We start from the raw sequence: 115,343 nt of genomic DNA, 5'->3' as shown, positions 1-115,343 counted from the left end.
CCGCATCCCGGACTCGCTCGCGCCCACGTGACCCGTGTCGCATCGGCGACATGTGTTCTCCACCTGAACCTCTCTGCGTATTAGTGCGTAGAAGCTGGTGGAAGGGATCGGAACCATAACGAAGCGTGAGTAGAGACGATGCTGACCTGCTGAAGGCGCTCCACGCGGAGCACGGCGACGCGCTGTTCGCGCACACCCTGCGACTGACCGGCGACCGCCAACGGGCCGAGGACCTCGTGCAGGAAACCCTGCTGCGGGCCTGGCAACACCCGGAGGCGCTCGACCCGGCCCGTGGCTCGGTCCGAGCCTGGCTCTTCACCACCGCCCGCAATCTCGCCATCGACGCGTGGCGAAGACGCTCGGCGCGGGTGGGCGAGGTCTACACCGACCAGATGCCGGAGACTCCGGTCGTGGTCGACGAGACCGAGCGCGCGGTGGAGTCCTGGGTGATCGCGGAGGCGCTGACCCGGCTCTCCCGCCCGCACCGCGAGGTCCTGGTGGAGTGCTTCTACCAGGGGCGCTCCGTGGCCGAGGCGGCGGAGCGGCTCGGCGTGCCAGCGGGCACGGTCAAGTCGCGCACATACTACGCACTGCGATCGCTGAAGGTCGTCCTAGAGGAGTTGGGGGTGACGCAATGAGGTGTGAGCACCTCCATGACTCGGCCGTCTACGTGCTGGGGGCGTTGTCGCCGCCCGAGCGCGAGGCATACGAGCGGCATCTCGCCGACTGTGCGCAGTGCCGTGCGGAGGTGGCGGAGTTCTCCGACCTGCCGGGGCTGCTCGGCCGGCTCGATCCGGAGATCGCCGCGCAGATCGCCCTGGAGCCGGACGAGGACTCCCCGGACCCGGACGGCCCGCCGTTCCCGGCCGACGCACGCTGGGCCGGTCCCACCGCGGTGCCCGCCACCGTCAACGGCAGCGCGGTCGACCCGTTGCTGCCGCGCGTGCTCGACCGGGCCCAGAGCGCCCGCCGCACGGCCCGTCGCCGGCGGCGCTGGCAGACGGTCGGCACCGCGCTCGTGGCCGCGTTCCTCGGGGTGCTCGCGGTCGTCGGCGTGCGCGCCGTGGGCGTCGGGCAGCCGGACTACGAGTCGATGCGCGAGGTGGCCTCGACCGTGCCGATCACGGCGTCGCTCGCCGTCTCGCCGGACTCGGACGGGGCGACCGTGCGGATGCGGTGCGCGTACAAGAGCGGCGAGGGCGACGAGTACGCCAAGTGGACGTACACGCTCGTGGTGGTACCGAAGTCCGGTCAGGCCGAAGTGGTCAGCACGTGGACCGCCCGGCCGGGGGACGAGATGCAGCTGTCGGCGCACAGCGGCATCAAGGAGTCGAACATCGACCACATCGAGATCCGCAAGGGCGACGGGACGGCGCTGCTGCGAACCTGACGCTCGGCCCTCTCCTCACTCACATCGCCGCGGCGGTCGCTTCCTTCTGGGCGGCCGCCGCCGCGTCGCGCCGGGCCCGGTTTCGGCGGGCCACTCGGATCGCGTCCCAGCTGAAGACGGCCAGCGCGAGCCAGACGATCGCGAAGCCCGCAAGCCGCGCGGGCGGGAGGGGTTCGCTGAAGACCGCGACGCCGATGACCAGCTGCAGGGTCGGCGTCAGGTACTGCAGCATCCCGAGCCCGGACAGCGGCACGCGATTGGCGGCCTCCGCGAACAGCAGCAGCGGTACCGCGGTCAGCACGCCACTGCCGGCCAGCATCACCGAGTGCCACGCTGAGACGGTGCCGAACGTCGACTGGTGCTGGGTCGTGAGCCAGGTGAGGTACACGAGCGCGGGCAGGGTCAGCACGCCCGACTCCAGGAACAGCCCCTCGGCCGCGGGGAGCCCGAGCCGCTTCTTGACCAGCCCGTAGCAGCCGAAGGACGCGGCCAGGGTGAGCGCGATCCACGGCAGGTGCCCGTAGTCCACGCTGAGCACGACCACCGCGACCGCGCCGATGCCGAGCGCGGTCCACTGCAGCGGGCGGAGGCGCTCGCGCAGGACGAGCACGCCGAGCAGGATGACGAAGAGGGGGTTGATGAAGTACCCGAGCGAGGCCTCCACCACCCGATCCGTGTTCACCGCGAAGATGTAGACACCCCAGTTGACGGCGATGAGCACCGCCGCGACCGCGAGGCCCGCCATGCGCTTCTTCTGCCGCACCAACTCCCGGACCTGTCGCCAGTGCCGGATGGCCACGAGCACGAGCGTCATCGTCACGACCGACCACACGATGCGGTGCGCGAGCACCTCGACCGCGCCGGCGGGGCGCAGTGCGTGGAAGTACAGCGGAAAGACGCCCCAGAGCACGTTGGCGGAGAACGCGGAGAGATATCCACGGCGCAGCGGGTCCACGCCATACACCGTATGCCCAAACGGTAAGGGGCGGGTCGCGGACCCGCCCCTCACGTGATGGTCTTCGTCACCGTGGGCGACCCATTCCGGCCTCCCGTTCTCGGCTTTCTTGTCGCGCTCCGGCCAGTCGTGTGCTTTTGGCCCTACGGCGCTCGGTCGTGCCCGGGTTCAGCGATAGTCGCGGTATCCCTGGTTGCTTCGGTCGCCGTAGCCCTGCTGGTACCCACCGCCGTACTGCTGCTGCGGGCGAGGGGGCCGCCGGTCGTAGTCGTCCCGATCGTCCCGCCGGCGCTTCTTGTCCTTGCCGTCCGGCACGAAGAAGTTGAGCAGCCAGCTGACGACGCCGATGAACAGCGCCCCGAGCACGGCCGTGGGCCAGAACTTGTCGACCCGGAACGGCAGATCCAGATACTCGGCAATCTTGCTCGTGAGCAGCAGCAACGCCCCGTTGACGACGAGCGAGATGAGCCCGAGCGTGAGGATGTACGCGAAGCACCCGATCGTCTTGATGATCGGCCGCAGCACCGCGTTGACGACCCCGAAGATCACCGCCACCGCGACGAGCGTGACCACCTTGCGCCCGGTGTCGCCCTCAACCGTGATCCCCGAGATCACGAGCGTCGCCAGCCAGACCGTGAACGCGCTCACGGCGAGCCGGATGAGGATTCCCATGCGGGTGATCGTGCCACGTCGCGGCCAGTCCGGAACACCCCGCTATCACCCCAATGCCCACGCAACGAGACCGAAGCTCACCCAGCCGCCTCACCTACCGCCGAGTAGCACCCGCAAGCCGCCCGTTCGCGATCCCCGCCGTCGCCCTTCGCTCACAGCTGCCGTCGCCCGCTGCGCCTGTGGCCGTTGCCGCCCGCTGTGTCCGTGGCCGTGACCATCGTCGCTGCCCGCTGCCCGCTGCCCGCTGCCCGCCGTCTCCCGTTACCCCCGGCCCGTAGCTCCCAGGCCCCCGTCGCCCAGCATCGCTGGCCGTCCTCGTCCGCCCGCTGCGGCCCCTCTCTCCCGTCGCTCGCGGCGGCCGTCGTCGCCGCCCGCCCCGCCACCGCCCGCGGTTCGCCTTCGTCCGCCACCGTGGCCATCGCGGTAGTCCAATGCTGTCCCGCACGCTGTCGTGGCCGTCGTAGCCCGCCCCCTGCCTGCCGTCGCCGGCCGCCCTCGTCCGCCGTCGTTGTCGTCTCCAGTGCCGCACCCTTCATCGCCGCCCGCCGTGGCGCCCGCCGCCCGCCGTGGCGCCCGCCGCCCGCCGTGGCGCCCGCCGCCCGCGTGGCCGCCCAGCGCCCGCCGCCCGCGTGGCCGCCCGGCGCCCGCCGCCCGCAGCCCGCCGTCTGCGGAGTCGCACCGGCCGCCCCCGCTGTGGCCGCTCGCCGTGGCTCGCGCTGCTCGCTGCCGCTGTGGCCGCTCGCCGTGGCTCGCGCTGCTCGCTGCCGCTGTGGCCGCTCGCCGTGGCTCGCGCTGCTCGCTGCCGCTGTCGCCGGCCGCCGCCGCCCGCTGCGGGCTCGCGTCGGCAAGGAGCGTTCCAGGGCGCTCGCCGCTCGCCGCCCGCCGCCCGCCGCCCGGCGCCTGCCGCCTGCCGGCCGCCGTCTGCTGCGGGTTCGCGCCGCCCGCCGCCCGTCGCCCGTCGCCCGTCGCCCGTCGCGGGCTCGCGTCGGCAAGGAGCGTTCCGGGGCGCCCGCCGCCCGCGTGGCCGCCCGGCACCCGCCGCCCGCCGCCCGCAGCCCGCCGTCTGCGGACTCGTGCCGGCCGCCCCGCTGTCGCCGTCCCCCGTTCGCTGCGGGCTCGCGTCGGCAAGGGCCGTTCCGGGGCGCCCCCCGCCGCTGTGGCCGCCCGCCGGCCGGGGTTCGCGCCGCCCGCCGCCTGCCGGCCGCCGCCGCTGCGGGCTCGTGACGGCAAGGGCCGTTCTGTGGCGCCCGCCGGCCGCCGCCGCCCGCTGTGGGCTCGGGCCGTCCGCTGTTCGCTGCCTGCCGTGGGCTCGCGCAGCCCGGCGCCCGGCGTCCGTCGTGGGTGCGCGCTGGCCGTTGTGAGAGGGGGCGGTGGTTGGTCAGCGGGCGGGGCCTCCCGTCAGTTGGAGCTCGATCGGCGTCGGCGACAGGTGGGTCCAGCGCACGGTCTTGCGGCTCACCACCACGGCCAGCATCTCCGGGCCGATTTTGGTCAGCCAGTCGCGGGACACGCCCAGGCCCAGGGCCTCGCCGGCCAGGGCGGCCTCGTGGGGGCTCAAGGGCTGGAGGAGCGCGAGGTCGGAGCGGGTCAGCAGGTCGACGTCCGCCGAGGTCAGCTCGTCGCGCACGAACAGGATCGAGCGCCAGGCGGTCTCCGGTACCGGGGTTGCCCGGCCCGGGACCGGGCCCACGTCCACGACCAGCAGCTGCGGGCACGTGGACGTGGCCGGGGGTGGGTCGGCCACGCGGCCCGGGGGGACCAGGGCCAGGGACTCCGCGTTGCCCAGGCTGCGGCGGAACGGCTCCCACTCGTGCGGGCGCGCGGACTGGACCACGACCCGCGCGCCGGTGGCCAGCGTGCGCAGGATGACCACTTGGGCGCACCGCGCGCCGCCGATCAGCGTCGCCCGCGTCGGCTCCGGCCGGAACAGGCGCACGACCATCGGCTCCCCGCCGCGGTTGACGCCGAGCATGACCCCCTCGCCGCCGATCACCGGCGCGGCCGCCGCCAGCCGCGGCGCGCTCACGCTCACCGGCTCGGCCCCGCCCGGCGCGAGCCCGTCGCGCCCCGCCACGAGCCCGGCGAGCACCGCGTCGTCGCGCGGCGCGCCCCCGCCCAGCGGCAGCGTCGCCGCGAGCCCGTCGAGCTGAGCGCCGTCGAGCCGCGCCACCTGCGCCCCCATGCTCTCGGCCAGCCGGTGCAGCGCCGTGCTCGCCTGCGTCAGCGTGGCCGCGTCCGGCGTCGCCAGCCGCACGACGAGCTCGGCCCGAACCGGCGGCCCGTCAGCTCCGGCGGGCGGGCCGGAGCCGGAGGCGACGGGCTGGGCGGCCAGCGAAAGCGTCGTCACCGAGGCCGGCAGCGTCAGCAGGCGGCTCATCAGCGGCCCCTGCTCGGGCCACCGCCGGACCCGGAACACCGCCTGGTGCAGGCCGCCGAGCCGCAGGCCCGACCACGTCTCGCGCACGGCGTGAGCCGGGTCGTGCTGGGCCGCCTCCGCGATCGCCGCCAGCGCCGAGAGCGCCGAGAGCGGCCGAGCCGGCAGTCTCGCTCGGGCGAGCAGGCGATCGACACGACGCAGCGCAACCAGGAGCGACTGCTCCAGATCGGCCCGCCGGAAGCCGCCCGCTCGGCGCACTCGCACGGCGACGAGCACTCGTTGGCGCGCGAGCACCCGGCCGGTCGTGAGCTGGCGATATGACGTCGCGGCCGGTGTGGCCGACGGTGCGGCGGCCGTGACCGCGCTGATCAGGAGTTGGACGCGCACCTCCGGCACATCCGGCCCCGGCGCCGGCAGCAATGAGCTGAGCGCGGGTAAGGGCGGTAGGGCGGTGCCGACCAGGCCGGACAGGTCGCCGACGCGGATAATCGCCGCCAGGCCGTCGGTGTCCTCGAGCACGCCCACGTCGGCGCCGTCGAGGTCGATGGTCGAGGTCGTCGCGCCCGGCCGGACCAGGCCGAGCAGCGCGGCCGGTCCGGCGCCGACGGGAAGATCGCGCCGGCGGAAGTGGCGCGCCAGCGGCAGGAGCGCGAGCACGAGGAGCAGCAGGGCGACCGGGATCGCCGCGAGCGCCCGGCCGCCGAGCGCCCAGGCCACGGCCGGCAGCGCGACCGCGCCCTGGCCGAGCGCCACTCGCGTCCCCGCCGACATATCGCCCCCCGCCGATGTTGTGAGGGACTTATCGTATGGCGCCGGTACGACAATTTTGGGGGGCCGATGGCGTCGCGGCAGGACCAGCTGCAGTCGTACCAGTTCGTGGTCCAGCGGGTCGTCTCCGCCCTCGTCGTCCGTGACACCGACCCTGCTCAGCCGCCATTTCGCCGGGTCGCGGGGGCCACGCTGGTCGGCGTTCTGCTCGCCGCGCTCGGGGTCGGCGGCGCGGCCGTGGTCGGGGCGCTGCGCCCTGGGAGTTCTGGCAAATGGCGCAACGACAAGGCGGTGATCGTCGAGCAGGAGTCGGGAGCCCTGTTCGTGTACCGCGACGACGTCCTCCATCCCGTCCTCAACCAGGCGTCCGCGCTGCTCATCCTCGGCTCGGCCGGCGCGCCGACGGTCGTCGTGTCCCGCTCGGCGCTGTCCGGGGCGCCGCGCGGCGAGACCCTGGGCATCCCGGGCGCGCCGAGCTCGCTGCCGCCCGCTTCCGCCCTGCTCAAGGGCCCGTGGGCGGTGTGCTCGACGCCTGATGGGTCGGTGCTTTTCGTGGGTGGGGGGCCTTCGGGCGGTACACCCGCAGCCGACAAAGGCCTGCTGATGACCTCCGCGGACCAGCAGACCTATCTGCTGTGGCACGGGTTCAAGCACCTCGTCCGGCAGCCCGGCGCGGCCCTGCCCGCGCTGGTCTGGTCCGCGCGACCACGGGTGGCGGCGGCGCAGGCGCTGCTGCACGCGGTACCGAGCGGAACCGACCTCGTCACCCCGGCCGTCCCGGACCGCGGAAGGTCGGTGCCCGCCGGCCGAATCGGGCAGCTGTACGGCGTGTCGGCCGGGCAACGCACCGACGCGTTCGTCGTCACCGCCGACGGGCTCGCATCGGTCACGCCGCTGCAGGCCCAGCTCCTGCTCGCCGCGCCCGAGACGCAGAGCCTGCAGCCGGGCGGGAAGCTCCTGCCGCTCAGCCCCGCGGAGTTCTCCGCGCTGGTGCAGGGCCGGCAGGTCAAGGCGTTCGCGCCGGACCCGGGCGGCGACGGTGCGCTGCCCGCCGCGCCGCCGGAGCTGGTCGACAGCCCTCCCCACGCCGTGTGTACCGCCGATGCCCTCACCCTCGACCCCCGGCTCCCCGACCTCACGCACGCGCTGCGCACGGCCGCGGCCACGGCGGAGGGCACGGTGCTGGCCGACCGCGTGGTGATCCGGCCCGGAAGCGGCGCGCTGGTGCGGACGGACACGGGTGTGGTCACCCTGGTCACCGATCTCGGGAGGCGCCACACCGTGCCGGTGCCCGACGCGTTGGGCGCTCTCGGGTTCGGCGGCGAGCAGCCCGTCACCGTGCCGAGTCAGCTGGTCGCGCTGCTGCCCGCGGGTCCGGCCCTCGACCCGGGCGCGGCCGCCGCCGTCGTGGGCTGATCAGTAGTTCGTCAGTACCAGGTCGAAGCTCGCTCGGGCGGATGCGCGCAGGTTGATGTCGCGGCGGGTGGCCATGCGAGTCTCGTTGAACCCGGCGTAGATCCGCCGTGTCGCGTCGGTGTCGCTGTTCGTCATCGTCAGGAACACCCCGCGCCTCGACGCGTCGTGCATCTCGGCCGCCAGCCGTTCGTGGTCGGCGTTTCGGAACTGCCCCGGCGTGTACCGCTTGAAATCCGCGAACCCACCCTCGGGCAGATACGGAGGGTCCAGGAACACCCAGTCGCCCGCGGCCGCCTCGCGCAGTGCGTCGGCGAAGTCGCACAGGCGCACGTCGGCTCCCGCGAGCGCCTGGGAGGCCTCCAGGAGCGTTTCGCGGCGATAGTACGGGCGGTCGTAGGCCCCGTAGGGAGCGTTGAACGCGCCGCGGCGGTTGACGCGCCACAGGCCCCGGAAGGAGGTCTTGTTGAGGTAGATGACGCGCGCGGCCCGCTCGACCGGGCCCAGGCTCGCGGGGTCCTGGCGCCGGACGAGCTCGAACTCCTCGGGCGTGTTCGCCATCGCGTCCAGGCGCTCCATCACCGCCTCCGGCTGGGCCGCGACGGCCTGGAAGCAGGCCACGAGCTCGGGGTTGGCGTCGGAGAGCACCGCCTTGGCCGGGCGCAGCTCGAAGAAGACGGCGGCGCTGCCCATGAACGGTTCCCAGTAGCGGCCGGTGAACGGCGGCGCGGCGGCGACGAGCTGGGCCGCGTACCGCGTCTTGCCGCCGGCCCACTTGATGAACGAGCGGCCCTCCGCCATGCCGGACATCTTAGAGCCCGGCAGGGCGGAGGGCCTCCGTAAAGCGAGCGCCGCGGCCAGCTGTGGCCGGCGTGCGCTGGTCGGGGCGGGAGATTCGGGGCTCCGGCAGTCATGAGCGTGGCGAAGCGGGGTGGGCGAAATGCCGGAAGTTATCCACAGCGAAGCATTGGGGCTGGTGGGGGATCGGTCGAGGCCGATACGGTCGGCCTGTTTTCGGGCTGACCAAGGGTTATCGGCCGCTGTCGTTGCGTGCGGGGCTCCGGGCCGGCCCACGTCCACGAGGAGAAACGGGGTGATCGCCGGTGGTGCAGACCACGCAGGCGCAACAGGCCGAGCTCAGCTCGGCCGCGCAGCGGTTCGAGCAGGTCAACGGCGAGCTGCAGGGCATGCTCAACACGTTGATGCGGGAGTTGGAAGTGACCCGCGCGGGGTGGCAGGGGGCCGGCGGGCGCACCTTCGAGCAGGTGAAGCTCGCGTTCAAGCACGACCAGGGCGTGCTCAACCGGAACCTGCTCGAGACGTCCGAGGGCCTGCGCACGGCGGGACGCAACTACGGCGCCACCGATGCCGAGGCGGCCGGGGCGATGCGCCGCGCCGGGAACGCCGACCTGTCCGCGCTCGGCGGCTGAGGCCGGAGGCTCACATGGACGACATGCTGGTAGTCGACTTCGGGGCGCTCGAGCACACGAGCCAGTCCATCCAGACCGCGCTCAACACGCTGCACTCGCGCCTCGACGAGGTGTCGCAGCTCGGCAAGCGCCTCACGGGCGGCTGGGAGGGCGACGCCAAGGACGCCTACGCGCTGCGGCAGGCAAACTGGGAGCGGGCCGGCGCCGACCTCGCGCAGATGCTGCGCGACATCAAGGTGGGTGTCGAAGAGGCGATGCAGCGGTACCAGGAGACCGAGGCCCGCAACACGCACCTCTTCCCGGGCAGTGGCTGACGCACGGCTCCCGGCGTCAGTGGGCGGCGCACCTCTGAAGAAGGCGTCAGTGGGCGGCGTACCTCTGCGGAAGAGGGGCGCTGCCCTCAGCTCTGAGAGCCGAACGCCGGTGCCGTGCGGTCCGCAGGCGGCTCGGGTGCGGGCCGGAGCGCTCGGAGGCCGGGCCGCCAGCCGCGCCGGCGGCCCCGGGGGAGGATCACGGCCACGGCGAGCGCCAGGAGCATCGCGGCCAGGGCCGCGCAGGCCCAGCCCAGCGTCGTTCGGGTGGCCGCGGCTCGCGCGGTGGCGTCGCGCCGGCCGGGTTCGGCCAGGGTGCGGGTGCCCGGGTCCGGCGAGGCGCCGGTGAGCTCGGTGAGGGCGCGGAAGGGGTTCAGGACCCCGGCGCCGTAGCCCGGCCCGGCCGGTCCGCCGTCCGCGGTGGCGATGAGGCGGGCGGCGACTTCCGGGGCGGAGAGCTCGGGACGGTACTGGCGCAGGAGCGCGGCCGCCGCCGACACGAACGGGGCGGCGAAGCTGGTGCCGTCCATCGTCGCCCATCCCTCCGGTGTTGCGGTCGTCACAATCCCCGAGCCGGGGGCGACCAGGTCCACGTACGCGCCGGTCTGCGACGACGGGGCCCGCCGCCCGTCCGGCGTGATCGAGCCGACGCCGAGGACACCGTCGTAGGCCGCCGGGTACGGGGTGCGGTTGCCCCGCTCGGCGCCGTTGCCCACCGCGGCCACGACCACGACGTCGTTGCGCTGGGCGAAGGCGACGGCGTCGCGGACGGAGGCATCGTCGGAGTACGACACCAGCGAGAGGTTGATGACCCGCGCCTTGTGGGCGACGGCGTCGCGGATCGCGTTGGCGAGCCCGGCGGGCGTGCCGCGGCGGCCGGTCAGGGTGCCGTTGTCGCCCTCGATCTGCTCGCTGACGCGCAGGGCGAGGATCGTGGCCGCCGGGGCCAGGCCGCGAAACGCCGTCGCCGGGGACGGGCGGGCCGCGATGATGCCCGCGACGCCGGTGCCGTGGCCGACGCAGTCGAGCGCGGAGTCGCCGCCGTCGAGCTGGTCGGGGCCGGGCTGGACGGCATCGCGCAGCTGGGGATTGCGCGCGTCGACGCCGGAGTCGACGACCGCGACCACGATGCCGTGGCCGTCGGCAAGAGCGTTGAGCCTTGATTGGTCGTACCGCTGCGAAGGCCACGGCACCCCGGTCGGCGCGGGCTCGGGCCGGCGTGGCGGGCTCGGGCAGGCGCCGGGGGCCCAAGCGTGCGCGATCGGGCTCATGCTGAGCATTGCCGCAAAAGTCGACAAAGCCACCAAAGCGGTCGAGATGCGCCGGCGGGGCATGGGCGTCATGCTAGGGGCTGAGGCATCGATGGGCTGCCCCGTTGCTGCGCTCCTGTCGTCCGACTCGACGGGTTCAGACGTCGAATGGCTCGTACGGGTGCCGCGAATGAGACAGCCCTGTGAGCCCCCGGCCTTCGATCGCTATGCTGGCCGAAGCGCTTGCCCGCGTCGTACCCCTCGAATTGCCGTGGCCATATAGGTTAGGTTTCGCGACGCGGCGGTTTCCGAGCCCGAAGAGGGGGTGGCCGTTGAGCGAGTGGGAGCCGGCCACCGAGGCCGAGGTCGCCATGCGTGACGCGCTGCGCGCAAACGACCAGGAGCAGTATTTCCGCATCCTGGCGCGCACCGACGTCCTGCTGCCGATCGCGCCCGACAGCTCGCCCGGCAGCGACGGCGGGTGGGGCACCTGGACCACCGAGGGCCGCACGCACGTGCTCGCCTTCACCTCCCCGTCCGCGCTGCAGGAGTGCCTCGCGGGGCACCCCGGCACCCACCGGCGGGTGCCGTTCCGCGATCTCGCGGGGATCTGGCCCAACGTCGAGTGGTGGCTCGCGGTCAATCCGGGGCTGCCCATCGAGGGCTACCTGCCGTCGTGGTTCGTGACCCAGATCAGCCGCGGCGATGTCCGGCTGCCCGGGCGCACCCTCGGGGCGCGGGCGCGCATGGAGCAGGCGTCGCAGCGGACCCGCGCGACCGCGCAGGTGCCCGTCCGCCCGGTGCCCAACCAGCCCGCGCCGACGCCGATCGAGCGGCAGCGCATGAAGGCGGAGCAGCCCCCGGTGCCCCCGGTCCCGCCCGCGCCGCCTCGGCGTGAGGTACCGATGCCGGATGTGGCGCCTCCGGGGGCCTTCCTGCCCACTCGGGCGGATCGCCCGATCAACTTCGAGCGCTCCGCGGGCCGGTCCTTCACGCCCCCGCCGGCCGCGCCCGCTCGTCCCGCCCCTCCGCCCCCCGCCGACAACGGCCCGACCTCGCCCGCGCCCACCTCGGGTGCCGGATCGGTCCGCGGCCGTGCGTCGTTCCCGGGCGCGGCCCCGCGCGCGCTCTTCGACGACTCCGACCGCAAGCCGCTGGACGTGCCGGCGGAGCGCGAGCTGTTCTCGGGCGTCGAGCGTCCCGCCTCGGGCCCGCCCGCCGAGCGCCCGCCGACCGGCCTGCCCGGGCGTCCGACCGGCCGCCCCTCCCGCGCGCTCAGCGACCCCGGCCCGCCCATACGGCCGGCGGCCGATCCCGGCTTGCCCCAGCGACCCGCCAACGACTCCGGCCTGCCCCAGCGCCCGGCCGGAGACTCCGGGCTGCCCCAGCGGCCCGCGGGAGACTCCGGCCTGCCGCAGCGACCGGCCGGCGACTCCGGGTTGCCCTCCAGGTCCGCCGGGGGCGGCGACGAGGGCGGGGATCCGCGTCGGTACTGGCCGCGCCGCGAGCCCGCGCGCAGCCTCGGCGAGATCTACACCGAGCACGCGGAGCCGGTCATTCCGGCCGCGTGGCAGCCGCCGCCGGACCTTCCGCTGACGTCGGGGCCGCCGTTGCCGACGCGGCAGCCGCAGACCTCCCGGCCCGAGGCCGACTCGCAGCCGACGTTCCGCCCCGGTGGCACGCTGCCGCAGCGACCGGGTTCGGGCACCGGCCCGCGCTCGGGGGAGCCGCTGCCGTCCCGGCCGGTCCAGGGCGAGCCGCTGCCGTCCCGGCCGCTTTCGGGCGAGGTCCTGCCGCCGCGGCCGGGTGCCGCGGACTCCGGTTCGTACCGCTCCGGCGCCTATCGCTCCGGCGACCCACTGCCGTCCCGGCCGGCCCCCGCCGAGCCGGCGCCCTACCCGCCCGCCGAGCCCGTCGCGCCCAGCGAGGCGACGCAGCCGATCCGGTCCGGGTGGACCGGCTCCGCGGATGTTCGCCCCGGCCGGCCCGGACTCGCCGCCCGCAGCGGTGGCGAGGCCTTCCAGCCCGCCGAGCCCCCGAACGGCGGCCAGTCGTGGTCGCAGGCCGCGTCTGCCGCCGCGCCCACCACCCCGACGCCGGTATCGCCGGCGCCGGCGCCCGAGCCGGACCCGTCCGCGCCGCTGCCGTTCGATCGCCCGGTGTTCGACCGCCCCGGCTTCAGCCGCCTCGACGTCGAGAGCCCCGAGGCCGACGAGACCCCGTCCAAGTCCTTCGGCGACACGTCCGCGGGAGCGCACAGCGCCGGCTTCGGCCGCGCGGCCGGCCTCGACGAGCACCCGTTCTTCGCCGACGGGCCCGACGCGGGCGGCCGGGGCCTGTTCGATCCGCCTTCGCGCCCGCAGCAGCCGCCCGCCGAGCCGGCGCGCCCCGAGGGTGGCCAGACCTCCTGGGCGGACAGCTTCGATCCGCCTTCGCGCCCGCAGCAGCCGCCCGCCGAGCCGGCGCGCCCCGAAAGTAGCCAGACCTCCTGGGCGGACAGTGCGTGGGCGAACAGTCAGCCCGCCGAGCAGCCGTTCTCCGCCTGGGGCACCCAATCGTCGGCCGAGCCGGTCGTCGACGAGGCCCCGGGGGCGTTCTTCAGCGGGCGGGCCGAGGTGCAGCCGCCGGCCGCGGAGCCGCCGCGGGGCTTCTTCGGGGACCCGCCGGCCCGCGAGGACGAGCAGCGCCCGTTCTTCGAGGACGAGGCGGAGCCGCGGCCGTTCAACGCATTCGGCGGGTCCCGGACGGACGACCCGCCGATCCGCGACCCGTACGCCGCGCTCGCCGACCTCCGCTCCGAGCCCGAGGACGAGCCGGCTCAGCCGTCGTTCGCCTCGGGCATGCAGTCGCTCGCCGAGCACCCTCCCGCGACCGATCCCGAGCCCGCTCCGGCCTGGAACGAGCGCCCGGAGTCGACGTGGACGGACACGCGCCCGCCGGCGGACGCGCCCACGGGCGAGAGCACCGGCTCGTTCTTCCTGCCCGGCCCTGCCCGCGACGCCGAGTCCGCGCCCGCCGCGGCCGAGCCGTCACCCGCACTCCGCTCGTTCTTCGAGGACGGCGAGGCCGAGCGCCCCGACTTCCAGCAGTCCGTGGTCCAGGACCTCCCGAAGCTCGACGACCAGAGCATTGCGCCGCCGAGCGAGGCCGCGTCCGCCAGCGGGTTCCGGCCCGTGATGGATGACGCGCTGCCGACCACGGGGCAGGGGTACCAGGCCGGCGCCGAGGCGGGTCAGGACGCCGGGTTCTCGTGGGCGTACCAGGACGAAACCCCGCAGCCGCCGGAGTCCGTGGTCGAGCCCGAGATCGTCGACGACGCCCCGGTGCGGCTGCACGACGAGATCGTCGACGCCGAGGTCGTGACCCCGCCGTCGCCGGCCCCCGCGCCTGAACCGGAGCCGGAGCCGGAGCGGCCGAAGGTGCCCGCGGCCGACTTCCACCCGGCGAACACGGTCGAGAAGGACCTGTTCGAGGCCGTCCAGGCCAACAGCACCGACCGGTTCCTGTCCACGCTGCTGCTGGCCAAGGTGCTGATCCCGTTCTGGACCGGCGACGGGCCCGTCGAGCCGGCGAAGTGGCGCACCGAGCACATGAACGGCCTGCCGCACCTCGTCGTGTTCACGTCGCAGGAGCGCATGACCGAGCGGCTCGGCGAGGACGCGCGCGGCAGCTGGATCAAGTTCACGCGCCTGATCCGGCAGTGGCCGCCCGGCGACCAGCTGGCATTCGCGATCAACCCGGAGTCGCCCTCCGGCGCCGTCCTGCCCGGCACCGAGGTCATCCAGCTCGCGAGCTGGGCGACCGAGATGGGACTCGGCGTCGACGACCCGGACGAGCAGCCCGTCGCCGCGGCGCCCAAGCCGGAGCCGCAGCCGGCTCAGCGTCCCGCGTACGAGCCGCCCGGCTCCGGCCTCGAGCAGGTCATGCAGAAGCCGATCTCGCCCGAACAGCTCTCGTACTACCTCGAGCGCAACTACGACCGCGTCTCGGGCTTCGTGCACCGCGCCGGCGAGGTCGCCCACCTCGAGACGCCCGAGCAGCTCTACAACGCGCTGGGCCTCGGTTACGCCGGGTCGTCGTTCAAGCCCGACGCCGACGAGGCCTACGTCCTGCGCTGGATCGCCTACCGCGGCGACCTGTACCGGATCCCTTACGGCGGGTCGTCGCCCGAAGCCATGCGCGCGATGGAGGGCTGGGTCATCGAGCGCCCGCCGTTCCGCGGCAACGGCTTCGCCCCGAGCGAGACGAGCGACGTCATCGCCGAGTTCAAGGTCGACAGCGCGCGCCTGCCGCACGACGCCGAGCTGTGGCGCCTGCGCCGCGACGGCCGTCAGGACCTCATCGCCCGCCTCGACGCCGACGGGCCGGCCTGGCGAAGGGCGACCCCGTGATCCGAGACGGCTACGCGGCGCGGTGGCACGGCGCCGAGTACGAGGCCAGCCCCGACGGCGACGACGTCCGGCTCTACCGCCCCGACTCGAGCGACGGCTTCGAGGAGGTCCGCCCGGGCCGCTACCGCCGCATCGTCGCGCGCGGCGACGTCGACGAACTCGTCTACGTCCGAACGACCTGCTTCTGGCGCGACCAGCCGTTCATCGTCCTGGGCGAGCACGACGGCTGGTTCCGCGTCGAATACACCGGCGGCCGCGCCCCGGTCGCCGCCGAGCTCGGCCTCGAGGAGTTCGACTACGGCGTCTACCAGGGCTGGGCCCCGCGCGCCGAGGTCAGTGACCTGCGCGAATACCGCGTATGACCATGGCTCGGGCCGCGTCACTTGCGGACCGTTGCTCCCGCCAGACAATAGGGCGATCCGCGGGCCTTCGGCCGGAGGGATCGCCCTAGCCAGGTCCGCGGGGCAAGAGCCGGAAAACCCGCGCTCAGCCGGCCTTGGCCCAGCGGATGATCTCGCCCGTCACGAGGTCGGGCTGCTCGAGGTGCGGGAAGTGCGCCGCGTTCGGCAGGAGCCGCCACTCGTATTCGGCCAGCACGTATCGGCCGGATCCCTGGGCCGTGCGGGGCAGCACCGCCGGGTCCAGCGCGCCGTGCAGTTGGAGCGTCGGGGCCGTGACCGGCTGCTGCAGGAGCTTCACGAAGCGGTAGCCCTGCAGCCGCAGCGCCGAGCGGACCGCCCAGCGATAGGTCTCCAGGGCGCAGAAGGCCGCCTGCGGGATCTGCATCGCGGAGCGGCAGCAGGCCTCGTACTCGCGGTACGACTCCCGGGAAGTCCATTCCGGGGAACCCCACCGGCGCAGGTAGTCACCGACCAGCGCGGCGTCGTGGCGCGTCAGGACGTGCTCGAAGCGGGGCACCTGGAAGCGCAGCACCGGCTTGGCCGCGGCCAGCTGGCCCCGCGGGTCGGTCGCGAGCCCGGCGCGCAGCCGCAGCGGGTGGGCGGCGCCCAGGACGACCAGGCGGCGGACCATCTTCGGGTGGAACGCGGCGGTGGCCCAGCCGATCATCCCGCCGTACCCGGAGCCGACCAGGATCGCGCTGCGCTCGCCCAGGGCGCGGATGAGCCCGGCGACGTCGCCGGCCATCGTGTACCCGTCGTAACCGCGCGGCGGCTTGTCGCTCGCCCCGTAGCCGCGCAGGTCGACGGCGACCGCGCGGAAGCCGGCGTCGGCGAGGGCCGGGAGCTGGTTGTGCCAGGCGTACCAGAACTCCGGGAACCCGTGCAGGAACAGCACCAGCGGTCCGGTGCCGGCCTCCACCACGTGGAATCGGTTGCCGTTGGCGCTCACGAAACGGTGCGACCACGGCCCGTCGATCATGACGCACGTGTCGTCTATCGCGGGGTTCATGCCGCTCAGCGTAGGGCCAAGCCGGTCGAAATCACGCCAGTCGACCGGCTAGCGTTCAGCCCATGTACCCGCCGTTGCCGTTGATTTCCGCCACTGGCACTCCCCGTAAGTGCGGCATCACGTACGGTTCGGTCGCAGCACACGCAATTGCCGCGAACACCGCGAACTACCTGACCCGTTTCGCCGCGGTCGGCATCGACGTCGAGCAGGCCCGCGGTTACGGAGCGCTGTTTCGCGAGGCGGCCCACCGTCACGCACCGCGAGTGGCCGAAATGCTCGACGGCGTGGCCGAGGGCGCCCGGGTGGATGTCGATGAGATCTACGCCCTCAACGGCCGCACGGAGCTGCTGTACAGCGCCAACCCCGGTGCCGAGCCGAGCGAGTGCACCGCGATCGCCGTGCTCGGGCAGCGCACCGCCGGCGGGCACACCCTGCTCGCGCAGAACTGGGACTGGCACCCCGACCAGCGCCCCTACGCGCTGCTGCTCGACACGACCGACGAGCTCGGCCGCCGCGTGCTCGCGCTCACCGAGGCCGGCATGCTCGCCAAGGCCGGGCTCAACGACGCCGGGCTCGGCGTCTGCGTCAACATGCTCGGCACCGAGCACGACCGGCGAGATGGCGGCGTGCCCTACCACGTCCTGCTCCGGGCCGCCCTGGACGCCCCGCACCTGGGCGCCGCGCTCAGGGCCGTGTGCGCCGTCCCGCGCGGCGCGAGCATCAACCTGCTCATGGGCCAGGCCTTCGCCGACGGCACGCCGGGCGAGGCGATCGACGTCGAGGTCGCCCCCGGTGACGTGGGATTCCTGCACCCGTCCGACGGCGTGATCACGCACGCGAACCACTTCGAGAGCGCGCTGCGCGCCGTCGACACGCTCAAGTACATCGGCAGCTCCTCGTTCTTCCGCTCGGCCCGGGCGCGCCGCCTGCTCGGGGACGGGCTCATCGACGAGGACCGGATCAAGGCGGTGCTGCGCGACCACGGCGGGTTCCCGCAGTCCATCTGCCGCCACGACGAGCCGGGCGCCGCCGAGGCGGACCGGACCGAATCGCTGTTCGCGCTCGTCCTCGACCTCGACGAACGGCGTATGTCGATCGCCCACGGGCCCACGTGCGCCGGGGTGGAGTACCGACACATTCGCATGGACGAATCGTCCTGAACCGGACATCGAATCAGGGCGGTTGACGAATTGCAACGACACCTTAAATGTACCTGTGTAAACCGTTCCTGAACCGCGCCGTTGTTACAAGTGTTTCAGCAGCTCAGGAGCGCATTCAAGGCTGCTGTCACAGCGCCGGTGACCTTGGGTCACCGCGGTTGTCTTAAGTCCTGGTCAGCGCACTTCAAGCTCGGGTTGTACGGCATCTGAGCAGCCACTACCTTCCGATCGACAAATGCGCGCCCCCATTCGTCTGATCGGGACCGGTAGATGAACGAGCGTTACGACCCGTACGCCGACGACTCGTACTACGAGTCGGGCTACGAGGACCAGACCGGTCGCTACGGCCGGCCGGGCTACGGCGACCCCCGCTCCGCCGGGCCGCGCGGGAACGGTTCGATGCCCGCCGACCGCGGCGGCTCCGGCCCGCACTTCTACGACCCGAACGCGATGCCCCGCGGCCGCGAGGGCCTGCCGGACATCGACGACGAGGCGGACTACGACGACGAGCCGTCGAGCTGGCGCCGGCGCACCGCGATGGTCGCGATCGGTGGCGGCGCGGCCGCGCTGATCGGCGGCGGCGCGTACGCCGTGACGCAGTTCTTCGGCAAGGGCGCGCACCCGGGCACCGACCCGGCCGCGGCCGACGCCCCGGTGGACAACACCATCCCGGCGTACGTCGACCAGAACCAGAGCCTCATGAACGGCGAGGCGGGCCTGGGCATCCGCAAGAACACGCCCACGTCCGGCGCCTCCTTCGGCACCCCGGCCGACGCCTCCAAGGCCGCCGTGGTCAAGGCGAACACCGTGCTGCCGAAGAAGGACCCGGTTCGCCACCTGGCCAGCCGGCTCACGTTCGGGCCGACCACCAAGGTCATCAGCGACATCAACAAGCTGGGCATCAACGGCTGGATCGACAAGCAGCTCAAGCCCGAGACGATCCCGCTGACCCGCGGCGAGCAGAAGGCCGACGCCGAGCTCGTGACCTACGCGATGTCGTACGACCAGCTCAAGGCCCAGCGCGACGACCTGGACAAGAAGGGCATCCACGCGGATGACCAGAACGTCCGGTACGCGATCGCCAAGCAGATCTTCAGCGACCGCCAGCTCTTCGAGATGATGGTCGACTTCTTCCAGGACTTCCTGCACGTCGCGGCCTTCCACGACGGCAACGAGCTGACCCGCGCGTCCTTCGACCGCGACGTGATCCGCAAGTACGCGCTCGGCAACTACGTCGACATGTTCGTCGCCGCGAACAAGCACCCGGCGCTGCTGCGCTACCTCGACCAGCAGGACTCGACGAAGGACCAGATCAACGAGAACCTCGCCCGCGAGAACCTCGAGCTCTACACCGTCGGGGCCTTCAACGGGTACAACGAGACCGACGTGCGCCAGGCCGCCATGCTGCAGACCGGGCGCAGCATCCGGGACAACCAGTACGTGTACCGGCCGGAGCAGCACTACGTCGGCCCCGTGAAGATCATGGGCTTCACGCACCCGAACGGCGACGCCAAGGCGGGCGAGGCGGTGCAGGAGGCGTACTTCCGGTACATCGCGCTGCACCCGAACACGGCGCAGTACATGGCGCAGAACCTCGCGACGCGATTCGTGTCCGACGTCCCGCCGAAGACCCTCGTCGACGCGATGGCCAAGACGTACCTCGACAAGAAGAGCAACATGTCGGCGGTACTGATGACGATGCTGTCGCGCACGGAGTTCTGGGAGTCCGTCGGGCAGAAGGTGCGCCGGCCGGGCGAGTACCTGACCGCCACCTACCGCGCGCTCGACATCGGCGCGGACGCCCCGGCCAACTTCACGTCGAACAACACGAACATGAGCCCGATGGTCCAGGGCCTCGGCGACATCATGCGCAAGCTCGAGGAGTTCGGCCACGCGCCGATGGAGCTGCCCACGCCGAACGGGTACGCCGACGTGTACGTCGCCTGGACCTCGGCCGGCACCATGGTCAACCAGTGGAACGACGCGTACACCGCGATCACCGGCGGCCGGCGCCAGTTCACGTGGACCAAGCCCGAGGCGCTCATCGCCAACCCGCCGGGCACCGCGGGCGCATACCTCGACGCGCTCACCAAGAAGCTCATCAACGTGACGCTCGACAACGACCGCAAGACCGCGATCCTGCACATCGTGAGCCCGACGATGACCGCCTCCACCCCGGTGGACGCCACGTTCAACGGCGGCATCGCGTCGGTCGTGCGCGCGATCTTCGCCACTCCCCACCACCACCTCCGGTAGGCGGCACACCATGGAGAAGCCAGTGCGGAAGAAGTTGCTCCACCCGGAGGTCCCGGACCTGCTGCGGCTCGGTCCCAACCGCTTCGAGGCCGCCCTGCGGGCCGAGGCCGAGGTGGTGAAGGAAGAGCAGAAGAGCGTTCGCGACCGGTACCTCGAGCTGTCCCGGCAGGAGGACGAGCAGGAGGACGGCCGGGGCGTCACCCGCCGCAAGTTCTTCGTCGGCGCCGCGGCCACCACCACGGCCCTGGCGACGAGCCAGTTCATCACCACGCAGGCCTCGTTCGCGGCCACCCCGACGGGCACGCTCATCCACGTGTTCCTCTACGGCGGGGCCGACGCCCTCTCGCTCTTCGCGCCGATGAACGACGCCACCCTGAACCGGGTCCGGCCGAGCTTCACGCTGCCGGAGAACACCTCGATCGCGCTCGACCGCGGGTTCGGGCTCAACGAGTCGTTCGCGCCGCTGAAGAAGTACCTCGACGCCGGCCAGCTCGCGTTCATCCCCGGCGTCAGCGACCGCCGGCTCGACCGCAGCCACTTCGCCGCCACGGACACCTGCCAGCTCGGCGGGCTCCCGGCCGAGACGGGCGGCATGGGCTGGCTGACGAACCTGGCCGACAAGCTCGGCCCCGGCACGGCATTCCGCGCGGTCGGCATCGGCTCGACGCTGCCCCGCTCCCTCGTCGGCGGCGGCGGCGCCCTGGCCCTCAACAGCGTGGCGTCGCTGAACGTCAACGGCGACGGCAAGTTCCGCCAGCCGACCGTCGACGCGATCAAGACGCTCTTCACCGGCGTCGACCACCCGATCGCGACCCCGGTCAAGGCCGGCATCGACGCGCTCACGCTCGCGAGCAAGCTGGCGCAGGAGGGCTACACGCCGGCGAACAACGCGAAGTACACCGGCGTCGGCAACGCCTTCAAGGAGCTCGCCCAGCTGATCAAGGGCGGCGCCAACGTCCGCATCGCCACGATCGGCATGGGCGGCTGGGACACCCACGAGAACCAGGGCACCCGGGGCGGCTACCTGGCCCAGCACTTCGGCGAGCTCGCGTCCGGCATGGCCGCGTTCTTCGACGACCTCGGCGCCGACCTCTCCGCCAACGTCACCGTGATGGTCTCCAGCGAGTTCGGCCGGCGCGTAGCCGAGAACGGCGGCGGCAGCGACCACGGCCACGGCGGCGGCGTGATCGTGCTGTCCGGCAAGAAGCTCGCGGGCAAGCTGCTGGGCACCTGGAACGGCCTCGACACCCTGGTCAACGGCGACGTGCCGGAGATGAACAACATGTTCTCGGTGTTCGGCTCCGTCGCGCAGGGCCGCTTCGGGCTGACGGATGCGGAGGTCGGCCAGATCTTCCCGCGCCAGACCTACACTCCAGTGAAGATCTACGCGTAGCTCCACCTACGCGTTCCAGGGGCGGCCCCGGTCCCGGGGGCCGCCCCTCTTTACGTGCGTCCCGGCTTTCAGCCCGATTCTGCGAGAACCTCGGTGGCCTGCCGGCAGGCCCAGCGTCTGGCGCACCCGGAACCGCCCATTGAGCATCGGCGTGCGCGCGCCGCTCGGCGTCGCTCAGCGGCAGGAAATTGGCTCGTGCTCGGTTCTTCTGGTGGGGCGGCGACGTTCTTTTGGTGGGGTGTCGACGCGTCGGCCGCCGGACTCGGGGCGTTGTGCGTCCCGAATCCGGCGGCCGTGTCAGCGAGTGAGCGTCAGTCCTCGGCCTTGCCGGACTGCATGCCCGACGCGATGAGGTCCATGACGGTCGAGTCCTGCAGCGTGGTCACGTCGCCGAGGCTGCGGTTCTCGGCGACGTCGCGCAGGAGGCGGCGCATGATCTTGCCCGAGCGGGTCTTCGGCAGCTCCGCGACGAGCATGATCTGGCGGGGCTTCGCGATCGGGCCGAGGGTCTTCGCGACGTGGTTGCGCAGCTCCTGGATCAGGGCCTCGCCCGCCTCGCCCTCGGTCTCGACGCCGCCGCGCGGGATGGTGAACGCGACGATCGCCTGGCCCGTGGTCGGGTCGGTCGCGCCCACGACCGCCGCCTCGGCCACCTTCGGGTGGCTGACCAGCGCCGACTCGACCTCGGTGGTGGAGATGTTGTGGCCCGAGACGAGCATGACGTCGTCGACCCGGCCCAGCAGCCACAGGTCGCCGTCGTTGTCCTTCTTGGCGCCGTCGCCGGCGAAGTACATGCCGTCGAAGCGCGACCAGTAGGTCTCCTTGAACCGCTCGTCGTCGCCCCAGATCGTGCGGAGCATCGAGGGCCACGGCTCGCGGAGCACGAGGTAACCGCCGCCGCCGTTGGGCACCGAGTTGGCCTGGTCGTCGACCACGTCGGCGGAGATGCCGGGCAGAGGCCGCATGGCCGAGCCGGGCTTGGCCGCCGTCACGCCGGGCAGCGGGGAGATCATGATGGCGCCGGTCTCGGTCTGCCACCACGTGTCCACGATCGGGCAGCGGTCGCCGCCGATGTTCTCGCGATACCACATCCAGGCCTCGGGGTTGATCGGCTCCCCGACCGAGCCCAGCAGGCGCAGCGACGACAGGTCGAACTGCTTGGGGATGTCGTCGCCCCACTTCATGAAGGTGCGGATCGCGGTCGGCGCGGTGTAGAGGATCGTCACGCCGTATTTCTGCACGATCTCCCAGAACCGGCCGCGGTGCGGGGTGTCGGGCGTTCCCTCGTACATGACCTGGGTGGCGCCGTTGGACAGCGGCCCGTAGACGATGTAGCTGTGCCCGGTGACCCAGCCGATGTCGGCGGTGCACCAGTAGACATCGCTGTCGGGCTTGAGGTCGAACACGGCGTGGTGGGTGAAGCTGGCCTGGGTGAGGTAGCCGCCCGACGTGTGCAGGATGCCCTTGGGCTTGGCCGTGGTGCCCGAGGTGTAGAGGATGAAGAGCGGGTGCTCGGCGTCGAACGGCTGCGCGGCGTGCTCGGGGGCGGCGGTCTCCACCGTCTCGTGCCACCACAGGTCGCGCTCGGCGTTCCACTCGACGTCCTGGCCGGTGCGCCGGACCACGAGGACCTTCTCGATGCTCGGCGTGTTGACGACGGCCTCGTCGACGATGCTCTTGAGACCGCTGGGCTTGCCGCGGCGGAAGCCGCCGTCGGCGGTGATGACCAGCTTGGCGCTGGCGTCGTTGATGCGGCCGCTGAGCGAGTCGGCCGAGAAGCCGCCGAAGACGACCGAGTGCGTGGCGCCGATGCGGGCGCAGGCGAGCATCGCGACCGCGGCCTCGGGGATCATCGGCAGGTAGATCGCGACCCGGTCGCCGGCGACGACGCCGAGGTCGGTGAGCGCGTTGGCGGCCTGGCAGACCGAGCGGTGCAGGTCGGAGTAGGTGATCGTGCGGGTGTCGCCCGGCTCGCCCTCGAAGTGGATGGCGACCTTGTCGCCGCGGCCGGCCTCGATGTGGCGGTCGAGGCAGTTGTAGGCCACGTTGAGCTGCCCGCCCACGAACCACTTCGCGAACGGCGGGTTGGACCAGTCCAGCACCTGGTCCCACTCCTTGGCCCAGCTCAGCCGGTGTGCCTGCTGCTCCCAGAACGCGAGGCGGTCCGCCCGGGCCTCGGCGTAGGCGCCTTCGGTGAGGTTGGCGGCGGCGGCGAACTCGGCAGGCGGCGGGAACTGCCGTGTCTCGTTGAGAAGGTTTTCCAAGGTCTCGCTCATCGCAGATGGCTCCTCGATGTGGTCCAGCTCTCGCACTGAGGCTAGTTGGGGGGTGTGACAGAAAAGAAGGCGCCTCTTCTCTAAACTTTGTTCACAGTAGCGGGACTGTACCGTCAACGGGTGCCGTCCGACCCCCTCGCCCCGCTGCTGGATCTCGCCGACGTCCGCCCCGCGCTCGATCAGGCCCGCGCGGCGGTCGACGCCGCCATGCGCCATCGGGCGCTGCGCCGCTCGGGCGGGCCGGTGGCAGCCGAGATCGCCCTGCGCACCTCGGTCGCCAGCGCCGCGCTCGACACCCACGGCTTCGATCTGGAGGGCGTGCGGGCGGGCGTGGTCACCGACCCCGTCGTGCAGGGTGCGCTGCGGGCCACGGCCGCGCTGGACGGGCTGTCGGGGACGTGGACGAAGGCGCCGCGGCAGGTGCTGGCCAAGCTGCACACGCTGGTCGCGCGGGACGTGGTGGCCGCCGGTGAGCTGGGCCGGCCGGCCGACCCGGGTGTCGTGCCGCGCCTGGACGCGCTGGCCGCGCTGGTCACCGGGGGCACGAGCGCGCCGGTGTTGTTGCAGGCGGCGGTGGTACACGGGGAATTGCTGGCGCTCAAGGCCTTCGCCGGGCCCAACGGGGTCGTCGCCCGAGCCGCGGCCCGGCTGACCCTCGTGGCGGGCGGGCTGGACCCGCGGGGACTGCTCGCGATGGATGTGGGGCACCGCAGCCGCGAACCCGAGTACGTCGGGTCGGCCAACGCGTTTGCCACCGGTACACCTGATGGCATTCGCTCATGGCTGCGTCATTTCTCCACGGCGACCGAGCGCGCCGCTGAGGAGTTGCTCGACGTGTGCGAGAAGGCCGCAGGGTAGGGGGTCCCCGCGGCCTTCCGGCACTTAGTTGCTGCTGCGGGCCCGAGCCGCCTTGACCACGTTGATGATCAGCACGATCGGCACGATGAACACGTACCAGATGATGTAGACCGACTCGGGGTCGCCGATCAGCAGGTACAGCCCGTAGCCGATGAAAGCTACGCCGATCACGACGTTGAGCACGCGCTGGCCGACCGAGTTGAGGCCGAAGCCGATCGCGCCGATGGCGATGCAGATGAGGCCGCTGACGCAGAGCAGGCCGATGTAGGCCAGCTCCTGGCCCGCGCTGATCTCACCTAGAGCAGCGTTCATGGGTGTTGCCTCCGGGGATGGAATGGGGGTATGGCTGCGACAGCCTAGATCGCGTCTGCGATCTTTTGTGCCCCGTTTTCCCCGGACACAGTGGACGGCGCCTCGGTTGGGAGGCGCCGCCACACACGTCCGATCCGGGTTACCATGCGTGCACCTTGAGTCCGTTGTCAGCGGTCCTTGCGGTTCCGCTGCAACGCGCCTACCGCGGCTGATCGCTCGTGGGTGCCCGGCGGCCGTGCACGAGGCCTTGACCTCGCACTTCCTTTTCTACGCCGCGTGAGGTCCGATCGGAACCCCCGCGCGCCAGAATGTGACTGGTGGGGCTCAGGAGGCGGGCGCTGCGGCGAGCTGGGCCTTGCGGTGCTTGCTGTAGCCGCGGCGGGCCTGATCGCCGTCCGCGCGGCTCAGGAGGCGGGCGCCGCGGCCAGCTGGGCGGCCCGGGCCTTGCGGTGCTTGCTGTAGAGCGCGAGCCCGATCGCCACGACCGCGCCCAGCCCGATCGCGGCCGCCGCCACCGGCACGGCAGGGCGTTCGCGCAGGCGCCGGCTCAGCGGGATCGGGTGGCGGAAGTCGAGCATCGGCCAGCCGCGTTCGACCGCGATCCGGCGCAGCCCCCGGTCGGGGTTGACCGCGGTGGGGTGCCCGACCAGGCTCAGCAGCCCGGCGTCGGTGACCGAGTCGGAGTAGGCATAGCAGGACGTCAGGTCGTAGTCGCGCTCGGTGGCGAGCTCCTTGACCGCGACGACCTTGTTCGGGCCCGCCGCGTAGAAGTCGATCTCTCCCGTGTAGCAACCGTCCTCGCCGACGTTCATGCGCGTGGCGATGATGTCGGTGATGCCGAGCTGCTCGCCGATCGGCCGGACCATCTCGTCGCCGGAGGTGGAGACGAGTACCACGTCGCGGCCCGCGGCGCGGTGTTCCTCGATCAACAGTGCGGCCTCGGCATAGATATACGGATTGATCAACTCGTCGAGTGTTTCCCGCACGATCTGCCGCACCTGCTCGGCGCGCCAGCCTTTGACCAGCGCCGCGAGATAGTCCCTGGTGCGAGCCATGGTCTGTTCGTCGGAGCCGCCGCCGACGCGGAAAATCAGTTGTGCGTAGGCGCCTTTGATGACATCGCGGCGGCTGATCAGCCCGTCGCGATAGAACGGTCGACCGAAGGCCAAGGCACTCGACTTGGCGATCACCGTTTTGTCCAGATCGAAAAACGCGGCGCTACGCCCCACGGCGGGCAAGTGTAGCGTCGCGAGGCGGTCCGTGGTGTCCGGACTTGTCCAAAGCCAGTCCAAAGCCCGACTGGATCACGCTCGGTCGCGTGCGATCACGCCTGAGTTACCCCACAGTGAAATATTGATTGGTGTCCTGGGCGTGTTGCGGGCCGGTCCTACTCGACGTATGGCGGTCGACTCAGGCATGCTTATGTTTGCGACGAGGTTTCACGTCATCATGGCGGAGCCCCGTTATTGACCCTCGGCGGTTGCACCCCCCGTAACCGCTGAGCGGGTTCGGCTCGACCCCCCCGGAGCCGAACCCCCGGCGACCCCCGTCACCCCCCGGCGGGGGTCGTCCCCTTCTCAGGCGCTTTCGCGCTTCGTGTGAGTTGCCGGATTTCGGCCACATGGCCTTTTGGGCGGCGGCTGCGGACATTCGCGGTGGTTAGCCCGTATTGACGCCGGGTGCTTTGTTGAGCGTTCACGGTTTCATGTTTTCGATTCGGTACCGGCGCGAGCCCACGCCCGTCCTGTCCGAATTTGTCAGCTTTCTCATAGCAGATCGACAGCGTCCGGAGACGTTGTCCACAAGCGGTTGGTTATCCACAGATCCGGCCCCGGCGTCGAGCGGGCGGCGGCCCGAGCAGTCCAGGGTGAGCGCAGTCAGCCGAACCGCTCACGACCGTGGAGCCCTCCGTGCACCGACCACTGCTCGTCTCCGACGACCCCGCGCTGCTCGACCAGCTCGTCGACCTCGCCAACCGGCACGCGCTCGAGCTCGACGTGGCGCCCGGCCCCGATGCCGCCCGGCGCCGATATCGCTCCGCACCGCTCGTGCTCATCGGCGACGAGGCCGCGCCCGCGCTCGTGCGCGCCGGGCTGCCCGAGCGCGCGGGGGTGATGCTGCTGACCCGAAGCCGTGGGATGGAACGGGTCGCGGGCCTCGCCGAGCACCTCGGCGCCGAGCGGATCGTGCGAATCCCCGACGGGGAGCCGTACCTCGTGCGCGAGCTCCGCCGCGTCGCCACCGCCGTCCGCGGGCGGGTGCTGGCGTGCATCGGCGGCCGGGGCGGTGCCGGCGCGACGGTGCTCGCCGCCGGGCTCGCGCTCACCGCCGGTCGCGCCGGACTGAGCACCCTGCTCGTGGACGCCGACCCGCTCGGCGGCGGCGCCGACCTCGCGCTCGGCTGGGAGAAGCTCAAGGGCCTGCGCTGGCCCGCGCTCGAGGACGCCGCCGACCCCGCCGACCTGCTCGCCGCCCTGCCCAGCCGCGAGGGCGTGGCGCTGCTGTCCTGCGGCCGCGACCCGGACACCGCCGGCGGGCTCCCGCCCGCGGCCATGGCCACCGCGCTCGACGCCGGCGGCCGCGGCCGCGACCTCGTGGTGGCCGACCTGCCCCGGCGCCTCGACGACGCCGCGACCCTGGCGCTGCGGGCCGCCGACCTGGTGCTGCTCGTCGTCCCGGCCGAGATGCGCGCCTGCATGGCGGCCGCGCGCGTCGCCGCGACCCTTGCCCCGCACACCGATGCCGTCCAGATCGTCGTGCGGGACCCGGGCCAGGTGCGGCCCCGCCAGATCGGCGACGTGCTGCGGCTGCCCGTCGCGGGCGCCCTGCACTCCGAGCGCGAGCTGCCCGCCCGCCTCGAGCGCGGCGGCGGCCCGGCGCACGACCGCCGCGGCTCGCTCGTCGCGCTCTGCCGCCACATCCTCGGCGGCGTCGGCCTCGGCCCGGTCAGTCCCGAGGCGGGAGCGGCGGCGTGAAGACCGGCACGACCCCGCGCCTCGCGAAGACAGGCACGACCCCGCGCCTCGCGAAAACCGGCACGACCCCGCGCCTCGCGACACCCCCGGCCCTGCCCGCCATCGCCGGACGGCTCGCCGACGAGATGGCCGGCACCGGCCCGCTCGCGACGCTGCTGGCCGACCCGAGCGTGACGGACGTGCTCGTCAACGGCGGCGAGATCTGGGTCGACCGCGGCGATGGCGGCCTGCGGCGCGTGGCCGGGTCGATGGGCGACGAGGCCTACGTGCGCAAGCTCGCGCAGCGTCTCGCCTCCAACGCCGGCCGGCGCCTGGACGACGCGAGCCCGTTCGTGGACGTGCGCCTGCCCGACGGCACCCGCATGCACGCGGTTTTGCCGCCGGTGGCGCTGCGCGGACCGTACCTGTCGCTGCGCACCTTCCGCCGGCGTGCGTTCACCCTCGACGAGCTCGTGCGCTGCGGCACGCTCGACCCGGGCGCGGCGGGGCTGCTGCGGGCGGTGGTGGCGGCCCGGCTGCCGTATCTCGTGACCGGCGGCACCGGCACCGGCAAGACCACCGTGCTCGCCTCGCTGCTGTCGATCGTGCCGTTCGGCGAGCGCCTCGTGATCGTCGAGGACGCCGCGGAGCTGCGCCCGGCCCACCCGCACGTGGTCGCGCTGCAGGCCCGGGCCGCCAACGTCGAGGGCGCCGGCCAGGTGACCCTGCGCGACCTGGTGCGCCAGGCCCTGCGGATGCGCCCCGACCGGCTCATCGTGGGCGAGTGCCGCGGCGCGGAGATCATCGACCTGCTCGGCGCCTTGAACACCGGGCACGAGGGCGGCGCGGCCACGCTGCACGCCAACTCACCCGCCGACGTGCCGGCCCGGCTGGAGGCGCTGGGGCTGCTGGGGGGGCGTGCCGCGGGCGGCCCTGCACGCGATGGTCGTCTCCGCGCTGCGGATCGTCGTGCACCTGCACCGCACCGCCACCGGCCGTCGCGAGCTCACCGAGATCTGTGTGCTCGCGCGGCACCCGGACCGTCACACCGCGGTCGTGATCACCGCTTGGCGGCGCGGGACCGGGCCGGGGCCGGGCGCTACCGATCTCGCCGAGATGCTGGCGGCTCGGGGCGTGGAGGCGCCCAAGGCGGAGGGGCGCTGGAAGTACACGCCCGAGGGCGGCTGGTCGTGACCGCCATCGACCTGGCCCTGGTGGCCGGGGCACTGCTGGTGACGGGTTGGGTCGCCTTCTGGCTGCGCGCCCGGAGCCCGGCCGCTCGCCTGGCGCGCGTGAGCCGGGAGGCGCGGCGGCGTCCCGATACGCGGCCCCGGCTGGAGCAACTGCTGCTGCGGCGGCCGGCGCGCGTGTGTTCGGCGGTGCCGCTGCTGGGCGCGGGCGGGGCACTCGTGTTCGAGGGGCCGGTCGCGGCGCTGCTCATCGGGGTGTACTCCCTGATGGCCCTCCTCGCCGTCCGCCGCCACCTGCTCCGGCGAGACGGCGAGCGGCTCGTCACGGGCCTGCTCGACGCCGTGGACGCAACGGCCGAGGGCCTGCGGGCGGGAGCGCTGTCCGACGGCTCGAACCTGACCGCTCTGCTCGCGGACCCGGCTCCCTCGAAGGGCGCCCCGTTCGCGGGCTCCACCGCGAGCGGTGGTCCGGTGCGCTCGGACAGGCCCGCGGTGGAGGCGGCCCGGGCTCGGCTCGGTGCGGCGTACCGGCTCAGCGAGAGCCTCGGCGTCCCACTCGTCGAACTGCTCGAACGCGTCGAGGCCGACCTGCGGTCCGGGCAGGCCCTGCGCGCCGACACGGCCGCGCAGCTGGCCGGGGCCCAGACCTCGACCGCGGTGCTGCTCCCGTTGCCCCTGCTCGGCCTGTGGGTGGGCGCGTCGGTCGGCGTCGACCCGGCCCGGCAGCTCCTGCACACAAATCTGGGCGCCGCGTGCGCGGTGACCGCGGTCGGGATGCAGTGGCTGGGCCTGCTGTGGACGAGCCGGATGGTCAGCGCGGCGACGGCGGAGGTCCGCTGATGGGGGCCTGGATCTGCTGGCGGCTCCCGCTCGGCCCGCGGGTGTCCGTGTCGTTCGGCTGCTGGCTCGTGGGGCCGCACGTGGCTCGCGGCGGCCTCGGGATCGGCGTCCTGGTCGGTGGCCGGGTGGAGGTGTGGTCGTGAAGGCCTGGAAGCGCTGGCCGGCCGCGTTGGCGGCCGGGGCGGCGACGGCGCTGGCCGTCGGCGGAGGCAACGGGGTCCTCGTCGGGTTGGTCGTGGCCGGCGGGTGCTTCGTGCTGCTCGGCCGCGCGGAGCCGGCTCATGTGCGGCGGGAGCGGGCCACCGCCCGGTCCGATCTGCCCTTCGCGGCGGATCTGCTCGCGGCCGCGCTGCGGGCCGGTGCGCCGCCCGATCGCGCCGCGCTCGCGGTCGGGGAGGCGCTCGGCGGGCCGGTCGGCGAGCGGCTCGTCCGGGCCGGGAGGGCGCTGCGGCTCGGGGCGTCACCCGAGAGGGCCTGGGGGCAGCTGGCCGATCTGCCGGGCGGGGAGCGGTTCGCTCGGGCCGCGACTCGTAGTGCGGAGCATGGGCTCGCGCTCACGCGGACGCTCGACCGGCAGGCTTCCGACCTGCGGGTGGCCCGGGCGGCGGCGGCCGGCGCCTCGGTGCGGCGCGTGGGGGTGCTCGCGATCCTGCCGGTGGCGATGTGCTTCGTGCCCGCGTTCGTCCTTGTCGGGATCGTGCCCCTTCTTGCCGCGTTCGTCCGTGGCGTCTTCACGGCGCTGTGAGTGTGCCGTTCCCGCCGCGCCGCGAGGGCTGCTCTCACAGCGCGGCGAGGGCTGCTTCCGCGGTGCTGGGAGTCCGCGCTCCGTCTGGCGCGCTGCCTCGCCTAGCTGAAGTGACACAACGAGAAGTCCCAATCCCTGAAGGAGAGACATGCACGTGGCAAAAGACCGTTTCCTGGCCCTGGTTCGGCGGGACGACGGGGCGATTTCCATCGAGTACGCGGCGTTGGTCATCGTCGGGATCATCATCGTCGGGGTGCTGCTCGGCATCGCGCACTCCGATGCGATGCGGGTCCACCTGACCGAGCTGATCATGAAAGACCCGGCGTGACTGCCCGGGGGAGGGCGGCCGTTCGGCCGTGGCGCGGGTTCTTCGCGCCCGTCACGCCGGTCACGCTTCCGGTCGAGACCGTCCCGGAGCCGTCTCCGTCTCCGGCGTCGGCGTCGGGGAAGAGCGCGCGGCATCGGCGAAGACGGGCGGTGGCGGCCAGTCATCGAGGGCATCGCGAGCGTGGGTCGGCCGCGCTCGAGGTGGCGATGACGATCCCCATCCTGCTGCTGCTCCTGATGACCGGGGTCATCTCGCTCACGGTGCTGACCAACAAGATCTCGGTGATCGACAGTGCCGGGACGGCGGCTCGGGCCGTGGCTCGGGGGGAGAAGGTGCCGGAGCTGGGCTCGGGAACCGAGGTGGTCGCCGTTGTGCACGACGGCGATGTGGTGCGGGTGACCGTGCGGCGGAAGGTGACCAGCCCGATCTTCGCGGGGTTCTTCGTCGAGCAGACGGCGGTGGCGATGGTCGAGCCGCAGGCCGCCGCCGGGCCGTGAGGCGGGGACTGGGAGCCGGGCTGGGGAGAGGAGGGCGCGAGCGTGGGTCGGCGTCGCTGATCTGTCTCGGGGTCGGGCTGGCGTTGGTGGCGCTGGCCATCGGGATCTTGGCCGGGGGTGAGGTCGTCGTGGCTCGGCATCGGGCGCAGAACGCGGCCGACTTCGCGGCGCTGGCCGGGGCGCTGACGGCGGTCCGTGGAAAGGGGGCGGCCTGTGCGGCGGCCGAGCGGTTCGCGGCGGAGAACGGAGGGCGGCTCGCGGAGTGCGAGGTCGGCGGGCCGATCGTCACGGTGACGGTGGAGGTGCGCACTCGGAGCGGGATCGTGGCCAAGGCCAGAGCTCGGGCCGGGCCGGCGCAGGGCGTGGATGCCACAGAGCGGGGCGAGGAAGCCGCAGAGCAGGGCGGGGAAGACCAGGGTCCGTGGGTGGTCCCGTCGGGGCGCGGGCTGAGCGGCACGCGCGAGGGACCGGAGTGACGGGCCGAGAGAGCCGGGAGAGGGGAGTGCGTTTGAGCGAACGTTGAATTAGTGATGGGGCCCGGACTGGCGAATCCGGGCTCCATCGACCCGCGACCAGGCCTAAGGCTCGCGGTCCTCGCCTGACGCTGCGTCCCGTCAGGTGCGTTGCAGGACCAGAGCGTCGCGGGGCACCACGGCGGTGCGGAGTCGCTGCGTGGCGTCCGTCAGAGGTGTTGCAGGACCAGGGACAGGAGGCGCGCGGACTCGGGCTTGTTCAAGGGGTTGTTGCCGTTGCCGCACTTCGGCGACTGCACGCACGACGGGCAGCCGTGCTCGCAGCGGCATGCCCGGATTGCGTCGTGCGTTGCTCGTAGCCAGGTCGCGGCCGTCTCGAAGGCTCGTTCGGCGAAGCCGGCGCCGCCGGGGTGGCCGTCGTACACGAAGATCGTGGGCAGGCCGGTGTCCGCGTGGGCCGCGGTCGACAGGCCGCCGATGTCCCAACGATCGCACGTCGCGATCAGCGGCAGCAGGCCGATCGCCGCGTGCTCCGCGGCGTGCAGGGCGCCCGGCCACTCCACGTCGGGGATTCCGGCCTCGTCCAGGGCGTCGGGGTCGATGGTCCACCAGACGGCGACGGTACGCAGGATTCGCTCCGGCAGGTCGAGCTGGACGCTGTCGATCACCTCGCCCGACATGAGCTTGCGGCGCTGATAGCTCACCACCTGGTTGGTCACCTCGACCTCGCCCAGCGACAGGGTGATGGGCCCCGCGGTCCGGGTCGAGCGCACGGAGAGGATCACCATCGAGGTCACATCGCGCGGGTGAGTGCTCCAGTCCGGGTCCTCCGCGTGGACCAGGGCGCAGTTGTCCGCGAGGTCGAGCTTGTCGACCACGTAGGTGGCGCCGCGGTGGAGGTACACGGCGCCGTCGTGCACCTGCTGGTGGGCCGAGCCGGTGTCCACGGTGCCCAGCAGGCGGCCGGTCGCCGACTCGACCACGGCGATCGGGCCGCCGCCCGCGCCGCGGAGGTCGACGTCGGGGCGGTCGCGTTCGGTCCAGTACCAGCCGGCGGGGCGCTTGCGGAGCATGCCGGCGGCGACCAGCGCGTCCAGGAGGTCGCGGGTGGTCGGGCCGAAGAGCTCGACGTCGGCCTCGGTCAGGGGGATGTCGGCGGCGGCGCAGCAGAGCTGCGGGGCCAGGACGTGCGGGTTGGCCGGATCGAAGACCGTCGCCTCGACCGGGCGGCCGAAGAGGGCCTCCGGGTGATGGACGAGGTAGGTGTCCAGGGGATCGTCGCGGGCGATGAGAGTACAACTGGCGGCTCTTCCCGCTCTTCCGGCGCGACCGGCCTGCTGCCACAGCGACGCCATCGTGCCGGGGTAGCCGCACATGAGCACCGCGTCGAGGCCGGTCAGGTCGACGCCGAGCTCCAGGGCGTTCGTGGAGGCCAGGCCCAGGAGGCGCCCGTCCAGGAGGTCGCGTTCGAGGGCGCGGCGGTCCTCGCGGAGGTAGCCGGAGCGGTAGGCGGCGACCCGCGCGCCCAGGCCGGGGACGGCCAGGTCGAGGTTGTGCCGGGCCATGGTGGCGACGAGCTCGGCGCCCTTGCGGGAACGGACGAACGCCAGGGTGGGGGTGCCCCGGGCGACGGAGTCGGCCAGCAGCGAGGCCGTCTCGCTGAGTGACGAGCGGCGGGGGCCGTCGTCGGTCAGCAGCGGCGGCTCCCAGAGGCGGAAGGTGATCTCGCCGCGCGGGGAGGCGTCGTCGACGAAGGGCTCGCAGCGGACCCCGGTCAGGCGCAGCGCCGACGCGGCGGGATCGCCCGAGGTCGCCGAGGCCAGGACGAACACCGGAGCGCTGCGGTAGCGGGCCGCCACCCGGCGCAGGCGGCGCAGGACGTGCGCGACGTGGGAGCCGAAGACGCCGCGGTACGCGTGGCACTCGTCGACCACAACGTAGGCGAGCCCGCGCAGGAACCGCGACCAGGCCCCGTGGCCGGGCAGGATGCCGTGATGGAGCATATCGGGGTTGGTGAGGACCACCCGTGCGTGCTGGCGGACCCAGTCGCGCTCCTCGCGGGAGGTGTCGCCGTCGTACGTGGCCGGGTAGAGGCCGGGAACGCCGAGCTCGGTCAGCGAGCGGAGCTGGTCGGCGGCGAGGGCCTTGGTCGGGGCGACGTACAGCACCGTGGCCCGCGGATCGGTGAGCAGCCGGGCGAGCGCGGGCAGCTGGTAGGCCAGCGACTTGCCGGACCCGGTGCCGGTCGCGACCACCGTGTGGGTGCCCTCCCAGGCCGCGGTGGCCGCCTCCGCCTGGTGCCGCCAGGGCTCGAAGCCGAAGGCCGCACGCAGATCCGGCGGCACCCAGTCCGGCCACGGGACGACGGTGCCGGCGCGGCGCGGGAGCGTTTCGGTGTGGAGCAGCACGTCAGCACTCTAAAACACCTGTTCGAAAGGTGAATCACGGTACACGCCGGGCGGATATGGGAATGGGGGTGGAGCGTCGCCTGGCGGGGGCGTCGATGGTTAGATGCCCCTGGAGGGCTCGCACATTCTGGCCGCCAGAGGAGGAGGTCCGCATGGAGCTGTCGTTGTCGGCGTACGACTCCGGCGACCACAAGGTGCTCGAAGTCGGCGGTGAGGTGGACGTCTACACCGCCCCTCGCCTGCGCGAGAAGCTCGTCGAGCTCGTGGAGCAGGGCGCCCGGCACGTGGTGGTCGACCTGAGCCGAGTGGAGTTCCTCGACTCGACCGGGCTCGGCGTGCTCGTCGGCGCGCTCAAGCGGCTTCGCGCGGTCAACGGGTCGTTCGGGCTGGTCTGCGCGCACGAGCGGCTGCTGAAGATCTTCCGCATCACCGCCCTGGACCGCGTCTTCCAGCTGTACGACACCGTCGATGCCGCGATCGCCGCGAGCGGCGCGGGCACCGACTCCCCGGCGTAGGTCCATGCCGACGGTACGACTCTCCTTCTCTCCCGCGCCGGCGCACGTCCGGACCGCCCGGCTCGTCGGGGTGGCCGTCGCGCGCCGTGCCGGCGTGGCCGAGGAGCTGCTCGAGGAGGTTCGCCTGGCGATCGGCGAGGCGTGCTCCCGGGCCGTCGCGCTGCACCGCTCCCACGGCCTCGACGCCCTGGTCGACGTGGCGATGGCCGACGGCGACCGCTTCACCGTGCGGGTCGTGGACCGGGCGGCCAACGGCGCGATGGTGCACCGCACGCCGCAGGACGAGGCCGTCGTGCTGCTCTCCGATCCCGCCCTGCCGCTGACCACGCCGCCGGACCTGCTGGCGGAGGAGGCGGTCGCGGCCCGGATGGGCCTGGCCCTGCTGGCCGGCCTTGTGGACGACCTGAACGTGTCCGAATTATCCGAGGGTGTCGGCACCGAGGTCCGTATGTCCTGGCCACTGGAGCGGTCCAGCGACTGACGCGCGGTTGGCCGACGTGAGAAAATCGACAAAGAGCGATTATGCAAACACGCAAGTCGGTGTGACCACTGACACGTGATCCGGCTAGAGTACGGCGATCGTGTATGACGTCCCTGGTCATTGGGTACCTCGGGCGCTCAGCACGCTCCCCGCGGGGAGAATCGCCGCCGGCCTGACCGCTCGCGGCGCTGTCATGTGTCGGTACAGGAGGACAACGAATGTCCGTACAACTCGTCGCAGCCGGCGAGATTTCCCTATCCGGGAGCAATCTGACCTACATCGTCGTCGCGCTGGTCATCGCCCTCGTGGCGCTCGGCTTCGCCGCCGCGCTGGTCAAGGCGGTCCTGTCGACAGGTCGAGGCACCCCGAAGATGCAGGAGATTGCCGGGGCGGTGCAGGAGGGCGCCAGCGCGTACCTCGTGCGTCAGTTCCGGACCCTCGGCATCTTCGTCGTCATCGCGGTGGTGCTGCTGTTCCTGCTCCCGGTCAACGATGCCGGTGACAACGAGACGATGATCAAGATCGGCCGGTCGGCGTTCTTCGTCGTCGGCGCGGTCTTCTCGGCCTTCATCGGCGGCGCCGGCATGGCGCTGGCCACCCGCGCCAACCTGCGCGTCGCGGCGGCGGCCCGGGAGGACGGCGGCCGCGAGAAGGCGATGCAGATCGCGTTCCGCACCGGTGGTGTGGTCGGCTTCCTCACCGTGGGCCTGGGCCTCTTCGGCGCCGCCCTCGTGGTGCTGATCTTCAAGGACCGCGCGCCGATCGTGCTCGAGGGCTTCGGCTTCGGCGCGGCGCTGCTCGCGATGTTCATGCGGGTCGGCGGCGGCATCTTCACCAAGGCCGCGGACGTCGGCGCCGACCTGGTCGGCAAGGTCGAGCAGGGCATCCCCGAGGACGACCCGCGCAACGCGGCGACCATCGCCGACAACGTGGGTGACAATGTGGGTGACTGCGCCGGTATGGCGGCGGACCTCTTCGAGTCCTACGCCGTCACGCTGGTCGCGGCGCTGATCCTGGGCCGCGCCGCCTACGGCGAGCAGGGCCTGGTGTTCCCGCTGATCGTCTCGACCGTCGGCGTGATCATCGCGATCCTCGGCGTGGCGCTCACCCGCCTGCGCAAGTCCGACCGCAACGGGCTCGTCGCGATCAACCGGGCGTTCTACATCTCCGCCGTCGTCTCGGCGATCCTGGTCAGCGCGGCCGCGCTGTTCTACCTGCCCGCCAAGTGGAGCGGCCTGACCGGCAGCACCACCGCGCTCGACGCCCTCAAGAACGCCTCGGGTGACGACGCGCCGCCGTTCGGCCCGCACGTCACGGCCATCATCGCCGTCGTCATCGGCATCGCGCTCGCCGCGATCATCCAGGCCCTGACCGGGTACTTCACCGAGACCGAGCGCCGCCCGGTCAAGGACATCGGCAAGAGCGCGCTGACCGGCCCCGCCACGGTCGTGCTCGCGGGCGTGAGCGTCGGCTTCGAGTCGGCCGTCTACTCGGCCATCGTCATCGGCGCGGGCGTCTTCGGCGCCTTCCTGCTCGGTGGCGGCTCGATCACCCTCTCGCTGTTCGCCGTCGCCATGGCCGGCACCGGCCTGCTCACCACCGTCGGTGTCATCGTCGCCATGGACACCTTCGGCCCGATCAGCGACAACGCGCAGGGCATCGCCGAGATGTCCGGCGACATCGACGAGACCGGGGCCCGCACCCTGACCGAGCTCGACGCGGTGGGCAACACCACCAAGGCGATCACCAAGGGCATCGCGATCGCCACCGCCGTGCTGGCCGCGACCGCCCTCTTCGGCTCGTACACCGACACGATGAAGAACGCGCTCCTCACCGCCGGGGAGAAGGCCGACGACGCGGCCACCGCGATCCTGCTCAACGTGGCCAACCCGGGCAACCTGGTCGGCCTGCTCGTGGGCGCCGCGGTCGTGTTCCTGTTCTCCGGCCTCGCCATCAACGCCGTGGCCCGCTCCGCGGGTTCGGTCGTGTTCGAGGTCCGGCGGCAGTTCCGCGAGTTCCCGGGCATCATGGACGGCTCGCAGCGGCCGGAGTACGGCAAGGTCGTCGACATCTGCACCCGCGACGCGCAGCGTGAGCTGATCACGCCGGGTCTGCTCGCGGTCATGGCGCCCATCGCCGTCGGCTTCGGCCTCGGCGTCGGCCCGCTGGCGGCCTACCTCGCCGGCGCGATCGGCACGGGCACGCTCATGGCGGTCTTCCTGTCCAACTCCGGCGGCGCGTGGGACAACGCGAAGAAGCTGGTCGAGGACGGGGTCCACGGCGGCAAGGGCTCGCCGGCCCACGCCGCGACGGTCATCGGCGACACCGTCGGCGACCCGTTCAAGGACACCGCCGGCCCGGCCATCAACCCGCTGATCAAGGTGATGAACCTGGTCGCCCTGCTGATCGCCCCCGCCGTGGTCACCATGACCGTCGGCAACGGCAACCAGTTCGCCCGCTACGCCATCGCGATCGTCGCGGTGCTGGTCATCGCCGTCGCGGTGCTGGTCAGCAAGCGCAAGTCGGTGGCGGTCGACGCCGGCGACGGCAACGGCGCCGCCTCCACGGAGAGCACGTCGGAGAAGGTCACCGCGTAACGAAGCACCCGCACGACAACGCCCCGGCCGACACTCGGCCGGGGCGTTGTGTTTTCTCGAACAGACGATCGGATCTACGCTGCATCTATGCGAGCCGTCCGGGTCCTAGTCGCCGCCCTGACCCTGTGTCTGGCCGGGTCTCTAGCCGGGTGCGGCCAGGACGGCGTGGAACCGAAGCAGTGGGCGAAGCAGGTGTGTGTCGCGCTGACCCCGTGGCGGGCCGAGATCGCCGACCTGACCAGCAAGGCCCAGCAGCAGCTCCAGGCGGCCAAGACGCCGGCCCAGACCAAGACGAACATCGTGGACCTGCTCTCGGGGGCCGAGGCGTCCAGCGAGAAGGCCCGGGCCGGGGTCGACGGCGCCGGGGTGCCCCGGGTCGACGACGGCGCGCAGGTGGCCGAGCGGTTCACCGCGTCGCTGGCCAAGGCCCGCGACGCCTACGGCAACGCCAAGCGGACCGTGTCCGGGATCCCCACCGACAACGCGAAGACCTTCTACGGCGAGGTCGGCAAGGCGTTCACGACGCTCAAGGACGAATACGAGCGCAGCGCCATCGACCCGGCCCACGTCGGCCCGTCCGACCTGCAGAAGGCGTTCGACGAGGTGCCCGAGTGCCGATGACCCCCACCCGCGCCCGGCAGCTGTCGCTGTTCGGGGTCGAGGCGCGCCCGCCGGCGCCGCTCGACCTCGAGGGGCTGCTGGCCGGGGCCGGGCAGGTGGGCCGGATGGGCGGCACGGGGCGGGTCTCGATCGTGGTCGACGACGCCTGGCGCGGCGCGGTGCTGCGGGCCGAGCTGGAGCTGCGCGGGCTGACCGTGACCTGCGAGCCGACCGGCGAGGAGGACCGGTGGCAACTGCGGACGTCGTACTCCGCCCTGCTCGCCCCCCTCGCCGCCGTCTGGCTGGACGACAGTGGCGCGAAGGTGTCCCCGCCCACGCTGGCGCTGGACGGGCGCCGGCTGCGGCTGTGGGTGGCGGCGGCGGGCACCTACGACGGGCCGCGCTCCTATCTGCTGCGCCTCGCCCCGCGCCCGGTGACGCCGCCGGAGGTCCTCGAGATCGACGAGATCGTCTTCGAGCCGCTTGAGCTGGAGGAACCACCCCCTCAGGCGCCCCCGAGGCCGAAAAGCGAGGTTCCGAACGTCCGCAGGCGCAAGAGCGAGAGCAAAATCACATCCTTCGATCCCGGGCCGGACGAGTTCGCCGATGCCGAGGAGGTCTTCGACGCCGGCGAGTGGGTCGACGACCTGCCCGCGGTCGAGCTGGACCCCATCACGCCCGACGTCGAGCGCGAGCCGGCGGTCATCGACCGGCAGGTGGCCGACAACTGGATCGCCGTCGGCGACGCGCTCGTGGCGGTCGGGCTGCCCGCGGTGCTCGTCGGGGCCGACTCCGGCGACCCGGCGTACCGCATCGTGGGACCCAGGCGCATCAGCCGCCTCGCGGAGCTGGTGGGCGAGGTTCCGGCCGAGGCGCCCGCCGGCGTCTGGCCCGCCTAGTCGCAGCTCACCCCCCGTAGGATGATCGAGCCGCTCCGTATATGTGATTTCCCGCGAACGGCCCCGACAAAACGGCATAAACCAGGCACGTAGCGCGACACGTTGACAAGATCCGGCAGGTCGCGGTTGTGCATGGGTGTACCGTGGCGCCGATCGGCGTGTCGTAAGCCGACTGCCGGGACGCCCCATTGCGCAACTCGGCGCCAAAGCGAGCGTTACGTTTGACGTCTGTCCGTCCGCACCGGGGAGAACTGTGCCGAACTCCGCCAACACAAAGCGGCTGGTGATCGTGGAGTCGCCGGCGAAGGCCAAGACGATTTCGGGTTATCTCGGCCCGAATTACCTCGTCGAGGCGAGTTTCGGCCATGTCCGTGACCTGCCGGTGGGCAAGAAGGACATGCCCGACGCGCTCAAGAGCAAGCCCTGGGCGTACCTCGGCGTCGACATCGACAACGATTTCACCCCGGTCTATATCATCTCGGCCGACCGCCGGAAGCAGATTTCGCGGCTGAAGGACCTGCTGAAGCAGGCGAGCGAGGTCTACCTCGCCACAGATGAGGACCGCGAGGGCGAGGCCATCGCCTGGCACCTGCTCGAGACGCTCAAGCCCAAGGTGCCGGTCAAGCGGATGGTCTTCCACGAGATCACGCGCCCCGCCATCCAGGCCGCCGTCGCCAACCCGCGCGAGATCAACCGCTCGCTGGTCGACGCCCAGGAGGCGCGGCGCATCCTGGACCGCCTCTACGGCTACGACGTGTCCACCGTGCTGTGGAAGAAGGTCCAGCGGGGCCTGTCCGCCGGCCGTGTGCAGTCGGTGGCGACCCGGATCGTGGTCGAGCGGGAGCGGCAGCGGATGAAGTTCCGCTCGGCCGAGTACTGGGACATCATCGCCCGCCTGCTCCCCGAGAACGACACGCGCACGTTCAACGCGACGCTGATCGCGATCGACGGCGACCGCGTGGCGACCGGGCGCGACTTCGACCCGGAGACCGGCCGGGTCCGGCCGAACGCCGGGGTCATCCACCTCGACGAGACCGGCGCCCGCGGGCTGGCCGCCCGGCTGGAGGGCCAGCGGTTCACGGTCACCCGGGTCGAGGAGAAGCCTTACCGCCGCAAGCCGTATCCGCCGTTCATCACCTCGACGCTGCAGCAGGAGTCGGCCCGCAAGCTGCGGATCTCCTCGGCGCAGACCATGCGCATCGCGCAGCGGCTGTACGAGAACGGCTACATCACCTACATGCGTACCGACTCGGTGAACCTGTCCGAGGCGGCGATCGCGGCCGCGCGCCAGCAGATCCACGACCTCTACGGGGCGGCCGCGGTGCCGCCGCAGCCCCGGCGGTACACGGGCAAGGTCAAGAACGCCCAGGAGGCGCACGAGGCCATCCGCCCCGCGGGCGACAGCTTCCGCACGCCCGGCGACGTGGCCAAGGAGCTCAGCGCCGACGAGCTGAAGCTGTACGAGCTCATCTGGCAGCGCACGATCGCCTCGCAGATGAACGACGCGGTCGGGAACTCGACCTCGGTGCGCATCAACGCGGTCACCCCGGCCCAGGAGTCCGTCGACTTCGGCGCCACCGGCAAGACGATCACCGACCCCGGCTTCCTGCGGGCCTACGTCGAGTCCTCCGACGACGAGACCGCCGAGGCCGACGACGCCGAGCGCCGGCTGCCGGTGCTGGTCAAGGGCCAGCCGCTGACCGAGAAGGGGCTCACCCCGGCCGGCCACACCACCCAGCCGCCGCCCCGCTACACCGAGGCCTCGCTGGTCAAGGCGATGGAGGAGCTCGGCATCGGGCGCCCGTCGACCTACGCGTCGATCATGGAGACGATCAACAACCGCGGCTACGTGTTCAAGCGCGGCCAGGCGCTGATCCCGTCGTTCCTGGCCTTCGCGGTGATCGGGCTGCTCGAGCAGCACTTCCCGCGGCTGGTCGACTACGACTTCACCGCCTCGATGGAGAACGTGCTCGACGAGATCGCCAACGGCGACGAGAGCGCGGTGAACTTCCTGCACCCGTTCTACTTCGGCGGCGACACCGGCGACGAGGGCTCCGTGCCCCGCCAGGGCGGCCTGCAGCGGATGGTCACCGAGCGCCTCGGCGAGATCGACGCGCGCGGCATCAACTCCATCCCGCTGTTCCGGGACGAGGCCGGGCGCGACGTCGTGGTCCGGGTCGGCCGCTACGGCCCCTACCTGCAGCGCACGCTCCCCAACCCGCCCGAGGGCGAGGAGGGCGACCGTGCGCCGGTGCCCGACGGCATCGCGCCGGACGAGCTCACCCCCGAGAAGGTCGCCGAGCTCTTCGTCGGCGGCCAGGGCGGCGAGCGCAAGCTGGGCGAGCACCCGGACACCGGCGAGCTGATCGTGGTCAAGGCCGGCCGCTACGGGCCCTACGTGGCCAGCGGCGACAAGACCTCCTCGCTGCTGGGCAGCCAGAGCCCGGAGGAGCTGACCCTCGAGCAGGCCCTGCAGCTGCTCACCCTGCCGCGGGTGGTCGGCAAGGACGCCGAGGGCAACGAGATCACCGCTTCGCCGGGGCGCTACGGGCCGTACATCAAGCGCGGCACCGACACCCGCTCGCTGGCCGACGAGGCGCAGCTGTTCACCCTGACGGTCGAGGAGGCGCTGGAGCTGCTGGCCGCGCCGAAGACCCGCGGGCGCGCCGCCGCCAAGCCGCCCCTGCGCGAGATGGGCGCGGACCCGGCGACCGAGAAGCCGCTGGTCATCAAGGACGGGCGATTCGGCCCGTACGTCACCGACGGCGAGTTCAACGCCTCGCTGCGCCGCGGCCAGGCGGTCGACACGCTCACCCTGGACGAGGCGAGCGAGATGCTGGCCGAGAAGCGCGCGAAGGGCCCGGCGCCGAAGAAGGCCCGCCCGGCGGCGAAGAAGGCGGCTCCGGAGAAGAAGGCGACCAAGGCCGCGGCCGCCAAGAAGACCACGACCGCCGCGAAGAAGGCGACGCCCGCGAAGAAGGCGGCCCCGAAGAAGGCCACCTCGTCGCGCAAGAAGGCAGAGGACTAGGCGCCGAGGACCCGTTCCGTGTAGACGTTCGCGAACACACGGTTCGGGTCCAGCTTGTCGCGCATCGCGGTGAAGTCGGCGAAGCGCGGGTACGCCTGGGCCAGCGACTCGGCCGTGCGGAAGTTCATCTTGCCCCAGTGCGGGCGCCCGCCCAGCGGCGTCGTGACCTCCTCGAACCGGCGGAAGTACTCCTCGTAGGGCGCGCCGGCGTACTGGTGGATGGCGATGTACGCGTTGTCGCGCCCGTAGCCGTGCGACAGCCAGATGTCGTCGGCCGCCGTGAAGCGCACCTCGACCGGGAACTGGATCTTGTACGGCAGCCCGTCCACGATCTTCCGGAGCCCGTCGAAGGCCTCCCGCAGCGCCTCCCGGGGCAGCCCGTACTCCATCTCCACGAACCGGACCCGGCGCGGGGTGCAGAAGACCTCGTGGGAGGTCGCGGTGTACGTGCGGGCGGAGAGCGCCCGGGCGGAGATGCGGCTGACCGTCGGTACCGTCGAAGGAACCGCGCGACCGAGACGGCACGCGGCCCCGAAGACCGTGTTGGACAGGAAGTCGTCGTCCAGCCACCGGCGCCAGCCCGGCAGCGGGGTGTCCGCGGCCGGCACGACGTTGTTGCGCTTCATCTGCACGCGATCGGTGTAGGGGAACCAGTAGAACTCGAAGTGGTCGTTGCCCCCGACGTGCTCGTCCAGGCCCGACCAGACGTCGTCGAGGCTCGCCGGGCGCTCGTCGGCCCGCAGCGTGAACGTCGGCACGCAGCGCAGGGTCACCGAGGTGAGCACGCCGAGCGCGCCGATGTTGACCCGCGCCGCGGCGAACAGGTCCGGATTCTGCGTCGCCGAGCAGGACAGCTCCGTGCCGTCCGCGGTGACCAGGGTCAGCGCCTCGATGAACGTGGACAGGCAGCCGTACTTGGCCCCGGTGCCGTGCGTGCCCGTCGACAGCGCGCCGGAGATGGTCTGCGCGTCGATGTCGCCGAGGTTGGGCATCGCCAGCCCGTTGGCGGCCAGCGTGGCGTTCAGCGTGGAAAGCTTCATGCCCGCCTGGACCGTGACCAGGCTTTCGTCCACCCGGACGAGGGACGCCATCCGGTCCAGCTCCACCCGAATACCATCCGTCAGGGCCGTCGGGGTGAAGCTGTGGCCGCTGCCGACGGCCTTCACCGCCAGCCCCTCGGCGGCCGCCGCACGGAGGAGTTCTCCCAGCTCAGAGGCGCTGCCGGGGTGGGCGACCCGGGCGGGGGTCGCGGTCTGGTTGCCGGCCCAGTTGGTCCACGGAGAAGTCACGAAACCTGAGTACCCTTCATGTATGCCCCCCGTCAATCACAAGGGTGAAATGCCCTATCCGTCGATCGTGCCCGGTCGTTGACGTGAGTAGGTTTCAAAGGCGGGCAACTGGGCTATGGGCCAGGCCCGACGAGGTAGAGGGGGAAGACCGGGTGGCGACGCAGACAGTGAACCCTTTTCAACGTGGCGAGGGCGAGGCCACCCGGCCCCGGTTGGCGGACCGGGCCGATCCGGCCCGAGGCCAGGTTGAAAAGGGTTCATCGGCCGGCGCCGGGACGAAGCCGCTGCGTCGGGTGCCGGTGCAGGGGCGCAGCGTGGCGCGGGTCGGGCGGATGCTCGACGCCTGCGCCGAGCTCGTCGACGAGGTGGGCTACGACGGCCTCACCACGACGCTGCTGGCGGAGCGGGCGGGGGTGGCGATCGGCTCGGTCTACCAGTTCTTCCCGGACAAGCGCGCCATCGTCCAGGCGCTGACGCTGCGCAGCCTCGAGGGCTACCTGCAGCGCCTCGGCGCTCGGCTGTCCGAGGACGAGAGCATCTCGCACTGGTGGGACGCGGTGGACGCGGCCATCGACGAGTACATCGACATGCACCGCACCGTGCCGGGCTTCCGCACGCTGCACTTCGGCGACGTCGTGGACATCCACCTGCTCGACGACGAGCGGGACAACAACGACGTGATCGTCTCGCAGCTGTCCGGCCTGCTCATCGAGCGCTTCGGCATCCTCGACCCGCAGCGGCTGCAGTTCGTGCTGGCGATCGCGGTCGAGGCCGCGGACGCGCTGATCAAGCTCGCCTTCCGCAAGTCCACCGACGGCGACCCCGTCGTGCTGGGCGAGGCGAAGGCGCTGATCAAGGAGTACCTGCACCACCGGCTCTAGTGCATCACGGCGGGCGAGGCGGGCTGTTGAGAATCCCACAAACAACTGTCCGCTTTGCCCGCTGCGACGCATACTTCTGATCGACCGGTACCCACTTCCGAGGACTGGATCGATCGCATGCACAACGCTGCCACCAGCAGGAACATCGGCATCATCGGTGCCGGGCGAGTAGGTGCGGTGCTCGGCGCTCTCCTGGAGAGAGCCGGCCACACCGTTGTCGCCGCCGTGGCCGTCTCGGCCGCTTCCAAGGCCCGCGCCGCGGCACTGATACCGAACGCGCGCCTGCGGCCCGCCGACGAGGTGACCGCCGCCGCGGACCTCGTCATCCTGGCGGTCCCCGATGACGCCCTCGCCGCCCTGGTCGCCGGCCTCGCCGAGACCGGCGCGCTGCGCCCGGGCCAGATCGTCGCCCACACCTCCGGCGCCCACGGGCTGGCCGTGCTCGCCCCGGTCGCGGCGGCCGGCGCGTTCCCGCTCGCGCTGCACCCGGCCATGACCTTCACCGGCACCGCGGCCGACCTCGAGCGCCTCGCGGCCGGCATCTCCTTCGGCGTGACCGCCCCGGACGAGCTGCACGCGTTCGCGGAGGGGCTGGTCCGCGACCTGCACGGCATCGTCGAGTGGATCGACGAGGAGCGGCGGCCGCTGTACCACGCCGCGCTCGCCCACGGCGCCAACCACCTCGCCACGCTCGTCGCCGAGGCGATGGACCGGCTGCGTGACGCGGGCGTGCACCAGCCCGAGCGGGTGCTGGCCCCGCTGCTGGGCGCCGCCCTGGACAACACGCTCCGGCTCGGCGACGCCGCGATCACCGGGCCGGTCTCGCGCGGGGACGCCGGGACCGTTCGCAAGCACCTTCAAGCTCTCGATGCCGTGGATCCGGGTTCGGTACCGCCATATCTCGCGCTGGCCCGAAGGACCGCCGATCGCGTCATCGCCGCGGGCCGCCTGCGCCCGCAGGACGCCTCGCCCCTGCTCGACGTTCTGGCCACCGCACAGAAAGAGCGCATCGTATGAAGGTCGTTTCCGATCGCGCCTCGCTGCGTGCCGGTGCCCTCCCGGGCGACGTCGCCGTCGTGATGACCATGGGCGCGCTGCACGCGGGGCACGCGGCGCTCATCCGGCAGGCCCGCGCCGAGGCGAGGTCGGTGCTGCTCACGATCTTCGTGAACCCGCTGCAGTTCGGCCCCAACGAGGACTTCGACCGCTACCCGCGGACCATGGAGGCCGATCTCGAGCTGGCCCGCGCCGAGGGTGTCGACATGGTCTTCGCCCCGACGCGCGAGGAGTTGTACCCGCTGGGCGAGCCCGCGGTCCGCGTCGATCCCGGCCCGCTCGGCGATGTGCTCGAGGGCGCCAGCCGTCCGGGCTTCTTCCACGGGGTGCTCACCGTGGTCAACAAGCTCTTCCAGCTCACCCGGCCCGACCTGGCGTACTTCGGCGAGAAGGACTACCAGCAGGTCACGCTCATTCGCGCGATGGTCCGCGACTTCGACCTGCCGATCGAGGTCCGCGGGGTGCCGACCGTGCGCGAGGCCGACGGGCTGGCGTTGTCCAGCCGCAACCGGTACCTCGCCCCGGACGAGCGCGAGGCCGCGCTGGTCCTGCACCGGGCGCTGACCGCCACGGTGGCCGCGGGCTCGGTGGAGGCCGGGCTGGCGGAGTTCGCCGCGGTGCCCGAGGTCAAGCCCGACTACCTGGTGCTCACCGACCCGATGCTCGGGCCCGCGCCCGCGCACGGTCCCGCCCGCGCCCTGACCGCCGCCTGGGTCGGCGGCACCCGACTGATCGACAACCTGGGAGCCGAGCTGTGATCCGCACGATGCTCAAGTCCAAGATCCACCGCGCCACGGTCACACAGGCCGACCTGCACTATGTCGGATCCGTGACAGTCGACGAGGATCTGATGGACGCGGCGGACCTGCTCGCCGGCGAGCAGGTCGCGATCGTGGACGTCACGAACGGGGCTCGGCTGGAGACGTACGTCATCGCCGGACCGCGCGGCTCGGGCGTGATCGGCATCAACGGCGCCGCGGCGCACCTGGTGCATCCGGGCGATCTGGTCATCCTGATCTCCTACGCCCAGCTCGCCGACGCCGAGGCCCGTTCCTACCAGCCGCGGATCGTCCACGTCGACGCCGACAACCGCGTGATCGAGCTCGGCTCCGACCCCGCCGACGCCGTGCCCGGAATGGCCGGTTCTCCCGTCCGGGGCGACCTCGTCCGCTCTTAAGCGCCTTTATCGGCCCGTTGCCAAGTCCGTCTATGGTGGGGCGGACGGCCGTGGCATCTGCCGAGGCCCGGGGGAGGGACAGACGAGGATGGCGCGCAAGCTGATCGCGGCGCTGGTGCCGGTGATGGCCCTGGCCGTGCTGGCTGGCTGCGGCACGCCGGCCGGCACCGACAAGGATCTGACCGACGACTGGGCGATGCTTGCCACGCCCAAGATCCCGCCGCCGCCGGTCGGTGCGTGCTATTCGACGTCCGTCGACTACTTCGCCACCGCGACGACCACCCAGTTCTCCTTCAAGTCGGTGGACTCGTGCTCCTCGTCGCACGCGAGCGAGACCTTCTACGTCGGCGACCTCACCGGCGCGGCCGCGAGCGGCACGACCCCGCCGAAGGGCGAGGCGCTCAAGGACGGCTGGACCAAGTGCAACACCGAGGCCGAGAAGTTCCTCGGCGGCAGCTACTACGACGGCCGCCTCGAGCTGCTCGTGCTCGTCCCTTCCTCGACCCAGTGGGCGGCCGGCGCGCGTTACCTGCGCTGCGACCTCGCCGAGGTGGTCAGCGACGGCGACAAGCCGGTCAGCCGCTCGGGCAGCCTCAAGGGCGCGCTGAGCGGGGACAAGCCGCTCGCGCTCGGGTGTGCCATGGAGGTGTACGACACCGACGGCAAGACGTGGCTGGACTACACGCCGACGACTTGCACGGCGACGCACAACATGGAATACGTCGGCACCTACACATCGACCGACCGCCCGTTCCCGTCGAACTCCGACGAGCGCAAGACGGCGATGCGACCCGGCTGCGAGGCGCTCGGCGCCAAGTATCTCGGGATGACGGCGTCGCAGCTGACCAACCACCAGCAGGTCGGCATCGGCTTCTGGATGGTCGACGAGGAGAACTGGAACCGAGGCAACCGGTCGGCGCGGTGCTACGCGATGCTCTTTGACAAGAAGACCGTCACGAAGTCCATCAAGGGCATGGGCAGCGGGGCGATCTGACGCTTGCTTGCTTGGACGCCCCGGGCCGCTCTCCTTGTGCGGTCCGGGGCGTTCTTTGTTCGTGGGGATTGCGGCGGATAAGTCCGAACGCTCCGCATCCGGACTTATCCGAAATATCAGCATGTATCGCTGGGGTGGACAGTTACCGGTCAGTAACGCAGACTGCTTCCTCATGAAGCGGGTCGCCCTCATCGCCGTGGTCGTGGCGCTCATCGGTGGCGGGCTCTACTGGATGTACGAGCGCGGGCAGGGTCGCGACATCCCCAGCACGCCGCCGGCGGGCGCGCCCAAGGCCGGGACCTGCTACAAGGTCGACGCCGGCGGGGCCAAGGCGGCGCTGCCCTGGGCCGGCGACCCCGTCGACTGCGCGGGCCCGCACACCGTCGAGCTCTTCCACGTCGGCCAGGTCGGCAAGGACCTGCTGCACCGGCTCGACGACGCCAAGGGCGACGACGTGAAGGTGACCCAGGCCCTGCTGTACGCCCAGGCCCGCCGCGCCTGTCTGGTGGAGGGCCCGATCTTCCTCGGCGGCGGCTGGCACGAGGCCCGCCTGCAGATCGTGGCCGCGTGGATCAAGCCCGCGACCGACGGATTCTTCGGGTGCGGCCTGGCCGAGGTGACCGGCCCGGCCGGGGACCAGTTCGCGCCGCACTCCGGCACGCTCAAGGGCGCGCTGGCGCAGGATTCGCCCCTGGCCATCGCCTGCATCAATCAGCTCCGGTACGTCCAGTGCTCCGATCCCCACGACGGCGAGTACTCGGGCGTCTACACCATCACTCCGCCCGAGGCCCCGTTCGATGAGGCCGCCGTGCGGTCCGCCACGGCGAAGGGCTGCACCTCGGTGGGCCTGAGCTATCTCGGCCTCCCCGCCGACGGTGGCCGGGCGGACCTGACCGCGGGCTCCGTCGGCCCGAAGACGGCGAACGAGTGGCTCGGCAGCGACCAGGCGTTCACCTGCTACCTGATGAGCGCGAAGCCCTTGAAGTCGTCGGTCCACAACCTCGGCGCCGCCCCGCTCCCACTGGCCTGAGCTCCGCCGACTCGGACTTATACGAAAAATCCGATATGTCGCGGCGCGAAGCGCCCGACATATCGGCCGGGCCGGCTTCGAGTGCGGCGTCGGCCGGGCCGGCTTCGAGTGCGGCGTCGGCCGGGCCGGCTTCGAGTGCGGCGTCGGCCGCGAGGGGCAAGCGGGCGCAATGCCTCGAGCGCGGAAAGCGGGCGACCGCGCAAGAGCGTGAAACGATTGTGGACGAGTGCGAAAACCGACGAACGGACCGTTACGGGAGGGCGACGAGCATCACCACCCGTCGTACGGGTGAGTGATGTTGACTGTAGTGATGACAGCAGGCATGAACGGGCCGATCGCCCCGCGCCGGCTTGCCGGGCCACCGCCCGGCTGGGCGGAGCCGACCGACGTCGTCGTCATCGGGTCCGGCGTCGCGGGCCTGACCGCCGCGCTGCACCTGCGCGAGGCCGGGCTCCACGTCACCGTCGTAACCAAGGTCAACATCGATGACGGGTCGACGCGGTGGGCGCAGGGCGGGATCGCCGCGGTGCTCGATCCGCTCGACACGCCCGAGGCGCACGCGCAGGACACGCTCGTGGCCGGGGTCGGGCTGTGCGACGCGGCCGCCGTCGACGTGCTGGTGCGCGAGGGGCCGACGCGGGTCCGGGAGCTGATCCGCTGGGGCGCCGAGTTCGACCGGAACAACGACGGCTCGCTCATGCTCACCCGCGAGGGCGGGCACCACGCCAACCGGATCATCCACGCCGGCGGGGACGCCACCGGGGCCGAGGTGCAGCGGGCGCTGCACGCGGCGGTACACCGTGATCCCTGGATTCGCCTCATCGAGCACGCGCTGGTGCTCGACCTGCTCACCGACGCCAAGGGACGGGCCTGCGGCGTGACGCTGCACGTGCTCGGCGAGGGCGCCGAGGACGGCGTCGGCGCCGTCCACGCCCGCGCGGTCGTGCTCGCCACCGGCGGCATGGGGCAGATCTTCGCCGCGACCACCAACCCGATCGTCTCCACCGGCGACGGCGTCGCGCTCGCGCTGCGGGCCGGGGCGCGGGTCACCGACCTGGAGTTCGTGCAGTTCCACCCGACCGCGCTGGCGCTGGGCAACCACGACTCGCAGCAGCCGCTCGTGAGCGAGGCGCTGCGGGGCGAGGGCGCCTACCTGCGCGACGGCGACGGCAACCGGTTCATGGTCGGCAAGCACGAGCTCGCCGAGCTGGCCCCGCGTGACGTGGTCGCCAAGGGCATCTACCGGGTCATGCGGGCCGAGGGCACGAGCAACGTCTGGCTCGACGCCCGCCACCTCGGCCGCGAGTTCCTCGAGGCGCGCTTCCCGACCATCGTCGCCTCCTGCCGCGCCGCCGGCGTCGACCCCGCCGCCGACCTGATCCCCGTCTCGCCCGCCGCCCACTACGCCTCCGGCGGCGTGCGCACCGACCTGCACGGCCGCACCTCGATCCCCGGCCTGTACGCGTGCGGCGAGGTCGCCTGCACCGGCGTCCACGGCGCCAACCGCCTGGCGTCCAACTCGCTGCTGGAGGGGCTGGTCTTCTCCCGCCGCATCGCCGAGGACATCGCCCGCGACCTGCCGCCGCAGGCCGAGCCGATCGCCGTGGACCTGCCCGCCTGGTCGGCCGACCCCGCCATCCGCCCGCAGCTGCAGGCCGCCATGTCCGCCCACGCCTCGGTGCTGCGCAGCGCCGACTCGCTGGAGCACGCCGCGCAGGCGCTCACCAAGCTCTCGCTCGACCGAGACCCGAACGCCACCGCGAACATGGCCGCCTGGGAGGCCACCAACCTGCTCACCGTCGCCAGTGCCCTGGTCGCGGCCGCAACGCAGCGGCAGGAAACCCGGGGCTGCCACTGGCGCGAGGACTTTCCCGACGCCAGCGACGTGTTCCGGGGGCACTTCCTCGCCGCCCTCGACGACGCCGGCGCACTCACGGAGACCTGGGAGGACGCGTGAAGTTGCAGACCGAGGCCGAACTGCGCAAGGTCGGACTCGATCCCGTGGCGGTCGAGGAGATCGTCCAGCGCACCCTGACCGAGGACCTCGGGCCGGACCGGCTGGACGTCACCAGCGTGGCCACGATCCCCGATGACCAGACCGACGACGCCGACATCGTCGCCCGCGCGGACGGGGTCGTCGCCGGCCTCTGGGTCGCCGTCGCGGTCTTCGAGGCCGCCTCGGGCGGCATCACCGCCGAGGTCCGCAAGCGCGACGGCGACCGTGTCGTGCGCGGCGACGTCCTCGCCACGATCCACGGGCCGACCCGGGGCCTGCTCACCGCCGAGCGCTCGGCGCTCAACCTGCTCTGTCGGATGTCGGGCGTCGCCACCCACACCCGGCGCTGGGCGGACCTGCTGGAGGGCACCAAGGCGCTCGTGCTCGACACCCGCAAGACCACCCCGGGGCTGCGCATCCTCGAGAAGTACGCGGTGCGCGCGGGCGGCGGCACCAACAAGCGCATGGGCCTCTACGACGTCGCCATGATCAAGGACAACCACAAGCTGGCCGCGGGCGGGATCACGGCCGCGTACGAGCGCGTGCGCGCCACCTTCCCCGACGTCCCCGTGCAGGTCGAGGTGACCACCGTCGGCGAGGCGGTCGAGGCGGTCACCGCCGGCGCGAGCTTCCTGCTGCTGGACAACATGCGGCCGGAGACGCTGCGCGAGGTCGTGAGCGCCGTGGGCGGCCGCGCGGAGCTCGAGGCGACCGGGAACCTGACCCTGGCCACGGCGGCCGAGTACGCGGCCACGGGCGTCGACTATCTCTCCGTCGGCGGCCTGACCCACTCCTCGCCGATCCTCGACATCGCCATGGACCTGCGCCTGCACTAGCGGTTCGGAAAGACCGTCACCACATATTGGTCGATGCGGTTGTACTGCCAGCTCGCCGGCACAATCCGGTGGCAGCGCTCGGCGCTGCTCACGCAGATGACCGCATCGACCGATGTGACGTCCCCGGCCGGGTGTCCCGGCACCTCGGACTCGAGCTCGATCAGTTCCATGTCCCGCAGTTCGATTTGCAGGGGGTACTCCCAGAGGTCCCCCTCCAGCACCAGTCCCACCCGCTTCGCCCCGCTGGCCCGCACCTGGTCGATCGCCGTGCGGTAGCTCGCGGCCTGGTCCGGCATGCGCACGAAGCGCTCCTGCCAGTCGTCGAGCGTGAACACCGAGGCGTGCCCGACGAGCCGGCGCGGCTGGCCGTAGTAGACCGCGACGAGCCCGTGCGCGGTCCCGGCGAGCATCGCCAGCACCACCAGCGTGCCGAGCGCCCGCCGGAGCGCGGCCCGCTCGATCGTGAAGGCCCGCTCGAGCGCGTACCCGGCCAGCGGGGCGGCCACCGCGAAGGCGGGCAGGATCAGGCGGTTGCCCCAGTCCTGCCACTTCACGACCGCCGCGGTGGCGAGCAGGGCGCCGAGCACGAGCAGCGCGTAGCCGCGGGTCCGGCGCCAGCAGAGGCCGGCCACGGTGCCGAGCAGCACGAGCGCGGACTGGACCGGATAGGGGGAGCGGTCCTCGTCGGGCTTCCAGCGGTCGCCGGGGAAGGTGCTGCGCCACTGGGTGATGCCGGGGTCGTTCGGGTCCACGCCCACCGCGTCGGCGATGCGCACCACCGAGCCGCCGATCGCCTCGTTGACCGCCGCGACCGGGGTCAGCAGCGTCGAGGCGCCGAGCCGCAGCCCGTTGACGAGGATCGCGGGCGGATCGTGGCGGGTGTTGGACAGCGCCTCGCGATAGCCCGGCGGCCCGAACGGCGATCCGAACGCGTCGTGCACCCGCAGCAGCGACGGTCCCGCGAGGGCGGCGGTGGCGAGGATGACGGAGCACAGGGCGTACGACACCTGCTTGAAGCTCTTCTGGCGCAACCGGCAGACGCCCCAGTAGGCGAGCACCGGCAGCAGCGCCATGGCGCCGGTGGACTTCGTCACCATGACCAGCCCCGCGGCCCCGGCCAGCCCGAGCACGTTCGGCCAGTCCACCGGGGCGCGACGAGTCATCGCCGGGATCTCACGCGCGTCGGCCGCGGGGGCTTGGTCGGCGGCGAGCGCGGCGGCCGCCTTGCGGGGGCCGAGCCCAAAGGTTCGGCGCGCGTCCAGGGCGAGGGTCGCGGCGCAGGCGACCCAGGCGGTCACCACCAGGTCGTTCTGGGTGCTCGTGGACTCCAGGGCGACCGCGGGCGCGGTGAGGAACACGGCCGCGGTCAGCCAGCGGCCGGCGCGGCCGGCGCCGAGCTGGCGGGCGCAGCGGGCCACGGCCAGGGCGCCGAGCAGCCCCGCGGCCCACTGCAGCAGGTTGTACTGCCCGTCGAAGCCGGTCAGCAGGCGCAGATGGAGCAGGAGCAGTTCGGCCCCCGGCACCAGGATGATCTGCTGGGTCTGCACGGTGGCGAAGTTGCCGAGGCTGCCGTCGGCGACCCAGTGCTCGATCTTGGCCAGGTGGTAGGAGTTCGAGTCGAAGTTGTTCGGCGAGCTCGCGAGGGCCAGCACGAGCTCGCTGGCCACCAGCAGTCCGACGGCGACCCGCAGCCCGGCCACGAGCCAGCGGCCGCGCTCTGAACCGCCCTCTGAACTGCTCTTTTCGGCGCCGGCCGCACCCGCGAACGGGCTTCTCGGCCACCACCGTGCCGGATTTTTTGTGATTTTCCGCGCTTTGTCGGGCAGGGAGCGCCACGCGAGCCACCCGGTGGCGAGGGCGGCGGCGAGCCAGGCGAGCACGAACGGTACCGGCGAAATCCAATGCACCAGCGAAAACAGCTCGGCGGTGAGCACCGCGCCGACGGCGACGGCGATCGCGGCGCGGATGATCATCAGGGCGCGGTCGGCCTCGGCCCGTGGACGCAGCGCGACCGCCGCGAACGCCAGCGTGAGCACCGGCAGCAGCGCGAGCAGCACGCGGGCGTTGGGGATCATTGGCACGCGATCGTAATTGAACGGTCGTTGGTTAGGCTTCCGGGGTGCTGCTGTGCATCGACATCGGAAACACCAACACGGTGCTCGCCACGTTCGAGGGTGAGAAGATCGTCCACTCCTGGCGGATCAAGACCGACTCGCGCGCCACCGCGGACGAGCTCGGGCTGCTCTACCGGGGCTTGCTGGCCACCGACGCGGTGTCCCTGACCGGCATCGCGGCGTGTTCGACCGTGCCCGCCGCACTGCGCTCGCTGCGCACGATGCTGCAGCGGTACTACGCGAACGTGCCCACCGTCATCGTCGAACCCGGGGTCCGGACCGGCGTCCAGCTGGCCATCGACAACCCGAAAGAGGTCGGCACCGACCGCGTGGCGAACACGCTGGCGGCCTACACGCTCTACGGCGGCCCCTCGATCGTGGTCGACTTCGGCACCTCGACCAACTTCGACGTGGTGTCGGCCCGGGGCGAGTTCCTGGGCGGCGTGCTCGCCCCGGGGATCGAGATCTCGGTCGACGCGCTGGCCGGGCGCGCGGCCCAGCTTCGCAAGGTCGAGCTGGTCAAGCCGCCGCGGGTGATCGGCAAGAACACCGTCGAGTGCCTGCAGTCCGGCGTCGTCTACGGGTTCGCGGGCCAGGTCGACGGGGTCGTGCGCGGGGTGACCGCGGAGCTCGGTGGCGATGTGAAGGCCGTGGTCGCGACCGGTGGCCTCGCCTCGATCGTGATCGGGGAGTGCCAGAGTGTGACGCATCACGAGCCGATGCTCACACTCATCGGGCTGCGCCTGATCTTCGAGCGAAACACCTAGAGCTTTTCCGCGCGGTACGTGTATGTGACGTACGGCAGCTCGAAGTGCTCGCCGGCCTCGAAGTTCGCCGCGGTGAGCTCGCGCACGCGCTGTTCCAGCACCGCCCGGGCGCCGGCGTCGGACACGAGGTAATACGAGCGGGACTTGATCAGGTCGACCAGCGACTCCGTCGTGTGCGTCGCGCTCCAGTGGAAGAGTTCGAGTTCGGCGGTACCGAACAATGGCCCGAACTGCTCGGGCGTCATCGTGCGCTCGTCGATCGCCGAGCGGGCGCGGTGGCCGTCGAAAACCTCGGACAGCTCGGCGACCCACGGCACCGATTCGTCGCGGACGTTCCAGATCGGGATGAACCAGCCGCCCGGCTTCAGCACCCGGGCGATCTCGGTGTGCGCGGGCTCACCGGCGAACCAGTGATAGGCCTGCCCGGCGGTGACCGCATCCTGGCTTCCCGCCTCGACCGGAATGGCGGTGGCGCTGCCCGCGCGCGCGTCGCCGTCGATCTGCCGCCGCATTTCGTCGTCGGGCTCGACCGCGATGACGCGGTGCCCGAGCTCGCGCAGCTGGCGGGTCAGAATGCCCGTGCCGGCGCCCAGGTCCACGATCTCGGCCGGCCGCGCGCCGAGCGCCCAGCGCAGGGCCTCGAGGGGATAGCGCGGGCGGATTCGGTCGTAGAGGTCGGCGGCCGCCCCGAACGAAGACGCGTGTTTGCTCAAGTCCACGTCGCCAACCGTACGCCGCCGGTCATTCTCCGGCTCGTCACACATAGCAATGCGCTCGACACGGATCTGTACGTTGCATATTGCTTGTGAGCTATTCCTGAACCGGTCGCCGGGTGGCTCACCCCGCACCCGACCTCGGACATCGCCCTCGCGAATCCGTCGCCCTTTGCGACAGGGAAACGAACCCTTTGGCCTTGGTGCAGCCGCGCAGTTTCGGCGTACCGTTGACGCGGCGCGGCCTTACTACGTTATCTTTGCAATCGCACAACGCGGGGCGGGCTTCCTCGAAGGGAATACGACAGTGGCCAAGCGGACCATCCACGTGCTGGTCGACGACCTCGACGGCGGAGACGCCGACGAGACGGTGAAGTTCGCGCTCGACGGCGTGCAGTACGAGATCGACCTGTCCAAGAAGAACGCAACGAAGCTGCGCGATGCGTTCGGCCCCTTCCTGTCCGCTGGAACCAAGGTCGGGCGGGGTGGCGTGGTGGTCGGCGGCCGTGCGGCCAGCGCCCGTGGCCGGGGCGGCGCCGCGGCGGATCGCGAGCAGAACAAGGCGATTCGGGAATGGGCGCAGAACAAGGGCATCAAGGTGTCCGACCGTGGTCGCATCAAGCAGGAAATCGTCGACCGTTTTAACGCCGAAGCGGGGCGATAGCGCCGTTTGTTGCGGCCCGTACGATTCTAGACGCTCCAGACACCCACCGTAGCGGTTCAGTTACGGTGGGTGTTGTGTATCCGGGAGTCCGATTTCGCTCTTGGCGTACGGGCGGGGGTGCAGGAACATGCCGGCGGGTGCGAACGTTGGTCGAAAGCGCCGGGTACACGTGGTTCCCGGAGGGTAGGCAGTCAAGGACCGGGGGTTCCGGCGACCGATTGCGGGGTGCGGCAACGCCGCACACCCCGCAATGAGTCGGCCCGCGGCGATAGAGTGATGGCACGGTCACGTTGGCGTCCGACAGAGCTTCGGCGTGGCGACCCCCTGATACGGGGTTCCGCGAGAAGCGGCGGCGACGGACACGGCACGTGAGGAGCAGGGATGTTCGAGCGGTTCACCGACCGAGCACGACGGGTTGTCGTCCTGGCGCAGGAAGAAGCCCGGATGCTCAACCACAACTACATCGGCACCGAGCACATCCTGCTCGGCCTCATCCACGAGGGTGAGGGCGTGGCGGCCAAGGCGCTCGAGAGCCTCGGCATCTCGCTGGAGGGTGTTCGCCAGCAGGTCGAGGAGATCATCGGCCAGGGCCAGCAGGCGCCGAGCGGGCACATCCCGTTCACGCCACGCGCCAAGAAGGTGCTGGAGCTGTCGTTGCGGGAGGCCCTGCAGCTCGGGCACAACTACATCGGAACCGAGCACATCCTCCTCGGCCTGATCCGGGAGGGTGAGGGCGTCGCGGCCCAGGTGCTGGTGAAGCTGGGCGCCGACCTCAACCGGGTCCGCCAGCAGGTCATTCAGCTGCTCTCCGGCTACCAGGGCAAGGAGCCGGCCGCGGCCGGCACCGGTGCCCCCGGCGAGGCCGCCCCGTCCACGAGCCTGGTGCTTGACCAGTTCGGTCGCAACCTCACCCAGGCCGCTCGCGAGGGCAAGCTCGACCCGGTCATCGGCCGGGAGAAGGAAATCGAGCGGGTCATGCAGGTGCTCTCCCGCCGCACCAAGAACAACCCCGTTCTCATCGGCGAGCCCGGCGTCGGCAAGACGGCCGTGGTCGAGGGGCTGTCCCAGCGGATCGTCAAGGGCGAGGTGCCCGAGACCCTCAAGGACAAGCAGCTCTACACCCTCGACCTGGGCGCGCTGGTCGCGGGCTCCCGCTACCGCGGTGACTTCGAGGAGCGCCTCAAGAAGGTGCTCAAGGAGATCCGCACCCGCGGCGACATCATCCTGTTCATCGACGAGATCCACACGCTCGTCGGGGCGGGTGCCGCCGAGGGCGCCATCGACGCGGCGAGCATCCTCAAGCCGATGCTGGCCCGTGGCGAGCTGCAGACGATCGGCGCGACCACGCTGGACGAATACCGCAAGCACCTCGAGAAGGACGCCGCGCTCGAGCGGCGCTTCCAGCCGATCCAGGTGGGTGAGCCGTCGCTGGCGCATACCATCGAGATCCTCAAGGGCCTGCGGGACCGCTACGAGGCGCACCACCGGGTGACGATCACCGACGCCGCCCTGGTGGCCGCGGCGACCCTCGCCGACCGCTACATCTCCGACCGCTACCTGCCGGACAAGGCGATCGACCTGATCGACGAGGCCGGGGCCCGGATGCGCATCCGCCGGATGACCGCGCCGCCAGACCTCCGCGACTTCGACGAGCGCATCGCCCAGGTCCGCCGCGACAAGGAGTCCGCGATCGACGCGCAGGACTTCGAGCGCGCCGCGCAGCTGCGGGACAAGGAGAAGCAGCTGCTCGGGCAGAAGGCGCAGCGCGAGAAGGAGTGGAAGGCCGGCGACCTCGACGTCGTGTCCGAGGTCGACGACGAGCAGATCGCCGAGGTCCTGGCGAACTGGACCGGCATCCCGGTCTACAAGCTGACCGAGGAGGAGACGGCCCGCCTGCTCCGCATGGAGGACGAGCTGCACAAGCGCCTCGTCGGCCAGGAGGACGCGGTCCGCGCGGTCTCGAAGGCGATCCGGCGCACCCGGGCCGGCCTGAAGGACCCGAAGCGCCCGTCCGGCTCGTTCATCTTCGCCGGCCCGTCCGGCGTGGGTAAGACCGAGCTGTCCAAGGCGCTCGCCGAGTTCCTGTTCGGCTCCGAGGACGCGCTCATCCAGCTCGACATGTCCGAGTTCCACGACCGGTACACGGTGTCCCGACTCGTCGGTGCGCCCCCCGGATACGTGGGCTACGACGAGGGCGGCCAGCTGACCGAGAAGGTCCGCCGGCGTCCGTTCTCGGTGGTGCTCTTCGACGAGATCGAGAAGGCCCACCCGGACGTGTTCAACACCCTCCTGCAGATCCTGGAGGACGGCCGGCTCACCGACGGTCAGGGCCGCATCGTGGACTTCAAGAACACGGTGATCATCCTGACCACCAACCTGGGCACCCGCGACGTGGCCAAGGCCGTGTCCCTGGGCTTCCAGGCGTCGGAGGACAACGAGTCGAACTACGAGCGGATGAAGCAGAAGGTCAACGACGAGCTGAAGCAGCACTTCCGCCCGGAGTTCCTCAACCGCATCGACGACACGATCGTCTTCCACCAGCTCATGCAGGACCAGATCCTCGGCATCGTCGACCTGATGATCGCCCGGATCGAGACCCAGCTGCGCAACAAGGACATGGGCCTCGAGCTGACGGACAACGCCAAGAAGTTCCTGGCGAACAAGGGCTACGACCCGGTGCTGGGCGCGCGGCCGCTGCGTCGCACGATCCAGCGCGAGATCGAGGACTCGCTGTCCGAGCGCATCCTGTTCAACGAGCTGCGCCCGGGTCAGATCGTGGTCATCGACTGCGAGGGCGACCCGGCCCAGTTCGAGAAGTCCAAGCTGGTCTTCAACGGTGCGGAGCGCCCGGGCGATGTGCCCGACGCGGTGCCGGCCGAGCTGGCCGGCGGCGGCTCGGACGAGGCTTCGGCCTGACGCTCGACCGTCACGCACCACCGCACCATCGCACTGCCTGCACGTTCCGAGGCCGCGCCGCGATTCCTTCGCAGCGCGGCCTCGGCCTTTGCCCCGGCCCGCTTCCCGCGCGGTCGTCCACGCGTTCGTCCGGCTCGCTTTCGGGGCCGGGCCTCGCGCGGTGCTTCGCCTGGTTCGCTTCCGGGCCGGGCGTCGGGCGGTGCGCCGTGCTGTTCGGCTGGCATGGCGGTCGCTCGGCGGATCGTTCGATGCGCCGCCGGTTTCGGCCTGGCTGCCCGGTCGGCGGTTCGCTGACCCTCGCGTGTCCGGCTCGCCGGTTGGGTTGGCGCGGTTTCGAGTCGCTCGGTTTCGGGGCGCAATCGCGTGTGGCCCTGTCGCCCTCGGTGGGGCGTCCGTTCCATTCGTTTTCGGGCCAGGTGTCGATTTGCACCTCGCGTTTCTTGCCCTTTTGTGTGCGTCGTCTAATCGATGCTCGGGTGGGGAGTTTGTCGGGTTCCTCAGTCGTACAAGAGACTCGAAACGCGTGATCTCCCGACCGGGCGGGTATGTTGCGCGGCGTGAGTAAGGGGCGGTTCCCGTTTGAGTCCGGACGGTTCGTGCGCCGGGCGGCGGGGCGGCCCATCGCGCGGCCCGGGTTGATGGCCCGGCTCGATGACGCCGACGAGATGGTTGTGCTCGTGGGCGGTGCGGGGGCCGGGAAGAGCACGCTGCTCGATGCCTGGGTGGTCGGGCGCGGGGGAGTCTTCGTCGACCTCGCGTTCGAGTCGCTGGACGCGGTGCCCGACGACGGGGTCGTGGCCGTCGACTCGGCGACGGCCGGGGACGTCGCGGCGCTCAGACGGCGGCGGGGTGTCGTGGTGGCCGTCGAACACGATCCCGGAATCGCCGGGGTTGTCCGGGTCTCACCATATGAGCTGGGGTTCGCCGAGGACGAGACCTATCAGGTGCTGGCCGCCGCGTTCGGGGACGCCGAGGCGGCCGACGTGCTCGCGCCAGATCTGCATCTGCTGACCAACGGGTGGCCGGGGCTCGTATCGCTCGCGGCCGCCTGGCTCGCCCAGCATCCGGCCCTCAAGCGGCGGGAGCGGCTGGTCGCGCTGGCCCGGTCCGAGCTGGGGCTCGCCGAGTACCTGATTCCGGCCGTCGTCGCGGGGCTCACCGAGCACGACCGGGAGCTCGTGCGGCGGATGGCGGGGCTGCCGGGGCTCGACGCGCGCACCGCCGACCGGCTCGACATCACCGAGGACCTCGGGCCCGTTGCTCCGTTCGTGCAAAGGCTGTTGCGCCGGCCCGGGTGGTTCGTGGTTCCAGAGGGATGGAAGGCGGCGCTCAGGGCGGAGTTGCCCTTGAGCGCCGCCGAAGCAGAACGTCTGGCCGGCGGCTTCATGGCCGTTCTCGGTCAGAGCCGCTAGCTACCTCGAGGCGCGCTGCGGCCGCCGGCTTTTGACGCCGCTCCGGCCGCGCTGTGTTCGGGGCCGTGCTTGCGGCGACGTCGACCGAGCGGCCGGTTTCCGCGGGGCGGTGGGTGCCCCGCGGATCGCGTGCGGAACTACGCGGCCGGCATGTAGTCGGTCAGCAGGGCCGGGGTCAGGCCCGCGTCCGAGATGGCCTGCAGCGCCGCGATGAAGTCGTCCACGAAGCGGTCCCGGAAGTGCATCAGGATGATGTCGCCCTTCTGCACGGAGTGGCCCTCCTGGTAGCGGACGATCCCCTTGTCCACCGTCTCCTTCCAGAAGAAGCCGGCCTGCAGACCGCAGTCGCGCGCCACCTTCAGCGTGGTTGAGTCCTTGTCGCCGAAGGGTGGGCGGAAGAGCTTGGGGCGCTGACCGTACAGCCCGGCGAGCTGGTCGGCCGAGCCGCAGATCTCGCGCTTCTGGAAGTCGTACGACTTGCCCTTGAGGTTCGGGTGCGTGAGCGTGTGCGCCTCGATGTCGGCGCCGGCGTCGCGGAGCTGCTGGAAGTAGCCCGGATTGTCGCGGATCGCGTTGATCGTCAGGAACAGGGTGACCTTCACGCCCGACTCGCGCAGGAGCTCGAGGGCCTCCGGGCGCTTCACCCAGCCGTCGTCGATGGTCAGGAACGCCACCGGCTGGTCGGTCGGGATGCGGGAGTAGTAGGCCGCGCCCGCGCCGCTCTCCGGGAAGTTGATGCGCACCGGGGCCGGAACCGCGCCGAACTTGGGCAGGCGGCCCGCGAAGGTGTTGCCGGGCGGCGGGGCCTGGGTGGTCTTCGTCGCGCCCGGCTTGCCGCCGGGGTTCGCCGAGCCGGAGGCCTGGGGTGCCCCGCCGCCGCCATCGGTGGCGGCGTCGGAGGAGGACGCGGTGGAGGCGCCGGGCGCGGCCGACGCCGAGGCGGCCGAACCGCTGCCGTTGAGCTGGGAATGGCCGGGTGCGGCCTTGTCGTCGCAGGCGGTGACCGCGAGCGCCAGCGCGGTGACCACGCCGATCAGCGCCCCGAGGCGGCCCGTTCTGCCGGTAACAAGCACGAACCTGAGATTAGCGTTGGAATTCGCTTGAAGGACCACCCATTTCGGGCATCTGCTCCGGTGAATAACGCCACCCGAAGGGCCTGCAACCTAACCCGGCAGGGTGTACGTCTTTTCCCGCCGTTCGCGAGCCCATGGACAAGGTGTCGTCGCGCACACTGGGGGTCGGCGGCCCTGCGCCGGCGGTCCCCAGCGCCGATCCCACCGCGCCGCGCCGCGCCGGCCGCCGCACGCTGACCGCCCCGCGCCGGACGTTCCGCGCTGACCGGCCCGCGCCGGGCGTGCTGCCCGCGCCGGTTGTTCCGCGTCGTGCGTGTGGGAGTCGGTGCCAGCGCTGATCGTCGCGCGTGTGCGGGGGAGGGAGAGTCGGGGGCTCAGCCGGGCAGGGTGTACGTCTCGGCCCGCCGGTTCACCAATCCGTCGACCAGCAGTCCCTCCAGCGCTCGCCGGCGTTGGTCGGCGTCGGGCCACACGGCGTCGAGGCGCTCGGCGGGCACCGGGTCGTCGCTCGCTCGCAGGACGGCCATGAGCAGCCCGCGGACGTATCGGTCCGTGCCGTGGTACCGCTGCGAGGGCCGGCCCTTCTCGTCCGACGGCGGCGAACCGGCGAGCCGCCACGCGCAGACGGCGGTCAGCGGGCACTCGGCGCAGCGCGGGGCGCGGGCCGTGCAGACGAGCGCGCCCAGCTCCATGAACGCGATCGAGGCGCGGGCCGCCGCCTCGTGGTCCTCCGGCAGCAGGACCTCCACGGCGCGCAGGTCCGCGGGCGTGGTGTTCGCGCCGCCGTCCGCGGTGCCGGTGACCGCGCGGGCCACGACGCGGCGCACGTTCGTGTCGACGACGGGGTGGCGCTGGCGGAAGGCGAACGCGGCCACGGCGCGGGCCGTGTAGACGCCGATGCCGGGCAGCGCGAGGAGTGCTTCCACGTCGTCGGGCACCACTCCGTCGTGCCGCTCCACGATCGCGGTCGCGCACGCGTGCAGGCGCAGGGCGCGGCGCGGGTAGCCGAGGCGGTCCCAGGCGCGGATGGCCTCGCCGGGCGGGTCGGCGGCCAGGTGCGCCGGCGTCGGCCAGCGCTCCATCCAGCGCTCCCAGGCCGGCTCGACCCGCGACACCTGGGTCTGCTGGAGCATGACCTCGGAGACGAGGACGCCCCACGGGGAGGCGCCGGGCCGGCGCCAGGCGAGGTCGCGGGCGTTGGCGTTGTACCACCGCGTCAGGGTGGACGCGATGGCGGTCTGTGCATTCGGGTGACTGGCGATACGCAAGGATATAGCTCGTGAACGAGTACGCCGTCACGGTCATCGGCCACGACCGGCCCGGCATCATCGCCGATGTCGCCGAGATCCTGGCCCGCCTTGGCCTCAACCTGACCGACTCGACCATGACCCGCCTGCGCGGACACTTCGCGATGACGCTCGTGTGCTCGGGGCCGCCGGCCGGCGCGGAGATCGAGGCGGCGCTGGAGCCGCTCACCGCCGAGCGGACGCTGCTGGTGACCGTGCGCGGGGTCGTTGAGGAGCCCGTCTACGAGCCCGCCGGCACCCACCACGTCGTCACCGTGCACGGCGCCGACCGGCTCGGGATCGTCGCGACGCTGGCCCGCACCGTTGCCGAGTGCGGCGGCAACATCACCGACCTCACGACGCGGCTCTCCGGCAGCCTGTACGTGATCGTCGCCGAGGTCGACGTCACCGACGCCGAGCGGCTCGACGAGGCCCTGCGCACCGCGGCGCAGCGGCTCGGCGTCGAGGTCTCGATGCGCCCGGCCGACGCGGATCTCTTGTGAGCGATCGGCAGCGCGGCTCTCTCGTGGGCGATCGGCAGCGCGGCGCCGGGGCCGATCACCGGGCGGTCGCGGAGGTGGCGGCGTGAGCGGGGTGGTCCTGCCTGTCGTTCGCGCGCCCGCCCCGGTTCTCGGCACCGCCGCCGAGCCCGTCGACCCCACCGCCCCCGAGATCCTCCAGCTCGCCGAGGACCTGCTGGCGACCATGCGCGTCTCGCCCGGCTGCGTCGGGCTGGCCGCGCCGCAGGTCGGCGTCGGCGCGCAGGTGTTCGCCGTGGACGTGACCGGGCACCCCAAGGCGCGTACGGTGCACGGCGCCTTCGTCCTGTGCAACGCCCGGATCGTCGAGGCGTCGCAGTGGCAGAAGGGCCGCGAGGGGTGCATGTCGGTGCCGGATCTCACCGGCGATGTCAAGCGGGCCAACCGGCTCGTGGTGGCCGGGTATGCACCGGGCGGTACCGAAGAAATCGAGATCACGACGGATGCCTTCGAGGCGCGGGCACTGCAGCACGAGATCGACCACTGCGCCGGGCTGCTGTTTCTCGATCGGGTCGCGGGGGCGCACGCGGTATATGCCCGGAAGGTTTATCTCTGAGCGGCGAGCCTTCCCGGCCATGGGGCATTCCCCCGATACGGTGAGTGCATCATGAAGCTGACGGTTGGCCCACTGCCCGCAGGCGTCTACTGGCGGCGCCGGGCGATCATCGGTGGCGTGCTCGTCGTCGCGTCCCTGATGCTGTGGGCGTCCTGCGGCGGCAGCGGCGGTGACGACCAGAAACGCACTTCGGGCGCTGCCTCGGGCGGCCCGGCGACCGGCGACCCGACACCGACGGTGACGATCCAGGTGCCGACGACCGGCGGAGCGCCCGAGTCCGTGGCCCCGCCGGTCTCCTCCTCGGCCGCCGCGCCGCCGGCGCCCACCGCCACGGTGCCGCCGTGCGCCGACGCCGACCTGACGCTCGTGGCCTCGCCCGAGCAGGCGGTACAGTTCCGGGGCGCCTACCTGAAGTTCTTCCTGAAGATCAAGAACGTCGCGACCCACGATTGCGTGCGGGATCTCGGCGCCGATTCCCAGGAGTTGTACCTCCAGGTCGCGGCCAGCAAGATCTGGTCCTCCGACGCGTGCGACCCGCCGCACGGCAGCCAGCTGACGGTGCTGAAGCCCGGCATCGAGGTGCAGTTCAGCACCACGTGGAGCGGGAAGGCCACGAACAACGGCTGCGCCAACCGGGAGACGCCTCCGGCGGGCAAGTACGAGCTGGTCGGCCGGCTCGACACCAAGCTCAGCGAGCCCGTTCAGGTCCAGCTGACCTGACGGTGCCGAGGGACTGACATTCGGGTGGGGTGACCAACCGCGGGCCTGGCAGCGTCGGCGCGCCAGCGCCCAGCGGTGTCTGGCGGGAGCGACGGTCCGCACCCCGGCGGACCCGAGTCATGCCGCCTTTACAGCTTGTTCGCGATCTGCACCTGGTCGGGGGCGAACGCGGCGAGGGCGGCCAGCTGACCATCGGGCGTGCCGTTGAAGTCCCGCAGGCGCACCGCCACCCCGACGCCCCGGGTCCGCCGCTCGTCGAGCCTGGCCAGGTCGCGCAGCACGTTCTGGTCGATCCAGGCCGGGTTGGTGCCGGTGCGGTCGAGGCCTGCCAGCAGCCGTACGACCAGGAACCGCTCGTCGCCCACCTCGATCGCCGCCACCTCGCCGACCCGTGACCAGGGCAGGACGAGTGTGCGCACCCAGCCGGGCCGCAGGGTGAGCGCGAAGTGGTTGGCCCCGACCCGCGGCCGGCGCAGCACGGCGAGCGCGATCGGCACCGCTCCCACCACGGCCAGGCCGGCCGTCCACATGGGAACGCCGGCGAGCGGGTTGTGCGCGCCCGAGTCCAGCGTCTCGGGCTCGTCGCTGAACAGCGCCCGGACGAGCAGGACGGCGAGCGTCGCCGACACGGCATACCACGCCAGGGTTCCTAGAGACCGGGACGGAAAACTCCGTCGCCACTCGATCCGCTCCGGACCGGCCACCGGCGACAAACCCCTTGGCTTTCGAAAATCAACCGCCGTCCATTTGTGGAGGGCATCCGACCACTCTACGGGCTGGGTCGATACCGCACCAGCACCTGATGACCGGGCATCCGTAGACTGTGCGGGTGCCGATTGACCGCGAGCCCGGCAGGGGCGCCGCCAACACCGGCCTCATCGGGGGCTGGGCCGCCGCGCTGCCCGGCGCCGACCCCCTGCGCGCGACGCTGGCCCTGATGGCCCCGGGCACCGTGCTGCGCGACGGCCTGGAACGCATCCTGCGGGGCCGGACCGGGGCCCTCATCGTGCTCGGCCACGACCGCGTGGTCGAGCAGATCTGCACCGGCGGCTTCCCGCTGGACGTCGAGTTCTCCGCGACCCGGCTGCGCGAGCTGTGCAAGATGGACGGCGCCGTCGTCCTGTCGAGTGACGGCACGAGAATCGTCCGGGCGGCCGTGCACCTCATGCCCGACCCGACGATCCCGTCCGAGGAGTCCGGCACCCGCCACCGCACCGCCGAGCGGGTCGCGAAGCAGACCGGCTACCCGGTGATCTCGGTGAGCCAGTCGATGCGGATCATCGGGCTCTACGTCAACGGCCAGCGTCACGTCATCGACGACTCGGCCGCCATCCTGTCGAAGGCCAACCAGGCGTTGGCGACGCTGGAGCGCTACAAGCTGCGCCTCGACGAGGTCAGCGGCACCCTGTCCGCGCTGGAGATCGAGGACCTCGTCACCGTCCGCGACGCCGTGGCCGTGGTGCAGCGCCTGGAGATGGTGCGCCGGATCGCGGACGAGATCGCGGGCTACGTCGTGGAGCTCGGCACCGACGGCCGGCTGCTGGCCCTGCAGCTCGAGGAGCTCATGGCCGGCGTGGAGGCCGACCGGACCCTGGTCATCCGCGACTACATCCCCGCGGTGCGCCGCACGCGCGCGTCCGACTTCGGGCTGGAGGAGCTCGACGCCCTGACGGCGACGGAGCTGATCGACCTCGTGGCGGTGGCCAAGTCCCTCGGCTACCCGGGGGCGAGCGACGCCCTGGACGCGGCGGTCTCTCCGCGCGGCTTCCGCCTGCTGGCGAAGGTGCCGCGGCTGCCGAGCCTCGTGGTGGACCGGCTCGTGGAGCACTTCGGGAGCCTGCAGCGGCTGCTCGGTGCCACGGTCGAGGACCTGCAGGCCGTCGAGGGTGTCGGCGACGCCCGCGCCCGAGGGGTTCGCGAGGGACTGTCGCGGCTCGCGGAGGCCTCAATACTGGAGCGCTACGTCTGACCAGGGCCTGAGGCAGCGCGGGACAGGGCTTACACATCCTCCGCCGTTGCCTTCACCGCGTAGTGCAGGGCCGTCCGCACGTCGTTGACCTCCAGCACGCGCATGCCCGGCGGGGTCACCCCGGTGGCCGCGGGCCCGCAGCCCGGCGGCACCAGGGCGAAGCGGAAGCCGAGCCGGGCGGCCTCGGCCAGGCGGCGGGGCACCGCGCCCACCCGCCGGACCTCGCCCGTCAGCCCCACCTCGCCCAGCGCCACGAGGTCCGGAGGCATGGGCAGCTCGTGCGCCGCGGAAGCCGCGGCGAGCGCGAGGGCCAGGTCCGCCGCCGGCTCGGTGACGCGCAGGCCGCCGACGGTCGCCGCGTAGACCTCGCGGTCGTGCAGCTGGATGCCCGCCCGGCGCTGGAGGACGGCCAGGACCATGGCCAGGCGGGCCGAGTCGAGGCCGGAGACGGTGCGGCGGGGTGAGCCCGGCATCTGGGCGCCGATGAGGGTCTGCACCTCGGTCACGAGGGCGCGGCGGCCCTCCATGGCCACGCAGACGCACGTGCCCGAGACGGCGTCCGCATAGCGGGTGAGGAAGAGGCCGCTCGGGTCGGGCAGGCTCGTGATGCCGCCCTCGTGCATCTCGAAGCAGCCCACCTCGTCGGCGGCGCCGAAGCGGTTCTTGAGGCCGCGGACCATGCGCAGCGACGAGTGCTTGTCGCCCTCGAAGTTGAGGACCACGTCGACGAGGTGCTCGAGGACGCGCGGGCCGGCGACGTTGCCGTCCTTGGTGACGTGGCCGACCAGCACCGTGGCCAGGCCGCGCTCCTTGGCGATGGCGACCAGGGCCGCGGTGACGGCGCGGACCTGGGTGACGCCGCCCGCGACCCCGTCGACGCCGGGGGCCGAGATCGTCTGCACCGAGTCGAGGATGAGCAGGCCGGGCTTCACCGCGTCGAGGTGACCGAGGACGGCCGAGAGGTCGGTCTCCGAGGCGAGGTAGAGGCGCTCGTGCAGGGCACCGATGCGCTCGGCCCGCAGGCGGACCTGGCTCGTGGACTCCTCGCCGCTGACGACCAGCGACGGGCTCTCGCCCTGCACCGCCCACTGCTGGGCCACGTCCAGCAGGAGGGTGGACTTGCCGACGCCGGGCTCGCCGGCCAGGAGGACCACACCACCGGGGACGATGCCGCCGCCCAGGACGCGGTCGAACTCGCCGACGCCGGTCGGGCGGGCCTTGGCCGGGGCCGCGCTGATCTCGGCGATCGGGCGGGCGGGCTCGAGCGGGGCGCGGGACGGCACGGAGCGCAGGGCGGCCGGACCGGTGACGGCGGCGCCGCCGGCGAGCTCGAGGATCGCCCCCCACTCACCGCACTCCGGGCACCGGCCGATCCACTTGGGTGGCCGATGCCCGCAGACGTCGCACTGATAGATCGAGCCCTTGGTCTTCGTCACGCCCCCAACCTAACGAAGGGGTACGACAAAAAACCGGGCTTACTCCTCGCCGCCCTCGCCGTGCACGACCGAGCTCGGCTTCGGCAGCGCCGTGCCGGGCGGCGTCATCGGCAGGTTGGGCAGCTTCATCGTGGTGGTGCTGCCGTCGGCGTAGGTGAACGTGAAGGTCACGTTGGTCAGCGCGCCGCCGGGCAGCAGCGGCTCGCCGGTCAGCTTGTCGACCGCCAGGTACTTCTCGCCGCCGTTGTCGTGGGTGAGCAGTGCCACCCCCGAGACCGGGATGCTGACGGCGATCGTCGACGAACCCGCGGAGGTGGGCGCCAGCGAGGGCGCGGCGGCCGGCTCCGAGGGCGAGCCGGACGGCTTCTTGCTGCCGGAGGGAAGGACGGCCGGCGCCGCCGGCATGGTCGGGGCCGCGGCCGGCTGCGGGCCGCCGACGAGGACGATCTTGCCGTTGTCGCTGGTCGCGCCGGTCAGCTTCACGGCCTGCTGGGCGTTGTTGAACAGCCGGATGTTGAGCGGGACCGTCGAGCCGGGCTTGTACTGGTCGGCGTAGGCGACGCCGCCGTCGCGCAGCGCGATCTTGCCGTCGGCGCTCTGGGCGTTGACGCCCGGCACCGCGGCCGTCTGCTGGTCGGTCTGGGTGATCTGACCCGAGCCGCAGGCGGAGAGCAGGCCGACGCCGAACGCGGCCGTTGCCAGGAGCGCGGCGCCCAGCACCGTGCGGCGGCGAGCCAGCGGCTTGGCCTGAGTCGAACGCGTCACCGTGGTTCCTCCAAATCAAGGGGCAGCCGCACTACAGCCTAGATGCCCTTGATCGGTGGATTACGCGCACCCTGGCAATGGTGACTCAATCCAGATTCAGGCCGCTGATCAGGAGAAACACGACATCGATCAGAGCGACGGCGATGACGGCGAGGAACGGGGCCCGCGATGTTGTGTCGCGATTCATGCGGTACCACCCCCAGGAAAGCGCGATGAGTGACACCCCGAGCGCCGGCCAGAACAGCACCGGCGGCGGACCGGGGGGCCCGAACGCCAGCGCAGCGGTGGCGGCCGGCAGCAGCACCGCGGCCGCGGCCAGCGACCCCCGGCGGCCGAAGCGCTGCGGGAGCCCGCGCACGCCGCTGCGCTCGTCGGCGTCGAGGTCCGGCAGCGTGTTGACGAAGTGCGCGCCCGCGCCCAGCAGGCCGCCGGCGGCGAGCAGCCACAGCGGCGGAGTCTTACCCGCGCCGAGCACGACGAACGCGGGCAGGCAGGTGAAGGAGACGGCGTAGGGCACGACCGAGGCCGCCGTCGACTTCAGCGGCCAGTCGTAGAGCAGCGCCGAGCCGAGCGCGAGCGCCGACACCAGGCCCGCCTCCCAGCCGGAGAGGAAGCCCAGCGGCACGCACACCGCGGCCGCGACGGCGCCCAGCACCGCCACGAGCCGCCGGGAGACCTTCCCGGCCGCCACGGGCTTGTCGGAGCGCCCGGCCGCGGCGTCCCGCTCCGCGTCGAGAGCGTCGTTGACCCATCCGATCGACAGTTGACTCGTCAGTACCGCCGCCCCGGCCGAAATCACCCCGCCGAGCGGCCGATCCAGCCCGATGGAGAGCAGCACGGCCACCGCGGTGACCCCGGCGGCAGGCTCTGGATGACTCGCCCGCAGGAGCGGGATCGCAACCCACATCCGGCAAGTGTGGCGGGCGGAGGGGTCCCATGTCAGGCTCGTCTCATGCCGTCGCCGAGGCGCGCTCGCAACGACCCTGGTCAGTATGACGACCTGGCCGGGGAATGGTGGCGCCCCGGCAGCCCGTTCTCGATGCTCTACTGGCTCGCGCGCGCCCGCGCGCGGCTGATCCCGCCCGCCGAGCGCGACGGGGCCGTGCTGGTGGATCTCGGCTGCGGCGGCGGGCTGCTCGCGCCGCACGTGGCCGGCAAGGGGTACACCCACGTCGGCGTCGACCTCGTCGTCTCCGGCCTCGAGCAGGCCGCCGCGCACGGCGTCACCCCGGTGCTCGGCGACGTGAGGCACCTGCCCTTCGCCGACGGCAGCGCCGACGTCGTCAGCGCCGGGGAACTGCTCGAGCACGTCCCCGACCTGCCGCGCGTGGTCGCCGAGGCGTGCCGGATCCTGCGCCCGGGCGGCTGGCTCGTGCTCGACACGCTCGCCGACACCGCGCTGTCGCGACTCGTGGCCGTGCGCCTCGCCGAGGCCGTCGTCCCCGCGGTGCGCGGCATCCACGACCCCGCGCTGTTCGTGGACCCGCAGCGGCTGCGGGCCGAGTGCGCGCGCCACGGGGTGCCGCTGGTCGTCCGCGGCGTGCGCCCTTCCCTGCCCTCCCTCGCCCGCTGGCTGGTGACCCGCCGCGGTCGCGTGCCGATCGTGCCGACGTTCTCGACCGCGATCCTCTACCAGGGGCGCGGCAGGAAGGTGAGCCAGTGACGGGTGCCGCCATAGCGGGGATGCACGTGACGTTTCCCGGGCAGATGCGCCAGGACGAGGTGTGGGACGGCTACTTCAGGCGGCACTACGACGGGCCCCGCCGTGGGCTGGCGAAACGGATCTTCGCCAACTCGGGCGTCGTCACCCGTCACGGGGCGGTCAATCCGCTGCTGGAGGACGCGTCCTCCTGGTCAACCGCCAAACGCATGCATCGGTACCTCACGGAGGCCCTCCCGCTCGGCAAGGACGCGGTCGCGGGCGCCCTGGACGCCGCGGGACTGCGCCCGGACGAGATCGGGCTGTTCGCGGTGTGCTCGTGCACCGGATACGCCACGCCGGGCCTCGACATCCTGCTCGCCCGCGACCTGGGCATGGCCGACGACACGCAGCGGCTGTTCATCGGGCACATGGGCTGCTACGCGGCGCTGCCCGGGCTCGGCGCCGTCTCGGACTACGTGTCCGCGCGCGGCCGCCCCGCGGTGCTGCTCTGCCTCGAGCTGACCAGCCTGCACGTGCAGCCGCCCACCGACGACCCGCAGCAGATCGTGGCGCACGCGCTGTTCTCCGACGCCGCGGCCGCCGTGGTGCTCGTGCCGGACGGCCCCGGCGCGCTCGTGGCCGACATCGCCGCGGTCACCGACACGGCCACCGCGGACCATATGACGTGGGACGTGACCGATCTGGGCTTCCGCATGGGGCTGTCGCCGCGGGTGCCCGACGTGCTGTCGATCTACGTCGCCGACCTGGTCGAGCGGCTGCTGCGCCCGCGCGGGATGTCTCCTCGGGACGTGGATGCCTGGGCGGTACATCCCGGAGGCCCCCGAATCCTGGACGTCGTCCGCGACGAGCTCGCGCTGCCCGAGTCGGCCCTGGCCGCGTCGCGCGACACCCTCGCGGCGCACGGGAACTGCTCCTCGCCGACGGTGCTGCTGATCCTCGACGCCCTGCGCCGCCGCGCCGCCGGTCCGCCGCGCACCACGGTCGCGCTCGCGTTCGGCCCCGGCCTCACCCTCTACGGGGTGCTCCTACAGGTCTGACAGTGACGCCTTGCGCCCTCCGCGCTGCTCCTACAGGTCTGACAGTTCGGCTTCGAACGAGTTCGGCGTGGTCACCGATCGGACCGCCTTCACCAGCTTGCCGTGGAAGCTGACGAGCACCGCGGCGGTGGTCCGGTCGCCGGCCAGCTCGGGCACCGAGGCGCGCAGCGAGTTGTTCGGGTCGGCGAGGGAGCGCACGGTCACGCCCTCCCTGAGCCCGCCGGGCAGCGTAGGCGGGCGAGCGGCGACCACGATGACCTTGACGGTGTTCTTCGCCGTCGCGACGGCGTCGACGGTGCTGCGGATGAGCTGCTCGCAGGAGCACCCGTCCACGAGCAGCACCACGGCCGGGGAGATCTCCACGAGCCCGACCGGCTTGCCGTCCGGGTCCTGCAGGCTCACGCCGGTCAGCGACACCACGGCCGGGGCGCTCGTCGGGGAGCCGACCTTGGGGCTCGTCTTCGGGGCGCGCCCGGGCCACGCGACGGCGAACAGGCTCACGAGGGTCGCGATGACCGCGATCGTCATGATCAGCAGCGGTACGACGAGTCCGGGTGAATCGTCCGACACACGCCGGGCCGGCTTCGGCCTCAGGTGCAGTCGACGCCGCCAGCGCCGGTGGATTGCGTCACGGCGGAATTGCCGGCGGATCGGTGCGCCTTCGTCGTCGAGTGCGGCGGGATCGTCGGGAATGATGATCGTTCCCCACTCAGGCGGGAGATCGGGGAGGCCACCACCCTCTTGTGGTCGCTCACCACCGCCGTTGTCATCCCGCAGCGCGCCCATCGCTGTTCTCCTCGCACCTGCCTCAACTTTCCCTCACCTTCCGGTCCCGCGCCAGAGGTGACTACATCGAGATCTGTGCGTATCATCTACGCTCCGCCGCTGGTCACGTCACGCAGCGTGTCGGTTCTGGACCGGCGGCGCACTACGGAGGACACTTGCCGTAATCAATCGGATATGTCCGACTGCCAGGTCATTTGTGCGTGCTCCCGGTTGTTGATCCGCTACACAGCAGGTCCGGCGTTTCCTGTCAAGCAGGAGAAAGGGGACTCACATGTGTTCTGACCTGCGCGAATGCTGCTCTCTGGGGTGGGACGACAGCGCGTGACCGTGTTACCCTAGACACAGCGAAAGGGGTTTCGAACCTATGGTTTTCAGTGTCGGCGAGACCGTTGTCTACCCCCACCACGGGGCCGCACTCATCGAGGCAATCGAGACTCGCGTCATCAAGGGCGAGGAGAAGCAGTACCTCGTCCTCAGGGTCGCTCAGGGTGACCTGACGGTGCGGGTGCCCGCCGAAAACGCCGAAATCGTCGGCGTGCGCGAGGTGGTTGGCGAGGAAGGCCTGACGAAGGTCTTCGACGTCCTCCGCGCTCCGCACACCGAGGAGCCGACCAACTGGTCGCGGCGGTACAAGGCGAATCTGGAGAAGCTGGCCTCCGGCAATCCGCTCAAGGTTGCTGAGGTCGTCCGCGACCTGTGGCGTCGCGACCGTGAGCGTGGTCTGTCGGCCGGCGAGAAGCGCATGCTCGCCAAGGCGCGGGACATTCTGGTCGGCGAGGTGGCGCTCGCCGAGAAGAGCACCAAGGACGAGGCGGAGTCGCTGCTCGACAAGGTGTTGACCGAGGCCTGACGAATCCAGCCTGGCTATCCCTTCGATATCGAGGACCGCGACGTGACGGCGCACGTGTCTGTGCGTGGTGACGTCGCGGTCCTCGTGCCTGCGGCCGGCATGGGGGTCCGACTCGGACCTGGCGGCCCCAAGGCACTTCGCCTCCTGGGCGGCGAGCCGCTTCTTGTGCACGCCGTGCGGCGTCTTGCGCTCGCGCCCAGTGTCGGCTGCATCGTGGTCGCCGCGCCGGCCGATGCCGTGTCCTTCGTCGCGGAGCTCTTGGAGCCCGTGGCCCCGGTCACGGTAGTGCCCGGCGGGGCGACCCGGCAGGCCTCGGTCGCCGCGGCGCTCGCGGCGGTCCCCGACGGCTTCGACATCGTGCTCGTCCACGACGCGGCGCGCGCATTGACCCCACCGGAGCTGGTGGAGTCCGTGGCGGCGGCGGTGCGAGGGGGGCACGGCGCCGTCATACCCGTTCTTCCGGTGGTCGACACCATCAAGCAGGTTTCGGATTCCGGCTCGGTCGTGGCGACCGTGGACCGGTCGTCCCTGCGTGCGGTGCAGACGCCGCAGGGGTTCCGGCGCGGGGTGCTGGAGAAGGCGCACTCGGCCGCGATCGACGAGCACACCGACGACGCCGGGATGGCCGAGCGGATCGGTGAGCCGGTGTACACCGTGCCCGGGTCCGAGGCGGCGCTGAAGATCACCCGGCCGTTCGACCTGGCTGTGGCCTCGCTGCTGCTCTGACCTGGCACTGCTGCTTCTGGCCTGGCGTTGTTGCTTCTGGCCTGGCGTTGTTGCTTCTTGCCTAGCGTTGTTGCTTCTTGCCTGGCGCTGTCGCCGCGCCTCGCTGCTTGTCGCCCCGACGCTGGATGCTGCTGTTAGCGCACCGCGATGGTGTCGCCGCCGCGCCGCTGGGCGCTGCTGTCGCCGCCGCGCCGCCTGGTGCCGCTGTCACCGCCGCTGCCCGCTTTCGGCGCCGTGGCACCGTCGTGCCTTGTGCTGGATTCCGATATTTCCGGAATGTCAGTCGTGCCGGTCGCTTTACGCCGCGGCGGGGGCCGGGGTCGTCGCCCTCTTCGGGCGGCGGCGCCAGAGCAGGAAGCTGCCGACCGAGCCGCCGATGCCCAGCGTGGCGATCATGACGCCCGCGATCGACATGCCCACCGCGTCGCCGCGGGCCGTGGCCGAGCCGAGCGCCGAGTACGCCAGGGTGGCCGGGAGAGCGCCCACGACCGTGCCGGTGATGAACGCGCTCATGCGCACGCTCGTGGTCCCGAAGACGTAGTTGGCGATGCCGAAGGGCACGATCGGTACCATTCGGGAAATCAAGATCGCGAGCATCCCGCGTTTGGCGACGGCCTGCTCCATGGCGAGCATGCGACCGCTCAGGTGGCGGGCCATGAACTCGCGGCCCAGGAGCCGGCCCACCGTGTGCGCGATCAGCGCGCCGATGGTGATGCCGAGCATGATGTACAGCGCCCCGCCCACGAAGCCGAACACCAGCCCGCCCACGCCGGCCAGCAGCGTGCGGGGGGCGAGCGCGGTGGTGAGCACGGCCGAGCCGCCGATCGCGATGAACGGGGCCAGCGGGTGATTGCTGCCGACCGCGTGGGCCAGCGACGAGCGGGTCGGGTGGGCAATGATGATCGCCACGGACAGGGACACCACGATCACGGCAAGCAGACCGAAGCGAATCGCGGCTCCGGTGCGCCACCACGGACTGGGGCTCGTCGGGGTCGTCTGATCGCTGCGCACCCCACCCAGCCTAGGCCCGATTCGCCCATATGCCGACCCGTGCGTCGGTTCGGCAACCGAAGGTTCACGGTTGTGCACCAAAACGTCGTACCCTCCCGTCGTGATGTTGATCGGGAACGGCACCGACGTCCACGCGTTTGAGTCCGGCCGCGAGTGCTGGGTCGCCGGGCTGCGGTGGGAGGGCGTCGACGGGCTCGCCGGGCATTCCGACGGCGACGTCGCCGCGCACGCGATCTGCGACGCGCTGCTCTCCGCGGCCGGGCTGGGTGATCTCGGGGCGAACTTCGGCACGTCACGGCCCGAGTGGGCGGGAGCCTCGGGCGTCACGCTGCTGCGCGAGACCGCGCGCCTGATCCGGCAGGCCGGCTTCGAGATCGGCAACGTGTCCGTGCAGGTCATCGGGGTGAAGCCGAAGATCAGTAAGCGGCGATCGGAGGCCGAGCGGGTGCTGCACGACGCCCTCGGGGCGATCGTGCGGCTGTCCGGCACCACCACCGACGGCCTCGGGTTCACCGGCCGCGGCGAGGGACTGGCCGCCACGGCCGTCGCGTTGATCTACCCGGTCTCCCACTAGGACGGTCAGGCCTGGCGGGCCCACGTCCAGGCGTACCCGGTGTCCTCGATCGCCAGGGCCGGCTCACACAGGTCCAGCGGCCGGAAGGTGTCGACCATCACCGCGAGTTCGTCGAAGGCCTCGGCGCCGATCGCGCGCTCGACCGCGCCCGGCTGTGGTCCGTGGGTGAATCCGCTCGGGTGCAGCGAGATGGAGCCCTGCTCGATGCCGGAGCCGCGGCGGGCCTCGTAGTTGCCGCCCGTGTAGAAGAGCACCTCGTCGGAGTCGACGTTGTGGTGGTTGTACGGGACCGGGATCGCCAGCGGGTGGTAGTCGACCTTGCGCGGTACGAACGAGCAGATCACGAAGTTCGGCCCCTCGAACGTCTGGTGCACCGGCGGCGGCTGATGCACGCGCCCGGTGATGGGCTCGAAGTCGTGGATCGAGAAGGCCCACGGGTAGAGGCAGCCGTCCCAGCCGACGACGTCGAATGGGTGATTTGCGTAAATGTGCTCGGTCCAGCCCCGGCGGTGCTGCACCAGCACGGAAATGTCGTACCCCTCCGCGATGATGGGCTCCGCTGGACCACGGAGATCCCGTTCGCAGTAGGGCGCGTGCTCCAGGAACTGTCCACGCACGGAGAGATAGCGCCGCGGGGGTCCGATGTGTCCGGTCGCTTCGATCGCCAGCAGCTTCACCGGCCCGTTCTTGGGCACCAGTCGATGGATGACCGATGTCGGGATGATCGCGTAGTCGCCCTCGACCAGGTCCAGCACGCCGAACGTGGACTCCAGGGTGACCGCGCCCGCCGACACGTAGAGGCACTCGTCGCCGGCCGCGTTGCGGTAGAGGGGCGAGGGTTCGGTCGCCTCGACGTACGAGATCCGGACATCGTCGTTCGCGAGCAGGTGCTGCCGTCCGAGCACCGCGTCCACCTTGCCCCCGCCGATCTTGCCGGTCTGCAGGTGGCGCGGCTTGAGCGGCAGGTTCGGCACTCGCGACCAGGCCGGCGGCTCGAACGGCACCGCCGAGGTGATCGCCGTCGGCCGGTTGCGGTGGTAGAGCAGGGAGGAGTCGCTCGAAAATCCCTCCTGCCCCATCAGCTCTTCCGCGAACAACGAGCCGTCGGGCTGGCGAAACTGGGTGTGGCGCTTCGGCGGCACCTCGCCGACGCGGCGGTAGTACGGCATCACGGCCCTCCAGGTCGTGCTTCATGGAGTGTCCGGATAACGGACGAAGTTGTCCGCCCTGTAAAGCGTCCACTAGATTCGGAAGCCGTGTCAAACGCAGTGCCAACCCTGCTGACCGCACTGGTCGACGACGCCGCCGTGTTTCCGCCGGGCAGCGCGCCACTGACCGACGCCGTGCCCGCGCACGCGGGCCACCGCCGGAGCTGGTATTCCGAGCTCATCGGCCCCCTTCTCCTCCCCGTCGCCGACCGGGCCGCCTTCCTGGCGATCGCTTCCGCATCTCACCCGCCGGATTCACCCGCACCTGCTTCCTATCCGGCCGGTTCTCATGCGGCTGGTTCCTACGCGGCCGGACTGCTCGTGGCTGCCTCGCAGGTGTCGCCTTCGGTCGCGCCCGGTTCCGAGGCGGCCGTCTCGCTCGGCTTGATCGGTGAGCCGGCCGCCCTCGAGGCCGCGCTCGGCGACCTCCCCGCGGGCACCAGGCAGCTCGAGAGCCCGGTCGCGAAGCGGGGCGAGGACCCGCTGCCCGGCATCGAGCGGCTCGCGCGGCTGATGCGCGGACGCGAGTCGCCCCTGCAGTGGTATCTGGAGGTGCCGCTCGCCTGGGGCCTGATGTCCGGCCTGGACGCCATCGCCGCGCTGCGGGCCGAGGGCCTGCCCGTGGCCGCGAAGTTCCGCACCGGCGGGCTGGCCGCGGAGCTCTTCCCGAGCCCGTCCGAGCTCGCCGCCGTCATCATCGCCTGCCGCGACCGCGACCTGCCGTTCAAGCTCACCGCGGGCCTGCACCACGCGGTCCGCCACACCGACGCCGAGACGGGCCTGGTCCACCACGGCTTCGTGAACATCCTGGCCGCCGTGCTGGCCGCCGCCGACGGCGCCGACCCTTCCGACCTCGCGGCGCTGCTGTCCTCGGCCGAGGCCCATCCGCTGGCCGACCGCGTCCGGCCGCATCTCGACCGCGAGCGGCCGTTGTGGGCCGGGTTTGGCAGCTGCAGCGTCCAGGACCCGGTCGGCGACCTGGTGACGCTGGGCCTGCTGGACCGTCCGCGACCGCAGGACCCGCGATGAGGACGCTGCTGCGCACGCTGCGGTGGCTCGCCCTCCCGCGGGCGCTGTCCTCTCCGCCGCCTCACCCGGCCCGGGTACCGTCCCGCTCGTCGCCGCCCGATCCGGCCCGGGCGGAGTCTCGCTTGCGTTGGTCGTGGCCGCGCTGGTGGCGATCCGGCACTTCGCAAGCGCGTCCGGCCGTGGTGGCGTCCCGCTTGCCGTCGTCGTGGTCGGGGGCTTCGCCGTTGCACACGTCGACCGCCCGGATGTCTTCCTTGCGCACGCGGCGGTCGTTGCCCTCGCCGGATCGGTCGCGGTTGCGCTCGTGGCCGTTCCGCTCGGGGGTGCCGGAGCGCCGGCCCTTGCTCGTGCGGGTGCCGTTGCCGCCCCGCTCCGAGGCGTCGCGTTCCGGGCTGCCCCGCTCCGAGGCGTCGCGTTCCGGGCTGCCCTGCTCCGAGGCGTCGTGTTCCGGGCTGCCGCGCGAACGGGCGGTGCGTCCGCAGGTGTTGCCGGCGTTCGGCATCAGGTCGTCGGGCTTCGGGGTGCTGCGCGGTTGGGCGGTGCGTCCGCGGGCGGTGTCGGCGTTCGGCTTCGGGTCGTCGCGTTCCGGGTTGCTGCGGCGGCGACGGGGGCTTCCTCGGGCGCTTTCCATGGCCGCGGGGTCGGGGCCGCGGGTGCTGGTGCTCTCGCGGCCGTCGGCGGCGGGGTTGCCGGATGAGCTTTCGCTTGGGTTCGGTGCTGGAGTCGGGGTCGTCTCGCGGGAGCGGGTTCCGGTTGTTGGAGGTGCGCGATGAGTGGTGCCGCTTGGCTGGAGCTCGCCGAGGATGATGCGTTCGGGGTGGGCAGCCTGCCGTACTGCGCGTTCGGGCAGGATCGGTTTCGCTGGACCGGCGTGCGCATCGGGGATCGGATTCTGAACCTGGCCGCGGCCGAGGGGCGGGGGCTGATCGACGCCGGTGGGACGTTTCTCGGGCAGGGGACGCTCAATCGGTTCATGGCGGCCGGGCGGCCGGTCTGGTCCCGGGTGCGGGAGCGGCTGAGCGAGCTGCTGAGCGCCGGGCGGTATCAGGAATCGATCGAGCCGCTGCTGTTGTCCGTGGCCGATGTGCGGCTCCAGCTGCCGTTCGAGGTCGCCGACTACGTCGATTTCTACTCGTCCGAGGAGCACGCGACCAACCTCGGGAAGCTGTTCCGGCCCGGCGGGGAGCCGCTGCTGCCGAACTGGAAGCATCTGCCGGTCGGGTACCACGGGCGGGCCGGGACCGTGGTCGTCTCCGGCACCGACGTGCCGCGGCCGTTCGGGCAGCGCAAGTCGCCCGACGAGGACGGGCCGGGGTTCGGGCCCTCGCGGCGGCTGGACATCGAGGCCGAGGTCGGGTTCGTGGTCGGGGTGCCGTCCGAGGGGGCGGTCGCGATCGACGACTTCCGCTCGCACGTGTTCGGGGCGGTGCTCGTGAACGACTGGTCGGCGCGGGATCTGCAGGCCTGGGAGTATCAGCCGCTGGGGCCGTTCCTGGGCAAGTCCTTCCGGACGTCGATCTCGCCGTGGGTGGTGCCGCTCGACGCGCTCGACGCGGCTCGGGTGCCGGGACCGGTCCAAGAGCCGCCCGTGCTGCCTTATCTGCGGGCGGGGGAGCACTACGGGTACGACATCGGCATGGAGGTTTTCTGGAACGGCACGCTGGTCTCCCGGCCGCCGTTCGGCGGGATGTATTGGACGCCGGCGCAGCAGCTGGCGCATCTGACCGTCAACGGGGCCTGGGCGCGGACCGGGGATCTGTATGCCTCGGGGACGGTGAGCGGGGCCGAGGCCGAGCAGACCGGATCGTTCATCGAGCGCACGTGGAACGGGGCGCGGCCGGTGCAGCTGGCCGACGGCACCGCGCGGTCGTTCCTGCTCGACGGCGACACGGTGACGATCACCGCCACGGCGCCGGGGCCGGGCGGGTCGCGGATCGGGTTCGGGGAGGTGACCGGGACGATCACCAAGCCCGAGTGACCTGGAGTTCGGCCGCGGCTCGACCACGCGCGCGGGCCGTTCGCCTTGCCGCGCGGTGATGAGTCACGCTCTTCGCCGGACGGCGGGCCGCAGCGATCGCCGGCCGCGACCGCTTCGGTGTGCACCCCTGCGCCGAGTCAACCTCGCACGCGTGACCACGGTCTCGTCGGACCACAGCGCCAGCGAGTCGCGACCGCGGCCGCAGCGAGTCGCGACCGTAGCCGTGGCGAGTCGCGACCGCGGCCGCAGCGAGTCGCGACCGCGGCCGTGGGGAAGCCGTAGCAGTGGCGGTGTCGAGTCGCGATCGTGGTGGTGGCGGTGCCGAGTCGCGGTTGTGGCCAGCGGCAAGCGGCAAGCGGCAAGCGGCAAGCGGCAACCCGGCGCAGTGGCGAGTCGCGGCGAGTTGAGGCCGTGGCAGGCAGGCGGTCAGGCCGCCGCGGGCAGAGGGAGCGTTGCCACGAACGGGTGATCGGGTGCCGTGCGTGGGCGTCGCCGCGCTTGCCGAGCCGCGGGTCGAGTGGCGTGCGGGAATGTCACGGGGCGGTGGGAACGCGGTGTGAGTCTTCTGCGGATCGACGGTCGCCGTGCGCGTTGTTTGGTGCTCGGCAGGTATCGTGCGCGGCGGAGGTGGTTATGGGGACGAGTGCAGCGGGGCTGCGCCGGCTGGTTTCGCCGCGTAGCTGGTCGCGGCCGGTGCGGTTCGTGCTGACCGGGCTGCTCGTTCTCGTGGTGCTCTTCGCGATGGGCATCACCGCCTACCGCACGCTCAAGCCGGCCGAGACCGTGAGCCGCGCGGACAAGCCGGTGCCGTCGGCCGAGCCGATCAAGGCGATCCAGTACTCGGAGCTGCCCTCGGCGCCGCTGATCGTCGAGGGGCGGCTGCGGGTCTACACGGAGCAGCGGCGGGTCTTCGCCGACACGCCGGTGACGTCGCAGCGGTTGAACACGCCGCACTGGTCGTACCGGCGGTGGCCGGCCGAGGTGGTGTCGATCGTCGAGGTGGAGAAGCCCGCCAGCGGGGTCGGCATGTCCGTCGTGGTCACGAAGTGGTCGGACGGGGACATCGTCGCGCTCGACGCCGAGAAGGGCGACATCGTCTGGCAGGCCAAGATCGACCCCGCGGACGGCGAGTCGTTCAAGGGGCGCCGGACCGGGGCGAAGACCATGTGGTCGCCCGAGGATCTGTTCGTCAGCGCGTCCGTGCTCGACCGCCAGCCCGTCGTGATCGCGACCGGCAAGGACGTCGTCGAGGGGATCGATCCGGTCAACGGGACGATCAAGTGGACGCGCTCGTTCACGGCCGAGCCCGGGTGCCGCACCAACGACTGGACGGGCCCGGACACGTACATGGTGAAGAACACCTGCGCGAAGCCCGCCACGCTGGAGATCTACGACGCGGCCAGCGGCGCGCTGCTGAGCACCTGGCGGCCGCCGGGGGCCTCGATCGGCACCGACGGCGTCTCCAACTGGTTCGTCGATCCGGCCTCGTGCGAGCTGGGCCGGTCCGGCTGCACGATGTTCAAGGCCGCCCCGACGGGGGAGGGCGTCGTGACGTACACCGACGCCGCCGCCGGACTGGGCACGATCACGGCCTCGTACTGGTCGCTCGCCGCCGACCGCACCGTGAAAGCGGAGCCGGTCGCGGACAAGGACACGGTGATCGCGGTCGGGGACGTCATCGCCCAGCAGATGACCGGCGGGTACATCTGGGCGTTCTCCCGCTCGACGGGCCAGCGCCTGTGGATGTCGGAGGTCGCCGGCCGGCTCATCGGCGGCGACCAGCGCAACTTCTACGTGATCAACAACGAGTACCAGCTGCTGGTCCTGAACCTGGAGACCGGCGCGGTGACGTCGAGCACCGAGCTGCGCATCCGGCCCGCGGACCGGTTCGTCTACAGCATGTACTACCTGCACGCGGGATACCTGGTGATCGAGCGCCTGCAGACCACCAAGGAGTCCGAGATCGACGACAAGTACTACTTCAGCCAGGACACCGTGGTCCTGGTCGGGATGGGCTGAACCCGCCCCGACCAGGAGTCACAACGTCAGAGGGCGCCGAGGAAGGCGTCGTTCTCCTCGGGCGTGCCGATGGTGACCCGCACGCCGTCGCCCTGGAAGGCGCGCACGATCACGCCCGCGCGCTCGCACTGCGCCGCGAACGCGGCCGACTGCTCGCCCAGCGGCAGCCAGAAGAAGTTCGCCTGGGTCTCGGGCACGTCGGGGTGGACCTTGCGCACCGTCTCGACGACCCGCGCGCGCTCGGCCACGACGAGCTCGACCCGGCGGCGCATCTCCGGTTCCTGGTCGAGCGCGGCGAGGGCCGCGGCCTGGGCCGCCAGCGAGGTCGAGAACGGCGTGACGACCTTGCGCACCGCCGCCGCCACCTCGGGCGAGCCGATCAGGTAGCCGATGCGCAGGCCGGCCAGCCCCCACGCCTTCGACAGGGTGCGCAGGACCACCACGTTGGGGCGGTCACCGTACTCCACCAGCCCGTCCGGCACCGAGGGGTCGGTCACGAACTCGCGGTAGGCCTCGTCCAGCGCCACGATCACGTTGGCCGGCACCCGGTCGATGAAGGCGTCCAGCTCGGCCTTGCGGACCACGGTGCCCGTCGGGTTGTTCGGGTTGCACACGATCACGATGCGCGTGCGCTCGGTGATCGCCTCGGCCATCGCGTCCAGATCGTGACCGTGGTCCGCGGTGTTGGGCACGCGCACGCTCTTCGCGGCGGTGGTGGCGCCGATGATCGGGTACGCCTCGAAGGAACGCCACGGGTAGACCACCTCGTCGCCGGGCAGGCAGGCGACGCGGAACAGGTGCTCGAACAGCGCCACGGAGCCGCAGCCGGTCGCGATCCGCTCGGCGTCGACGCCCAGCCGCTCGGCCAGGCGTCCGCGCAGCTCGGTCACGCCCATGTCGGGGTAGCGGTGCACGCCGGCGACGGCCTCGGTCACCGCCTCCACCACGCCGGGCAGGGGGCCGTAGGGCACCTCGTTGCTGGCCAGCTTGATGGCGCCGGGCACGCTGCGGCCCGGGACGTAGGCGGGCAGGGCGTCGAGATCCGGGCGGGTGAGGCTCATCGTTGGTCTCCGGGGATGGACTCGGGGGTGAGGGCGTGGTCGGGGTGCCGCTCGGCCATCACCACGACGGTGCGGGCCGCGCGGTCGTGCAGCGCGCGGTGCAGCGGCCAGTCGACCACCGGCGAGATGGCGTCGACGAACTGCAGCACGAAGCCGACCCCGCACGTCCACAGCAGCACGCCGAGGCCCATCGGGTTCCAGCGGCGGATGGCGCGGCCGAAGCCGAGCGGCTGATCGGCCTCCAGCCCGACGACCTTGATCTTCATGATCCGCTTGCCGAGGGTCTGGCCGCTGCCGGCGTGCGCCGGGACCTCGTAGGCGAACCAGATCGCGGCGATGAGCAGCAGGATGACGATCTGCAGGTATTGCGCGCGGTCGGAGGTCGTCAGGTCGCCGATCGACTCGCCGCGGGACTGGCGGCGGTAGATCTCCGCCATGACCGGGCCGACCTCCTGGATCCACTGGTAGACCAGGAAGCCCGTGGCCGCGGCGATGATCGCGGCGACCGCGAGGATGTCGACCAGGCGGGCGACGAACCGCTTGCCGAGCGGGGCGAGCGCGTAGCCGTGCGGGCGGACCTGCGCCGGCACCGCGAACCCGGCCTGCGGCGGCAGCAGCACCTGCACCGCGCCCGCCGGCAGCTGGCCCTGCGGCAGGAGTCCGGCCGGCAGCGGCGTGCCCGGGGGCAGCACGATCGCGCCCGGTGGCAGCTGCCCCGGGGGAAACCCGCCCGGCGGGATCGGCGTGCCGGGCGGCAGCACGACGGCGCCCTGCGGCAGCGGCGCTCCGGGCGTCGTGACGACCGGCATCTGCGGCGCCGCCGGGGTCACCGGTTTCTCGGCGATCACGGGCGGGGCCGCCGGGGCCGGTTCCGAGGCCGGAACGGGCTCCCCGATCCAGCCCTCGCCGTCCCAGTACCGCTGGACATCCGGGTCCGCAGGGTCCTTGTACCACCCAGGCGCTGTCACAAAGCCTCCGTGCCGCTCATCCGACCTTCACCACGATTGTCCCCGCCGCCTTGTCGTGCAGGCACTGCTGGTACGGCTTGTCCCAGAGCTGCCAAAGCCCGTCGATCCACGAGAAGAACGGCACGATGGCGCCGACCAGGCTCTGCGTGGCCCAGCGCCGGGCGAGCACGCCGCGGCCGATGGGCGCGGAGGGGTCGTCGGCCCGGATCAGCCGCAGCTTCATCGCCCGCTTGCCCCACGTGACGCCGGTGCGGCGGAACATCTCGACGTGGTAGACGTACCCGGCCGCGAGGACCAGAACCAGGTAGAGCAGCTCGATGAGCAGCGGCAGCCCGAACAGCAGGCCGGCGTTGGGGGTCTCGGTGGACGAGGCGGCCGCCGTCGCGCCGGCGATCACCGCGAAGATCGCGATGAACATCGGGATCGCCAGCACCAGCGCGACGCCGACCAGCACGGCGCCGTCGATGAGCACGGCGACGAGCCGGTCGCCGAAGTTCGCCAGCGGCATGCCGTTCGGGGCCCGGGGCACGGGTGGCGGTACCGCGTAGGCGCCCTGTGGATAACCGCCAGGCTGTGGATAACCGGGTTGTGGATAACCCGCCGGAGCGCCACTGACCTGTGGATAACCCGCAGGTGACGGTCCGCCCTGTGGATAACCTTGTTGATAACCCTGCGGATTGCCGGATGGCGGCCCGTAGTTCGGGACACCACCCGGTTGCGGCTGACCCGGATACGTCACCCGAACAGTGTTACAGGTTTCCGCGAAGTTCCTGCTCGCGCTCGATCGCTTCGAAGAGCGCCTTGAAGTTGCCCTTGCCGAAGCCGAGCGACCCGTGCCGCTCGATCAGCTCGAAGAAGACCGTCGGGCGGTCCTGGACGGGCTTGGTGAAGATCTGCAGGAGGTATCCGTCCTCGTCGCGGTCGACCAGGATGCCGCGCGACTTCAGCTCCTCGATCGGCGCCCGCACCTGGCCGATGCGCTCGCGCAGTTCGGGATCGTCGTAGTACGAGTCGGGGGTCACGAGGAACTCGACGCCGGCGGCCGTCATCTCGTCGACGGTGCGCAGGATGTCGTTGGTCGCCAGCGCGATGTGCTGCGCCCCGGGGCCGCCGTAGAACTCGAGGTACTCGTCGATCTGCGACTTCTTGCGCGACACCGCCGGCTCGTTCAGCGGGAACTTGACCTTGCGCGTGCCGCTCGCGACGACCTTGCTCATGAGCGCCGAGTACTCGGTGGCGATGTCGTCGCCGACGAACTCGGCCATGTTCGTGAAGCCCATGACCCGGCGGTAGAACTCGACCCACTCGTCCATCCGGCCGAGCTCCACGTTGCCGACCACGTGGTCGACGGCCTGGAAGTAGCGCTTGGCCGGCGGCGCGACGACCGGCTTGCGCGCGACGAACCCGGGCAGGAACGGGCCTGAGTAGCGCGAGCGGTCGATGAGGGTGTGGCGGGTCTCGCCGTACGTCGCGATCGCCGCCCGCCGGACGACGCCGTGCTCGTCCTCCTCGTCGTGCGGCTGCTCGAGCGGCTGGGCGCCCTGGCGCACGGCGAACGCGAACGCGGTGTCGACGTCGGGCACCTCGAGCGCGATGTCGGCGATGCCGTCGCCGTGGCGCTCGTAGTGCTGGGTGGCCTCGGCCTCGCGGTGCACCCCGCCGGCGAGGACGAAGATCGCGGAGCCGGACTTGAGCACGTATTCGGCGTGGTCGCGGTAGCCCTGCTCCGGCCCGCGGTACGCCAGCAGCGTCATGCCGAACGCGGTCGAGTAGTAGTGCGCCGACTGTTTCGCGTTGCCGACGTAGAACCGGACGTGATCGAGGCCGGTGAGCGGGAAGGGGTCGTGGGAGACGTCGTGCTCGACGGCCCCGATGAGCTCGTTCAGGTCTTCGATGGCGCGGGTCATACGACCAAGCGTCGCCCGGCATTCCCGGGCTGGGCAAGGAACGCTATTCTGCTTGGTCAAGTTGCACAATTAGCTGGCTGTTTCGCGGGTACGGGTGAGCATATTGTCCGGTGAAATCGACGTTCTCGATGCACGCTTGATCAGCCTGCTGTACGCCGAGCCGCGCATCGGCGTCCTGGAGTGCTCCCGCCGCCTCGGGGTCGCGCGCGGCACCGTGCAGGCGCGCCTGGACCGCCTGGCCGCCCGCGGCGTGATCCGCGGCCACGGCCCGGACATCGACCCGGCCGCGCTCGGCTACGCGGTGACCGCGTTCGTGACCCTGGAGATCCGCCAGCGCTTCGGCCACGACCCGGTCTCGGCCCACCTGCGCGACATCCCGGAGGTGCTGGAGGTCCACACGATCACCGGCTCGGGCGACCTGCTGTGCCGGATCGTGGCCCGCTCGAACGCCGACCTGCAGCGGGTGATCGACCGGGTGATGAGCTTCGAGGGGATCGTCCGCTCCTCGACGATCATCGCCCTGGCGGCGCAGATCCCCTACCGCGTCCTGCCCCTCGTCGCCGCGGCCGCCGACGCCTAGCACGTGGTCCGGCCCCCTCGGCTCATCGACGCCGAGGGGGCCGCGGCGTCGCTAGCGGCGGCCGACGGTCAACCGGCTTGGTGACCTCGGCGAAGAAGTCGCAGCCAGCGCCGTCACCGCCGTCGCGCACGGGACAGCGACGCTGGTCGTTGAACGTTAGGCTCACGCCGTGACCGACGTGCGGGAGCCCACGGCTCCGGATGCCCTGCCTCGCCGCTCCACTCGTTGGCTGGGTGCGACGAGTGCGGTGTTCGCCCTGGCCATCGTCTTTGGCGGAGCAAATCTGGTGACCGGGGCGTCGTCGGGCTGGCGGGACGTTGTCCTCGTTGCCCTGATCATGGCGTTTCTGTCATTCGCGTCGCTCGGGGTCGGCGTCGTCCCCCTCAGCTTCAATCCGCTGGCGGTTGGGGGAATCGCTGTCGTCGCGCTGGGCATCGCGCTTGTCGTCTCATGGTCGGCACCGGCGGTACCGAGGGATCGCCTTCCCGGTCTTGTACAGCTCAAAGCCGACCACGAATTGGTATGCGGCGACATCACGTCCATGGATTACGACTTCGTCGCAATAACTCAGTGGGTACGCGATGCGTCGACATCCGGGGGAGTGCTCGACAGCGACGGCCGCCGGCCCAAGGCGACCTACGTACAGAGACTCGTGCCGGTCGCCGCAATCGAATCCATCGTGCACGTGGACAGCTGTTGACGCCCTTTCGCACGGACGGCAAGTACCTCAGGGGCGCCCATAGGACGCCCCTGACCTGGAGCAACGCGAACGGCTACCGCTTGCCGATCTGAAGGGTCAGCCTAGGCTGTGTCACCTCGGCGAAGAAGTCGTTGCCCTTGTCGTCGACCACGATGAAGGCCGGGAAGTCGACCACGTCGATCTTCCAGACCGCCTCCATGCCGAGCTCCGGATACTCCAGCACCTCGACGTGCTTGATGCAGTCCTGCGCCAGCCGCGCGGCCGGGCCGCCGATCGAGCCCAGGTAGAAGCCGCCGTACTGGTGGCAGGCGTTCGTCACCTGCTTCGAGCGGTTGCCCTTGGCCAGCATGACCATCGAGCCGCCGGCGGCCTGGAACTTCTCGACGTACGAGTCCATGCGCCCCGCGGTCGTCGGGCCGAACGAGCCCGACGCGTAGCCCTCGGGGGTCTTCGCCGGGCCGGCGTAGTAGACGGCGTGGTCGCGCATGTACTGCGGCATCGGCTCGCCCGCGTCGAGGCGCTCGGCGATCTTCGCGTGGGCGATGTCCCGGGCCACGACCAGCGGGCCGGTCAGCGACAGCCGCGTCTTCACCGGCAGCTGCGAGAGCTGGGCGCGGATCTCGGCCATCGGGCGGTTGAGGTCCACGGCCACGACGTCGTCGTCGAGGTGCTCGTCGGTGACGTCGGGCAGGAAGCGGGCCGGGTCGCGCTCGAGCTGCTCGAGCCACACGCCCTGCTCGTTGATCTTCGCGACGGCCTGGCGGTCGGCGGAGCAGGAGACCGCGATCGCGACCGGGCAGGAGGCGCCGTGGCGCGGGAGGCGCACGACGCGGACGTCGTGGCAGAAGTACCGCCCGCCGAACTGCGCCCCGATGCCGAACTCGCGCGTGAGCTGGAGCACCTCGGCCTCCAGCGCCACGTCCCGGAAGCCGTGGCCGACGGGCGAGCCCTCCAGGGGCAGGGTGTCGAGGTACTTCGCCGAGGCCAGCTTCGCCGTCTTCAGCGCGTGCTCGGCCGACGTGCCGCCGATCACGATCGCCAGGTGGTAGGGCGGGCAGGCGGCCGTGCCGATGAGGCGCAGCTTCTCCTCGAGGAACTGCATCATGCGGGTCGGGTTGAGCAGGGCCTTGGTCTCCTGGTACAGGTAGCTCTTGTTGGCCGATCCGCCGCCCTTGGCCATGAAGAGGAACTTGTACGCGTCGTCGCCCTCGGCGTACAGCTCGATCTGCGCCGGCAGGTTGGAGCCCGTGTTCTTCTCGTCCCACATGGTCAGCGGGGCGAGCTGCGAGTAGCGCAGGTTGAGGCGCGTGTAGGCGTCGAAGACGCCGCGGGCGATCGCCTCCTCGTCGTTGCCGTCGGTGAGCACGAACCGGCCGCGCTTGCCCATGACGATCGCCGTGCCGGTGTCCTGGCACATCGGCAGCACCCCGCCCGCGGCGATGTTGGCGTTGCGCAGCAGGTCGAGGGCCACGAACCGGTCGTTCGGCGAGGCCAGCGGGTCGTCGATGATCGAGCGCAGCTGGGTGAGGTGGGCCGGGCGCAGGAAGTGCGCGATGTCGTGCATGGCCTCGTCCGTGAGGCGGGTCAGCGCCTCCGGCTCGACGGTCAGGAACCGTCCGTCGCGGCCGACCCCGTCGCTGGTGACCAGGCGGTATTCGGTGGTGTCGGGTCCGAGCGGCAGCAGCGGGGAGAACGCGAAGTCGGGCATGCCCTCGACTGTATTACTCGACTCCGGCGACCCTGAGCAGGGCGGCCGTCAGTGCTGCGGCCACCACAACGACCACGAACGGCGCCTTGCGCCACGCGAGCACGGCCCCGACCAGGACCCCGGCCGGGCGCGCGATGCCGACGAACCGGCCGCCCTCCACCAGCGCGGCGGTGGCGATGAGCGCGGCCAGCAGGGCGACGGCCGCGAGCGAGAGGTACCGCTTCAGCTCGTCCGACACCGTGATCCGGTCGCGCAGCACGGGTCCGGCGAAGCGGAACGCGTAGGTCCCGGCGGCGAGCACGACGATCGCGATCCAGCTCATGACGGTCGCTTCCTTCCGAGGACGAGGGCGAGCAGTGCGGCCAGGACGGGAAGCCCCGCGGGCAGAAAAGGGGTCGCGACCAGGGCGAGCGCGGCCCCGCCGATCGCGACGCGCAACGACGGCCGGTCCTTCAGCGAGGGCAGCGTGAGCGCCAGCAGCGCGGCCGGGAACGCCGCGTCGATGCCGAACGTCTCCGTGTCGCCGAGCGCGGAGCCCACGATCGCCCCGGCGGCCGCGGCGACGTTCCAGGTCAGGTACAGGCAGATCCCGGTCAGCCAGTACGCGCGACGGCGGCGGGCCGGGTCGGACTGGGCCAGCGCGAAGGCGACCGACTCGTCGGTCATGAGGTGGCTGCCGAGCAGCCGCGCGCCGCGGCGCTCGCCGAGCACCTCGTTGCCGATCGCCAGGCCGAACGGCAGGTGCCGGGCGTTGAGCAGCAGCCCGGCGAGCACGATCGCGGCCGCGGTGGCCCCGGCGCCGGCCATGCCGACGGCGAGGAACTGGGCGCCGCCCGCGTACACGAACGCGTTCATGGCGATGATCTGCGACAACGGCACCCCGGCGGCCGAGGCGATCGCGCCGAACGACAGCCCGACGACCACACCCGCCGCGCACAGCGCCGCGACGTCCCGGGCGATGGGATCTGTTCGGAGAATCGAACGCATAGTTCGGTATGCTGGACCCGCTACCGAGTGTTCGTCAAGCCGAATAAGTCGTTCGCTGTACCGAACGGATGTGCCTTGGACCCCACCAAGCCCCCGATCGACCTCATCGCCGCCGCCCTGCGCCGCGAGCGGGAGCGGGAAAAGCTGTCCCTGAGCGAGGTCGCCAAGCGCGCGGGTATCGCGAAGTCGACGCTCAGCCAGCTCGAGTCCGGGGCCGGCAACCCGAACATCGAGACGCTCTGGGCCCTCGCCGTCGCGCTCAACGTGCCCTTCAGCCGCCTGGTCGAGCCGCCGCCGACCGCGCCCCGCGTGATCCGGGCCGGAGAGGGCCCGACGGTGAAGTCCGGACAGGCGGATTTCATCGGTACCCTCCTGGCGACCTCCCCGCCGGGAGTGCGCCGGGACATCTACCTGATGCGCGTCGAGCCCGTCGGCGCCCGCAAGGCCGACGCGCACCTGGCCGGCACCGTCGAGCACGTGGTGATGATCAGCGGGCGGCTGCGGGTCGGGCCCGAGGACTCACCGGTCGACCTCGACGTCCATGACTACGCCTCCTTCGCCGGCGACGTCGCGCACGGATACGAGGCGCTGGCCCCGCACACCTCGTTCGCGCTGGTCATGGAGCATCGCTGACGCCGGTACCGAATCCGCTAATTGAACGGGAGATAGCCGATCGTCCGGCCGCGGCCGATCATCATGCCCCGGTCGCTGATGCCGAGCACGTCCGCGGTGGTCTTCGCGTCCACGAGGGTGCGCCCGCTGTCCGGCGCGTAGGCGAGCAGCCGCCCGCCGGCGGAGTCGCGCACGAGCACCGCATAGCGCGACACCGCGATGTCCGCCTTCTCCGGGACCTCGTGCTGCCAGAGCCGTCCGCCCTTGTCGAAGCCGACGACCGAGAGCGTCTTGCCGCCGTTGGAGCGCACCAGCCCGTACTGGCTGTCGGCCGCCACGATCTCGTCCCCGTCGGCGCCGGCCCACATCTCGCGCCCGTCGCGCGGGGAGAGGAACACCTCGCGGTTGTCGCCGCGGGTCGCGATGAGCACGGAGTCGGCCCCAGCCGGGTCCCGGCGCTGCTCACACCCGGCGCCGGAGGCGGTGTGCAGGTCGTAGCCGTCCTTCTTCCACACGGTCTTGCCGGTGCTCGCGTCGCGGGCTTCGAGGGTGTACCGGCAGTTGCCGTCCTTCGGCGCCGCCGTCGACACCAGCACCCGCCCGCCCGCGACGACGACCCGCGACGTCTTCGACGGGCTCGCCTCGGGCAGCAGCTTGCCGCGCCCGGTGTCGACGACCTTGACCTTCTGCTCGATCGGGAACCCGAGCATCGCCGGGATCGCCCGCGGCATGGCGTCGATGGCGTCGCGGTACGCGTCGGCCTTGACCTCGGTCCCGAGCAGATCGCTGTTGATGCCGTTCAGCACCCGCCCGATCCCCGGCAGCGTGAGCTTCCAGATCTGCGCCCCGTCGCGCGGCGCCCGCGCGGTGAGCGTGCAGTCGCTGAGCCCCCCGCACGACAGCGTCAGCACCGAGTCCCGATACGTCCACGCCCCGACCGCGTCGCCGTCCTTCCACTTCGCCGCCCCGCTCGCCGGGTCCAGCGCCTCGAGCCCGACACCGCGGCGCCCGACGATCGCGACCGCGTTCGAGCCGTCGCCCGCGACCCCGGCCCAGTCGGCCTCCTTGGTCCACAACACCTGGCCCGAGCTCAGCGACCGCCCCTCGACGGTGCCCCGCATGCTGACGATGGCGGCCGTACCGGCGATCACGGCCGACGAGGGCTGCCCGCCCACGCGCTCGGTCCACGTCGTGTCCGGGGTCGACAGCTTGCCGGTGTTGTCGGCGACCTTGTCCCACCAGTCGGTGACCTTGGGCAGCGGGTTCCAGCCGGTCACGATGATCGCGGTGATGATGAGCGCCAGCACACCGATCGCGCCGAGCGCCGTCTCGAAGTTGCGGACAGCTCCCCTAGCCACGGCCGCGAGCGTAGCGCCGCGGCACCCTACTCCGGCGGATCGCCCCATTTACCCGTGTCGAGCCGATTCACCCGAACGTGGGAGGCGGTTTCGGTAGTGCGCTAGCCGACCAGGCCGTTCGCGGCGCGGGTCAGCCGGGCCGTGATGTGCGGGCCGGCATCGAAGAAGGACCGCCACGCAATCGCCTGCCGCGCGCTCGGCCGGCCGGCGAGCGTCACCGCCCGCAGGCCGTCGAGCCGGTCCAGCGCCGGACGGATCCTCTGCCACTGCTCGAACGACAGCTCCAGGTACCACAGGCCGGACAGCTCGGCGACGGTCTCCAGGTCGGCGACCGCCGCGGCGTCGGCCAGGGCGAGCCCGTGCAGGTTCGGCACGTCGCGCAGCGGCGCCAGCGTGACCGGGACGGCGCCGCGCGACACGGCCAGCGACCGCAGGGTCGGGTGCCCGGCCAGCGGCGCCAGCGAGCTGCCCCCGTTGACCCGCAGGTTCTCGACCGGCAGGTCCCGCACCGGGCCGAGGTCGAGCGGGCCGCTGCACCACAGCCGACGCAGGCGGTGCAGCGCGGCGACCGGCTCGGTGTCCACGCCGGCCTCGTACAGCCGCAGCTCCTGCCGGCCGGGCCGCAGGCGCAGCGAGCCCACCATCAGCTCCGGTTCTTCTTCGCCTTCGCCTTCGCCCTCACCGTCGTCTTCGGCGGCCGCGGCGGCGAGCAGTGACGTGACCGAGTCGGCCACGTAGGCCGGGCCGTCGTCGTAGGCTTTGCCGACCCGGATCACCTGACCGGGGCGGCCCAGCCGGGCCGGCGCCAGGTCGATGGCGATGAAGTTGCCGTCGTGGTCTTCGGCGATCGGGATCCACCCGGGGCGGCCGGTGGCCCGGCGTACCGTGTCGAACGGCTCGGCGTCGAGCACGACCCGCTCCCAGCGTTCGGTCCAGCCGCCCGGCCGCGGCGCCGAGGTGAGCTCGGCATTGCCGAGCTCGGCCAGCGAGTACCACTGCCGGCCGTCCATGATCTCGCCGCCGCCGTCCGCGATGGCGTACAGCGCGCGCAGGTCCGGGGGCAGCGGGAAGCCGAGCGCCGCCTCGGCCGCGGCGATGGCCGCCTCGCCCGCCGGTGCGCGCAGGCCGGCCGGCTCCAGCACGCGCAGAAGGGCCACGGCCCGCTCGGGATCGCCGGCGTAGGAGGGATCCGCCACGACCGGCTCCGGGTCGAGCGCCTCCGGGGGCAGTACCGCCGTGTAGGTGTTACCGACGTTGGAGCCGCGCAGGTTGAACCGGGCGACCGCATCGAACCGGCCGGCGGCGTCGAGCGTGAGGTGCACCATCACGTTGCGGAACCGCTCACCGGCGGCGAGCTCGCGGAAGAGCTCGGTGAGGCCCGGGCCGACCGAGCGGTGATCCATCGACGACTGGAAGATGCCGCTGCCGTCCGCGCGGAGGTAGCGCACCCCCTCGCCGCCGTGCCCGTTGCGCACGATGTCGGCCGAGAGCACCGCCGTGTGCCAGCCCTCCGGGGCCTGCTCGTACATGTGCCGCGCGAACCGCTCGAACGCCTCAGCCCCGCCGGTCGCCCCGTCCGCCGCCATGGCGGGACATCGTAGTTCGTAGTGGCTGTGCCAGACGCCGCTGCCTTACTCGCACGCCACGCCGTCGTTGTCCCGGTCCAGGCCCGAGCGGTATCCGGGCTGGCCTCGATACAGCGGGGCGGCTCCGTGGGCGCGGACGTCGTCGCAGTTCTTGTAGTAGACGGCCGCCGGTGGGGTGGTCTTCGGCGCGGGCGGCTTCGTCGTCGTCTTCGCCGGGGCGGGCTTCTTCGTCGTGGCCGCGGGCGGCGGCGGTGTCGGCACGGCCGCGGCCGTGGTCGGGATCTCCGCGGACGGCGTCGGCGTCGGTGAGGCCGATGGTGACGGGCTCGGCGACTCGCTGGGGCTCGCCTCGGCCGAGGGCGCGACGCCCACGAGGTTGTTCGGCTTGGCCGGCGTGTTCGGGTCACAGGCGGCGAGCGCGGCAACGGCGAGGACGGCGACGATCCAGCGGCGAACGATCACACCCCGATCGTCGCGAACCGGCAGCCGGAATGGATCAGGTGCGGCGGTGGGCCGGGCGGCCGAACATGCAGAACCGCTTGGCTGTCCGGGACGGCACGAGGGGCAGAGCCGGCCGGAATCGAACCGGCGTTCCCCGCCATGCGAAGGCGGTGCGTCGACCTCTGCGCTACGGCCCTGCCCGAGCGGAGTGTAGACGGTCGATGCGTGCGCGAAGGCCAGGCCGGGGCGGCGGGAGCGCTCATCGGATCATGGCGCGCAGGAAGTCCAGGTCCGGGCGGCCCGTGAAGCCCGCCATGTCCGTGTAGCCGCCGGGGTTCGCGCGGGCCGTCGGGTCGGCGCCCGCCTTCAGCAGGCGGCGTACCAGGGCCGTCGAGCCCAGGGCCACGGCCTCGTGCAGCGGGGTGCGGCCGCGGGAGTCGCGGGCGTTCGGGTCCAGGCCGGCCGCGAGCAGGCGGGGCAGCAGCGGTTCGCCGCCCGGCAGCAGCGGGAGCAGGTGCAGGAGGGTCTCGCCGTGCGCTCGGAAGCGCACGTGCGGGTCGAGGCCACGCTCCAGCGCGTCGAGCACGGCGGCGGTGTCGCCGTGCTGGATGACGTGCATGAGCTCGACCTGCAGCCGCAGCACCCGCCGCGGCGGGCGGTGCTCGGGGTCGCGCCAGCCCTCCCGCGCGGCCACGCAGCCCTGCAGCTCGCCGCCGAGCGCGGCCAGGGCCAGCTCGCGGTCGATCTCGACGGGGGTGTGCGGGATGACGGTCGCGCCGTCGCGCATGACGACCTCGTGGGTCGCGTGGTCGCAACGCACGCGGATGGCGGTGGGGAGGCGGGTGGGCTCTGGCGGTACCGCTGCCGGGGCTTCTGGAAACAGTGCCCGATGCGCCAGCGGGTGCAGGTGCACCGGCCCGTTGAGCAGCGCGTCGAACTCCTCCGGGCGGCGGACCAGCGCCGGCGGCACGACCGGGATGCGCTCGAGCAGCGTGCCGAACTCGTCGAGCTCGGCGTCGAAGCGGGACCCGTCGGCCTCGTGGTAGGGCGCACGGGTCAGCAGCCGGGCGCGGGTGCCGTCGAGCACGACGGTGCGGCCCCGCACATCGAGCCGCACCAGGCCCCGGTGGTCGTCGACCTCGGTCATCGGGTGCGGCGGGGGCGGGATGACGCGCGGATTGCGATGCGGCGCGCTGTAGCGCAGCTCGGCCACGTATTCGAGGGTGCGCCGCGCGGCGTCGGCCAGCGTGGCCTGCACCGGGCGCAGCGGGGCCAGCGAGTGCTCGACCGCGACCCCGCGCGCGTGGTTGCGCCGGCGGGGGTCGATCGCGAACGCGGCGGGGTCGACGCGCTCGCGGCCGAAGCGGCGGTCGAAGAGCAGGACGCGCAGGTCGTACCCGGCGATCGCCCACGCGGCCGCCTGGGTCCGGGCCCGCAGCGCGCGCTCGACCCGCCCCTCGGGGGAGTCGTCGCCGAGCGCGTCCTCGGGCAGCCGTTCCCCGGTCGCGGCGAAGAACGGCAACCGGGTGACTCCGCCGGATCTCGTGAGTTTTTCGGCGGTACACCGGGAATCCCACCGATCCCGCAGGAGCACGAACGTGTCGTCCCGCCGGCCCGGCTGCTCGATCATGCGCCCGAAGCACAGCTGAATCCGCTGCGTGCGCGCCTCGGCCTGCGCGAACACCGCGTGGTCGTCGGGCAGGAGCGTGAGCGGGTAGAAGGCGTCGGTGCGGGGGAGGCCGGCGTGATCGCGGGGGATGTGCCAGCGCAGCAGGTCCGGCACCAGATGGCGCAGGTCGTCCTCGGCCTTGTCGACGGCCTCGGGCCCGAGCTGGCGCTCGACCGAGCGGAGCTCGAAGCCGAGCAGCACACCCGCGGCCGCGCACGCGCCCTGCCAGTCACCCGCCTCGCGGCGCTCGGTCGCGCGCTCGATCATCGTCGCCGGTACCGCGGACGGATGCAGCGGTCGCATCCATCCTCCATTCTTCGGGGGCGAGTCATTCTTCGAGGGCGGGGTCGACCGGAGTCGAACCGGCGTTCTTCGGATCCGGATTCCGATGCGTCTACCTCTGCGCTACGACCCCGCCGAGGAGAGTCTAAGGATCTCTGGCAACCGGCCCCTGTTCTGCGGCTTCAGGTCGGCGCGGGCCGGGGCTCGCGTGCGATGCTGGAGTTCATGTACGGCTTCGCGAGACTTGCCGGATTCTTCGCCGCGCACGGGGTGTGGAGTGTGTCCGAGGGCGGCCCGCTGACCCCGATCCTCGGCTACGAGGAGGCGAGCGGCCAGCGCGGCCTCACCCGCTTCGTCGCGGACGACCTGGCCGAGGGCGCGCGCAAGGGCCGGGAGGCGCTGGAGTCCAACGCGGAGGGCTGGGCGCGGGCGGTTCTCGTCCTCGACGCGTACATCCACCTGGAGGCGGGCAAGGTGGACGCCTTGATCGCCGAGGCGGTCGAATACGGCCCGGTTCGGAAGAAGCTGGTCATCGCCGTGCCGTACCGTCCGGAGCCGTTTGCGGTGCACCGCCCCAAGTTCCTGGAGATCGAGGGGGTGCCGGAGTCGGAGGCCGGGAATCTGGCGGACGCGTTCTTCAACGGCGTCGACTCCCACGAGGAGGCCAACGCGGTCTGGAACGCCCACTTGGACGAGTCGATCTAGCAACTGAGCGTGACGCTGATTCACGCAGCGTGCTCGCGGCGGATGTGAATTTCTCTCAGTAATTATGCTTAGGTTTGAAAGATGGGAGCCGGCACCGCCCAGGCATGCGCGCGTTTCCTTTTTGATCTATCGCGCGTCTCGGCGTTCGCTTGGTGCCTACGTCAGGTGCTCTTCGTGGCTAGGGCAAGGGGCTTTTCGTGGCTACGGCAGGTGCTCGAGTCCGGCCGACGGGATGGCGGTCCAGCCCTCGATCTTCGCCAGGGCGAGTTGGTTGCCGTCCGGGCGGATCGTGAGGCCCAGCGCCGCGGCACGCGCGGTCAGGGCGGCGACCACCGCGTCGAACGCGTCGCGGTTGGTGCTCACCAGCGGGCCGAACGAGCCGAGGTCGAGCCACGGCGCGGAATCGAGCAGGGCGGCGGCCAGGCCCTCGTGGCGGCCCTTGTAGCGGCGGGTGACGCCCCAGCGGTAGAGCGACGCCGCCGGGTGGGTCTCGACGATCAGCCCGGTGCCGCTGCGGTCGACGTCCTGGCCGGAGCGGGCGAGCATGGCCTGGAGGGCGGCGCACCGCACGGCGGCGTGGCCCTGGCGGTCCGCGGCGACGCTGGCCGGCACGACGCCGGGGACGTTGGCGCGGACGACCTCGTCGGTCGCGCGGTACATCATCGCCCGCCGCCAGTTCGCGCCGTTCTCCTTGCTGGGCAGCGACGCGGTGTGCCCGACGCGGTGCGCGTTCACGAGCGCGGCGAACGGTTCCGGCCAGCCGAGTGCGCAGTTCAGGCCGGATTTGGCGGCCCCGCGAACGGCCGCCACGATCCGCGCGTCGGGCACGCCGACGGCCAACTCGCGCAGCATGGCCCGGCCTCGCGACCATGCGATGGTCGCGAGGGCGGTCCGCTCGTCGGTGGGAGCGAGATCGACGCCTGCGGTGAGCACGAGAGAAAACAGCGTCGCCGCCCCGCGCTGTGTTACACCCCGGCCGCGCGCCCCGTGCCGAATCGCCGCCGAGGGGCAGGGTTGCAACCGGCAGCGGGGCCGCGGACGTGCGCGCGTTCGAGCTCGGCGGCGCCGGCCGCCAGGCCAGGATGCGGGATTGCCGCCGCCGGCGGCGGCCGGCGGGGCGAATGGCCGCGCAACCTGGACCTCCGCCTCGCTCCGTGAAACAGGCCTCAGCCGTCCTCGTCGCCGCCCGAATTGTCGTTTTCGCCCTGATTTCCGCCGTTTCGAGCGCCGGTCGGTGGGGCGCCCGTGCTGCTCGACGGGCGGGGCAGGGGCGCCGAGGGCGAGGTGGATGCGGTGCCGAGTACGCGGTGACAGTAGGAGTCGATCGACGCCTCGCTGCCGGCCAACCGGGACAGTTCCCGACGCAGCTCCTCGGAGACCGGCTCGTCGTCGCGGGAGTTCCAGGCGCGGCAGGACTCGACCGGCGTCGTGCTCGGGCGCAGTGAGGGCGACAGCGACGGCGACGGCGACACGCGCGGGAGTTGGGGCGCCGACATGTTCGACGTCGGGGAGGAGCCGGACGACGTGTGGCTGTCGAACCAGGTCTGGACCGGCGCCGGGAGGCGGCCCGTGCTCGCCGCGAACGCCGTGCCGCCCACGCCGACCGCCACCACCGCCGCGGCCACGACCGCGAGCAGGCGGCGCTTGCGACGGGGGCGGCGCGCGGGGGCGTTGCGCGGCCGGTACTCCTGGCGGAACCCCGCGACCGCCTCCTCCTCGCCGCGCAGCTCATGCCGGCGGCCCGGCGCGGCCGCCGCGGACAGTAGGTCGTCCAGCCGGTCCCCGGGGCGCTGGTGCTTTCGCCTCATCCCGCCCGCCTCTCGTCGGCGGAATGAGCACGTTCGCGCTGGCCCGGCAACTCGTTCGAGCTTCCGCGGCCGCCATTGACATAACCGGCTGGACCGGCGGAGGTGGCGGGGCGCCCGGCCTGGACCTCGGGATGCTCGGCCAGTTTCCGCAGGCCCCGCATCGCCGCGATCCGCACCGCGCCGGGGCGTTTCCCCAGCACCCGCGCGGTTCCGGCGACGTCCAGCCCGGCCACCACCCGCAGCATCACGGCCTCGGCCTGGTCGCGGGGCAGGCCCGCGATGAGCCGCAGGGCGCGGTCCGTGTCGTCCAGTTCGAGGACCTCGGTCGCCGCGTCGCGCGTCGCCACCACGCGCAGCTGGTCCACGGCCTCGTGCGGTTCCTCGTGCCGGCGCCACGCCTTGCGGTTCTCGTCGATGCCGCGATGCCTGGCGATGCGGAACAACCAAATCCGAAAAGCGGTGGCCGTACCGTCAAATCGCCCCATATCCCGAGAGACCTGCAACCAGGTCTCGGAGGCGACGTCCTCGGCCGCGTCGCCGCACACGACGCGCAGGTAGCGCAGCACGAGTGGATGCAGCGACCGCCACAGCACCGCGAACGCCTCGGCATCCCCGTCGATCGCGGCGGCCAGCGGCACGGTGAGGTCCTCGTCCCGCACCCCTCGCACCGACGCCGTCACTAGCACACGGTAGGCCAGGTCGGGTCAGATTTCTCGGTGACCGTGCGCCGATGGAACGGGCTCGAAAACAAAGATCAGACCATTCGGCTGGTGTGATTCGTAATCCCCCACACGCGGCGTCGAAGTCGCTTAGCGTGACCGATTGACTACTAATCGCGGGGGAGTGCATGGGCAGGGTCAGCATAGGAGCCGCGCTCGCGGCCATCGTCAGCGTCGCGGCCTTGACCGCCGGCGCCACTCCTGCCCTCGCGCAGCCAGGGGCCGTGGTCGTCAACGTCACGCCCAACCCCTCGGTCCGCGGTCAGGCCGTGAAGGTGTGCGCGGAGGTGAGCCTGACCGAGGCCACGGGCACGGTGACCTTCAGCGGCGCCGGCGCCTCGGGCACCGTCGCGCTGAACCAGTCCGGCGAGGCCTGCATCACCAGCACCGACCTGCAAAGCGGCACGGTCATGGCGACGTACAGCGGCGACAGCACCTACGAATCCGAATCCGGGACCGCGACGGTGACGATCGAGCCGGCGAGCACCACCACCACGGTCACCGCGACGCCCGACCCGTCCGTCAGCGGCCAGTCGGTGCAGCTGTGCGCCACGGTCACCGCGGAGCAACTGCCCGAGGACACCGGGCCGACCGGCACGGTGACCTTCACGTACCCGGGCGGGAGCCAGTCCGCGACCCTCAGCGCCGGCGAGGCGTGCGTCACGGACTCCGAGCTGACCACCGGTACGGTCGAGGCGACCTACGACGGCGACAACGACTTCGCCGGGTCCACCGGCACCACGACGGTGACCCGTGACCAGGCCGACACCACCACCGCGGTCACCGCGACGCCCGACCCGTCGTCGCACGGCGCGAGCGTGGAGGTGTGCGCCACGGTCACGGCGGCCGCCCCCGGCAGCGGCACGCCGAAGGGTGAGGTCAACTTCTCCGGCCCGGGCGGACTCAACGAGGACAAGCTCCTCGACGGCACCGGTCAGGCCTGCATCACGACCGCGACCCTGGCCACCGGCACGGTCACGGCCACCTACTCCGGCGACAAGAGCTTCAACAGCTCCGTGGGGACCAAGTCGCTGACCGTGGACAAGGCCGACACGAGCACCTTGGGCAGCGTGACCCCCGACCCGTCGGTGACCGGCCAGTCGGTCGAGGTCTGCGCGACCGTGCAGGCGCTGCCGCCGGGCAGCGGAGTCCCCACCGGCACCTTGACCTTCACCGCCGCGGGCGGGTTCAACCAGACGGTCACGCTGAACGGCACCGGCAAGGGCTGCACCACCACGACCGCCCTCACCGGCGGCACCATCACCGCGACGTACGGCGGCGACGCCGACTTCAGCGGCTCGACGGACACCTTCCCGGCGACGGTCGACCCGGCCACCACCACGACGACGGTGTCGGCGACCCCCGACCCGTCGACGGCCGGGCAGTCGGTCCAGGTCTGCGCGACGGTCGCCGTCGAGGCGCCGGCGAGCGGTACCCCGACGGGCACGGTCACCTTCACCGGCGCCGGCCTCACCGACACGGTGCCGCTGAGCGCCGGCGAGGCGTGCACGACGAGCACGTCGCTGGCGACGGGCACGATCAACGCCGCGTACAACGGTGCCGCCGACTTCGCCGTCTCCTCGGGCACGACGAGCGTGACGGTGAACGACTCGAATCCGTCTCAGCCGGCGCCGAGTCAGCCGCGCAACGTCACCGCGACCGCGAGTGCCTCGTCGGTCACCGTGAGCTGGGACGCGCCGGCGACGGGCGCCGACGTGACCGGGTACACGGTCACCGCGAGCCCGGGCCCGCAGACGTGCAGCACGACCGGCGCCAAGACGTGCGTGCTGGGGGCGGTCGCGGGGACGACCTACACGTACACCGTCGTCGCCCACTCGGAGGCCGGCGACTCGGCCCCGAGCGAGCCGTCGACCGCGGTCACCCCGGCGGCCCCGACGGCGCCGGACACCCCGCCGTCGACGAACCTCACGCTGACCACGACCGACGGCGACATCTCCACCGCCGAGCCCGGCCAGCAGATCGTCTTCGTCGGCACCGGCTTCGCGCCGCACTCCACCGTCCTGGTGACCATCTACTCGACCCCCATCGAGCTCGGCCGGGTCACCACGGACGCGACGGGCGCCTTCCAGACGCCGATCACGCTGCCCCAGCAGCTGGCGGCGGCCCAGCACACGGTGGTCGCGCAGGGTGCGGCCCCGGACGGCAGCCCGCGCTCGATGGCCCTGACGGTCACCGTCGCGGCCGCTCCCGTGGTCACGAGTCCGGTGGCCACGGGCGGCGGCACCCTCCCGGTGACCGGCCCGCCGATCGGCCTGCTGCTGCTGACCGGCCTGGCCCTGGCCCTCACCGGCGCGGCTCTGCTGAAGGCGGGCCGCCGGGCCTACTGACACCCGTCGATCAACGCGAAGGCCGCCCCACTGTCCGGGGGCGGCCTTCGTGCTGCGCCCGCCCGCGCGAGTGCGTTCCTAGCTCCTGCGGCGGCGCAGCAGGAAGTAGAGCAGCACCAGCCCCGCCAGGGGAAGGGCGGCGAGCGCGCGCAGCGCCCAGGGCCACGGCCCGTGGTCCGTGGACTCCGCGGGGCGCGTGCCCAGGTCCGCCAGCAGCCCCGTCGCGAGCTGCAGGTCGGCCACCTCGCAGTGCTGGAGGTGGAACTCGCAGGTCATGCCGGTGTCGAAGCGGGACAGCACCCGCCGGTCGCCCGAGGACAGGGTGAGCTCGTGCAGGCTCATGTGCCCCTGCGCGTCCGTCGTCGCGGCGATCACATGGTCGGGGTCGCGCCAGCCCAGCAGCCGGACCACGTCGGCCACGGGGGCCGGGGTCGGCGTCCCGGCCGCGATCGGGACGAAGGTGACCTGCGCGTTCTCGGTGAGGAAGGTCCCGTCCTCGACCGCCGTGCCGTCCCACGGCACGGTGGCCAGGAAGCGGCCGTCCGCGGACCAGCCGGCCCGCGCGACCAGGCCCCGACCGGCGCCGACGGGCACCACGGCCTGCTCCGTTCCAAGAAGATCCAGCAGGTGTACCTCCTGTGCCGACTGCACCGCCACCCGCGCACCGTCGGGAGCGAACGCGGCGGCGAACGGCGACCTGACCGACGGGACCGCGGTGCTGCGGCCGGTCGACAGGTCCAGCAGGCGCAGGGTGCCGTGGCGCAGAGCGTCGTACTCGGCGCTGTCCGGCTGGCCCTGGGACGGGTCGGTCACGGCCGCGCCGAGGGCGACGTACCGTCCGTCGGGGGACCAGGCGAGGAGCCGCACCTCGAACGACGCGCCGAGGTCGATCGAGCGCCGGTCGCCGGTCGTGAGGTCGACGAGCAGCAGGTCGGTCGTCTCGCCGCGCCGCTCGCCGACAAGGACCCGGGTGCCGTCCGGCGACAGGAGGCTCTGCGGCTTGCCGCGCTCCTCGACCGCGCCGACGCGGCGGTACGTGTCCTTGTCCGCGCCCACGACCAGCGGCTGGAACATGTTGAACAGCTCGCCGTTGCCGTACGTGTACATGGCGATCGCGCGCCCGGGCGCGGAGCGTTCCACGGTGCTGGTGAGGGTGGAGTACCCGGCGAAGTGGTCGGGCACGGAGGGATGGCGAGCCGGGGCGGCCGGGCGCTCGGCCTGCGGTACGACCGGAACCAGCAGCGCGGCGAAGGCCAGGACGACGGCGGTCCAGGCGGCGGCGGTACCGATGCGGCGGCGCCGGACCGAACGCCTTCCGCGCACGAGCACCCGGTCGAGGTAGCCGTCGGCGAGCGGCGGGGCGGGATCGTCGGGCAGGGCGGTGAAGAGGTCCCTCATGACGCTTCCCCTCCCAGCAGGCGGCGCAGCGCGGCCATCGCGTAGGACGTCTGGCTCTTGACCGTGCCGGGCGAGCAGCCGAGCGCGGCCGCGGTCTGGGCGACGTCGAGGTCCTCCCAGTACCGCAGCACGAGCACGGCCCGCTGCCCTCGGGTGAGCCGGCCGAGCGCGGCCCGCACGTCGACCCGGTCCTCGATCCCGGGCGCGCTCATCGCGGGCACCGGCACCTCGGCGGCCGGCTGCACCCGCCGCGCCCACGGTCGCCGCCGCTCGGCGAGGTACGCGTGGACGAGGATCGCCCGCACGTACGCGTCGACCGACTCGGCCGCGGCGGCCTTGCGCCAGTGCCGGTACAGCGCGACGAGGCACTCCTGCACCAGGTCATCGGCGGCCGCCCACTGCCCGCACAACCGGTACGCGAGCCGCCGCAGCACGGGCATCCGCGCGCGGACGTACTCCACGAACTCCTGCTCATCACGCAATCCAGGCCTCCCGAACAACTAAGAGTGGGCCAGGACGGCGATCGGTTGTGAAGGGATTCGGCAGCCGGATCCATTGGGCTGTCCGGATCATGGCCCCCGGCCGGATCGGCAGACGCACCGGGGCTGTTCGTCGATGCCGGGGTGCTTGCCCCCTGACACATACTGACGCGCGTGATGGTGATCTCGACTCACCGTGCCCGCCGAAGCTCTCGTCCGCTGCCGACGGCGGTGGCGCTGGCGGTGCTCGCCACGCTCCTCGTCGTGGTCGCCGCGCCGCGCGAGTCCGCCGCGGCCGCCGGCACGAAAGCGGCCGGCGTCGCCGTCAGCCTGTCCGCCGACCCGATCGCCGCGGGCCAGCTCGCGACCGCGACCGCGGTCGTCACCGCCGCCGACGCGGCCGACGGCGTGCCCACCGGCACGGTCCGGTTCACTGTGGACGGTGCGAACTTCGGGTCCGCCGTGTCGCTGGTCGGCGGCCAGGGCGCGGTCGTGCTGGAGAACCTGCCGGTCGGCTCGCACGCCGTCTCGGCCACCTACTCGGGCGACGCCACCTTCGCCGCGTCCGACGCCGGGCCGGGCCTCACCGAGGTCGTGGTGCCGGCCGGCACGGCGTCGTTCGTGCCGGTCACGCCGGCCCGGGTGCTCGACACGCGGCCGGGGCGGCTGAACGGGTACACCGGGGACAAGCCGGCCGCCGGCGGCACCGTGACCCTGCAGATCGCCGGCCGTGGCGGGGTCCCGGCCACCGGCGCCACGGCGGTCGTCCTGAACGTCACCGCGACCCAGGCCGAGAGCAGCGGCTATGTCACCGTCTGGCCGTCGGACCGGCCGCGGCCGGTCGCGTCGAACCTGAACCTGGAGACGGTCGGGCAGACGATCCCGAACCTCGTGGTGGTGCCGCTCTCGGCGAGCGGGACGGTGAACATCTTCACCTGGCCGTCGACGCACCTGATCGCCGACGTGTCCGGCTACTTCGCGCCCGCGACGTCCAGCGCGCAGGGCCGGTTCGTCGCGCTGAACCCGAGCCGCCTGCTCGACACGCGCAACGGCAACGGATACACGGGTCCCAAGCCGGCGGCGGACGCCACGGTGAAGCTGGCGGTGGCCGGGCGGGGTGGCGTCCCGGCGTCCGGCGCGGCCGGTGTCGTGCTCAACGTGACCATGACCGGGGCGGACAGCGGCGGCTACGTCACCGTCTGGCCCTCGGACCGGCCCCGGCCGGTGGCGTCCAACCTCAACGCGACGCACGACAACCAGACCATCGCCAACGCCGTGTGGGTGCCGCTGGCGCCGGACGGCACGGTCAGCCTGTACACCTACTCCGCCACGCACCTGGTGGTCGACGTCGCCGGCTGGTTCACCGGGCCGGACATGACGGTCAGCACCGCGGGCCTGTTCGTGCCGACCCAGCCCACGCGCCTGCTGGACACCCGCGGCGGCCCGAACCAGACCGGATACACGGGCTCGAAGCCCGCGGCCGGCGCGACGCTGCCGCTGGTGACGGCCGGCCGGGGCCCGGTGCCGGCGACCGGGGCCGCCGCCGTCGTCACGAACGTGACCGCGACCGAGTCCACCGGGGACGGCTACGTGACCGCGTACGCCACCGGGCAGGCCCGGCCGCTCGCGTCCAACCTGAACCTGGAGACGGCCGGGCAGACGCGGCCGAACCTGGTCACCACGCCGCTGGGCGCCGGCTCGATCGACCTGTACACGTCGGTCTCCACGCACCTCATCGCCGACGTCGCCGGATACTTCACGGCCGACCTCGACCCGGCGCCGGCCCCGTCCCAGCACGCGACCGTCACGCCCGCGAGCGGGACCGCCGTGCTGGATCCGACAGCGGTCCGGGCCGTCACCGGCGACGCCGCGAACGGCTACCGGCTCACCCTCGCGCCCGGCGGGTCGGTGCCGGCCGTGGGGCAGAACATCCTGCTCAAGGGCGGCGGTGACGCGTACCCGGACGGCCTGGCCGCGAAGGTCACCGCGCACACCCCGAACTCCGACGGCACGACGAGCGTCACCGCCGGCGCGGTGCCGGTCGACCAGGTGGTGAACAACCTGGACCTGGGCTACGACGGCGCCGCCCAGGTCGCGGTCGAGACGGTCACCGGCACCACCGGCGCCCGAGCGGCCGGCACGGTGCGGGCGGCGGACGTGAGCGCGGAGCGGGACTTCGACCGGTCCAAGCTGCTGTTCGAGTCGTCGGCGTGGACCTGCAGCGGCGCCACCGGCTTCACGCCCTCCGTGGCCGCGGTGCGCTTCGACAACACGAAGGTCCACTTCGAGAAGCGCGTCGGGCTGTTCGTGGCCCCGTACGTGAGCTTCTACCTCATGACCGAGCCGATCGTGGAGTTCAGCGGCGAGGTGCACGGCAAGGTCAGCTGCGAGCTGTCGGCCGCGTTCCGGCGCTCGCACCGGATCGTGTGGCGGTTGCCGACCGAGGTGCCGGTGACCGTCGATCTCGCCCCGGCGCTGAAGTTCGAGGCGACGGTGGCCGGCACGGTGAGCTTCACCGAGCACTTCTACCGGATGGTCGGCATCCGGACGAACCCCGACCTGTCGATCCACGTCATCAATGCCGCGTCGCAACGGCCGGAGAGCGTGGACGTCAGCGCCGGCGCCTCGGTGTCGCTGCTCATCGGGGCCGACATGTCGCTCAAGGTGCTCGACGTGGCCGGCCTCGGCGTGACCCTCGGGCCGCAGTTCGTCGCCTCGGTCGACACCCACCTCTGCGCCTCGCTGAAGGTCAGCATCAAGGCCGAGTTCGACATCCGGCTCGACCTGATCATCAAGGAGTTCCGCAAGTCGCTGGTGACGCTCGGCGTCGGCCCGTGGACCCTGTGGCGACGCTGCGCCAGCGACGGCGGTGGCGGGGGCACCGACCCGCTGACCGTCGCGAGCACGTCGCTGCCCAGCGGCACGGCCGGAACCGGGTACTCCGCGTCGCTGCTGGCCGACGGCGGCGCCGCGCCCTACACGTGGCAGGTCAGCGGGCTGCCGGCCGGCCTGACCGCCGACGCCGCCGGACACATCGGCGGCACTCCGGCCGCACCGAGCTGGTCCCAGCTCACCGTGAAGGTCACCGACCACAGTGGAGCGACGGCGACGGAGTTCGTCACGCTGTCGATCGGCCGGGTCCTGCCCGCGGAGGCGAGCCTGCTCTCGGCGTCGCCCAGCGGCGCGCCGGGCAACGCCCCGTCGTCCAACGCCCAGGTCTCCGGCGACGGCGCGTACGTCTACTTCGAGTCCTCGGCGACGAACCTCACCGCCGACGGCATCGGCAGGAGCCCGGCGGTGTACCTGCGGGACGTGGCCGCCGGCACCACCCGCCGCCTCGACATCCCGGGCGACGACGGGTCGATCAACCGGCTCAAGGGGGTGTCGTCCAACGGCCGCTTCGCACTGCTCCAGACGAACAACTCCCACGACACCGGCTGGTGGCGCTACGACCGGGTCACCGCGACATTCACCGCCATCGCGCCGAACGTCTACAGCCCCGGCCCCGGGGAGATCTCCGACGACGGCGGCCTCGTCGACCTCGGTGGCTCCCTTTACCGCATCAGCGACGGTACCGGGATCGAGATGCCCTGTCCCGGAGCAACCAGGCCGGGGCCCTTCTACCCGCGAATCACGTTCGTCGGCAACGCGAATGTCGTCTACTACATCGACGACGCCTGCGGCGAGTATCAGTACAGCGCGTTCCGCTTCGACCGGACCGCCGGAACCACCACCGAGGTCCTGAAGGCCAACTGCTACTTCAACGGCGGCAACGCGTGCGTGAGCGAGGTCGCGCCGACCCTCGACGACGCGCACCGGGCAATAACCGTCATCGCCAACGGGCCGTCGACCTGGTCGGAGCGGCTGCTGCTCGACGGAGTGCAGGCCGGCCCGGTCACCGGGGACAGCATCGGCCTGTGCGGCATCACCGACTCCGGCGGCTCGGTCTTCTACTCGACGAACTCGGACCTCCTGACCGGCGGCACCACCGGCGGACGGGACATCTTCCGGTTCGACCGCGCGACCAACCAGGTGACCCGGGTGTCCCCGATCGGCTCCGGCGACGGCGGATCGTCGTGGTGCACCAGGCACGCGCTGACCGGCGGTGGGCGGCTCGTCTACCAGTACAACGACCAGATCTACCTGCGCTGAGCCGGAGGCCGTCGATGCGGACTCCTTTCCGCTTCGGTACCGCGGCTCTGCTGCTCGCCGCGGCGCTGTACGCCGTACCGTCGCCGGTCACCGTGCCGACGGCGAACGCCGCGGTCGACGGTGATGCGTCGACCGCCGCGGCGGGCTCGTTCGGCTCGGTGGCGCCGTTCCGGGTGCTGGACACCCGCAACGGGACCGGCGCGCCCAAGGCCGCGGTGCAGCCGGGGGCGACAGCATCACCGCCGACCTCTCCCGCACCCACATCGACTTCAGCCTCGACGCGAACCCGGCGTACCCGAACATCAACTTCCTGGTCACGTCGTACCCGACGTTCGACCTCCAGGTCGGGTTCACGGGTCAGCTGACCTGCACGCTCAAGGACGCCAACAACGGCACCTTCGCGGTGCACATCGCGATTCCGGCCTTCCCCGGGCTGATGGTCGTCCTCAAGCCGGTCCTGAAGATCACCGTCGGCGGTCAGGTGAGTCTCGACTTCCAGTGGGCGCCGAGAATGGCGGTCGGCTTCGTGCGCTCTCCGAACATCAACACCGACGTGCATGCGTTCGGCAGCAGCAGCTCGGTGACCCTCAGCTCGACCGTGGGCGCCGACGTCTTCCTCGGCCTCTCCGTGGAGCTGTCGCTCGCGGGGCGGCTCGGCGTCGAGGGCGCGGTGGGCCCGGACCTCGGCGTGGAGTACGACGCGTCGACGCAGTGCGTCTCGGTCTTCGGCCAGACCAAGGCCGAGCTCAGCGCGAACGCCAGCGTGTTCGTCAAGAACTGGTCCTTCGCCATTGCCAGTGGCGTCTTCGGCCGCACCGACCTGTACCAGCACTGCTTCGGCGGTGGTGGTGGCGGCGACCAGCGTGATCTCACGCTTTCGGCCGGCGGCGGTCCCGCGGGCTCATGGTTCCTTGTCCGGCATTCAGGGAATTGTCCGGCACCGGCGAGCGACGTAATGTCGGCCATCGCCTTTACGTTTGTCGATTCGCGAGGCAATCGATTCGCACCGTCCGGCCCCTATGCCCTCGCCGCGGACGGTTCGTGGAGTAACAACCAGGTATGGGGCCTGCCGTATGACGGACCCGCATACCCGGGAAAGCCGGCCGGCGGCGATCCGGCACCCGGCGCGGAAGGTTCGAGGCCCAATGCGTCCGGTTGAATGGTGGCGAATGGGTGGTTACGGCCACCTATCCGCCGGCGCCGTTCATCACCGTCAGCCCCTCGCTGCACCTGAAGGTCTCGGCGACCAGTGTGCCGCGGGGAGCAACGGTCACGGTGACCGCGCTGAACCCCTGCCCAGCTGGGAATACGCCCGCCGGGGCCGCGGTCCTGACGGAAGGCTCCGGGCCCACCGGGACCGCCACCTCGGGAGCCGACGGGCTCTGGTCGGTCGATGTGCCGATCCCCTCGACGTTCGCCACCGGGCCGCATATCGTCACCGGCACATGTTGGCCCGCATCCGGCCTTCAATCCATCAACTACGTCGAAACGACGATAACGGTCACGTGAGCGGCGAGCGACATTCGGAATGACCTGACGTTCGGTGGATGGCGGGCAACCTTCGTCCAGACCTTACGGCCATGGATTGCCGCCGGATTTCCCTCCATCCATAGTGGACGCCGGGTCCAAAGCGGCCCCGGGGATATCGTCACGCCCGGCCATTTTGTGAGAAGGCCGGCGGTCGATCCGCGTTTTCCCAGTCCAGTCCCAAGAGCGGAGCGGACAACGGTATGAGAACGCACAGATTGTCGTGGCGCCGGCGGGGTACGGTCACCGCCGGCGTCTTGCTGCTCCTGATCGGCATCACAACGGCCCCGTCCGCGCCGGCGGCGGCCGCTCCCAAGGCACCGCCGAAGCCGGCCGCGGTGCCGGTGCCGGTGCCGGCCAACGTCACCAGCGCCGTCGCCAAGGGGCCGACCGACGTCCTCGTCGCCGTCGACCCCTCGGCCGGCATCGCCCGCATTCGTGCGGCCACCAAGTCGGGGTACAGCACGTCGAACCGGACGACGGCCGCGCAGGAGAGCGCCTCGGCGCTGGCCACGGTCAAGAGCGCCGTGCTCGGCGCCGCCGGGTCGGGTGTGCACGTCCAGACCGACTACGGCAACCTCCCGGTCCAGCTCGTGCGGGTCGACTCGCCGTCCGCGCTGAGCGCGCTGGCCGCCTCGGCCGGGGTGCGGGCCATCGCGCTGCCCGGCGTCAACCACCGGGCGGCGAGCTCCGATCTCGAGCTCATCCGCCAGCCGGCCGCGGTGAGCTCGGGGTACACGGGCTCCGGCGTGACCGTGGCCGTGCTGGACACCGGCATCGACCTGAACGGCACCGGGTCGGCGTTCGGCAACTGCTCGGGCGGGGTCAACACCGGCACCTGCAAGGTCCGGTCGTTCGCCGACACGGCCGGCGGTGCGTCGACGATCGGCGACGCCGACCCGCAGCGGCACGGCACCAACGTCGCGGGGCTGGTGACCACCGTCGCACCCGCGTCGAAGGTCGCCGTCTACCGTGTCTTCACCAACGACAACGGCGACCTTTCGGCGCCCGACCAGGCGATCCTCAACGCGCTGAACGCCGTCGCCGCCTCGGCCGCGTCGGCCAACATCCGCGCGGTCAACCTCAGCCTCGGCGACAGCACGTACTGGACGACGACGTGCACCGGCAGCGTCTTCGGCCCGGCGTTTCGCAACCTGCGCGCGCTCGGCGTGGTTCCCGTCGTCGCGGCCGGCAACGATGCCATGACCGGCGGATTCCACGAGGGCGTGTCGTCGCCGGCGTGCGCGGACGGCGCGCTCACCGTCGGCGCGGTCTGGGACCACCACCTGTCCGACGACGGCCCGTACACCGAGTGGACCGACTGCGGCACCCAGAGCGCGTCGGCGGCCGACGCGGTCGCCTGCTTCTCGCAGACCGGTGACCGGCTCGACGTGCTTGCCCCCGGCGTCCTGGTCACCGGGGCCGGCATCACGATGAGCGGCACGTCACAGGCCACCCCGCACGTCGCGGGGGCGATCGCCGACCTGATCAGCGCCCGCTCGAACGCGACGTCCGACCAGGTCGTGCACGCGCTGCGGTCGACCGGGCCGCTGGTCACCGATCCGCGTGACCAGCACATCGTGCGGCACCGGCTCGACATTCCCGACGCCGCGGCCAGCCTCGTCAACGCCGGGCCGCCGGCCGAGGTCAGCACGCCCGGCTGCACCACGAACTCGCTGCCCGCCAACGACGACGGGTCCACCTCCGCGGTCACGCTGCCGTTCGTCGCCGACTTCTACGGCACGAACTACTCCTCGCTGTACGTCAACAACAACGGCAACGTGACGTTCCGCAGCCCGCAGGTCACCTACACGCCGTTCACCATCAACGCCAGCGTTCCGCCGATCATCGCGCCGTTCTTCGCCGACGTGGACACCCGGGGACCGGGCTCCAGCCTGGTGACGTACGGCACCACGACGTTCGGCAGCCGTAGCGCGTTCTGCGTGGACTGGAACAACGTCGGCTACTTCACCGGGCACACCGACAAGCTGAACTCGTTCCAGCTGCTGATGGTCGATCGCGGCGACGTCGGTGCCGGCGACTTCGACATCGTGATGAACTACGACAACCTCAGCTGGGAGACGGGCGACGCCTCGGGCGGCTACGGCGGCTACGGCGGCACGCCCGCCGGGGCCGGCTACTCGGCCGGCGACGGCAACCCGGCGCACTTCTTCCAGCTCCCCGGCAGCCTCGCGGCCAACGGGCTGCTCGACGGCAACCCTTCCACCGGCCTGGTCAACGGCAGCCGCAACTCGTTGCAGAAGGGTCGGTACATCTTCGAGATCCGCAACGGCAACGCGCCCGGCGGAGCGCTCATCACGGGCGTCGTGAAGGACTCCGGCGGAACGCCCCTCGCGGGAGCGACCGTGCAGGCGTGCCCAGCCACCGGGTCCTGCCTCATCGGGTTCTCCGGCGGCGACGGCACCTACACGATCGTCGGGGTCTCGCCGGGGCCCTGGACGCTCACCGCGTTCCCGCCGAGCGGCTTCAACGGGCTGCCGGGCCACGCCGGGCCGGTGACGGTCACCACCGGGGCGACGGTCCACCAGGACATCGTGCTGGCGCAGCCGCAGGGCCCCCCGCCCGGCACGACCATCACCAACCACGGCTCGACGGGATCGGTACCGATCATCCTGTGGACCGACGACCTGTCGCTGGACACGACGGGCTGCGCCGGCGCGACCGTGACATACCAGATGCGCCTCGCCGGATCGACGGTGCGCTCGGGCGGCATGACCGAGACGCCGGCCGGCTCGGGCCACTACCACGCCACCGTCCCGTCGCTGTACCCCGTCCACGGTGACGCCCAGGTCAGCATCGCGGTCGACTGCCCGTCCACGCCGGACCAGCACATCGACTTCGACATCTACATCGACCCCTCGGGCACCGTCGTGGACATCCACGGCAACCCGGTCAGCGGGGCGACGGTGACGCTGCTGCGCGCCGACACGGAGGCCGGACCGTTCCTGCCCGTGCCCGACCAGTCCGCGGTCATGAGCCCGAGCAACCGCAGCAACCCGGTCACCACCGGGGCGGACGGCGGATTCCACTGGGACGTGCTGGCCGGCTTCTACCGGTTGTCGGCGGCCAAGACCGGCTGCCGCTCACCGGGCACGGGGGAGGACGTGTCCCTGACCGACGTGTACGAGATCCCGCCGCCGGCCCTGGGCATCCAGATCCGGCTCGACTGCGACCCGCTCGTGCCGGGGTCGTTCGTCACGTTGCCGCCGGCGCGGATTCTCGACACCCGCAATGCGGTCGGGGTCGGTACGACGACGGCGGTGCCGGCGTTCGGGTCGGTGACGCTCACGGTTGCCGGGCAGGGCGGGGTTCCGGCGTCCGGTGTCTCGGCGGTGATGATGAATGTGACGGTGACGCAGACGAAGCACGATGGGTACGTGACGGCGTATCCGTCGGGGACGACCCGTCCGGTGGCGTCGAACCTGAACTTCGTGGCCAATCAGACGGTGCCGAACCTGGTGACCGTGAAGCTGGGCGGTGACGGGAAGGTCGTGCTGTACAACGGCTCGGCCGACACCCTGCACCTGGTCGCCGACGTCGCCGGCTATTTCCGGGCCGGCACGCCGACCGCGCCCGGCACGTTCGCCTCGCTGACGCCGACACGGATTCTCGACACCCGTAACGCGGTCGGGGTCGGTACGACGACGGCGGTGCCGGCGTTCGGGTCGGTGACGCTCACGGTTGCCGGGCAGGGCGGGGTTCCGGCGTCCGGTGTCTCGGCGGTGATGATGAATGTGACGGTGACGCAGACGAAGCACGATGGGTACGTGACGGCGTATCCGTCGGGGACGACCCGTCCGGTGGCGTCGAACCTGAACTTCGTGGCCAATCAGACGGTGCCGAACCTGGTGACCGTGAAGCTGGGCGGTGACGGGAAGGCGGTGCTGTACAACGGCTCCGCCGACACCCTGCACCTGGTCGCCGACGTCGCCGGGTACTTCCTGGCCGGCACGCCGACGCTCCCGGGCACCTTCGTGGCGCTGTCGCCCACGCGGATCCTCGACACCCGCGACGGCACCGGGGTTCCGGCCGCCGGTCTCGTGCCCAACTTCGGGTCGGTCCAGCTCGGCGTCGCCGGGCACGGGGGCGTCCCGGCCGGTGGCGCCGTGGCGGTGATGATGAACGTGACGGTCGCGCAGACCGGCCACGACGGCTTCGTCACGGTTTACCCCAACGGCATCGCCCGGCCGGTGGCGTCGAACCTCAACTTCGGCGCGGGCACGACGGTGCCCAACCTGGTGACCGTCCGCATCGGCACCAGCGGTGAGGTGGTGCTGTACAACGGCAGCGACGGCACCTGCCGGATGGTGGCCGACGTGTCGGGCTACTTCCGCAGCTGAACCGGATCGACGCGGCGGCCCGTCCCCGAGGGGGCGGGCCGCCGCCTGCGTCACGGCTGGATAGAGTCCACCGGCGGTGGCACGGCGGACCTTTTCGAGGAGCACGCGATGACGGTTGACGGCGAGCCCGGCGAAACCGCCGGGTCGCGGCGCCGGCCGCGCGCGCTCACCGTCGTGGCGCTCGTCGCCGCGGCCATGTTCGTCCTGTTCGGCATCGGCTCGCCGCTGCTGGGCACGACGGTGTTCGCGGGGACCGACGGGATGGCCGAGAAGAGCCCGTACCTCGATGCGGGCTACCACGCCCAGGCCACGCAGAACATGTACATGGACGACATCTACACCGCCGAGCTGCCCGCCACCGACCTGTACGCGCAGACCGGCGCGGACTGGAACCCCTACGTCGCGGCGGGCACCCCGCTGGGTTCGACGCCGAACTACGCGCTCTACTCCCCGATGACCCTGCCCCGGTACGTGCTGCCCGGCTGGCTGGCCCCGGCCTACATCAAGCTGTTCGAGATGGCCGTCGCGATCGCCGGCTGTGTGCTGTTCCTGCGCCTGCTCGGGCTCCGGACCCCGGCCGCGGTCCTGGGCGGCATCGTCTTCGCCAGCAGCGCCTTCATGGTCATGTGGACGAACTGGCCGCAGACCCGCGTGGCGGCCCTGATCCCGTGGCTGTTCTGGGGCGCCGAGCGCCTGGTTCGGTACCGCCGGCCGAGCGACGCGGTCCCCGTCGCCGGCGCGCTGGCGGGCATGCTGCTCGCCGGCTTCCCCTCCGTCACCGCCTACGCGATGCTGACGGTCGGGCCGTACGTGCTCGTCCGGGCGCTCGCACTCCGGCGGGCCGACGGCGTGGGCCTGGTGCGCCCGCTGGTGCTCTTCGGCGGCGGTGTGGCCGGCGGCGTCGCCCTGTCGGCGGTGCAGCTGCTGCCGTGGCTGTACTTCTACCAGACCTGGTGGATCGACGGCCGGGCCCAGACACCGGCCGACCATCTGTCCCCCGCGTACCTGGTCACCATGTTCGCGCCCTGGACCTTCGGCTCGGCGGGGCAACCGGCCGACGCGCCGAGGTGGTACCCGGCGGACAACATGGTCGAGGCGTCCTCCTATCTCGGCGCGGCCGCGCTCGTCCTGGTCGTCGTCGCCGTGGCCGCCGCGCGGCCGGCGCGCTCGCTGCTGCCCCAGGGGGCGTGGACGTTCCTGGTCGCGGCCGCCGCCGCGTGGCTCGCCGTCATCTACACGGCCGTGCCGCTGCGCCTGCTGGTCGAGCTCCCGGTGTTCTCGGCGAACTTCGTGGGACGCGCCCGCAGCGTGCTCGGCTTCCTGCTCGCCGTGCTCGCCGCGGTGGGCTTCGAGGTGCTGCTGCGCCGGCCGGCGCCCGAGCCTGCGGGGCGGTCGCGGGTCGGCCGGTGGTGGGGCCCGGCGGTCGTCCTCGGCGCGACGGCCGGCGTTGCGCTGCTGGTCGTGAAGGCCCGCGGCGTGGCCGCGACCGCTGACGGGCACTATCCCGGCGTCTCCGCCTTGCCGTACGCCGACCGCCAGGCGGTGCTCGGGCTGGTGCTGATCGCGGCCGCCGTGGCCGCCGCGGCGCTGCTGCGGCGCACCGGCGGCCCGGCCGCGCCCGCGCGCGGGGCGGCCGCCATCCGGCTCGGCGCGGCGACGGCGGTCTTCGGGCTCGTCGCGGGCCAGGCGCTGAGCTACGTCGGGCCGTACTGGCCTCGAGCCCCACGCGAGACCTACTACCCGGTGACCGACACGCACCGGTTCCTCGCCGAGCATCTGGGCGACGACCGGTACGTCGGGACCGGGTACGCGATGTTCCAGGGCGAGAACTCGGCGTACCGGCTGCGCTCCCTGTCCGGGCACACGTTCGTCGACGCGCGGCTGGTCGCCCTGCTCAACGCCATGCCGCACAGCGCCCTGCACGCCCCGACCCAGGTGTTCGCCGACCCGACGCCCGAGGACGCGGCGAGCCCGGTGCTCGACCGGCTGGGCGTGCGGTACCTCGTCGCCTCGCCCCGGGACCGCGCGTTCGGCGCCTATCGCGAGACCGGCTCCGACGGCTCGGCGTACGAGCTGCGGCCCGAACAGCCCGTCACCGCGCCGCTGCCCGCGGGCGGCCCGCTGCGGGCGGTCGGCGTCGCCCCGCTGTCGGCACCGGCGTCCGACCCCGGCGCGCGCCTCGACGTCGTGATCCGCGACGAGTCCGGGCGGGTGCTCGCCGAGGCGCGCCGCCTGCTGGCCGGCCTGCGGGCGGGCGAGCCGTTCCTGGTCCCGGTCGCGGGCGAGGGCATCGCGTCCGCGCCGCGTCCGACGGTGACGATGACGTTGCACGCCGGGGCCGCGGTGCGTGTCGCCGGCGTCGCCGGGCTGCCCGCGACGTCGGTGATCTCCCCCGGCTCGGACGGCCTCGCGCTGGTCTACGCCGGGTCGTCGGTCGTCTACGAGCGGCGCACCGCGCTGCCCCGGATCCGCTGGGCGTCGTCGGAACTGGTCGAGCCGGACCGCGACCGGCGCGTCGCGCTGCTGGCCTCCGGAGCCCTGCCCGCCGGCGAGGTCGTGCTCGACCGCCCCGGCCCCGGCGCGGACGGGCGCGGCGCGGACGTTCACCCGGACATCGACGGCACGGACAGCATCCGCGTGACGGTGCGCGCCGAGGGCGCGGGCTACCTGGTCGTCGCGGACGCGATCCAGGCCGGCTGGGCGGCGTGGGTCGACGGCCGCCCGGCGCCGCTGCTCCCGG

The 115,343-nt window shown here is 72.0% G+C and carries 96 protein-coding genes, 2 tRNA genes and 2 pseudogenes (1 of these 100 cut by a window edge); 59 read left to right on the top strand and 41 right to left on the bottom strand.

Features of this window, described 5'->3' with window-relative positions:
- The first annotated feature begins 146 nt into the window (after window positions 1-146).
- Both AC6JBM_RS42915 and AC6JBM_RS42910 read left to right on the top strand, forming a co-directional pair.
- Entirely contained in the window at window positions 147-638 is a 492-nt protein-coding gene (locus AC6JBM_RS42915) for a sigma-70 family RNA polymerase sigma factor (protein ID WP_497986662.1), read from the top strand.
- The gene (locus AC6JBM_RS42910) at window positions 635-1,390 is read left to right on the top strand and encodes an anti-sigma factor family protein (RefSeq protein WP_497979495.1); all 756 of its coding nucleotides are present in this window, start codon (window positions 635-637) and stop codon (window positions 1,388-1,390) included. The genes AC6JBM_RS42915 and AC6JBM_RS42910 overlap by 4 nt, the downstream gene beginning before the upstream one ends.
- Before the next feature lie 19 nt (window positions 1,391-1,409).
- Here AC6JBM_RS42910 and rarD read toward each other — a convergent pair whose 3' ends face one another.
- From rarD to AC6JBM_RS42895, 3 genes and pseudogenes are all read right to left on the bottom strand, one after another.
- Window positions 1,410-2,345, bottom strand: a complete 936-nt coding sequence (gene rarD, locus AC6JBM_RS42905; protein WP_497979494.1) for an EamA family transporter RarD — start codon at window positions 2,343-2,345, stop codon at window positions 1,410-1,412.
- 324 nt (window positions 2,346-2,669) lie between these two features.
- A pseudogene (locus AC6JBM_RS42900) lies at window positions 2,670-3,017 on the bottom strand (phage holin family protein); the annotation flags it as partial.
- 1,378 nt (window positions 3,018-4,395) lie between these two features.
- A complete protein-coding gene (locus AC6JBM_RS42895) occupies window positions 4,396-6,147 on the bottom strand; it encodes a type VII secretion protein EccE (RefSeq protein WP_497979493.1) in 1,752 nt (583 codons plus the stop codon).
- An 84-nt stretch (window positions 6,148-6,231) separates the two neighbouring features.
- On the opposite strand from AC6JBM_RS42895, the gene eccB reads away from it, so the two are divergent.
- Window positions 6,232-7,578, top strand: a complete 1,347-nt coding sequence (gene eccB, locus AC6JBM_RS42890; protein ID WP_497979492.1) for a type VII secretion protein EccB — start codon at window positions 6,232-6,234, stop codon at window positions 7,576-7,578.
- Here the strand turns inward: eccB and AC6JBM_RS42885 are convergent, their stop codons facing one another.
- Window positions 7,579-8,376: a DNA adenine methylase gene (locus AC6JBM_RS42885; protein ID WP_497979491.1), complete on the bottom strand. Its 798-nt coding sequence runs from the start codon at window positions 8,374-8,376 to the stop codon at window positions 7,579-7,581.
- A 302-nt stretch (window positions 8,377-8,678) separates the two neighbouring features.
- Between AC6JBM_RS42885 and AC6JBM_RS42880 the strand changes: the two genes are divergently transcribed.
- Complete coding sequence (locus AC6JBM_RS42880) at window positions 8,679-9,005, top strand: WXG100 family type VII secretion target (RefSeq protein WP_350610215.1); 327 nt, start codon at window positions 8,679-8,681, stop codon at window positions 9,003-9,005.
- Window positions 9,006-9,019: 14 nt separating this feature from the next.
- The gene (locus AC6JBM_RS42875; protein ID WP_497979490.1) at window positions 9,020-9,319 is read left to right on the top strand and encodes a WXG100 family type VII secretion target; all 300 of its coding nucleotides are present in this window, start codon (window positions 9,020-9,022) and stop codon (window positions 9,317-9,319) included.
- An 86-nt stretch (window positions 9,320-9,405) separates the two neighbouring features.
- On the opposite strand, the gene mycP is transcribed toward AC6JBM_RS42875, so the two are convergent.
- Window positions 9,406-10,650, bottom strand: a complete 1,245-nt coding sequence (gene mycP / locus AC6JBM_RS42870) for a type VII secretion-associated serine protease mycosin (RefSeq protein WP_497979489.1) — start codon at window positions 10,648-10,650, stop codon at window positions 9,406-9,408.
- 248 nt (window positions 10,651-10,898) lie between these two features.
- Here mycP and AC6JBM_RS42865 point away from each other — a divergent pair, with 248 nt between their 5' ends.
- Together AC6JBM_RS42865 and AC6JBM_RS42860 are read left to right on the top strand one after the other, a co-directional pair.
- Entirely contained in the window at window positions 10,899-14,957 is a 4,059-nt protein-coding gene (locus AC6JBM_RS42865) for an SseB family protein (protein WP_497979488.1), read from the top strand.
- Window positions 14,954-15,319 carry a UCP033725 family protein gene (locus AC6JBM_RS42860; protein ID WP_497979487.1) on the top strand — a complete coding sequence of 122 codons (366 nt, stop codon included), beginning with the start codon at window positions 14,954-14,956 and terminating at the stop codon, window positions 15,317-15,319. The genes AC6JBM_RS42865 and AC6JBM_RS42860 overlap by 4 nt, the downstream gene beginning before the upstream one ends.
- 124 nt (window positions 15,320-15,443) lie before the next feature.
- On the opposite strand, the gene AC6JBM_RS42855 is transcribed toward AC6JBM_RS42860, so the two are convergent.
- Window positions 15,444-16,367, bottom strand: coding sequence for an alpha/beta fold hydrolase (locus tag AC6JBM_RS42855; RefSeq protein ID WP_497979486.1), 924 nt, complete (start codon window positions 16,365-16,367; stop codon window positions 15,444-15,446).
- Between the two features lie 62 nt (window positions 16,368-16,429).
- Between AC6JBM_RS42855 and AC6JBM_RS42850 the strand changes: the two genes are divergently transcribed.
- The 3 genes from AC6JBM_RS42850 (at window position 16,430) to AC6JBM_RS42840 (ending at window position 21,176) form a co-directional block, all read left to right on the top strand.
- Entirely contained in the window at window positions 16,430-17,527 is a 1,098-nt protein-coding gene (locus AC6JBM_RS42850) for a C45 family autoproteolytic acyltransferase/hydrolase (RefSeq protein ID WP_497979485.1), read from the top strand.
- Window positions 17,528-17,797: 270 nt separating this feature from the next.
- Window positions 17,798-19,783 carry a DUF1800 domain-containing protein gene (locus AC6JBM_RS42845; protein WP_497979484.1) on the top strand — a complete coding sequence of 662 codons (1,986 nt, stop codon included), beginning with the start codon at window positions 17,798-17,800 and terminating at the stop codon, window positions 19,781-19,783.
- Window positions 19,784-19,805: 22 nt separating this feature from the next.
- A complete protein-coding gene (locus AC6JBM_RS42840; protein WP_350610208.1) occupies window positions 19,806-21,176 on the top strand; it encodes a DUF1501 domain-containing protein in 1,371 nt (456 codons plus the stop codon).
- 311 nt (window positions 21,177-21,487) lie between these two features.
- On the opposite strand, the gene acs is transcribed toward AC6JBM_RS42840, so the two are convergent.
- Complete coding sequence (gene acs, locus AC6JBM_RS42835) at window positions 21,488-23,452, bottom strand: acetate--CoA ligase (RefSeq protein WP_497979483.1); 1,965 nt, start codon at window positions 23,450-23,452, stop codon at window positions 21,488-21,490.
- A 120-nt stretch (window positions 23,453-23,572) separates the two neighbouring features.
- Here acs and AC6JBM_RS42830 point away from each other — a divergent pair, with 120 nt between their 5' ends.
- Window positions 23,573-24,310 (top strand): Fic family protein, encoded by a 738-nt coding sequence (locus AC6JBM_RS42830; RefSeq protein ID WP_497979482.1) that lies wholly within the window; start codon window positions 23,573-23,575, stop codon window positions 24,308-24,310.
- A gap of 24 nt (window positions 24,311-24,334) precedes the next feature.
- Here the strand turns inward: AC6JBM_RS42830 and AC6JBM_RS42825 are convergent, their stop codons facing one another.
- Both AC6JBM_RS42825 and AC6JBM_RS42820 read right to left on the bottom strand, forming a co-directional pair.
- Window positions 24,335-24,622, bottom strand: coding sequence for a hypothetical protein (locus AC6JBM_RS42825; RefSeq protein WP_350610204.1), 288 nt, complete (start codon window positions 24,620-24,622; stop codon window positions 24,335-24,337).
- 404 nt (window positions 24,623-25,026) lie between these two features.
- The gene (locus AC6JBM_RS42820) at window positions 25,027-25,860 is read right to left on the bottom strand and encodes an HAD family hydrolase (protein WP_350610329.1); all 834 of its coding nucleotides are present in this window, start codon (window positions 25,858-25,860) and stop codon (window positions 25,027-25,029) included.
- A gap of 672 nt (window positions 25,861-26,532) precedes the next feature.
- Here AC6JBM_RS42820 and ssd point away from each other — a divergent pair.
- The 8 genes and pseudogenes from ssd (at window position 26,533) to AC6JBM_RS42780 (ending at window position 31,652) form a co-directional block, all read left to right on the top strand.
- Window positions 26,533-27,597: a septum site-determining protein Ssd gene (gene ssd, locus AC6JBM_RS42815; protein ID WP_497979481.1), complete on the top strand. Its 1,065-nt coding sequence runs from the start codon at window positions 26,533-26,535 to the stop codon at window positions 27,595-27,597.
- A 125-nt stretch (window positions 27,598-27,722) separates the two neighbouring features.
- Window positions 27,723-28,770 (top strand): annotated as a pseudogene (locus AC6JBM_RS42810) (TadA family conjugal transfer-associated ATPase).
- A complete protein-coding gene (locus tag AC6JBM_RS42805; protein WP_497979480.1) occupies window positions 28,767-29,606 on the top strand; it encodes a type II secretion system F family protein in 840 nt (279 codons plus the stop codon). Before AC6JBM_RS42810 ends, AC6JBM_RS42805 begins: the two are co-directional and overlap by 4 nt.
- Complete coding sequence (locus AC6JBM_RS42800; protein WP_497979479.1) at window positions 29,606-29,749, top strand: hypothetical protein; 144 nt, start codon at window positions 29,606-29,608, stop codon at window positions 29,747-29,749. The genes AC6JBM_RS42805 and AC6JBM_RS42800 overlap by 1 nt, the downstream gene beginning before the upstream one ends.
- Window positions 29,746-30,351 (top strand): type II secretion system F family protein, encoded by a 606-nt coding sequence (locus tag AC6JBM_RS42795; RefSeq protein WP_497979478.1) that lies wholly within the window; start codon window positions 29,746-29,748, stop codon window positions 30,349-30,351. Before AC6JBM_RS42800 ends, AC6JBM_RS42795 begins: the two co-directional genes overlap by 4 nt.
- A gap of 154 nt (window positions 30,352-30,505) precedes the next feature.
- On the top strand, window positions 30,506-30,679 hold the full coding sequence (locus tag AC6JBM_RS42790) for a hypothetical protein (RefSeq protein ID WP_497979477.1): 174 nt from the start codon (window positions 30,506-30,508) through the stop codon (window positions 30,677-30,679).
- 206 nt (window positions 30,680-30,885) lie between these two features.
- Window positions 30,886-31,176: a TadE family type IV pilus minor pilin gene (locus AC6JBM_RS42785; protein ID WP_497979476.1), complete on the top strand. Its 291-nt coding sequence runs from the start codon at window positions 30,886-30,888 to the stop codon at window positions 31,174-31,176.
- Window positions 31,173-31,652 carry an Rv3654c family TadE-like protein gene (locus AC6JBM_RS42780; protein ID WP_497979475.1) on the top strand — a complete coding sequence of 160 codons (480 nt, stop codon included), beginning with the start codon at window positions 31,173-31,175 and terminating at the stop codon, window positions 31,650-31,652. The genes AC6JBM_RS42785 and AC6JBM_RS42780 overlap by 4 nt, the downstream gene beginning before the upstream one ends.
- Window positions 31,653-31,858: 206 nt before the next feature.
- Here the strand turns inward: AC6JBM_RS42780 and AC6JBM_RS42775 are convergent, their stop codons facing one another.
- Window positions 31,859-34,057, bottom strand: coding sequence for a DEAD/DEAH box helicase (locus AC6JBM_RS42775; protein ID WP_497979474.1), 2,199 nt, complete (start codon window positions 34,055-34,057; stop codon window positions 31,859-31,861).
- A 152-nt stretch (window positions 34,058-34,209) separates the two neighbouring features.
- Here AC6JBM_RS42775 and AC6JBM_RS42770 point away from each other — a divergent pair, with 152 nt between their 5' ends.
- From AC6JBM_RS42770 to topA, 6 genes are all read left to right on the top strand, one after another.
- Complete coding sequence (locus AC6JBM_RS42770; RefSeq protein WP_350610194.1) at window positions 34,210-34,572, top strand: STAS domain-containing protein; 363 nt, start codon at window positions 34,210-34,212, stop codon at window positions 34,570-34,572.
- Between the two features lie 4 nt (window positions 34,573-34,576).
- A complete protein-coding gene (locus tag AC6JBM_RS42765) occupies window positions 34,577-35,053 on the top strand; it encodes an ATP-binding protein (protein ID WP_350610193.1) in 477 nt (158 codons plus the stop codon).
- 218 nt (window positions 35,054-35,271) lie between these two features.
- Complete coding sequence (locus AC6JBM_RS42760; protein WP_497979473.1) at window positions 35,272-37,650, top strand: sodium-translocating pyrophosphatase; 2,379 nt, start codon at window positions 35,272-35,274, stop codon at window positions 37,648-37,650.
- Between the two features lie 87 nt (window positions 37,651-37,737).
- Window positions 37,738-38,271: a hypothetical protein gene (locus AC6JBM_RS42755; RefSeq protein ID WP_497979472.1), complete on the top strand. Its 534-nt coding sequence runs from the start codon at window positions 37,738-37,740 to the stop codon at window positions 38,269-38,271.
- Complete coding sequence (locus AC6JBM_RS42750) at window positions 38,268-39,149, top strand: hypothetical protein (RefSeq protein ID WP_497979471.1); 882 nt, start codon at window positions 38,268-38,270, stop codon at window positions 39,147-39,149. The genes AC6JBM_RS42755 and AC6JBM_RS42750 overlap by 4 nt, the downstream gene beginning before the upstream one ends.
- A gap of 253 nt (window positions 39,150-39,402) precedes the next feature.
- Window positions 39,403-42,177: a type I DNA topoisomerase gene (topA, locus tag AC6JBM_RS42745; protein ID WP_497979470.1), complete on the top strand. Its 2,775-nt coding sequence runs from the start codon at window positions 39,403-39,405 to the stop codon at window positions 42,175-42,177.
- Here topA and AC6JBM_RS42740 read toward each other — a convergent pair.
- The gene (locus tag AC6JBM_RS42740; protein WP_497979469.1) at window positions 42,174-43,466 is read right to left on the bottom strand and encodes a D-arabinono-1,4-lactone oxidase; all 1,293 of its coding nucleotides are present in this window, start codon (window positions 43,464-43,466) and stop codon (window positions 42,174-42,176) included. The two genes, topA and AC6JBM_RS42740, sit on opposite strands and share 4 nt — an antisense overlap.
- A 332-nt stretch (window positions 43,467-43,798) precedes the next feature.
- Here AC6JBM_RS42740 and AC6JBM_RS42735 point away from each other — a divergent pair, with 332 nt between their 5' ends.
- The 8 genes from AC6JBM_RS42735 (at window position 43,799) to nadC (ending at window position 51,436) form a co-directional block, all read left to right on the top strand.
- A complete protein-coding gene (locus tag AC6JBM_RS42735) occupies window positions 43,799-44,347 on the top strand; it encodes a TetR/AcrR family transcriptional regulator (RefSeq protein ID WP_497986661.1) in 549 nt (182 codons plus the stop codon).
- 117 nt (window positions 44,348-44,464) lie between these two features.
- Window positions 44,465-45,364 carry a Rossmann-like and DUF2520 domain-containing protein gene (locus tag AC6JBM_RS42730; RefSeq protein ID WP_497979468.1) on the top strand — a complete coding sequence of 300 codons (900 nt, stop codon included), beginning with the start codon at window positions 44,465-44,467 and terminating at the stop codon, window positions 45,362-45,364.
- Window positions 45,361-46,161 carry a pantoate--beta-alanine ligase gene (gene panC / locus AC6JBM_RS42725; protein ID WP_497979467.1) on the top strand — a complete coding sequence of 267 codons (801 nt, stop codon included), beginning with the start codon at window positions 45,361-45,363 and terminating at the stop codon, window positions 46,159-46,161. The genes AC6JBM_RS42730 and panC overlap by 4 nt, the downstream gene beginning before the upstream one ends.
- Window positions 46,158-46,580 carry an aspartate 1-decarboxylase gene (gene panD / locus AC6JBM_RS42720; RefSeq protein WP_350610186.1) on the top strand — a complete coding sequence of 141 codons (423 nt, stop codon included), beginning with the start codon at window positions 46,158-46,160 and terminating at the stop codon, window positions 46,578-46,580. Before panC ends, panD begins: the two co-directional genes overlap by 4 nt.
- Window positions 46,581-46,668: 88 nt before the next feature.
- On the top strand, window positions 46,669-47,574 hold the full coding sequence (locus AC6JBM_RS42715) for a septum formation family protein (protein ID WP_497979466.1): 906 nt from the start codon (window positions 46,669-46,671) through the stop codon (window positions 47,572-47,574).
- Window positions 47,575-47,746: 172 nt separating this feature from the next.
- Window positions 47,747-48,604 (top strand): septum formation family protein, encoded by an 858-nt coding sequence (locus tag AC6JBM_RS42710; RefSeq protein ID WP_497979465.1) that lies wholly within the window; start codon window positions 47,747-47,749, stop codon window positions 48,602-48,604.
- Window positions 48,605-48,914: 310 nt separating this feature from the next.
- Window positions 48,915-50,561, top strand: coding sequence for an L-aspartate oxidase (locus AC6JBM_RS42705; RefSeq protein WP_350610182.1), 1,647 nt, complete (start codon window positions 48,915-48,917; stop codon window positions 50,559-50,561).
- Window positions 50,558-51,436, top strand: coding sequence for a carboxylating nicotinate-nucleotide diphosphorylase (nadC, locus tag AC6JBM_RS42700; protein WP_497979464.1), 879 nt, complete (start codon window positions 50,558-50,560; stop codon window positions 51,434-51,436). Before AC6JBM_RS42705 ends, nadC begins: the two co-directional genes overlap by 4 nt.
- On the opposite strand, the gene AC6JBM_RS42695 is transcribed toward nadC, so the two are convergent.
- Window positions 51,433-53,511 carry a hypothetical protein gene (locus tag AC6JBM_RS42695; protein WP_497979463.1) on the bottom strand — a complete coding sequence of 693 codons (2,079 nt, stop codon included), beginning with the start codon at window positions 53,509-53,511 and terminating at the stop codon, window positions 51,433-51,435. The genes nadC and AC6JBM_RS42695 overlap by 4 nt on opposite strands.
- A 44-nt stretch (window positions 53,512-53,555) precedes the next feature.
- Here AC6JBM_RS42695 and AC6JBM_RS42690 point away from each other — a divergent pair, with 44 nt between their 5' ends.
- Window positions 53,556-54,317, top strand: a complete 762-nt coding sequence (locus tag AC6JBM_RS42690; RefSeq protein ID WP_350610179.1) for a type III pantothenate kinase — start codon at window positions 53,556-53,558, stop codon at window positions 54,315-54,317.
- Here the strand turns inward: AC6JBM_RS42690 and AC6JBM_RS42685 are convergent.
- Window positions 54,314-55,165, bottom strand: a complete 852-nt coding sequence (locus tag AC6JBM_RS42685; protein WP_497979462.1) for a class I SAM-dependent methyltransferase — start codon at window positions 55,163-55,165, stop codon at window positions 54,314-54,316. The genes AC6JBM_RS42690 and AC6JBM_RS42685 overlap by 4 nt on opposite strands.
- Window positions 55,166-55,337: 172 nt before the next feature.
- Here AC6JBM_RS42685 and AC6JBM_RS42680 point away from each other — a divergent pair, with 172 nt between their 5' ends.
- The 3 genes from AC6JBM_RS42680 to AC6JBM_RS42670 all read left to right on the top strand — a co-directional run bounded on the left by AC6JBM_RS42680 (window position 55,338) and on the right by AC6JBM_RS42670 (window position 60,022).
- Window positions 55,338-55,694: a histone-like nucleoid-structuring protein Lsr2 gene (locus AC6JBM_RS42680; RefSeq protein ID WP_350610177.1), complete on the top strand. Its 357-nt coding sequence runs from the start codon at window positions 55,338-55,340 to the stop codon at window positions 55,692-55,694.
- A 381-nt stretch (window positions 55,695-56,075) separates the two neighbouring features.
- Window positions 56,076-58,610: an ATP-dependent Clp protease ATP-binding subunit gene (locus tag AC6JBM_RS42675; RefSeq protein ID WP_497979461.1), complete on the top strand. Its 2,535-nt coding sequence runs from the start codon at window positions 56,076-56,078 to the stop codon at window positions 58,608-58,610.
- Between the two features lie 557 nt (window positions 58,611-59,167).
- Window positions 59,168-60,022 carry a hypothetical protein gene (locus AC6JBM_RS42670; RefSeq protein ID WP_497979460.1) on the top strand — a complete coding sequence of 285 codons (855 nt, stop codon included), beginning with the start codon at window positions 59,168-59,170 and terminating at the stop codon, window positions 60,020-60,022.
- A 137-nt stretch (window positions 60,023-60,159) separates the two neighbouring features.
- Here the strand turns inward: AC6JBM_RS42670 and AC6JBM_RS42665 are convergent, their stop codons facing one another.
- Window positions 60,160-61,095, bottom strand: a complete 936-nt coding sequence (locus AC6JBM_RS42665) for a polysaccharide deacetylase family protein (protein WP_497979459.1) — start codon at window positions 61,093-61,095, stop codon at window positions 60,160-60,162.
- 374 nt (window positions 61,096-61,469) lie between these two features.
- Window positions 61,470-62,357 (bottom strand): HhH-GPD family protein, encoded by an 888-nt coding sequence (locus tag AC6JBM_RS42660; protein ID WP_497986660.1) that lies wholly within the window; start codon window positions 62,355-62,357, stop codon window positions 61,470-61,472.
- Window positions 62,358-62,374: 17 nt separating this feature from the next.
- Between AC6JBM_RS42660 and AC6JBM_RS42655 the strand changes: the two genes are divergently transcribed.
- The 3 genes from AC6JBM_RS42655 (at window position 62,375) to AC6JBM_RS42645 (ending at window position 64,196) form a co-directional block, all read left to right on the top strand.
- Window positions 62,375-62,884, top strand: a complete 510-nt coding sequence (locus AC6JBM_RS42655) for a glycine cleavage system transcriptional repressor (RefSeq protein ID WP_433082261.1) — start codon at window positions 62,375-62,377, stop codon at window positions 62,882-62,884.
- Between the two features lie 82 nt (window positions 62,885-62,966).
- Window positions 62,967-63,476, top strand: coding sequence for a peptide deformylase (def, locus tag AC6JBM_RS42650; RefSeq protein WP_497979458.1), 510 nt, complete (start codon window positions 62,967-62,969; stop codon window positions 63,474-63,476).
- A 51-nt stretch (window positions 63,477-63,527) separates the two neighbouring features.
- Entirely contained in the window at window positions 63,528-64,196 is a 669-nt protein-coding gene (locus AC6JBM_RS42645; RefSeq protein ID WP_497979457.1) for a hypothetical protein, read from the top strand.
- A gap of 128 nt (window positions 64,197-64,324) precedes the next feature.
- On the opposite strand, the gene AC6JBM_RS42640 is transcribed toward AC6JBM_RS42645, so the two are convergent.
- The gene (locus tag AC6JBM_RS42640) at window positions 64,325-64,825 is read right to left on the bottom strand and encodes a hypothetical protein (protein ID WP_497979456.1); all 501 of its coding nucleotides are present in this window, start codon (window positions 64,823-64,825) and stop codon (window positions 64,325-64,327) included.
- A gap of 200 nt (window positions 64,826-65,025) precedes the next feature.
- On the opposite strand from AC6JBM_RS42640, the gene disA reads away from it, so the two are divergent.
- Entirely contained in the window at window positions 65,026-66,165 is a 1,140-nt protein-coding gene (gene disA, locus AC6JBM_RS42635; RefSeq protein WP_497979455.1) for a DNA integrity scanning diadenylate cyclase DisA, read from the top strand.
- Window positions 66,166-66,194: 29 nt separating this feature from the next.
- On the opposite strand, the gene radA is transcribed toward disA, so the two are convergent.
- From radA to AC6JBM_RS42620, 3 genes are all read right to left on the bottom strand, one after another.
- Window positions 66,195-67,601, bottom strand: coding sequence for a DNA repair protein RadA (gene radA, locus AC6JBM_RS42630; RefSeq protein WP_497979454.1), 1,407 nt, complete (start codon window positions 67,599-67,601; stop codon window positions 66,195-66,197).
- A 39-nt stretch (window positions 67,602-67,640) separates the two neighbouring features.
- Entirely contained in the window at window positions 67,641-68,366 is a 726-nt protein-coding gene (locus tag AC6JBM_RS42625; protein WP_497979453.1) for a hypothetical protein, read from the bottom strand.
- Between the two features lie 85 nt (window positions 68,367-68,451).
- Window positions 68,452-69,273, bottom strand: coding sequence for a UbiA family prenyltransferase (locus AC6JBM_RS42620; RefSeq protein ID WP_497979452.1), 822 nt, complete (start codon window positions 69,271-69,273; stop codon window positions 68,452-68,454).
- A 45-nt stretch (window positions 69,274-69,318) separates the two neighbouring features.
- Here AC6JBM_RS42620 and AC6JBM_RS42615 point away from each other — a divergent pair, with 45 nt between their 5' ends.
- A complete protein-coding gene (locus tag AC6JBM_RS42615; RefSeq protein ID WP_497979451.1) occupies window positions 69,319-70,029 on the top strand; it encodes a methyltransferase domain-containing protein in 711 nt (236 codons plus the stop codon).
- Between the two features lie 20 nt (window positions 70,030-70,049).
- Window positions 70,050-71,066, top strand: a complete 1,017-nt coding sequence (locus tag AC6JBM_RS42610; protein WP_497986659.1) for a type III polyketide synthase — start codon at window positions 70,050-70,052, stop codon at window positions 71,064-71,066.
- Window positions 71,067-71,096: 30 nt separating this feature from the next.
- Here the strand turns inward: AC6JBM_RS42610 and AC6JBM_RS42605 are convergent, their stop codons facing one another.
- Window positions 71,097-71,594, bottom strand: coding sequence for a hypothetical protein (locus AC6JBM_RS42605; protein ID WP_497979450.1), 498 nt, complete (start codon window positions 71,592-71,594; stop codon window positions 71,097-71,099).
- Between the two features lie 622 nt (window positions 71,595-72,216).
- On the opposite strand from AC6JBM_RS42605, the gene AC6JBM_RS42600 reads away from it, so the two are divergent.
- A complete protein-coding gene (locus tag AC6JBM_RS42600) occupies window positions 72,217-72,702 on the top strand; it encodes a CarD family transcriptional regulator (protein WP_350610163.1) in 486 nt (161 codons plus the stop codon).
- Window positions 72,703-72,744: 42 nt separating this feature from the next.
- The gene (gene ispD, locus AC6JBM_RS42595; RefSeq protein WP_497979449.1) at window positions 72,745-73,428 is read left to right on the top strand and encodes a 2-C-methyl-D-erythritol 4-phosphate cytidylyltransferase; all 684 of its coding nucleotides are present in this window, start codon (window positions 72,745-72,747) and stop codon (window positions 73,426-73,428) included.
- 297 nt (window positions 73,429-73,725) lie between these two features.
- Here the strand turns inward: ispD and AC6JBM_RS42590 are convergent, their stop codons facing one another.
- Window positions 73,726-74,439, bottom strand: a complete 714-nt coding sequence (locus AC6JBM_RS42590) for a TVP38/TMEM64 family protein (RefSeq protein ID WP_497979448.1) — start codon at window positions 74,437-74,439, stop codon at window positions 73,726-73,728.
- A 103-nt stretch (window positions 74,440-74,542) separates the two neighbouring features.
- Here AC6JBM_RS42590 and ispF point away from each other — a divergent pair, with 103 nt between their 5' ends.
- A complete protein-coding gene (gene ispF / locus AC6JBM_RS42585) occupies window positions 74,543-75,013 on the top strand; it encodes a 2-C-methyl-D-erythritol 2,4-cyclodiphosphate synthase (protein WP_350610324.1) in 471 nt (156 codons plus the stop codon).
- 5 nt (window positions 75,014-75,018) lie between these two features.
- Here the strand turns inward: ispF and AC6JBM_RS42580 are convergent, their stop codons facing one another.
- Window positions 75,019-76,182 carry a homogentisate 1,2-dioxygenase gene (locus AC6JBM_RS42580; protein WP_350610160.1) on the bottom strand — a complete coding sequence of 388 codons (1,164 nt, stop codon included), beginning with the start codon at window positions 76,180-76,182 and terminating at the stop codon, window positions 75,019-75,021.
- An 87-nt stretch (window positions 76,183-76,269) separates the two neighbouring features.
- On the opposite strand from AC6JBM_RS42580, the gene AC6JBM_RS42575 reads away from it, so the two are divergent.
- Window positions 76,270-77,250: a hypothetical protein gene (locus tag AC6JBM_RS42575; RefSeq protein ID WP_497979447.1), complete on the top strand. Its 981-nt coding sequence runs from the start codon at window positions 76,270-76,272 to the stop codon at window positions 77,248-77,250.
- A gap of 61 nt (window positions 77,251-77,311) precedes the next feature.
- Here AC6JBM_RS42575 and AC6JBM_RS42570 read toward each other — a convergent pair whose 3' ends face one another.
- On the bottom strand, window positions 77,312-77,881 hold the full coding sequence (locus AC6JBM_RS42570; RefSeq protein WP_497979446.1) for a hypothetical protein: 570 nt from the start codon (window positions 77,879-77,881) through the stop codon (window positions 77,312-77,314).
- Window positions 77,882-78,019: 138 nt separating this feature from the next.
- Between AC6JBM_RS42570 and fahA the strand changes: the two genes are divergently transcribed.
- A complete protein-coding gene (gene fahA, locus AC6JBM_RS42565) occupies window positions 78,020-79,228 on the top strand; it encodes a fumarylacetoacetase (RefSeq protein ID WP_497979445.1) in 1,209 nt (402 codons plus the stop codon).
- A gap of 693 nt (window positions 79,229-79,921) precedes the next feature.
- Entirely contained in the window at window positions 79,922-81,247 is a 1,326-nt protein-coding gene (locus tag AC6JBM_RS42560) for an outer membrane protein assembly factor BamB family protein (RefSeq protein ID WP_497979444.1), read from the top strand.
- A gap of 26 nt (window positions 81,248-81,273) precedes the next feature.
- Here AC6JBM_RS42560 and hisC read toward each other — a convergent pair whose 3' ends face one another.
- The 4 genes from hisC to hppD form a co-directional block, all read right to left on the bottom strand.
- Window positions 81,274-82,308, bottom strand: a complete 1,035-nt coding sequence (gene hisC, locus AC6JBM_RS42555) for a histidinol-phosphate transaminase (protein WP_497979443.1) — start codon at window positions 82,306-82,308, stop codon at window positions 81,274-81,276.
- Window positions 82,305-83,276: an RDD family protein gene (locus tag AC6JBM_RS42550; RefSeq protein WP_497979442.1), complete on the bottom strand. Its 972-nt coding sequence runs from the start codon at window positions 83,274-83,276 to the stop codon at window positions 82,305-82,307. Before AC6JBM_RS42550 ends, hisC begins: the two co-directional genes overlap by 4 nt.
- Window positions 83,277-83,292: 16 nt before the next feature.
- Window positions 83,293-83,805, bottom strand: coding sequence for an RDD family protein (locus AC6JBM_RS42545; protein WP_497979441.1), 513 nt, complete (start codon window positions 83,803-83,805; stop codon window positions 83,293-83,295).
- A 220-nt stretch (window positions 83,806-84,025) separates the two neighbouring features.
- Window positions 84,026-85,183, bottom strand: coding sequence for a 4-hydroxyphenylpyruvate dioxygenase (hppD, locus tag AC6JBM_RS42540; RefSeq protein WP_497979440.1), 1,158 nt, complete (start codon window positions 85,181-85,183; stop codon window positions 84,026-84,028).
- Between the two features lie 94 nt (window positions 85,184-85,277).
- Between hppD and AC6JBM_RS42535 the strand changes: the two genes are divergently transcribed.
- Together AC6JBM_RS42535 and AC6JBM_RS42530 are read left to right on the top strand one after the other, a co-directional pair.
- Window positions 85,278-85,763 carry an Lrp/AsnC family transcriptional regulator gene (locus AC6JBM_RS42535; protein ID WP_497979439.1) on the top strand — a complete coding sequence of 162 codons (486 nt, stop codon included), beginning with the start codon at window positions 85,278-85,280 and terminating at the stop codon, window positions 85,761-85,763.
- Window positions 85,764-85,932: 169 nt separating this feature from the next.
- Window positions 85,933-86,463 (top strand): hypothetical protein, encoded by a 531-nt coding sequence (locus tag AC6JBM_RS42530; protein WP_497979438.1) that lies wholly within the window; start codon window positions 85,933-85,935, stop codon window positions 86,461-86,463.
- 73 nt (window positions 86,464-86,536) lie between these two features.
- On the opposite strand, the gene AC6JBM_RS42525 is transcribed toward AC6JBM_RS42530, so the two are convergent.
- Genes AC6JBM_RS42525 through AC6JBM_RS42515 form a run of 3 tightly spaced genes read right to left on the bottom strand, consistent with a single transcriptional unit; the run spans window position 86,537 to window position 89,158 of the window.
- The gene (locus tag AC6JBM_RS42525; protein WP_497979437.1) at window positions 86,537-88,171 is read right to left on the bottom strand and encodes a fumarate hydratase; all 1,635 of its coding nucleotides are present in this window, start codon (window positions 88,169-88,171) and stop codon (window positions 86,537-86,539) included.
- A 13-nt stretch (window positions 88,172-88,184) separates the two neighbouring features.
- Window positions 88,185-88,493: an AzlD domain-containing protein gene (locus tag AC6JBM_RS42520; protein WP_497979436.1), complete on the bottom strand. Its 309-nt coding sequence runs from the start codon at window positions 88,491-88,493 to the stop codon at window positions 88,185-88,187.
- A complete protein-coding gene (locus AC6JBM_RS42515) occupies window positions 88,490-89,158 on the bottom strand; it encodes an AzlC family ABC transporter permease (RefSeq protein ID WP_497979435.1) in 669 nt (222 codons plus the stop codon). The genes AC6JBM_RS42520 and AC6JBM_RS42515 overlap by 4 nt, the downstream gene beginning before the upstream one ends.
- 75 nt (window positions 89,159-89,233) lie before the next feature.
- On the opposite strand from AC6JBM_RS42515, the gene AC6JBM_RS42510 reads away from it, so the two are divergent.
- On the top strand, window positions 89,234-89,791 hold the full coding sequence (locus AC6JBM_RS42510) for a helix-turn-helix domain-containing protein (RefSeq protein WP_350610147.1): 558 nt from the start codon (window positions 89,234-89,236) through the stop codon (window positions 89,789-89,791).
- Between the two features lie 17 nt (window positions 89,792-89,808).
- Here the strand turns inward: AC6JBM_RS42510 and AC6JBM_RS42505 are convergent, their stop codons facing one another.
- The 6 genes from AC6JBM_RS42505 to AC6JBM_RS42480 all read right to left on the bottom strand — a co-directional run bounded on the left by AC6JBM_RS42505 (window position 89,809) and on the right by AC6JBM_RS42480 (window position 95,239).
- The gene (locus AC6JBM_RS42505) at window positions 89,809-91,128 is read right to left on the bottom strand and encodes an outer membrane protein assembly factor BamB family protein (protein ID WP_497979434.1); all 1,320 of its coding nucleotides are present in this window, start codon (window positions 91,126-91,128) and stop codon (window positions 89,809-89,811) included.
- Window positions 91,129-91,229: 101 nt separating this feature from the next.
- Window positions 91,230-92,714, bottom strand: coding sequence for an SMI1/KNR4 family protein (locus tag AC6JBM_RS42500; protein WP_497979433.1), 1,485 nt, complete (start codon window positions 92,712-92,714; stop codon window positions 91,230-91,232).
- A gap of 45 nt (window positions 92,715-92,759) precedes the next feature.
- On the bottom strand, window positions 92,760-93,176 hold the full coding sequence (locus tag AC6JBM_RS42495) for an excalibur calcium-binding domain-containing protein (RefSeq protein WP_497979432.1): 417 nt from the start codon (window positions 93,174-93,176) through the stop codon (window positions 92,760-92,762).
- Between the two features lie 103 nt (window positions 93,177-93,279).
- Window positions 93,280-93,352 (bottom strand) — tRNA-Ala (locus AC6JBM_RS42490).
- A 62-nt stretch (window positions 93,353-93,414) separates the two neighbouring features.
- Window positions 93,415-95,127, bottom strand: coding sequence for an ankyrin repeat domain-containing protein (locus tag AC6JBM_RS42485; RefSeq protein WP_497979431.1), 1,713 nt, complete (start codon window positions 95,125-95,127; stop codon window positions 93,415-93,417).
- Window positions 95,128-95,166: 39 nt separating this feature from the next.
- A tRNA-Arg gene (locus AC6JBM_RS42480) sits at window positions 95,167-95,239 on the bottom strand.
- An 80-nt stretch (window positions 95,240-95,319) separates the two neighbouring features.
- Here AC6JBM_RS42480 and AC6JBM_RS42475 point away from each other — a divergent pair.
- Window positions 95,320-95,811, top strand: coding sequence for a hypothetical protein (locus AC6JBM_RS42475; protein WP_497979430.1), 492 nt, complete (start codon window positions 95,320-95,322; stop codon window positions 95,809-95,811).
- A gap of 201 nt (window positions 95,812-96,012) precedes the next feature.
- Here the strand turns inward: AC6JBM_RS42475 and AC6JBM_RS42470 are convergent, their stop codons facing one another.
- The 3 genes from AC6JBM_RS42470 to AC6JBM_RS42460 form a co-directional block, all read right to left on the bottom strand.
- Complete coding sequence (locus AC6JBM_RS42470) at window positions 96,013-96,744, bottom strand: DUF429 domain-containing protein (RefSeq protein ID WP_497979429.1); 732 nt, start codon at window positions 96,742-96,744, stop codon at window positions 96,013-96,015.
- A 233-nt stretch (window positions 96,745-96,977) separates the two neighbouring features.
- Window positions 96,978-97,619, bottom strand: a complete 642-nt coding sequence (locus AC6JBM_RS42465) for a hypothetical protein (RefSeq protein ID WP_497979428.1) — start codon at window positions 97,617-97,619, stop codon at window positions 96,978-96,980.
- Window positions 97,616-98,278, bottom strand: a complete 663-nt coding sequence (locus AC6JBM_RS42460; protein ID WP_497979427.1) for an RNA polymerase sigma factor — start codon at window positions 98,276-98,278, stop codon at window positions 97,616-97,618. The genes AC6JBM_RS42465 and AC6JBM_RS42460 overlap by 4 nt, the downstream gene beginning before the upstream one ends.
- Before the next feature lie 188 nt (window positions 98,279-98,466).
- Here AC6JBM_RS42460 and AC6JBM_RS42455 point away from each other — a divergent pair, with 188 nt between their 5' ends.
- Window positions 98,467-100,686 (top strand): Ig-like domain repeat protein, encoded by a 2,220-nt coding sequence (locus tag AC6JBM_RS42455; RefSeq protein WP_497979426.1) that lies wholly within the window; start codon window positions 98,467-98,469, stop codon window positions 100,684-100,686.
- Window positions 100,687-100,764: 78 nt separating this feature from the next.
- On the opposite strand, the gene AC6JBM_RS42450 is transcribed toward AC6JBM_RS42455, so the two are convergent.
- The gene (locus AC6JBM_RS42450) at window positions 100,765-102,084 is read right to left on the bottom strand and encodes a WD40 repeat domain-containing protein (RefSeq protein ID WP_497979425.1); all 1,320 of its coding nucleotides are present in this window, start codon (window positions 102,082-102,084) and stop codon (window positions 100,765-100,767) included.
- Window positions 102,081-102,566: a SigE family RNA polymerase sigma factor gene (locus AC6JBM_RS42445; RefSeq protein ID WP_497979424.1), complete on the bottom strand. Its 486-nt coding sequence runs from the start codon at window positions 102,564-102,566 to the stop codon at window positions 102,081-102,083. The genes AC6JBM_RS42450 and AC6JBM_RS42445 overlap by 4 nt, the downstream gene beginning before the upstream one ends.
- Window positions 102,567-102,740: 174 nt before the next feature.
- Here AC6JBM_RS42445 and AC6JBM_RS42440 point away from each other — a divergent pair, with 174 nt between their 5' ends.
- From AC6JBM_RS42440 to AC6JBM_RS42420, 5 genes are all read left to right on the top strand, one after another.
- Window positions 102,741-106,715, top strand: coding sequence for an Ig-like domain repeat protein (locus AC6JBM_RS42440; RefSeq protein WP_497986658.1), 3,975 nt, complete (start codon window positions 102,741-102,743; stop codon window positions 106,713-106,715).
- A gap of 403 nt (window positions 106,716-107,118) precedes the next feature.
- Complete coding sequence (locus tag AC6JBM_RS42435; protein WP_497979423.1) at window positions 107,119-107,874, top strand: hypothetical protein; 756 nt, start codon at window positions 107,119-107,121, stop codon at window positions 107,872-107,874.
- Between the two features lie 14 nt (window positions 107,875-107,888).
- On the top strand, window positions 107,889-108,224 hold the full coding sequence (locus tag AC6JBM_RS42430) for a hypothetical protein (RefSeq protein ID WP_497979422.1): 336 nt from the start codon (window positions 107,889-107,891) through the stop codon (window positions 108,222-108,224).
- Window positions 108,225-108,499: 275 nt separating this feature from the next.
- Window positions 108,500-112,603, top strand: a complete 4,104-nt coding sequence (locus AC6JBM_RS42425; protein ID WP_497979421.1) for a nidogen-like domain-containing protein — start codon at window positions 108,500-108,502, stop codon at window positions 112,601-112,603.
- A 108-nt stretch (window positions 112,604-112,711) separates the two neighbouring features.
- Window positions 112,712-115,343 carry the 5' portion of a hypothetical protein gene (locus tag AC6JBM_RS42420; protein WP_497979420.1) on the top strand. It continues 194 nt past the right edge of the window, so the window shows 2,632 of its 2,826 coding nt (coding positions 1-2,632); it begins with the start codon at window positions 112,712-112,714; its stop codon lies beyond the right edge, outside the window.

Source organism: Dactylosporangium thailandense (genome assembly GCF_059739745.1).
The sequence above is the reverse complement of the archived record's forward strand: the minus strand, read 5'-3'. Positions and strand labels throughout refer to the sequence as shown.

Bases quoted from the DNA above. Each gene is read 5' to 3' on its own strand.
- AC6JBM_RS42910 (WP_497979495.1), top strand. From the start codon at position 635: ATGAGGTGTGAGCACCTCCATGACTCGGCCGTCTACGTGCTGGGGGCG.
- eccB (WP_497979492.1), top strand. From the start codon at position 6,232: ATGGCGTCGCGGCAGGACCAGCTGCAGTCGTACCAGTTCGTGGTCCAG.
- AC6JBM_RS42885 (WP_497979491.1), bottom strand. From the start codon at position 8,376: ATGGCGGAGGGCCGCTCGTTCATCAAGTGGGCCGGCGGCAAGACGCGG.
- AC6JBM_RS42875 (WP_497979490.1), top strand. From the start codon at position 9,020: ATGGACGACATGCTGGTAGTCGACTTCGGGGCGCTCGAGCACACGAGC.
- mycP (WP_497979489.1), bottom strand. From the start codon at position 10,650: ATGCCCCGCCGGCGCATCTCGACCGCTTTGGTGGCTTTGTCGACTTTT.
- AC6JBM_RS42855 (WP_497979486.1), bottom strand. From the start codon at position 16,367: ATGAACCCCGCGATAGACGACACGTGCGTCATGATCGACGGGCCGTGG.
- AC6JBM_RS42850 (WP_497979485.1), top strand. From the start codon at position 16,430: ATGTACCCGCCGTTGCCGTTGATTTCCGCCACTGGCACTCCCCGTAAG.
- AC6JBM_RS42845 (WP_497979484.1), top strand. From the start codon at position 17,798: ATGAACGAGCGTTACGACCCGTACGCCGACGACTCGTACTACGAGTCG.
- acs (WP_497979483.1), bottom strand. From the start codon at position 23,452: ATGAGCGAGACCTTGGAAAACCTTCTCAACGAGACACGGCAGTTCCCG.
- AC6JBM_RS42825 (WP_350610204.1), bottom strand. From the start codon at position 24,622: ATGAACGCTGCTCTAGGTGAGATCAGCGCGGGCCAGGAGCTGGCCTAC.
- AC6JBM_RS42800 (WP_497979479.1), top strand. From the start codon at position 29,606: ATGGGGGCCTGGATCTGCTGGCGGCTCCCGCTCGGCCCGCGGGTGTCC.
- AC6JBM_RS42785 (WP_497979476.1), top strand. From the start codon at position 30,886: ATGACGATCCCCATCCTGCTGCTGCTCCTGATGACCGGGGTCATCTCG.
- AC6JBM_RS42770 (WP_350610194.1), top strand. From the start codon at position 34,210: ATGGAGCTGTCGTTGTCGGCGTACGACTCCGGCGACCACAAGGTGCTC.
- AC6JBM_RS42765 (WP_350610193.1), top strand. From the start codon at position 34,577: ATGCCGACGGTACGACTCTCCTTCTCTCCCGCGCCGGCGCACGTCCGG.
- AC6JBM_RS42760 (WP_497979473.1), top strand. From the start codon at position 35,272: ATGTCCGTACAACTCGTCGCAGCCGGCGAGATTTCCCTATCCGGGAGC.
- AC6JBM_RS42755 (WP_497979472.1), top strand. From the start codon at position 37,738: ATGCGAGCCGTCCGGGTCCTAGTCGCCGCCCTGACCCTGTGTCTGGCC.
- AC6JBM_RS42750 (WP_497979471.1), top strand. From the start codon at position 38,268: ATGACCCCCACCCGCGCCCGGCAGCTGTCGCTGTTCGGGGTCGAGGCG.
- AC6JBM_RS42735 (WP_497986661.1), top strand. From the start codon at position 43,799: ATGCTCGACGCCTGCGCCGAGCTCGTCGACGAGGTGGGCTACGACGGC.
- AC6JBM_RS42730 (WP_497979468.1), top strand. From the start codon at position 44,465: ATGCACAACGCTGCCACCAGCAGGAACATCGGCATCATCGGTGCCGGG.
- panC (WP_497979467.1), top strand. From the start codon at position 45,361: ATGAAGGTCGTTTCCGATCGCGCCTCGCTGCGTGCCGGTGCCCTCCCG.
- AC6JBM_RS42715 (WP_497979466.1), top strand. From the start codon at position 46,669: ATGGCGCGCAAGCTGATCGCGGCGCTGGTGCCGGTGATGGCCCTGGCC.
- AC6JBM_RS42710 (WP_497979465.1), top strand. From the start codon at position 47,747: ATGAAGCGGGTCGCCCTCATCGCCGTGGTCGTGGCGCTCATCGGTGGC.
- AC6JBM_RS42705 (WP_350610182.1), top strand. From the start codon at position 48,915: ATGACAGCAGGCATGAACGGGCCGATCGCCCCGCGCCGGCTTGCCGGG.
- AC6JBM_RS42695 (WP_497979463.1), bottom strand. From the start codon at position 53,511: ATGATCCCCAACGCCCGCGTGCTGCTCGCGCTGCTGCCGGTGCTCACG.
- AC6JBM_RS42675 (WP_497979461.1), top strand. From the start codon at position 56,076: ATGTTCGAGCGGTTCACCGACCGAGCACGACGGGTTGTCGTCCTGGCG.
- AC6JBM_RS42645 (WP_497979457.1), top strand. From the start codon at position 63,528: ATGAAGCTGACGGTTGGCCCACTGCCCGCAGGCGTCTACTGGCGGCGC.
- AC6JBM_RS42620 (WP_497979452.1), bottom strand. From the start codon at position 69,273: ATGTGGGTTGCGATCCCGCTCCTGCGGGCGAGTCATCCAGAGCCTGCC.
- AC6JBM_RS42615 (WP_497979451.1), top strand. From the start codon at position 69,319: ATGCCGTCGCCGAGGCGCGCTCGCAACGACCCTGGTCAGTATGACGAC.
- AC6JBM_RS42610 (WP_497986659.1), top strand. From the start codon at position 70,050: ATGCACGTGACGTTTCCCGGGCAGATGCGCCAGGACGAGGTGTGGGAC.
- AC6JBM_RS42605 (WP_497979450.1), bottom strand. From the start codon at position 71,594: ATGACGATCGCGGTCATCGCGACCCTCGTGAGCCTGTTCGCCGTCGCG.
- AC6JBM_RS42600 (WP_350610163.1), top strand. From the start codon at position 72,217: ATGGTTTTCAGTGTCGGCGAGACCGTTGTCTACCCCCACCACGGGGCC.
- ispF (WP_350610324.1), top strand. From the start codon at position 74,543: ATGTTGATCGGGAACGGCACCGACGTCCACGCGTTTGAGTCCGGCCGC.
- AC6JBM_RS42580 (WP_350610160.1), bottom strand. From the start codon at position 76,182: ATGCCGTACTACCGCCGCGTCGGCGAGGTGCCGCCGAAGCGCCACACC.
- AC6JBM_RS42570 (WP_497979446.1), bottom strand. From the start codon at position 77,881: ATGGAAAGCGCCCGAGGAAGCCCCCGTCGCCGCCGCAGCAACCCGGAA.
- fahA (WP_497979445.1), top strand. From the start codon at position 78,020: ATGAGTGGTGCCGCTTGGCTGGAGCTCGCCGAGGATGATGCGTTCGGG.
- hisC (WP_497979443.1), bottom strand. From the start codon at position 82,308: ATGAGCCTCACCCGCCCGGATCTCGACGCCCTGCCCGCCTACGTCCCG.
- hppD (WP_497979440.1), bottom strand. From the start codon at position 85,183: ATGACCCGCGCCATCGAAGACCTGAACGAGCTCATCGGGGCCGTCGAG.
- AC6JBM_RS42525 (WP_497979437.1), bottom strand. From the start codon at position 88,171: ATGCCCGACTTCGCGTTCTCCCCGCTGCTGCCGCTCGGACCCGACACC.
- AC6JBM_RS42520 (WP_497979436.1), bottom strand. From the start codon at position 88,493: ATGAGCTGGATCGCGATCGTCGTGCTCGCCGCCGGGACCTACGCGTTC.
- AC6JBM_RS42515 (WP_497979435.1), bottom strand. From the start codon at position 89,158: ATGCGTTCGATTCTCCGAACAGATCCCATCGCCCGGGACGTCGCGGCG.
- AC6JBM_RS42500 (WP_497979433.1), bottom strand. From the start codon at position 92,714: ATGGCGGCGGACGGGGCGACCGGCGGGGCTGAGGCGTTCGAGCGGTTC.
- AC6JBM_RS42485 (WP_497979431.1), bottom strand. From the start codon at position 95,127: ATGCGACCGCTGCATCCGTCCGCGGTACCGGCGACGATGATCGAGCGC.
- AC6JBM_RS42475 (WP_497979430.1), top strand. From the start codon at position 95,320: ATGCTGGAGTTCATGTACGGCTTCGCGAGACTTGCCGGATTCTTCGCC.
- AC6JBM_RS42465 (WP_497979428.1), bottom strand. From the start codon at position 97,619: ATGAGGCGAAAGCACCAGCGCCCCGGGGACCGGCTGGACGACCTACTG.
- AC6JBM_RS42455 (WP_497979426.1), top strand. From the start codon at position 98,467: ATGGGCAGGGTCAGCATAGGAGCCGCGCTCGCGGCCATCGTCAGCGTC.
- AC6JBM_RS42450 (WP_497979425.1), bottom strand. From the start codon at position 102,084: ATGAGGGACCTCTTCACCGCCCTGCCCGACGATCCCGCCCCGCCGCTC.
- AC6JBM_RS42440 (WP_497986658.1), top strand. From the start codon at position 102,741: ATGGTGATCTCGACTCACCGTGCCCGCCGAAGCTCTCGTCCGCTGCCG.